This is a genomic window from Candidatus Frackibacter sp. WG13, from assembly GCF_900114655.1.
Classification (GTDB): Bacteria; Bacillota; Halanaerobiia; order Halobacteroidales; family Acetohalobiaceae; genus Frackibacter.
The window spans coordinates 1-86490 of record NZ_FOTT01000011.1; the positions used below are offsets into that span (position 1 = coordinate 1).

Sequence of the window (86490 nt, forward strand, 5' to 3'; positions counted from 1 at the left end):
AAAAGTGTAGAAACTTCGATTACAAAAAGTAGTATTCCTAGGACAAAACATTACTATGCAGATGCTTACTGCTCATGGCAGAGAGGTAGTAATGAAAATCTTAATAAAATGATAAGAAGGTTTATTCCTAAAGGAAGAAGTTTTAAAGAATATAGCAGAAATGAAATAAAGCGGATACAAAAGTGGATGAATAACTATCCTAGAAAGATATTTGATTTTAAGACTTCAAATGATGTTTATGAAAAGAAATTAGAAGCAGCTTAGAAAGCAATTATATATGTAGGTATAATTTTTCAAAAAACCGTGCATTTAACCTTGCAATTAATAATATCAAATATTTTCTAATATATATTTGACATTGATAGTAATAAATGGTACAATATACATCCATCGGGTACGAAGTATATAAAATCATTTTATTGATTTAAATGTAAAAAATATATTATAAGTAATACAATTAAATATTATCTTGAAAAAGGCATACTCATTGTGAAATGAGGACGCAAAGCTATGGGTCTTTGATGAAGATCGCCAAGCTACCAAGAAGTTATTCTTATAATAACCTTTTTGTGTGGCTTAATAGCTGCGTAAAAAGGTTATTTTTATTTAATATGATATATATTAATAAAATCTAAATTTTGGAGGTGATTAAAATTGCTATTTTAATTTGGACAGTCTGCATTATTGGATTATTAGGTTATTCTAAAGTAGATTCAATTCTCAAATAGTATTAAGACGTCCTATGTCAAGTAAAAATATTACAAGTTAAAAAATGGAAAATAATTTAAGTCAGAGATCCCCTAATGTGTAGTTATAGAATTTTTAAATAGTCAGAAGGGACAATGATTAGTAAACTAAACTGGTTAACCTGCTTTATTTAAAATGTCATAGTCTGGGGTATCAGGCAATCTATAAGCTGTTTTATCCCTCATCATAGCAAAGATAATATCAACTAAGCGACGTTGTAAGCAGATTAAAGCAGACTTACCAGATTTGCCTTCGGCTAATTTCTTTTGGTAATAGTTATAAGCAACTGGATTTTTAGGTCTACCATTTCTAGTAGTACTAATTTGCTGTAAAGCAAGCAGATAAAAAGCATGGTTAAGGTTACGACAACCATATTTTTTACGAGATGTACGGTTTGATTTACCTGAACTATGTTCAGCTGGTGCTAAACCTGCGTATCTAGCTAATTTATCGGCGGAATCAAAACGGTTAATATAACCGATTTCAGCAATGAATTTAGCTGCTAAGTTATAGCTAATACCAGGCATAGTAGTAAGTTGGTAAGGGCTATTTTCAACTGCTTCTTTAAGCTCATTTTTAATTTTTTCAAGCTGCTGATTAATTAGTCGAAGTTGTTCAATTAGCATAACAACAAGTTTGTTTCTAGTTGTTACAGAGACATCTTGATCTTTGTCTTTATCAACTAATGAAAGAATTTTACTAGCTTTATTATTGGAAATATTTTTAGTCTGCTTTTTTAAGAAATTATGTAATCTCTTTTCTCCGTAATGCTTAAGTTTACTAGGATGAGGGAACTTTTCCCAAAAAGCCAGAGCAGTTTTTACTTTAAAAGGTTTACTAAAAAATTCTTCATAGTTAGGATATTGTTGGTGGATTAGATCATGTAATTGATTTTTAACTTGGGTTCGCTGTTTAACTAGACCACGTAAGTGGTTGTTTAATTGCTTAATAGCTTTTGAATTACCATCTTTATGGACTGTAGGCAGGTCATCCCATTGAGCTAGTAATACATTAGCAATAGCTTCGCCATCAATTTGATCAGATTTATCAGGATTAGGGCTATGTTGTCTTTCACGTTTAGTTAAAGCAGGATTGACTTCTTTAACTTGATAATTTCTTTTAATTAGCCATTGTGCTAAAGAACGTCCTAATCCTCGAGTGTCTTCTAGACCAAAGACTAAAGTTTCTTGGTTAGAAATAAAAGTTTTAAGTTCTGCAATAAATTCGTTAAAATGACTGGGATTATTAGGTGTTTCAACTACACCAAGTTTTTGGTGAAAACAGTTAATAATCACAGCAGTATGTTGATTCTTATGAGTGTCAACACCAACGAAAAGATAGTCTTGATAATTCATGAAAATCAACTCCTTATAGAGATTATTTATTAATAATCATCAGGCGAGTCCTGTTGTAGAAGCGTTGGTTCGCAGCGTCCTATCTACCGACTCTGATGATTAAAAGGAGTGGGAGCCAGTCTTAATAAAAGCGTTACTTCAAAACTAATTGAAGCCGCAAGGAGGAAGAAAGACTAACCCACTCCTTATAACTAAAAAACGAGATGGAGTCCTCAATGGTACGAGCGTTACTCCTAAAAAGGAGTCGCAGGGGTACTCCACCTCGCTTAGGATAATTATAACAAAATTTAAGACAAATGTTAAGTGGAGTACAATTTTTTAACTTATTGGTAAGAGTTCTTACTAATAAAATATCACAACAGGAGGAAAGAGTAGTATGGGTGATGATAAGCTAATTGAGAGGTTAAGAAGTGAAAGACATGATTTCTTGAATCATTTGCAGACAGTATATGGTATGGCACAGTTAAAACGGAATAAACAGATTTTAAATTATATTCAATCTTTAAATGAGGAACTAACAAATATAAAAATATCAAAAACAAATAATCATCAGTCTATCTTAGACCCTATTTTAATGACTAAAAAGAAGGCAGCTGAGAAGGAAGGTATTAAATTACTTTATCATTTAGATAAGGGTCTAAAAACTTTAGATGTAGAATTAAATAGAATTTTTAGAATAGTTTTTAACTTAATTGATAATGCAGTTGAAGCATTAAAGGATCGTAACGGATATAAGAAGATTAGGATAATGGGAGAAAATACGATAGATAATTATATATTATCCGTTTATAATAATAAGTCAGTAATAAATCAGGAATTAATAAATGAGCTTTTTAAGCCAGGTTTTTCAACTAAAGGTAAAGAAAGAGGTTATGGCTTATATATTATTAAATCTTTAGTTGAAGAGACCGGGGGAAAATTAAAAGTTAAAAGTGAGGAAGGCTTTGGAACTCAATTCATTTGTTATTTTCCAAAGTGAGGCTATCCACATACATAATGAAAATTTTATATTAATTCTAAATTGAATTATGGGGGTAGTAATAATGAATGAACAGCAAAAAGTTAAAAAAGCAGTTCTTTGTGTAAAAAATCACGAAATAAATACTAATAAGTCGAGGGTTCTTAAGAAGAGAATCATATCACATATAGATAATGATTATAAGGTTATCGAGCTTGATTTTTCAGATGTACATAAAATAGATTCTTTAGGAATTGATCAATTGTTGATAGGCTATCGAAAGGTAAGTGAAGCAGAAGGAAAACTTAGAATTATTAATGTTAAGAATGAATATATCAAGACAATTATAAAATTGATACATCTTGATAATATAATGGAAGTTAAATTTAATTAGCTGTTTAAAGATATATATTCTATATTAATAAGAAAATAATTGGAAGGATGATAATAAATGGAAGGCGTAGGAATTGTTAGGGAGGTAGATAAATTAGGGAGAGTGGTTTTACCGGCTGAATTACGTGAAAAGCTAGATATTGAATCCGGTGAGCCCTTAAAGATATTTATAGATGAAACTGAAGGTGAAATTATATTACAGAAGTTTCAGCTTGCTTGTGTTTTTTGTGATGAAGCCGAAGATGTTATTAGATTCAAAGGAAAAATTGTCTGCAAGGCATGTTTGAATAAAATATTAGAAAAATAATATATAAGAATTAATTAATACTACCCTGTCTAATGGGAATTCTTTATTAAGCGCCTTGTTCAATCAAGGTGCTCTTCTTTTTAGAGATGATTAATGATTTTACTTATTAGTGATGTAGACATGAAATTTGACATAATTTATTTGGAGGTGATATTATGATTCTCGATTTTAAAATGAAAATAACGCATAATGATATAGAGATTAAGATTCCAGAAATAAATACACAATTAATTGTACCAGGAGTAATAATCCTTACTGCTTCAGATAATGAAGGAATTAATAATAGCATTTTTGAGATTGATAAAACAGAAGAAGAGTTTAAGCAGCAAGCTCTTGAACAGTATATGGAAATGTCTGATGATGAATATTATGAATTAGTCAGACAGGGAAATAAACCTAAAGACAAAAGCTTTGAGGAAATGAAAGAGTTTAGGAAAGTGTGTAAAAAAGATTATCAAGAAAAAACTTTTGATTTTTGGATAATTGAGCGAGAATATTTTGATTTTATTTATCCATTTAGTAAAGAAAATTTTAATCCTAATATGATAATTAGCTACTTGAAGTTTTATGTAACTAAAATTACTTTTGATAAATTGATGATAGGAGCTTTGGATAGAGTTTTATGGAACTTTTTTAATAGATATAAGTTTAATTATAAATTAGATATTGAGCACTATGAAGAGATAAAAGAAGAACTTCGCAATAACCTTGAAAAAGAATTGAAAAGAAATAAAAGGTTCATAGCTGCGAATGAGATATGGATAAATAATAAAAAATTAAAAGATTCTTTGTTCTAAAGAATTGGTAAATTAATAAAAATATTATAATGAAGAATTTAATATTAAGATGATCCTAAATGAAGTTTCGTTATATAAGCTTTTATTTGGGGTCCCCCTCTTATTAAAAACTAGAGGGGGATTGAAAAATGTAAGATGTAATCAATCACATGCTACCATACATTGGTATTGTATGTCAAGACTTTTTTAAAGATATAAAAAATTAAAAATAATCAAATGCAAAAGAAGGAGAATGAATCACCAATGGATAATATAGTATATAACTGGAATTAATTGTAAAATAGATATTATTATTCGGAGGTGAAATATATGGAATGTGAAATGATAGGTCAATGTGAATTTATAAACCATTATCAAAATCAGAATAAGATTGTTATAAATGGATTTATAAATAAATACTGCAAATCAAAAGAAAGTTCCAACAAATGTATTAGAAAAAGATTAATGTCTATTTTAGAAATAAATAATAAGATTCCGATTAATATGATGCCGAATGGATTATGTTATCCTGGAACTGATAAGTCCAAGTGGTCTAATGAAATGAAAAAATACTATTTTATACAAAATGAGGGTTAAAATTTTGGAAACTAGATTTTAGTCAAAAAAAATTCAAATTTACACTTTACATTATTTTACATTTATGCTATTATATTATTAGTAAATGATAAATAAGTACTTAACAAGACATGAAGTGAAGATATTCACTATAGTAAATAAGGCAATTGGAAATAGAGATAAATTTTTTTAATCATAATTTACATTATTTTACTTTTAAACCATGAAAAGTAAAATAATAATTTATTAAGACTTTTAGAAAAATGATCCCCCTTGATAACTCCCCTAAAAAACTGGATAACAAAGTGAGGTGATATTTTAATATAACCAGTTAGTGAATAATATCGCAAGTATTATTAAATTGAATTTAAGCACAGTTCAAAATAGTTTACACTCACAAAATAAATGAAGGAGGGGACTGACTTGAAGAAAATTAAGATTTCATTTTTGATCTGTTTGTTAATTGTTGTTGGATTGAGCTTAGTTTCTGAAAATGTATCTGCTATGGATTCTGAGCAATGTAAGCAGTGCCATCAGGATGTGAAGAAGAGTTGGGAGAAGTCTGGTCACGCTAAGATGGGAATTGCTTGTTTATCTTGTCACAAGTCAAATATGCAATTAAGACAAGACAAGAAAAAGCTTTGTAGCACATGTCATAGTACTGGAGAGATTCAAGCTGGTGGGTCGATAGGAATGCCGCAGAAGGAAGTGTTTGAGGGAGAGAAAGTAGCATTCTTTACCGAAGATGCAATACCAAGTCGTCATTCAGCTTCTGAAGTAACGTGTGTAGATTGTCATATGCCGGATAATAAGAGCCATACTTTTGAAATTGTAATGCCGGTACCTCCAAAATCAGAAAATGATGAGAATGTAAAAGAGAAAGAGGCTAATAAAGATAAGAAGAAACGAGTAGCTTCTTGTACTACTTGTCATCAAGTTTTACCACCAGAATTGTTACAAAGAGAGATAGATTCAAAACAGGCTGTAGTGACTAATATGCAAAATCGAGTTAAAGAATTGTTAGAAGAGAAGAAAGAATTTAAAGGCCGAGATATTTATAAAAAAGCTAAAGCTAACTATAACTTTATAAAAAAAGATGGTAGCAAGGGTATCCACAATTACTATTATATTAGAGATGTTTTAGGACATGCGGCTGAACAGTTGAGTAGTCTTGAGGAGAAATAGTAAGAATAGCATGGAGGGGGCATGATGAAGAAAACTAGAAAAAATACATATTTAATACTAATATTACTAGTCATTATGTTAATTCCATTAGTTAATAATACAAAACCTGTGAAAGGTAAAGAGATAAAACAAGTTACAAGTTCAAAAGAATGCAAATTATGTCATGTACAATTATATTTTAATTGGAGTAAGACTCCTCATTATCAAGGTTTTAAAGAATTATCTTCATCTCCAAAGTTTGATTATCGTAGTGAGTGTGAAGTTTGTCATAATACTCATGCAAAAAGAGATGAAATTTTAATTCCTGTTTCTTTTCAGGAAGCTAATCAAAAGTGTGGTGATAAGTGTCACTTTAAGAGTAATAATTTTCATAATGGTGAACAGATTACAACTATTAAAGAAAAAGATTGGTTAGAAAGTAATCATGGGCAAGGTAATGTAGCCTGTACACAATGTCATAGGCAGCATCAATCTGAAGATCAAAATTTGCAGAGTAGAGAGTTTTGTTTAAATTGCCATGGCCCAACAAATGTAATTTCATATTCTAATAAGACTAAAGAACATTATGCAGAAAAGAATTGTATAAATTGTCATAATCCACATAAGAATTCATTAGATTTAAATTTATTCAAACGGAAGTATAGACATTATCCAGTAGCTAAAAATAAATGTTTTGAATGCCATAGTCCTCATAAGGCTTTTGGTGAAAAATTAACCAAAAACTCTGGTAATAATGTATGTTATAAGTGTCATGGTGCAAAGGAGTATGTCTTTACCAAAACAGGTCATGCTAAGGCTCAAGGGATAATAGGTAAGGGGTTATGTATTAATTGTCATACGCCACATAGTGCTGAGTATCAACCTTTATTGAGAAAAGAGATATCTAAGCTATGTCGATCTTGTCATGTTAACTATGGACCGCATCATTTTTTAGGAAATATTGAATTACAAAAAGAGATAGACTGTCTTACATGCCACTATCCTCATGGTGGAGCTAACAAGGCATCTTTAAAGATAAAAGCTCAGAACATATGTAAACAATGTCATGAACAATCATGAAAATGAATTAGTTAGACTAAAAAATATATTTATAGCGAGGGGTGAATTATGAATATACACATTACAAATAGAAGACGACTGAATAATATTTTTGTACTGGGATTAGTAATAGGAATTATCTTTTTAAGTTTGAATACTCCGGTATTAGCTAAGGATAATGATACAGATGAACAAGTAGTAAAAAAGAATAAACAAGAGGAGAAAATGGATGAAGTTTATGTACAGGATCGCATGAAAGCATTAGCAATTACATATGGTAGTACTCGGGAAAAAGGGATTTTGGCAAGTATTAAGAGATTCTTTGTAGGCTCTAAACCTCTAGTTGAGTTTAATAAACCTTTTGGAATTGCAGTAGATAATTCAACAGGTAAGTTTTACGTAACAGATGCTGTTAAGAGTGAAATACTAGTATTTAATGCCGATGGCTCTTATCTCAAGAAGATTGGAGTAAAGAGATTAGAGAATCCAACTGGTATTGATATAATTAAAGATAAGATTTATGTTTCTAATTCTACCAAAAATCGAATTACTATATTTAATACAAAGGGAAAATTTATTAATGAATTTGGTTATATAACAGATAAAAAAGATATAAAAAGACTTAAAAGACCAACAGGTTTAGCAATTGATGAGAAGAGAAAGCGAGTCTATGTGGCAGATACAAGAGGCCATAATATACAGGTTTATAATTTAAAAGGAAAATTACTTAAGGTAATTGGTAAACAACGAGGTAATATTCATGGAACATTTAATTATCCAATTGCGGTTGCTGTAGATCAAAAAGGAAAAATCTACGTAGGAGATACTCTTAATTATCGAGTGCAAATTCTAAATTCAAAAGGAGAGTTTGTTAGACAGATTGATGGTGGTCCTGGTCAAACTTTAGGAAGTTTGCCACGGGCAAAAGGTATTGCTATCGATAATAAAGGTCGAACTTATATAACTGATGGTTACTTGCAGGTTGTACAGATATTTAATCAAAAAGGCAAGTTAACCTCTTTCTTTGGTCGACCTGGTGTAAGTGATAAGCAGTTTCGATTGCCAGCAGAAATAGAGATTGATGATCAAGGTCGAATATATATTGTTGATACTATGAATAGAAGAGTACAGGTATTAAAGCTCCAACCTCCAAAGAAAGAAGATAAATCTAATAAGAATAAAGATGTTAAACAAAAGAAGTCTGATAATAAATCTGACAATAACTAAGTTTTAAATTTTATATAGCTTTTGCCTATTTGTCTAGAGATGGTAGAGTATCTCTAGACAGGCAAAAATCTATCCCAGTATAGAAAGGAGGTGAGATTATGAAGAAGCTAGGAGTTCTTTTCCTATCTGCTTTGGTAATAGCTCTATTTGCCATACCAGCAGCAGCTGCTGATGCTACTTTGGATACTGATGGTACTTACGGAATCGATGGTTCTGGCCATGATTTCAGTATAGATCAGGATTCAGCTGCATTAGGGACTACTGGTAACGGTTATGATGTTCTAACTGGTGCTGATATCTCTTGTGTAGGATGCCACGTTCCTCACAACACTAATTCAGAGGAAGAAGGAGCTTTATTCAGTGATTACTATAATGGTTCTGGTACTACTACTGATGCAGCTTTGACTCCTCCAGGCAAATTATATAACTTTGCAGAGTTCAGTACTGCTACAAAGTTATGTATGAGCTGTCACGATGGTACTATGACAGTACCTCAAACAGCAGGTACTACTACTGAAGACACTAGTACTGCTGGTAACGCTGGAGGTCAAGTTACTTTAGCAGAGAACGTCATTACTCGAGACTTAAATGATGATCACCCAGTAGGTATCCAGTATGAACCTGGAAGATTCAGAGGTATTACAACAACTTCTTGGGGTGCTAAGATGGTTGACTTAAACCCAGGTGATGAATCTTTCGCTTTATTAAGTGAAAGTGTGAGTGGAACATATGACGATATAGTTAGTTGCTATACTTGTCACGATCCACACTTAGACCTTGATGGTATGGCAGGAGACGAAGACTCTTTCTTAAGAGTTAAGCCTGCACAAGCTTGGGCACAGTCACCAGTAGATATAGCTACCTTCCAAGAAGGTGGGCATGCTGCTGAGAACCTTTGTATCCAGTGTCACCAGAAGTAAAATTAATTAAATTATAAGTGCTTATTATAAGTGCTTATTAAAGCTGGACTTAACTAAAGGGCTCTTTTAGAGCCCTTTAGCCCTTTAAATGCTATATTTTGAATATTATATTGTATTAGTTTTAATAACTTATTATGTATTATATATCTAAATTGTTACGAAACTATGATATAAATATTATGAATTTATGAATTAATAATGTTTAAATGTATTTTTATAATAAAATAACCAAAAAAGTAATACAAAAAATAAGAAATTAGACTAATTAATCTTTAGATTGGAGGTAATATTTTGAAAGAGATTAATAAGTATCAGAATTATTTATACTTAGCACCTATCGCTTTTATAATTAGTATTATTCCTTTGATAGTATATTTGAAGAAAGTCCGATTACAATATTTTTTACTTAGATACTGGACAGGTACCAAATTTAATTGGGATTATTTTTCTTATTATAAGATGGTGTGGTTTTTAATAGTTACTGCTGTTGCTATAATATTATTTATTGTTTATTTAAGAAAGAGTAATAAATTAAAAAAGACTTATTATTATCTACCTTTAGGAATCTATGCTTTTTTTATTATAATTTCTACATTTTTATCGGAATATAAAGTAATTGCTTTTTTTGGATTTCCGGATCGTTATGAAGGAATGTTTGTTTTACTTTCATATTTGGTTATAACCTTTATTACAATAAATTTAGTTAATACTAAGCAAGATATAAAATTTTTAGTAGGGTCTCTATTAATGTCTGCTTTTATTTTAGGTATTTTAGGTATTTTTCAGTATTTTGGTTTAGATTTTTTTAAGACATTAACAGGACAGTTATTAATTATGCCTGATACATTACATACTGCCGCAGGAACAATAGATACTAAATTTCCTCCAAATACTATATATGCTACTCTGTATAATCCCAATTATGTTGGGAGTTATATGGTTATCTTATTTAGTTTTACTTTAGGATTATATATTTTAATTAAGAATAAGAAGTATAAATTAATGGTGGGTATCTTTAATATTTTGATATTTGCTAATTGGCTTGGTTCTCGTTCACGGGCAGGAATAGTCGGTGGCTTTTTTGCAATATTACTTTTAATTATATTATTATATCAAAGAATAGTTAAGGATTACAAGTATGTTTTAGGAATTATTTGTTGTTTTATTGTAGTATTTAGCATTATGAATTATGCAGCTAATGGTGATTTAGGAAGTGAGTTATTATCCCTAGGAAAAGAGACTAGGATGGTTTTTGGTGAAGGTAAAGTAAGTAACCTTAAAGATATCGAAATGAATGATAATAGATTATCTATCATAACAGAGACAGAAACGTTAAATGTTGTTTTAAAAGAGAATAATTATTTAAAATTTTATAATCAGCTTAACGAAGAGATTTTTTATTCATCTTCTAGATATCCAGATCCTTATGAAGAGGGGGAATATGTAAATGTAATTAAGCTTCATGACCGGCAGTATAAAAATTATCATTTTACATATGTACCGAGAAAAGACCTACTTCACTTCGAATACGATAAGCTCTTTGGTAATAAAAGAATGAAAGTTAATTTTAAATTGACTGAAAAAGGCTTGCGAATTATGGGAATAAAAAGGAATTTATATAAACTGAAGGAGATAGAACATTGGGGGTTTAAGAATAAAGAGCGTTTAGGATCAGGGCGTGGATTTATTTGGTCTAGATCACTTCCAATATTGAAAGATACTTTTATTACTGGGTATGGTCCTGACACTTTTGCTCTTTATTTTCCACAGAATGATTTTATCGGTAAGCTTAAGACATTTGGTAATGTATTGCAGATTGTAGACAAGCCTCATAATCTATATTTACAGATCGCAATTAATACTGGACTAGTCTCACTTTTAGCTGTTTTATCTTTATTTATTTTCTATTTTATATCAAGTATTAAGCTTTATTGGCAGATAGAATTAAATGATACTTATACTATAGTTGGCTTCGGAGTCTTAGTTGCTTTTACAGGTTATATTACAACAGGATTCTTTAATGATAGTGTAATTTCTGTTGCACCTATCTTTTGGGTATTATTAGGGTTAGGAATAAGCATTAATTTAAAGATAAAAGAAGTTTATAGTGAAGAATTAAATAAATGACATTTATGATCTATTAAGTAGCATTGAAAGGGCACTATTAATTATATTACTAAATAATCGGGTTAAAGTTAGAAATTCAAATTTAGAAAGGATAAGATAATATGAGGAGTATGCTATTATGAAGAGAAATTTTACAATTATAAGAATTATATTAATAGTTCTGATTAGCATATTATTAACTCAGAATACTTTAGCTCGTGGTCTAGATCTTCAAGGTTATTTAAGATGGAAAAGCGATTATAGGAAGAATAAAGATGGAGCTAGTGATTATAATGCATATAGTGATTATAGCCTTGAACTTGGGAAGGCAGGGGTGCTTTTTATACCACAGATAGGTTATTATGATTTTGGCTTAAATTATCGCGACTATCTTTATAAATCCGAAGGATTAGAGCCTAAAGTAACTGGTTATCATCTTAATACTGATCTGTTTCCGATGAGTCCTATGTCTTTAGGCTTAAATACAAGTAAAAGTAAACGAGAATACAAAACGGATAAGATAACATCTCCTGTGGATACCATATCTAAAAGTTCTTCGGTTTCTTTATCCAGTCCTTTACCTTTTGGATTGCGGTTCCAGACAGAATTGAAGAAAAAACAAAATTTTGATGTAAAAAAGGCAAAGATAAATGATAAAAATTATGAATATGATCTGTCTTTAAATAAGAATTTATCTTTTGGAGAGTATAGAGATACTGCTTTCTTAAATACTAAAATAACTGGTAAATATAATAAAATGTTTACAAAAGATTTAATTAATAATAAAACTAAGAATAAATTTATCAATAGATATATTTCTATTAATAATTATTTTCATAAAGATTGGTTCTCTCTGTCTGATATTGATGGTGTATATTATATTACTGACCGTAAGAAGAAACGGAATATTGGTTATAATTTACGTACTAAATGGCAACCATTAAAGTATTTAGAAACACAAGTAAGTCATAAAAAAAGAATTGAGAAGGAGGAGATAGAGGAGGATAGCTATATCTTTGAAGATTCAAATACCGAATCAACAGTAGCATTTACTGCTACTCCTTATCCAATTTTGAGTTTTAATGGTGAGATTAATAAAATAGATTCGAAAAAAAGAGCTGGACTTGCTTCAAATGATTTAATAATAGAATTAGGCTTTGATACTTCATATTGGAAGGAAGCACCAATTGAATTTGATATATCTAGCACCAGTCAAGAGACTTTTGATCAAATAAATAATCTTAGAATCAACAGACAGGAGAATGTAGAATTAAGTTTGGAGAGTAACCTAAATTTTAAAGATATTAATTCTAAAGTTAATTTTTCTAATAATAGTAATAAAGAGTTCGAAACAGGGTATAAAGTATTTGAAAAACAGAATACTAGCTTATCATTAGAAGATAATCTCTATGATATTGAATCTATTTTAAAGATTTCTAATAGCACTCAAAAAAGATTTAATAAGAATTATAAAATATCTAGTCAACAACAGACGTCTTTAAGTTTAGATTTAGATAAAGAATTTGTAAATCTTTATTTTGGTAATTTTACTCTTGAGTCTTCTTATAACCAAAATATTAAATGGAAAAAAGAGATTAAAGATGAAGTAATTAAAAATAGAAGAACTGATGTTACTCAGAAATTTAGTGCTGAGCTTAATTATCAGCGTTATTTAACTAAAAATTTATATTTTAATGGAAGAACTGAGTATGATTCTAATCTAAAAGATTTTGAATATAAACCTAATTATGACTTAGATTTATTATATAATCCTACTTATAGTGATTTAAAATTTAAATTAGGAGTAGAAGGTTACCATGAAGATGAAGAAGATAATATAGGTGAAAAGGTAAAAAATTATCGTCAATGGGAAGGTGAAATTAGTTATTCCAAAGGATGGTCACAATTGAGTATGAATCTGTGGCAAGATAATGATTTTGTAGCAGATAAATGGGATAGGAGTATTAATCTCAATGTGAGGTATCGTTATCGATCTATAGTATTAAAATTAGATGTATCATGGCGAGAAACAGGTGGTAATACTTATAATCCAGGTGATACTTTAGAGGTAACTACTGGTATAACACGTTACTTTTAATCTGTTGAATTTTGAAGTTTAACTAGACAATCGACTAATATTTAGATAATAATTACATATAAAAGTAACTAAAATATTTTTAGGAGGGAAGACAATGAAAAATTATGATAAATATAACTATGATTTTCTAACGTATATAACATTAATAATAACTGTAATTATAATAACTATTTTAAGTATAAGTATGGGCTTTCCTGTAAAAGTGAGTGCTGCTCAAGAGAAAAAAACAGATTTTCGTAAGTATTGGCCATCACCAAATAATGCTAAGATTAAATTTATACGTAGTATTTCTCATGCCCAACAATTAAAGCCTAAACAAGAAGAAAGTTTATGGGGTAAAATTGTAGACTTTCTTTTAGGACAGGAAGAGAGTAAAGCTAGATTAGAAAGACCTTTTGGTTTAAGTAGTTTCAATAATGAATTATATATTGCAGACCCAACTGCCCAAGCAGTATATAAGATAGATTTTAATGAGCATAAAATGAAAAAAATTTTATATAAGAGTGAAGGGTCATTCTTTTCTGGAGAAGGGAAGAAATATTTTGAAACGCCTATTGATGTAGTAGTGGATGGTAAAAAAATATTTGTTTCTGACTCTTCCCAACAAGAAGTTTTAGTTTTTTCTAATAAAGGTAAATTAATTAAACGATTAGGAGTTAAGAAATTTAAGAGACCTACAGGGTTAGGAATTGATAGAAAGCAGAATCGATTATACATAGTTGATACTATAGAAAGTAGAGTTTATATTTATGATACTAATACTTATAAATTAATAAAAAGCTTTGGACAACGAGGAGTAAAAGCAGGGAGATTTAACTATCCAATTGATATTTCTGTAAAGAATGAAAAGGTGTATGTTAGTGATTCTATGAATTTTAGAGTACAAATTTTTGATTTAAAAGGCAATTTTATTTCCAAGTTTGGTGATTTAGGAGATAGTTCAGGTAGGTTTGCCCGACCAAAAGGACTAGCTGTTGATAGTGATGGACATATTTATGTAGTTGATACTTTATTTGGAGTTGTGCAAATCTTTAATGAACAAGGACAGTTATTATTAATCTTAGGGGAGAAAGGGACGGACTTAGGTGAATTTTGGTTGCCAACGGGAATTTATATTGATCAACAGAATAAGATTTATGTAGCTGATTCACATAATCACCGAATACAGATATTTAAATATTTAGGTAAGCAATAAGCGGCTAAAATACTAGAAATTAGTATCAATATAATACTTTGGAAGAGGTGATGAAAGTAATTATGAATATTACTAAAAAAGTTATAGTTTGCATGCTAATACAGTTGATTATGTTATTTGTTTTTACTAATTTTGTTGTGGCAGATACATATGACACAAGAGATTCAGCACATAATTTAACTGTTACTGGAACAGGGGATATAAAATCTAATGAAGGCGATAACTATTGTCTGTATTGTCATACACCACATTTTGCTGATCCAATTGAGCCATTGTGGAATCATAAAATGTCAGGACAAACTTATACTCTTTATGATAGTTCTACTACGGATGCAAGAGACATCGGACAGCCAAATGGAACATCTGCTTTATGTTTAAGTTGTCATGATGGGACAATTGCTATGGGGGATGTTAATTATGCTCGTTCTGTAGGAAGAGATGAAACTATCACTGATAGTGGTAGTGAGAAGTTAGATTCTTCTAATACTTTTGCTAATACAGCTAAAGCTAATTTAGGAGTTAATATTGCCAATGATCATCCAATTAGCTTTGTTTATGATCCTACGTTAGCAGAAAAAGATGAGGGATTAGTAGACCCTACTATGGCACCTAGTGGTCTAGGTGATACTATTAATATTGATATGTTAGATAGTAATTCTAGATTGCAATGTACTTCGTGTCATGAACCCCATGATAATACTTATGGAAACTTTTTAATTAAAGATAATACTAATGGTGAATTATGTACTACTTGTCATGATAAAACTGGTTGGGCAACTGGAAATGCTCATTATGATGCTGGGGTTACTTGTAATGATTGTCATACTTCTCATAATGCTAATGAACCAGCACAATTGAAGGCTGCTACTGAAGAGCAGTTATGCTATACATGTCATGATGATGATGGGAGTCGCTATAGTGAATGGGATTCAATACCTGATATCGGTAGTGTAATAGATAAGGCTAATAACAATAGAGGCTCTGTGCATCCAATAGAAGATGGGAACTTAACAGGACGACATGATGCAATAGAGAATAATGATCCAAGTAATAACTTGCCAATTTTTGCTGCTAATAAACATGCGGAGTGTTCTGACTGCCATGACCCTCATCAAGTTACAGGTACCAATGCTTTCGCAGGAGTGCCAGGTTTCGATTTAAGTGGTACTTTAATTACTTCAGTGACAAATAGTTATGAGTTATGCTATAAATGTCATCAAGGGGCTAATGGTTTACAAGAAAGTATAGATAGTGTGAAATATACTTTTGATAATAGAACTTATACTCATGGTAATGAGACTAATGCTGAACAATGTAATAAATGTCACGGTGGGAATAGTGTAGATGTAACTACTGAGGCAATTCATGGTTCTAATGCATCAGGTTTATTAACCAAGTCGCAATTTATTGATATATTTAATCCAAGTACTAGTGATCTTTGCTTAAAATGTCATGATGATGCTACTAATGGACAACAACCTAAAATTTACTTTACGCAAGCCGTAGGTTCACAACACAATACAAAGTGTACTGCTTGTCATGGTGATAGTGTTAATTATAATAATATTATAAATGTAGGAAGTGAAACAGGTGTGCCTCATGGTTCCAACAAACCTTCGATTCTCAAAGGAAGTGACCCACAGGTATGTCTTGATTGTCATAGTGATAAATTTAGTGGATATAATACAATCCACGATTTACAGGACCTTAGTTATGATGATGGTAATAATGGGCAAGTAGCTTTTAACAATGGATTTACTTCTAATACGAACATGAAATGTACTGCCTGTCATGGAAATAGTAATAATAGCAATCAGGGCAGTCAAACTGGAATCCCCCATGGTTCAGATCAACCAAAATTATTGAAAAATGATTGGGATCCGAACTTTGGTATTGAAGGTAGAAGTGGTGATTCATCAATATGTTTAGACTGCCATGATAGTAATACTTATGGAATAAATGCGAGCCAAAATGCTAGTTCAGGGTTTACTGGTAGAGATGGTGGTGAGAATTTACACGAAGAACATAATGACTTTAATTGTGCATCGTGCCATGCAGTGCATGGAGCGAATAATGATCAAAGTCGATCACTATTAAAAGACTCAGCATCTTCTGGGAATTTCTATGATCATGGCAGTGGTGGAGATACCTATTTGACAATAATCAATTGGAGTCAAAGTGGAAATTGGGGGCAGGATGATTGTGATCATAGTGGATGTGGATAAACATGTGTATCCACATATAATGAAAAAATGTTATATTATTATGTGAGATTAAGAGAGGTGTCATAAATGTCTAAGATAGATTCTGAGATTGTTAATTCTAGAGTCAAAGAGGTATGGTTAAAAAGAAAAAGGAGTAAAAAATTTAGTTATCAATCATATTTAATCATTAAACGCTTGTTAGATATAATAGTCTCGCTAACTGGTTTAATATTGACGCTACCGTTAATATTAATAGTAGCTATTACAATTAAGGTTGAAACTCCAGGACCAATTATATTTAAACAATCAAGGCTTGGTTTAGCGGGGGAGGAATTTACTATCTATAAATTTAGATCAATGATAGAAAATGCAGAGGAAAAGACGGGTCCAGTTTGGGCTCAGAAAGATGACCCACGAATAACTAAAGTGGGTCATTTTATTCGTAAGAAACGTATTGATGAAATACCTCAGTTTGTGAATGTATTAAAAGGAGAGATGTCTTTAGTAGGTCCTAGGCCAGAGCGAGAAATTTTTATAAAGAAATTTAGTGATGAGCATCCATCTTTTAAGAATAGATTACTAATTAAACCAGGAATAACTGGACTGGCACAGGTGACAGGAGGATATGAATTGACGCCTAGACAAAAAACAAGATTGGATTTGCTTTACATACATAACCAAGGATTAATTTTAGATATTAAGATATTATTGAAGACGGTATTAGTTGTTATTTTAGAAAAAGGAGTGCGATAATTGAAACTAAAAAAATGACCGTAAGGCTAATTAGTTGTAATCTTTGCTTAAAATTAGAGTGGGTTGGGATTAATATGCAAAGATTCACTTAAAAGCCTATGGTTTAACTATAAATATATTAATAATAAAAAATTAGTAAAAGGATGGTAAGTGAGATATCATTAATATTATTTTACCATGTTATGGAAAACAAATCAAGTTAAAAGTGAAATTTAATTTAATAATCAACAGGGAGTGCTTGCAAAAAAATAGATAAATTACAGGAATTTGTCGTAAAACAACGAATACAATATATGTAACATAAATATGTGATATATATATGTGATATATATCACTCTAATTTAGGGGTATCTCTTTTTTTTAGATGGCAAAGTATAATCAGCATATAATGTTGTAATTGTAAAAGAATTATAAATATTTTTTAAGGATGGGATGAGAATATGCTTGGAAAACTACTTAACTTTATTGAAAAAATAGATACTAGACCAATAAAGGTTAAAGAAAAATGTTGTACTAAAATTATATCTTCGAAAAGCAATTGCTCTGCCTGTCAAGATGTTTGTTCCCAGAATGCTATTATAATAGATGATGAAGAAATAAGAATAGATTTTGATAAATGTAATCAATGTGGACTTTGTGTTACTAGTTGTCCAAATCAAGTATTTAATTTGGAAATAGATTCAGACTCTCATCTTTTGAATGAGGTTCAGAAAAAACTTAATGTAAGTTCAAATCTAATAATTCAATGTCAAGCAGCGAAAAAGAATAAAAATAGTATACAGATTAAATGCTTAGGAAGACTATCTGAAAGGTTATTATTAAAGTTACTCTTTACTGGTGCAGATTCAATTTGGTTGCAGTCAGGCCAATGTGCTCAATGTCAATTGCAAAGTGGACGTAAATTAATAGATAGAGCAGTAAATAATTGTAATTTTTTATTAAAAAACTACTTTGATGAATCTAGAATTATCATTTCAATGGAAGAACCTAATAATCTAAATTTTGAATCTTTTAATCTTAAAGAAACTAATTATGAAGGTAAAGAAGCTGAGGGACTTGGAAGAAGGGAGTTTATAAATAAGTTAAGAGACGAAAGTATTAATGGTCTAACAAGTTTATTGACTTTTAGCCAAAATGAAAAGACTGAAAAAGATAGTGTTGAGGTTAAAATTAATGATAAAAGAAAAGAATTATTATCATTAATTGAAAGGTTAGAAGATAATGTGACAAAGAATAAAAGAGTTGAGTCCTTATCTTTATTTTGGAAAGTAGATATCGGAATAGATTGTGATTTCTGTCAGATTTGTACTTCCTTATGTCCAAATAATGTTTTAGAACTAAAGAATGAAAAAGAAGAAAAGAAGATTGTAGCTAATCATAATCTTTGTACTAATTGTGGTCTTTGCGAAGATGTCTGTTATAAACAGCAGATTAGTATTAATCAAGACATCAATTATAACCTAGATAATAGTGAGCAAGAAGTAATAGTTGGACTGAAGAAGGTTTGTAATGAATGTCAGAAAGAATTTTACACTGCTAAGCAAGATAAAAAGATATGTAGTTTTTGTGAAAGTTCGAAAGGTATCTTATAAAAATATAATTAGCTAATTATGAAATAATTATTTTGGCATCATTTTAACATTAATAATAATATTATTAAAATTCACTTACTTCCATTGTTAAAGAAGGAACTAAGTGAATTTTTTGTTTATTTGTGGGGATTCAAATATAAGGCTGGAATTTTGCTCGAGAAATAGAAGATGATTAATGACTAACTTCTTAATCTTAAGAAGTTAGTCATTTCATTATTTCCCATAATATGCTTTCTCATAAAGTACTTTCATATCTTCTACCGTAGGCTCATTAGGATTAGTTAGAGTACATGGGTCCTTATGACTATTTTCTGGCATCCGACTTAAAGCATCTTCAAACATTTCATCTGTGACATCAAATTTGTCTGCTATTGCTTGGAAGTTATCAGGAATTCCTACTTTGTTATTTAATTTGTGAACCTCTTCTGCTAGACAACCGATTCCTAAAGTATCTTGAATCTTTTGAAGTTTATCTTCAGCTGCTTCATAATTAAATTCGATTACATATGGTAATAATATTGCATTAGATAGTCCATGTGTAAAATGCAATTCACCACCAATCTTATGAGCTAATGAGTGGACAATACCTAACGAAGCATTAGAAAAGGCCATTCCTGCCATTGTAGATGCATCATGCATCTTTTCTCTTGCTGCTAGGTCATCACCATTTTCATAAGCTGTTGGTAGATATTCAAATACTGAATCGATAGCTTTTAGGGCTAATGCATCTGTATAGTCAGTTGCTGCTGTAGAGATATAAGCTTCGACAGCATGAGTTAATACGTCCATACCAGTATTGGCAGTAATATGTTTAGGCATTGTTGAAGGTATTTCAGGGTCTACAATAGCAATGTCGGGAATGATTTCCCCGGAGACTAATGGATATTTAATCTTTTTTTCTCGGTCTGTAATTACTGCAAAGGCGGTAATCTCTGATGCAGTACCACTAGTTGAAGGGATGGCAACAAATCTAGCTTTATTTCTTAATTTAGGCATGGAATTTACTTCTATAATATCTTCGAATTTTAAATCTGGATGCTCATAAAAAGACCACATGACTTTAGCACCATCCATTGGTGAGCCTCCACCTAGTGCAATTATCCAGTCAGGTCCAAAGTCTAACATTATATCTTTACCTTCTTTTACGGTTTTTACCGATGGGTCGGGTTCGACTCCTTCAAAAACTTTTACTTCTAAACCTGCATTTTTTAAGTGTTTTCTTACCTTATCAACAAAGCCAAGCTTACTCATAGTTCCTTCATCTGTGACTATAATGGCTTTATTACCTTCTAGATTTTCTAATTCCTTTAGTGAATTCTTGCCATGGTGAACTGTTCTTGGAATTGCGAAAGTTGTCATCACTAATCACTCCTTTTTTATGTTAAATGCAATATCTTTTTTTATTATATCCTATTGGACGGTGTTTGTCAAGTAAGTTGTCGCATTTAATTAAAAATTTCTTTGAATACTCTTCATTCAGAGTTCCAGTTAGGAACTCTGCTGGTTGAGATATTTTTCTACTTTGTCTTCTTCCATTGGGTTTAATGTTACATATTCAGGAAGAGACCAATCTCTAATTTTTCCTGACCATCTTTCTGGATGAGCTGCTTTAGCTTTTTTATATGTTTCAATACGCTTTTTCATTATATTTATATCAAGCCCGTAATGTCTCTGGTAGGGCGTTATAAAATTAATTCCACTATGTAAATGCTCATGATTGTACCAGTGAACAAATTTAGAGACCCATTTTCTGGATTCATTTAAGTCTTTAAAGCCTTGATTTGGATAAACAGGTCTATACTTCATTGTCTTAAATAGTGACTCAGAATAGGGATTATCGTTACTTACTCTTGGTCTTGAAAATGAACTTTGAACTCCTAGTTTTTCGAGTGTTGCCATAAATGTTGCTGCTTTCATAGGGCTACCGTTATCAGAATGTAATACTAACGGTTTATCTTTTTTAGCTGCTATGCCTTGAAAAAGAGTTGCTTTTCTAATTAATCTTTTAGAGTACTCAGCATTTTCTGTTTCCCAGACTTCATGAGCAACTATTAGTCTGCTAAACATATCTACAATTAAATACAGTTTAAAGAATTTACCCTTGATAAAAGCATTGAGCCAAGTTATATCCCAGGTCCACACCTGATTGGGAGCAGTAGCTATATGAGTTGGTATTTCTCTTTTTACTGGCTCCTTAGATTTACTCCTATGGGTATTTAGTTTTTCTTCAGCTAATATTCTATAAAAAGTTGATTCCGAAGCAATATATTTACCCTTATCAGCTAATTTAGGTACAATTTTTGATGGTGGTAGGTCTGCAAACTTTTTACTGTTAGATACTCTAATAATTTCTTCTCTTTCTGATTTTGTTAATTTGTTTTTAGGTGGTTTTCTTTTAATCATTGGTCTTTGATCTTTCTTGATCCCACCGTTTTTAGTCCACCTTTGGTAGGTGCGGGAGCTAATTCCAAGCTCTCTACAGGCTGGTTTTAACCTTGCACCATTTTCTCTTGCTTCATTGATCAGCTTTACTGCTCTTATGCGATCTGAATCACTGATCAGTCTTCCTCGGGGTCCCCCCAAATCGCATTTGACTTTTTTCTAAGTGTCAGTAAAGCTGCAGTTTCAGCGAGAGCTTTTTCCTTATATCTTAGTTCTTCCTGGAGTTCTTTATTTTTCTGTTTTTCATTTTTTAGGTTATCTTTAAGTTCTTTTGGATCTTCTAGTTTAGTATCATTAGCATTTTGACATTGCTTAGCCCAGCTTTTTAATTCTTCAAGATGAATTCCTTTTTCTCGACAGTATTTAGAAGTTTCCAATTCAGAAAGACTGGCAGTTTCTAAGACAGCTTGAAACTTATCTTTAGAAGTCCATTTGCTCGCTCTTTTACTAGTAGCAGAGCTTTCTTTAAGAACCTTACTTCGCCAGGAATAAAGAGTATTTCTAGGTATGTCTAATTCTTTTGCTAAATCAGGTACTTTTTCAGCATTTGGTGGAGCAAGTCTTTTAAAAACAGATTCTTTTAATTCTTTGGGATAAACTTTTTTGGGCATATTAATTCTCCTTAGGATTTATTGTCGTTACTTTATTATACACAAATTTTATTCCTTACGACAACTATCCTAACATATAGGGTTGGATTACATGATATTTAATTATATTTGGATATATTAATGTAATTATAGTATATATTAAATAAGTTAATAAAGGGGTAAGAGAAATGTCAATATTAATTAGTAAACTTAAAAGTGAACTATTCAAAAGATATTTAGGTTATTTTTATAGTTTTCAGTAAAAATAAAATGGTTTTTTGTTTTTATATCTAATTATATCTATGGTTACCTAAAATATAAATAATGGAGGTAATAATTATGAGCGAATTATCAAAGACAGTAAAAGAGAAATATAATGAACTTCAAGATTATTTAGCTAATTTAGATAGTTTAGTTATCGGGTTTTCTGGTGGAGTAGATAGCACTTTCTTACTTAAAGTTGCTTATGATGTGTTGGGAGATAAGGTATTAGCTGTTACTTCTAGTGCCGAAACTTATCCAGCAGAACAATTAGAAGAAGCAAAAGAGCTAGCAAAAGAGATTGGTGCTCAGCACTTAGTTACTTATACTGAAGAATTAGATAACGAAGATTTTGTAAAAAATCCACCGCGACGTTGTTATTATTGTAAGTTTGAGTTTTTTAAATCTTTAAAAGAAGTAGCTGAAGAAAAAGGTTATGCTAACGTAGCTGATGGTGCCAATTATGATGATATAAGCGATTATCGTCCAGGAGCCGATGCAGCTAAAGAATTAGGAGTGTTAAGTCCTTTAAAAGAGACTGGTTTTACTAAAGATGATATTCGTGAGGTTTCAAAAGAGTTAGGGTTACCTACATGGAATAAAGCTGCTTTTGCTTGTCTTTCTTCTCGTTTCCCGTATGGAGATGAGATTACTGCTGATAAATTAGAGATGGTTGACCAAGCAGAGGCTTATTTACGACAATACTCTTGGCAACAGTTAAGGGTTCGACATCATGATGAGAATACAGCTCGAATTGAAATACTATCTGAAGATTTTGAGCAACTGTTGAATTTAAGAGAGGATATAGTTAACAAATTCAAAGAGATTGGTTATACTTACATCACTATGGACTTAGAAGGGTATCGGACAGGTAGTATGAATGAAGTATTAAATGAAGAAGATAAGAAGTAGATAAAGGAGGACTTAAACTTGAAAAATGAAGATATTAAAGCCATTTTAAATGAAGTAAAAGATGGGACTCTAGAGACCGACAAAGCTATGAAGAAGTTAAAAGATCTACCTTTTGAAGATTTAGGTTATGCTAAGATTGATCATCACCGAGGTATTCGTAATGGTTATCCCGAAGTAATCTACTGTGAAGGTAAATCTATTGAGCATATTAAAGGAATAGTAGCAACGATGATGGAACGTGGTAATAATATCTTAGCAACGAGGGCAAAGAAGGAAGTATATGAAGCGGTAAGAGAAGTAACAGATGATGTTGAATACCACGAAGAAGCCCGAATAATCATAGTGAAGAATGAAGAGATTGAGAAGACGAAGAGTAAGATTCTAGTTGTAACCGGTGGTACTTCTGATATTCCTGTCGCCGAAGAGGCAGCTCTTACAGCGGAAGTAATAGGGAATACAGTTGAACGTCTTTATGATGTTGGAGTTGCTGGCATTCATCGACTTCTATCTCAACGTGATAAATTTGAAGAAGCAAACATAATTATAACTGTTGCTGGGATGGAAGGTGCTTTAGCCAGTGTAGTTGGTGGATTAGTAGATAAACCGGTAATTGCGGTGCCGACTAGTGTTGGTTATGGTGCTCACTTTGAAGGGTTAGCGACTCTGTTAGCTATGTTAAATAGCTGTGCTAGTGGGATTGGTGTGGTTAATATTGATAATGGCTTTGGAGCTGGTTATTTAGCTAATACTATCAATAAACAGATTGAGAAGGCTAGGAAAAATGGCAAATAGGAAAGGATTTGTTGCTAGATGGAGCGAATACTATATTTTGATTCTTTGTCAGGTATAAGTGGTGATATGACTATTGGTGCTTTATTAGATTTAGGTGTAGATGAAGATGAGTTTTTGGAAGAGTTAAAGAAGATAAATATTGATGGATATGAAATAAAAGTTGAAGAAGATAAGAAGAAGGGTATTACAGGAATAAATTTTGACGTGATATTGGCAGATCATGATACTCATTCTCAAGATAATCATAATCACCACCATGCACATAGAAATCTTTATGATATTGAGAAGATAATAGATGAGAGTGAATTAAATGAGGATGTCAAAGAATTAAGCAGACGCATTTTTAAGCTAGTAGCCCAAGCAGAAGCTGTGGTTCATGCTAAACCAATCGATAAGGTTCATTTTCATGAAGTAGGTGCTGTCGATTCAATTGTAGATATCATTGGTGCGGCTATCTGTATAGATAAGTTAGGAGTCGATAAAATCTATTCGTCACCTTTACATGTAGGTACCGGTTTTACTAAGTGTGCTCACGGAAAGATACCAGTGCCTGCACCGGCTACCTTAGAAATTCTGAAGGATGTGCCTATTTATTCTAAAGGGATCAAGAGTGAATTAGTCACACCGACTGGAGCAGCGATTATTAAGACTTTAGCTCAAGACTTTACTACTTTTCCTCAGATGTCGGTTGAGAAGATAGGTTATGGTTTAGGTAATAAAGACTTAGAAATCGCTAACCTTTTACGGGTAGTTTTAGGTAAGAAGAAGAGAAAAAGAAAATTAATGATTATCGAAACGAACATAGATGATATGAACCCAGAGGTTTATTCTCATTTAGTTCCTCTATTATTAAAAGAAGGGGCTTTAGATGTCTATTTAACTAATATTATGATGAAGAAGAATCGTCCTGGCGTCAAGGTTAATATATTATGTTACCAAAATGAATATCAGAAATTTGAGGATATTCTATTTAGGGAAACTACTACCTTAGGCACTAGACGATATGAAGTTGAAGGCACAGCTTTAGATAGAAAGTTTATAAAGGTAGAGACTGAATTTGGGGAGATGACTCTTAAAGTTGCTTTAACTGATGGTGAAGTTTTGAAGTATGCACCTGAATATGATGAATGTAAAGAGATAGCTAACGAGTTTGGTTTACCGCTTAAAGATGTTTATAATGAAGTATTGAGTAAAGTAGATAAAATCATGGAATAATTTTCACATAGCCGAATTTTATAATTATGCAATAGACTTATATAGAATAGCTTAATGGCTAACCTCTTAAAATTTACAATTAAGAAGTTAGCCATTTTGTTATCTATTTTTAACTTATTCTTATCTCATCATATTTGGTCCCATTCCTCGTCTTCTGGGATCAAATTCTGAATTATCATACATCATACCCGGTCCGAAATTAGAGTTAGGCATCATTTGAGGTCCCATCATTGGACTATACATACCAGGTCCCATCATACTATAATGCATATTATACATATTAGAAATTCCTCTGAACCTAGTATTGCCTTCTTCATAATAATTCTTCATTAAACTTAACCTTGTTAACATATAATCTGCCTGTTTTTTGGTAATGAAGCCTCTTTCTAGCTGTTTTTGGATAGCATCTTTACGGAATTGATATTCTTTTTCCAACCAGTTATCTCCTATTGCTTCGTAATAATTTTTTGCTGCATTCAGTCTTTCTAACATATAGTCAGCTTGACGTTTAGTAATAAGATCTTTTTCTAAGAGATTTGCAATATAATCTTTTTGTAAATCATAACTTTGTTGGAGTGAACCATTATTATTTTCTTTTTTTGTGGATATATTTTGCTTAAGCTGATTATCATCTTTAGGCATTAATTGAGCTTGCTGTTTATTAGAACATCCAGTAATAGTAATGAATAAAAATATTAGAATAAAAGTAGTTACAATAAGTTTTAGTCTTTTAATTGATGTGTTCATCTTAATCATCCTTTTTGTTTTTGGTCTAATTAAAGAAATTAGTAAGATTGTACATCGTGAAAGGATATTCTAACTTTATTGTTTCATTTGTTATCATTATTTATACTTTTTATTTAAAAACCTAACCATTCTACTTTTTCTGTTAGCTTAGGGTCTTCTCTAGGTGGGGCAGGTGGATCCATATCTGGATATCCAATCGGAATAATTCCAGCGATATTCTGATCATCAGGAATATTTAAGATTTCTTTTGTTTCTGCTTCATGGGCAACATGACCAGCAATCCATACTGTGCCTAGACCTTCTTCAAAAGCAGCTAAGGCTAAATTTTGTATAGCAGCACTAGCTGCCATTAATGCTTCTTCAGTTTTTATTTCATCATCATAAGTTTGATAAGAGATAGTAATATGTACTGGTGCTCCACCAAAATTTTTAGCATACTCTAACATCGCTGGTTTCTTTTCTTCAGGAATGTAAGGGGCATCAGGAATATAGCTTTTGGCAAAATCATAGAAGATATTACAGACTTTTTTTACAGGTTCTCCTTTGGTAACAGTAAAGTACCAAGGCTGACTATTGCCATTAGAAGGAGCCCAGTTAGCTGCTTCTAAAACTTTTTTTATTTTCTCTTTTGGCACCTCCTTATCTTTATATTTACGGATACTTCTTCGGTCTTTAATAGTTTCTAATATTTTTTCCATAATTCCTCTCCTTTCAAAATTCATCTGATTTCAATCTTATTATATAATTAATAAGGGATTATATGCAAGCATGATAAGTATTTATTCTCTATGGAATAATACATATTGCAATGAAGAGTTGAAGGTATTTTAAAGTAGAATTAATTTAAAGCTGAGTCTTGATATTATATATAATTTATATTATAATAATTAGTACTTCTAAATAAAAGAATATCTAAATAAGAGAAATCCTAACAAAAATTAATTATTTTTTAATCAAATCGTTTATTTAACAGTTATAAAAATTATAAAAAGATCAAGGAGGATTGCCAGTGAACGATGGGGTACAGGAAGTAGAGATGTTATTAAGGACTATCAGTAGTAAAATTAATAAGGAAACAAAGGATAATCTTTCTAAGTTTAATTTGAATAAAAGTAGATTCTTTGTTCTAATTATAGTTTCCAAATATGAAAACATTACTATGGGAGAATTGAAAAAGGAGATGCATTTAGCATGTAGCTCAATTACCAATTTAGTAGATAAATTAGAAGATGATAACCTATTAAAAAGAAGTAGAAGTAAAGAAGATAGACGAGTAATAAATTTACATCTGACTGAAAAAGGAGAAGAACTATTAGAATCTATTATGACCTTTAGATGCCAATATATTAATCAAGCTATTAAGAAATTGGATGTAACAGAGACTTTACAGTTAAAGGATACTTTAAAGAAAATAAACCAACTTTTAGGAGAAAGTTCTTGCTGATGCAAATAACTTAGGTAAGCAATTAGTTGTGGCTATAGAGGAAGAGAAGGAGTATCCAGAACAATTAGAGTTTCACAAGCAGATGCGAGAAATGTTAAAAGAAGCAGTTGTTGCTAATCAAGAAGATTGGGAAGCCGAATATAATTATTGGCAGGAAAAAGGATGGATTTAGTTAATTAATGTTTAAAGTTAAATATTAATTTGATTCAGAACAAAAGTGTTTTTATTATCAAAAAGTACCTTTTGATCTGAATCTTTATTTTTGTTTTTGTTGAGAGGAGGGAATACATGTCGAAGCAAGACGTAAAATCTATAGAGCAAAAGACTGAAGAAGAGAATGGGGCTTATAAATGGATAGTCTTAGGGGTAGTCTTAATTGGAGCTTTTATGGCGATTTTGGATACTAGTATTGTTAACATAGCATTAGCAGAAATGATGTCAGTTTTTGGAGTTACCTATGAAGAGATAGATTGGGTAGTGACTGCTTACTTATTGTCTATGGGAGTTATTCAACCGATTACTGGTTATTTAAGTAATAATTTTGGTGCTAAGAGGATGTATATATTTAGTTTGATTGTCTTTACTATAGGTTCGGCTTTATGTGGAATGGCTTGGAGTAGGGAATCAATGATCTTCTTTCGAATTATTCAGGCAATCGGTGGTGGGATGATTATGCCGATTAGTAATACAATTATTTATCAAGTATTTCCATTAGAAGAAAGAGGGATGGCTCTAGGAATTTGGGGTATCGCTGCAATGGCTGCGCCTGCTATTGGACCAACATTGGGTGGTTATATTGTTCAGAATCTAAATTGGCGTGTTATCTTTACTATTAATATCCCTATTGGAATTATAGGAGTTGTATTAGCTGGGATATTATTAAAAGAGACTGAGATTATTCCGTCTAAAAAGTTTGACTTTATTGGATTTATAACTGCTTCTATTGGCTTTGCTTCTGTCTTATATGCATTAAGCGAGGCTTCTAGTAAGGGATGGGATGAAGCATATGTTTTAGCAATTCTAGCTGTAGGTATTTTAATGTTAATATTATTTGTGATCAATGAATTACATATTACTGAACCTTTAATAGATTTAAGAATCTTTAAGAAGAGGAATTTTACGTTTAGTATGATATCGGTCTTTTTTGTAACTATTGGTCTTTATGGTGGAATCTTCTTATTACCACTATACTTACAAAATATCAGAGGTTATACTGCTTTGCAAACAGGACTTTTATTGATGCCAATAGCAATTGTTACGGGAATAATGATGCCTATTGCTGGGTGGTTATTTGATAGGATTGGCGCTCGTCCTTTGGCACTGACTGGTATTTCATTGATGGTATTTTCTATGTATAAGTTGCATGGTTTAAATCTAGTTGTTTCTTCTTGGTATATTCAGTTTTGGATGATTATTCGTGCGATTGGTTTGGGGTTAACTATGATGCCGGTTACCACCGCTGCATTAAATGCAATTTCTGAACCGAAGATGGCACAAGCGGCGGCAACTAGAAGTCTAGTGACTAGAGTGGCTGGTTCGTTTGGGTTAGCAATTTTATCTCCACAGTTAGAACATAGAAGAATATTTCATTTTAATAAATTAGCTAATGGTTTAAAGCAAGGAGAAGCAATAGTCAGTCAGACACTTAATAAATTACAGCATGGTATTTTAGTTAACGGTAATGCTGTTGAGCATTTACAACAAAAAGCATTAGTGATGTTATATGGTAATATTTCAAAACAAGCTATGGCTAATGCATTTGGAGACACATTTTTACTTGTAGCAGTTTTTTGTAGTTTAGGTTTAATTCCAGCTTTATTCATAGAAAAACACCCAGATAAAAATTAAAGGAGGAATTATGATTTATGGAAGGAAATGTAGAGCAATCTCAACCAGCAACTAAAAATAGATTTAAAATATTTTTTATACTGATTGGGATATTTATTGTATTAGGTGGTATCTTTGGTTATCGATGGTGGGTGCACCAGAGTACGATAGTTAGTGTAGAGAATAGTAAGATTAATGCTACTCAAGTTAAGATTAGTGCTGAGATGCCTGCGAAAATAAGCAAAATGTTAAAAGAGGAGAATGATCAGGTTAAGGCTGGAGAAGTAGTAGCAAAACTAGACCAAACCGAACTTTTGAATACCTTACATCAAGCTCAGGCACACTATAAAACTTTAAAGTCGAAGGTTCCTCAATTAAAATTGAATATTAAATTACAGAGAAAAGTACATGCAGAAAAGTTAAATCAAGCTCGGGCTAAAGTTGATGAAGTTCAACAAAGTTTAACTCTTCTTGAAAAAGGGCCAAGAAAAGAAGAAGTTGAACAGATGGAAGCGGCTTTATCTAAAGCCAAAGCAGTGTTACAAAAGGTGAAGAGTGACTTGGAACAAGTTAAAAATTTACATCAAAAAGGAGTAGCAACACAGGACCAATTAGAGAACGTTACTACTGAATATAAAAAAGCTTTAGCTCAACAAAAAAGTGTTGCCAAGAAATTAGAACTTTTACAAAAAGGGACTAGAAAAGAAAAAGTAAATATAGCTAAAAATAAATTAGAAGCAGCAAGAGCTAATCTTAATTTAGCTAAAGCAGAAGTAATGAAGATACAGATTAAGGAACAAGAATTAGTTACACTAAAGAATCAGTTGCAGGAAGCTAAAAAGAAGATCAATTCAATAAAAGACAAACTGAATGATACTACTGTTAAAACTCCTATGAATGGAACAATAATTAAGAAGTATTTAGAACCAGGTAGCTTTACTTCTCCTGGGCAGCCTATTTATGCAATAGCTAATTTAAAGGATACTTGGGTAGAGTCTAATGTTGAAGAAACAGATATTCATAAAGTGAAAGTAGGACAGAAGGTTGATGTTTATGTTGATGCTTATCCAGATAATGTTTTTAGCGGTCAAGTAGTACGGATAGGAAAAGCGGCAAATTCTAATTTTAATTTATTTCCAAGTACTAATACTAGTGGAGATTATACTAAAGTGGTACAAAGAATTCCGGTAAAAATAACTGTAGATAAAGAAGGATATATCTTTAGACCAGGAATGAATGTAGTAGTTGATATTCACATTGCAAAAAATGAACAAGGAGGTGAAATTTCTAGAAAAGTAGATTAAAAGGTAGAAACTTCATATGTTTTTAGGGGTAGATAGCTAATACAGTTTGGAAGCAGTCACATAATACGAAAATATTAGGTTAAACTAATCTTAAGATAATAAGTTATGGAGGGATAATATGTCTATTTTTCAAGTTAAAGAAGATGTTTATTGGGTTGGGGCAAGAGATTGGAATATTAACTCGTTTCATGGACCTGCTTATAGTACGAAACAAGGTACAACCTATAATAGTTATTTGATTAAAGATGAAAAGAATGTATTAGTAGATGGTGTGTACAAGCCTTTTATAGATAGGTTCTTTGAACATATAGAAGAGGTAGTTGATTTCAAAGATATTGATTATTATATTGTTAATCATGTAGAGCCAGATCATTCTTCTAGTTTTCCTAGAACGATGGAAAGACTAAGAGATGATGTTACAGTAGTTTGTTCAGCTAAGGGTAAAGAAGGGATTATTGAACATTATGGTAGTGGATATAACTTTGAAGTGGTTAGTACTGGAGATACTATTAATATAGGAGAGCGGAACCTAGCTTTTGTAGATGCTTCTATGTTACATTGGCCTGATAGCATGTTTACATATATTCCAGAAGATAAATTATTACTACCTAATGATGCTTTTGGAATGCATTATTGTACTTCCCAATTATTTGATGACCAGGTTGATGACTGTCTGATGATGGATGAAGCTAAAAAATACTTTGCAAATATCTTGACTCCATTTAGTAGTATTCTGCTTAAGAAATTAAAAGAAGTACAAGAAATGGATATTGAGATAGATATGATTGCACCTTCTCATGGTATAATTTGGCGAGAAGATCCAAATAAGATAATTCAGAAATACTTAGAATGGGCAGAAGGTAAGGCTAAAGAGAAAGCTTTGGTTATTTATGAAACTATGTGGGATAGTACAGAGTTGATGGCTAAAAAGATTGCTGATGGTTTAATAGACCAAGGCATAGAAGTTCAGTTTTATCGCAAATCTGATGCTGATAAGAATGATATAATTAAAGAATTTCTTGATGCTAAAGCAATTATTGTTGGTTCTCCTACTATTAATAATGTTATGATTCCTGAGTTAACTCCTTTATTAGAAGAGTTAGAAGGTTTAAGATTTAAGAATAAGTTAGGTGCCTCATTTGGTTCTTATGGTTGGCGTGGAGGCGCAGCAAAAAGGATTGCTGATAGATTAGAAGGAGCTAAGATTGAATTAATTGATGAACCGCTAGAGGTCAAGTATGTTCCTGATAAAGAACAATTAAAAGAGTGTTATGAATTTGGAGTAAGCATTGCCGAGAAGATAAAACAAAGTTAATTTGTAATATTTACCAGGAAATAAAATATCATTTTGCTTCTATATAGTTTGATTACTCATTAAGATAAATTGTGATCCCCAGAAACATTCAATATAGATGATGTTTTTGGGGATTTTTTATTATTATGCATAAAAAATTGATGATTTGTCTAAAAATTGATATAATGAAGATGTAAGTGAGAATTTTAACATTAAAAATTTTATTTTGTAATTAGTTTGTCATTATTTATAAATTAGAACTTATTAAAGTGAAGAATGACTGAGAATAGTAATGGAGATTAAAATAGGGGATGAGATTTAATGAGTAAGCTATCTTTAGAAGAATTTATTAATAAAAAATTTAATATAATCTTTATTAGCCTTTTAATTGTTTTACTAACTGTGTCTGGATTTGTCTTTTATACTTTTTATAATATTGAATACCAAAGAGAAAAGCAAGCAATTAGAAGTTCGATGAAGTATTTTATTAATAATTTAACGGGTCAAGTTACTAAAATTGAAAGAAAGTATAATGGAGCATTAAAAAAGCAGTTAATGGAATTTTATAATAGTTATAATAAGATTAACAATGTTAGTGATTTTAAAAAGGAGATAAGAGATGTTAAGCAAAACATAAAGTCAATAAATAGTCAAGGTATAGAATTAGATAAGGTAAATTATTATTTAATTAATTCACAAGGGATAATTACTAAGACAGATTATGAAGTCGATTTAGGTTTGAATCTTTCAAAGTTCGGAGGGCTTTGGGATAGAATAAAACAGTTAAAAGTTGGAGAAGTATTGTTATTACCATTTGATAGGGAGAATAGTACAGGTAGGCTTAGGTTGTATTCTTATGTAAGATTATCTGATAATAGTATTCTTGAAATAGGAGTTAGATTTAAAAATTATGACCAACTAATAAAAGGCAAACTACAACGTTTTGCCAATGGTTATGAGGCAGATATATATTGGTTCTCTTATGCTTTCCATCCATTATTTAAAGAAAGTATTAAGTTAACAGAAAAAGAGAAGGATGTTTTAAGAGAAGCTTTGAATAAAAATAGATTAATTGCAAAAAATGATTCTTTCTTTGAAACAGCTTATTATTCTGGTTGGAATACCGACTATGGTGCGCAATATATTAAAATGGAAGTTACATATTTACGGTTTAAAAATATCTTGGCTATTTTTTCACTATTATTTTTAATGGTTATGGCGACATTATATCTATTAAAAAGAAACTTAAGTAGTTTGCTTGAAACTAATTTTATTAATCCCATTAATCAAATATCGATGAAGATGAATTCATTTAATCCTGAGGAAGAAGTCGAAGCAAAAATAGAAGAAAGTGAAATTAAAGAGATAGATCAAATTGGAAAGAGTTATACGGATATGGTCAGTGAAATAAGTGCTAGCTATCAACAACTGAAATCTTATAGTCAGGAGATTACTTTTTTAAATGAAGAACTTGAAGACTCACTTAAGGAAGTAAGTGTGTTAAATGAACGTTTTATTAATATGATAGAGATAATTTCTAGTCTAACTACGGACCTTTATCAAGAAGAAGAATTTTTATCAAAATTACTGGAGGTTGCTGCAGATATAATTCCTGAGGTCGATTATGGTAGAGTCTGTCTTTTTAAAGATGGCAAATGTCTGTTTGTAGATGCCATTGGTCATGATGCTTCTTTATTAAGGGAATTAGAGATTAATGAAGAGTTGCTTCTTAACTGTGACCATGAGGGGATCTATCATTTAGAGGAGTGTATATTAGTTAATTCAAGAAAAATTTCTAAAGAAGATAGGTCTATTTTAAGAACAGCTCTAAAACCAAGCAAAGAAGTTATCTGTATAGATATAATTATAAATTCAAATGTGGCAGGAAAGATGACTTTTGCTATAGCTGAAGGTAGTAGTAAGTCTTTTGATAATAAAGCTAAGAAGTTTCTTAAGTCATTTAGTAATTTAGCTTCGGCGTTCTTTTATTGGCAACGATATAATCGAATTAGAGGTGAGTTTAATAAAGAGTTTATTACTTCGCTTACGAATGTTTTAGAGATACATGATGTCTATACTAAAGGACATTCAAAGAATGTTGCTGAGTTAGGAGCAAAAATAGCAAGAAAAATGGAGCTTTCTGATGAAGAGATTGATGATACTTATTGGGCAGGGATGTTACATGATATCGGGAAATTATTAGTTCCGTTAGAAATATTAAATAAAAACGGATCTTTAACCGAAGAAGAGTATGAAAAGGTTAAAAATCATCCTTATTGGGGTTATTTAAGCTTGAAAGATTCTGAGTTCTTAAAAGAGGTTGGGGAATACGTATTATATCATCATGAACGTTGGGATGGAAAAGGTTATCCGGAAGGATTAAAAGGTGAAGAAATTCCATTAATCTCACAGGTATTAACTGTGGCTGATGCTTGGGATGCGATGACTTCGAAAAGAGCTTATCGAGGTCCATTAACAAGAGATGAAGCTATTCAGGAGATTAAAGATAATAAAGGAACTGAGTTTTCTCCTAAAGTAGTAGACATCTTTTTAAGAATATTGGATAATGAATTTTAACTAAACATATGATTTACAAATTCATTAAACAGGTTTGAATGGTATTTATCTCGATGATAAATAAGTTGAAACTTTCTTGTGAAGTCTATCTTTTCAATAGATACCTTTACAATTTTATCTTCTTCCATCTCTTTTTTGACAGCTATTTCTGGTAAAATAGAAATTCCTATATTAGCTTCTACTGACTTCTTAATTGCTTCTATATTATTGAGGATATACTTTGGCTGGTAAGATAGATTAAATTTAACCAAGGTATTCTCAATAACTTCTCTAGTTCCACTTCCTTTTTCACGAGTAATAAATTTTTCTTCCTCAATTTCAGATGGTTCAATCAATTCTCTCTTTGCCCATTTATGCTGGGGAGAGCAGATTATAATCATTTGATCATCGAAGAAAGGTTTAATAGTAATTTCAGTACTTTTAATAGGACCTTCTACTAAAGCAAGGTCGATCTTATTATTAAGGATCATTTCTTCTATTACACTTGTATTATCAATGATAAAAGGTAGTTCAATATTTTGATATTTTGTTTGGAAATCCTTGATTATTTTTGGTAGCAAGTAAGTTCCGATAGTCATGCTAGCTCCAATACGCAGTCTACCTTGATTCATCTTAGCAATATCAGTTATTGTATTTTCGGCTTCTTCTGTAAGTATTAGGATTCGCCTACTATAATTTAAAAGTATTCTACCAGGATGAGTTAAGATTAACTTTTTCTTAATGCGTTCAAAGAGTTTAACTTCTAAATTTTCTTCAAGCTCAATAATAGTTTGGCTAATAGCTGGTTGGGTCATATACAATTCTTTAGCAGCACCCGACATACTACCGATTTCACAGACTTTCATAAAAATTTTAAGTTGCCTTAAGTTCATGAGGCTCCCTCCATACTCTTTATATAAGTAATTAATTATATATATAATAATATCATATTATTTTACTAATACAAGGCTAAATGTTAGAATAGTAAATAAGAAGTATATGGAGATTAAAACTATATTTGGTTGCAGAGATAGTTAGAGAATAAGGGGGGAGAATAGATGAATTTTTTTAAAGATAAAGGGGCAGGTTTAGTCCTTACAATCATTATAGGAATCGGGAGCAGATATTTGTCTAACTGGATTCCTCATTTAGGAGGAGTTACATTAGCGATAATTGTAGGTTTTTTAGTTAGTAATATCTTCAGTATAGGAGGAAATTACGAAGCTGGAATTAGGTTTGTAGAAAAGAAGATTTTAGCTATGGCGATTATGCTAATGGGTTTAAAGTTAGAATTGAATATTTTATCTCAACTAGGTTTCTCTTCGATCTTGGTTATTGTTACTATGGTTTTAAGTACTATTGGGCTTGGCTATCTAATTGGTAGATTGTTAGGATTATCTAAGTCATTCAGTATTTTATTAGGAGTAGGTAACGGAATTTGTGGTTCTTCTGCCATTGCAGCGGTGGCTCCAGTTGTAAGTAAAAATGAAGAGGAAATTGGTCTTTCTATTAGTGTAGTTAATTTATTAGGGACTTTAGGAATCTTTATCTTACCAGGACTAACTTATGCTTTACACCTTAATGATACAATTAGTGGGCTAATGGTTGGTAGTACTTTGCAGGCTACTGGGCAAGTAGTAGCAGCTGGTTTTTCTATAAGTGATGTAGTTGGTAGGCTAGCTACTGTTGTGAAGATGGGCAGAATTTTAATGTTAGGACCAATTGTGTTAGGTTTAAATATATTTATTGGTCCAAATGATGAGGTTTCTCAAGGTAAAGTGAAAATTCCAGCTTTTATTATTGGCTTTTTCATTTTGAGTATTGTAGGGACTTTACATCTGTTACCTATTGAAATGATAAGTTACTTAAAGACTTTAAGCAAGATACTATTAACTATAGCTATGGCCGGAATTGGTCTTAGGATTAAGGTTTCTGCTTTAACTGACCAAGGGCCTAAAGCATTATTGGTCGGTTGTTTAATTTTTATTAGTCAATTATTTATGATTACAGGTCTGATTACTCTATTATTCTAATACGGAAAGGGTGAGTATACTTGACAGAAAGACTACTTTTATTAGTAGATGGAAATGGCGATATTAGAATGGCTACTCTTGATTTTGGTATGGATTTGAAAAACAGAGAATAGTTAAGAGATAATTTCATATAATAGTTAAATTATTGCATACTTGATAAAATTAGGTGTACTTTTATTTATAATTGGATTTGGAGATTATTGGTTGAACTATGATAGTTAAATGTGATATAATAAAAATTAAGTTTTAAACAATTGAACTATAGATATTATGAAAGGAGGAGTAAGATGGAGTTATTAGTGATGGTTATAGAAAATAATGATGATTTAGACAGAATTTTAGAAGGATTCAAAGAGATAGGCTTACATGGAATCACGGTTCTTGATAGTATGGGAACTGGTCATTTATTAACTGAGGATATTTCGATCTTTGGTCGGGTTATGAGAATGGCGGAAGGAAATAAAAAGTACAACAAGACTGCATTTACTATTATCATGGAAGATGAGACTTTAGAAAAAGCAATAGCGGTTGTAGAAAATGTAGTGGGTGATCTTAGTAAACCACATACTGCATTAGTCTTTACACTACCTTTATCCAGGCTTAAAGGTTTAACTAAAGTGCCAGAAGCTTGCGAATAACAGAATATAAAATTGTAAAAAGTGGAGGGAATATAATTGGAAGTAAATTTAATTTTGATTTTAGGAGTAATTCTACTATTAAGTCTAGCATTAGGAAGATTAGCTAATAAACTTAAATTACCAGCCGTACCAGGATATTTAATTGCTGGGCTACTATTAGGTCCTTCTATTTCTAAAGTAATGAGTCACGAAATGGTTAAGCAATTACATCCTATTAATGGGATTGCATTAGGAATCATTGCTTTAGTAATAGGTGGAGAATTAAGTTTAGAGTCAGTGAAGAAGTTAGGGAAAGCAGTTATATTTATGGGGCTTTTTGAAGTTTTAGGGGCAATAGCTGTGGTAACAGTAGTAATGATGTTCTTCTTGCATCAATTTGCTTTATCGTTATTACTCGGTGGTTTAGCTGCAGCAACAGCACCGGCAGCTACAGTAGCTGTAATTAAAGAAAGTAAGGCGTCTGGCCCTTTAACGAACAGTTTATTAGGGATCGTGGCACTAGATGATGTATTTGGAGTTATTTCTTTTGGAATAATCTCAGCTATTGTTAAGACAATGGCTAGTGGTTCAGCAAATACTTCAATTTTGACTATGATTAAAACACCAATGATAGAAATTGTAGGATCAATTATTTTAGGGTCAATAATGGGCTATATTCTTAGTTATTTCAGTAATCGAATGAATAGTGAAAAGAGTTTATTGGCTTTAGTGCTTGGCAGTGTATTTTTGGCTAGTGGTTTAGCGACTTTATTTGAATTTTCTCCTATATTAACTAATATGGTTTCTGGAGTCATGGTTAGAAATATATCTTCTCGTTATAAGAAGGTATTTGATGTTACTGAAGGGATAGAAGTTCCTATCTTTATTGTCTTCTTTGCTTTGGCTGGAGCTAGATTTGAATTACATCGCTTGGTTGAAATCGGTGGTATCGGTTTAGCGTATGCTTTAGCAAGGGTAGCGGGCAAGATGCTAGGAGTAAGAATAGGTGGCGAGTTAGGAGGAGCCTCTAGTCAAGTTAAGAAGTATCTTGGCATGGGTTTGATGCCACAAGCTGGAGTAGCAGTGGGTTTAGTCATCATAGCCCAACAAGCATATCCTCAGGCTAGTAATCTTATTTTGAATATCCTTTTAACTTCAGTGATGATTTCAGCTTTATTTGGGCCTATTTTATCTAAAATAGCTTTAGTTAAAGCTGGTGAGGTAGGTGCCTTAGAACAAGGACAAGATTGTAGAAAAACAGCATGAGGTTGTGTTGATGTTTAATTAAGATGTCTTCTTATATAGAGAGAGGAATATATAATTTGATATTAACTATTAATGAAGCTATATGTCGGTTTAAAGACTGATATATAGCTTTTTTTGTATTTAAAATAAATTGTGAGTGAGGTAATAAGAGGAGTAAAATCAGTTTTAAAAAATTAATAAAAAAGAAGGAGAACACCAATATTAGTCGAAATATGTAGATAAGGGATTATTAGATTAAATATCTATTTTTTGTCAATACGAAGGGGGAGTCACAATGAAGAAGATAAGTTCAAAGATTATTATTGCAATTACTGCTTGTTCAGTATTTATTGCCTTATTAGTAGGTGGTGTAAGTATTTTCAAGAGTACTAAATTAGCTAAGAGTTTGATAGAAGATAAGATTCATTTTATGACAGAAAGTCTTGCTAATGAATTTAATAATACGATTATTAATGTTGAGAATAATGTAGATGGATTGGCAACTACTATTAGGAGTACATTAGATTATAATAAATTATTATCGAATTCTAGTTATATGAGTCAATATAAAGAATTAATTGATCCGGTTATTAAGAGCTTTACCATGAATGATAAAAAAGCAGTACATACATACTTTTATTTAGATGCAAAAATAACAGGTGGAGAGGTATATAAAATTTATTATTCGAAGAATGAAAGTTCATCGGAGCAGACTGAGGAAGTAGATACAGTAGCTTCAGCAACCTCAAATAATAAGCAAAAAAATGCTGATTTAATTGTAAATGAGAATTTAGAATGGTATGATGAAGTGGTTAAGAGTAAGAGTGGTGTTTGGAGTGATTTATATAAGGATAAGGAAACAGGAGAGATGTTAATTTCTTATAAGAAACCTGTATATAGTGATGGACAATTAGTGGGTGTAGTAGGAATGGATATTAAAGCAGAGGAAATTAAGAACATTATTTTAGATATGAAAGTTTACAATAGTGGGTATGCATTCTTATTAAATGATACTTATGACTTTTTGATTCATAAAGATTTTTCTCAGAAAGATAATCTGGCTAATATTGATAATGGTAAGCTTAAATTCATAACTAAACAAATGAGTCAGAAGAATTTTGATGTTATAGAGTATCAACTAAAAGGTCAAGAAAAAATTATGGGTTATGCTCATTTAACGAACGGTAATATTTTAGGAGTTTCTGTTTCAGCAGATGAAGCTTTACAAGAAATATCTAGTTTAAGTTATTTTTTAATTGGGATAATAGTATTAGGTACTATAGTAGCAGTTCTTGTAGCTTGGTATTTAGGTAATTTATTAGCTAAACCGATAGTTAAAACAACAGAAACAGTTAGAGAAGTAGCTGATGGTAATTTAAATGCTGAAATAACAGAGGTTAGAACTAATGATGAGGTCGGTCAATTAGCTAATGCTTTTAATGAAATGATAAGTAACTTTAAGCAAGTTATAGCTGATTTATTAAGTACTGCTGAGGATTTAGCAGCTTATAGTGAAGAGTTATCGGCTTCGGCTCAAGAAGGTGATGCTACAATAGATATGACTAATGATTTGGTAGAAGAGATGACAGCAAATATTCAACAGATTTCAGCTAGTGCTGAAGAGGTAACAAGCTATGCTCAGGAGTCTAGTTCAAAGACAGAAGTAGGGAATGAGAATATTGAAAATACATTAGCGAGCATGAGAGAGATTAGTCAAGCAGTTAATAGCTCAGTAGAAGTCATTAATGATTTAGATAGTAACTCTAAAGAGATCGGTGAAATAGTAGAATTAATTACTGACATTGCAGAACAGACTAATCTATTGGCGTTAAATGCTGCTATTGAAGCGGCAAGAGCTGGGGAAGCTGGAAAAGGATTTGCAGTAGTAGCAGAAGAGATTAGAACATTAGCAGAAGAGACAAATGATGCCACTGAGAGAATTGCTAATTTAATTCGAGAAACTCAGCAGAAATCTGATACTGGTCTTAAGGCTATTCAGGAAGTAAAGAGTAAAGTGCAGGAGGGTCAAGAAGTAACTGAAGAAGCCGGTGAAGTCTTTAAAGAGATTCAAGAAGCCAGTGAAGAAACAGCTGCCCAAATTCAACAGACAGCAGGAGCTACTCAAACTTTAGCTCAAAGTAGTGAAGAAGTGAAGGGGGCTACGACAGATATTCAGAATATGTCTAATGAGATAACTCATTCTTCACAGGAATTAGCTAATATGGCTCAAAAACTAAAAGAAATAGTTAGCGAGTTTAAATTATAAGTTAGGAGAATTGAATAGAGTTCTTCTTAATAAGAATCCAGGTTAACCTGGATTCTTATTTTTTATAATTAATTTTGCATATCTTAAATTAAAATATGCAAAATAAGATTAGGAATAGAATTGAAGTTAGTTTTGTGATTTATATCATAGAAGTTTTAAGCTTATTAGATTATTATTAAGTTACAGTATTTTTTTAAACACCAGTGAATGAACATTCATTCATTAATTTATTTATTCATAAATTAACTAGGAGGGATACTAGTGAACAAAAAAGAATTAATCCGACAAAGTGCAATTAAGATTATCGCAGATGAAGGTTACTACAATACAACAATTAAGATGATTGCTGATGAGGCTGGAATTGCTGTTGGTACTATCTATAATTATTTCAATAATAAGCAGGATATTTTAAACCATATATTTGCAGTGGAACTTGATAAGAGGATTAAGATATTAACGAGGGTGAAAGAAGATGAGAGTTCATTAAAGGAAAAATTAAATACCTTTTTAGACCTCCATTTTAATAAGTTAGAAGCTAATCCAGATGTAGCTACAGTTTTAGTACAAGAAATGAGTCAGCCAAGAAAGTATGGATTAGAAGCGATTGATAACTTTATGAATGAATTACCAGAGTTATTAGGAGAAATAATAGAAGTTGCTGTGGAAGTAGGGGAAATTAGAGAGGTTAATTCAGAATTAATCGCCAATGCTATTTTCCATACTATTCGTGGTATGGTAACTAAGACAAAGACTAGTGAATTAGATTATAATTTAAAAGATGTTAAGGAAGAGATAATTAATTTTATTTGGTTAGGATTAAATTTAAAATAAAGACCTATAAATTCTAAAGGAGGAGATTAATTATGGAAATTATTAAGATGAATGAGATTGAAGGTAGAACTAATAAGAGGGGGGTTACGGCTAAAAAGATCTTGAAGCATGAGCATGCTCAAATAATGAACTTAGTTTTGAATCCTGGTGATGTAGTGCCTGAACATTCGGTTCCAGTTGATGTTTTCTTCTATATTGTAGAAGGTAAAGGAAGATTACAGATTGGAGATGAGGCTAAAGTAGTAGAGGCTAAGGATATTATTCCGTGTCCTGCTAATACAGAGATGTCACTTAAGGCAGACCAAGATGAAGAGTTTGTAGTTTTAAATGTAAAGACACCTAGTCTGTAAATAATATTTAATAATCTCCCCTTCTATATAATTTGAGCTGAATATAGAAGGGGAATTTATTATTTAGAGGCAAAATATGATTATCAAATAGCAATAGCTCAATTAAATAAAGCTATGGGAGTTAGGAATAGGAGGGGTCTATAATGAATTTTTCTAAACGAAATTCAGTAATATTTAGTTTGATTTTAATGTTAAGTTTAATGATAATATTGGCTGGTTGTAGCAAACAAGTAAAAAGAGTAAACCAGACTAAAGAAGAAGTGAAGAAATCACCAGTTAGTATTTTGACGGCTAAAAGAAAAGATTTTAAAGTTAAGTTACCAGTGACTGGAACTATTGAAGGCATTAAAGAGATTAAGGTATTTGCAGAAAGTAATGGGAGATTAGTAAATTTAAGGATTGGAGAAGGAAGTCAGGTTAAAAAGGGTGAGATTATTGGTTCTTTAGAAAAAGATAATTTAAAAGTTAACCTTAAACAAGCACGAGCAAATCTAGAGATGAATCAAGCAAATTTAGCTAAAATAAAAGCAGGAGCACGTCCTCAAGAAATAAAACAGGTCCAGGCAGTTCTTCATCAAGCACAAGCAAGTTATAATAAGTTGAAATTGGACTATGATAGAATTAAAAGCCTGTATGAAAAAGGAACGACTACTAAAGCCCGTTTGGATGCGGTTAAGGCTAATTATGAAGTGGCAAAGGCTAAATTAGAATCTGCTAAAGAGAATTTATCTTTAATTAAAGCTGGAGCTAGAAAAGAAGATATATTAGCTGCTAAAGCAAAGGTAAAACAGGCTAAAGCAAAACTAGAATCATCTAAATTACAATTAAATGATGCTAATATTACAGCATCTATTTCAGGAGTTATCACTGATCTTTTTGTTGAGGAAGGTGAAATAGTCAAGCCTAATGCATCTTTAGCTTATTTAGTGAAGATGGGTCAGGTCTTATTAGAAGCTGATATAAGTACTAAAGATTTAGCAAAGGTGAAAAAAGGGCAGATGGTTGAAGTTAAAGTAGTTAGTTATCCTCAAAATATATTCAAAGGAGAAATTACTAGAATTGGAGATAAGGTTAATCAAAGAAGTAGAACTGTTCAAGTAAAGATTGAGATTGATAATTCTGGTCTTAAGCTGAAATCAGGTATGTTTGCTGAAGGAAAAATTATAATTGATACTTTTGAAGATGCCATTGTTCTATCTGAGAGAGTAGTAGAGCAAAGTGCTAATCAAGATATTATTTATGTAATTAAAGATGGAAGAGTAATTAAAAGAAAAGTAACAGGAGAATTGATTACAATAAATAAATATTTAGTGAAGAGCGGTTTAACCCAAGGAGAAAGAGTTATAATGACTAATTTAAATGAACTACAGGATGGCAGCCAAGTATACGTCAGAAAGCAAGGAAGTGGTCAATAATGAATTTACCTAAATTCTCTGTTGAAAAACCCTATACAGTAGTTGCTTCGGTTTTAATTATCTTATTATTAGGTGTCCTTGCTTTTAATACATTGCAGGTTAAATTATACCCAGAGCTTAATCCGACAGTAATTACAGTTATGACGGAATATTCAGGTGTGTCTGCTGTAGATGTTGATGAATTAATCAACGAACCTTTAGAAGATGAGTTAGGTACTGTTGAAGGAATAAAGAGTATCGAAGCTAAAGCACAGCAGGGGATTTCAATAGTTACCGCTGAATTTGGATATGAAAAAGATATTAACGTGGCAGCAGTAGATATTCAGAATGTCATTAATCGGATCAGAAATCAACTACCTAAAGATATTGAAGAACCGAAGGTGTTAAAGGTTGATTCATCTAATAAACCGGTCTTAACGATTTCGGTAAATGGATTAAATTCTTTAGTAAAGCTAAGGAGTTTGGTTGAAAATGAAATAAGACCACAATTTCAGGTAGTAGATGGAATTTCTGCGGTTAATCTATTTGGAGGATTAGAAAGAGAAGTAATTATTACTGTAGATAAGAGTAAGTTAAAAGCCTATCAAATTCCAATTAATGCAATTACTCAAAGAATCAAGAATGAAAATGTAAATAAGCCAGCTGGAAAGATAACTATAAAAAAGAATGAATATCTAATTAGAGCTATCGGCGAGTATGAAAAGATAAAAGATTTAAAGAATATAGTTATTAGTAATTTTAATGGTCGATTAGTTAAATTAGGGGATGTTGCTAGAGTCAAAGATAGCCATGCAGAAAAGAGAAGTCAGTTTCGAGTAAATGGCAAAGAGACAGTTGCTATTAATATTAAAAAGACTGATGAAGCAAATACTGTGGAAGTCGTTAAGAAGGCTAAAAGAGTATTATCAAATTTAAAGCAAGATTATCCTCAACTCACCTTTGAAATAGTAGATGATCAATCAGACTTAGTAAATATAGTGGTAAATAGTATGGTTAGTAGTTTAAGAAGTGGGATTATCTTAACGATTATTATTCTCTTCTTATATTTGACTAGTGTGAGAAGTACTTTGATTGTGGCTTTATCGATTCCAGCTACCTTTCTAGTTGCTTTAACGTTGATTAAGCTTTCTGGCTTAACTCTAAATATGGTTACGATGTCAGGATTAATCTTAGCGACTGGAATGTTAGTCGATGATTCAATAGTGGTAACTGAAAGTATAGTACGACATATTAAATTAGGAAAATCTCCTTATCGAGCAGCTGTTAAGGGTGCAAAGGAGATTATGTTAGCAAGTATGGCCGGAACTACTACTTCAATTATCGTTTTATTACCACTAATCTTTGTTGGTGGTTTCGTTCAGCAGATGTTTAGACCTTTAGCATTGACATTAGTCTTTGCTTGGACGGCATCAGTTATTCTATCATTAACATTTATTCCGTTCTTAGCTTCGGTTATCTTAAAAAGAGATAACGGATTGAATAGATTAGAAAAATATATATCGTTCTTTAGTAAAGGTGTAGACTTTTTACGAGAGAAGTATATTCAAATATTGGAGTTTGGTTTAGGTAAGTGGTATATTGTAATTCCATTAATTCTAATGATCTTTGTCGGAACAATTAGAATGGTGCCACAAATTGGTGCTGAGAAGTTGCCTAAGATGGATTCCGGACAGATATATATTTCTATTGAAAGTGAGCCTGGTTCTTCTCTAAAAAAGACTAGTAATATAGTTAAACAAGTAGAAGAAATTTTAGCTCAGGAAGAAGAAATAGTGACTTTTTCTAGTCAAATAGGCTTCGAGTCAGGAAGCCTTTCTAGTAACAAGACGGGAGCTATAGGTGTTCAACAAGCTAATATTTCGGTTATTCTCACTGATAGACATGACCGCCAAGAAAGTATTTGGCAAATAGAAGATAGAATAAGGACTAAAATAGCAAAGATTCCTGGTATTAGGTCTGCAGTAGTGCGCGAAGTGGGAACTACTGTGCTTTCAACTACAGAAGCACCGGTTGTAGTCAGAATTTCTGGTGCTGATCTAAAAAAATTAGAGAAGATAGCTAATGAAATCAAAGATAAAATTTCTAATGTGCAAGGGCTATCCAATATAGCAACAACTTGGACTTTAAATAATCCAGAGTATCATCTTGACTTAGACCACCAACGCTTAGCAGATTTAAACTTAACGGCTAATGAAGTTGTTAAGCAAACAATGATTGGACTAGAAGGTTTAGAAGTTTCAAAATTTAATTTACCATATAAAGATGATTTAGATATTAGAGTGAAGTATCAAGAAGAAGATCAGAATCAATTAACTGATTTAGATGAAGTTATGATTAAGTCTCCAAATGGACCAGTAATTCCTTTGAAGTCGCTAGTAGAGATAAAAAAGAGTAAAGAAGCTAATCTAATTACAAGAGAGGACTTTAAGAAAACTATTAAAATTTTAGCTTACAATCAAGGTCGACCATTAAGTAAGGTAGCTAATGAAGTGAAAGCTAGATTACAGAAGGCTAATCTTCCGGCTGGTTACGAAGCTAAACTTGTCGGTCAACAAGAGGATTTGAAGAAATCAATGAAGAGAATGGGAATTAGCTTTGTTTTAGCTATATTGCTAGTCTATATAGTTTTAATCAGTCAATTTAAATCTTTTGGTCAGCCATTGATCATTATGTTAGCTATTCCGTTAGAGCTTATTGGAGTGGTAGGTGCTTTATTTATTACCGGTAAGTATCTTTCACTACCGGCAATGATGGGAATTATTTTAGTAACTGGAATTGTAGTTAATAACTCAATTTTATTAATAGATAGAACTATTTCCAATAGAGAAGAAGGATTAGACCTTAAGGAGGCGATTATAGAAGCGGCTGCGACTCGATTTAGACCTATTTTAATGACAGTAACGTCTACTATTGGCGGAATGTTACCTTTAGCCTTAGCTTTAGCTACAGGGTCAGAAAGATTTGCTCCTCTAGCTACTAGTGTAATAGGTGGTTTAATTGTTTCAACTTTCTTAACTCTAATTTTGATACCAGTAGTCTATAATTTAGCAGCAAAGATTAGAGATAATAGATAGAAGAATATTCGATAGTGACTAATTTTTAAATTAAATATCTATTATAAATCATAACAAATTATAATAAATCTTCTCTTTTTGACAAAGAATAATAAATAATAAGATTAAAGGAGGAGATTTAATGGCCGAAGAAATTCATTTTAGAGAAGTATTGGATGGCAGAGTTAGTATTCATGATTCTGTGCAGGAAATGTATGAAAAAAGATTAACTAAAGATGGGATGAGTAATACTTTTGATCGATTTGATGCCCAAGATAGAATTAGGTGTAAGTTCTGTGTTGACGGGGTAAGTTGTCAGTTATGTACTAATGGACCATGTCGTATTTCAGAAAAAGCCGATGCTAATCTAGGAACTTGTGGTATTGATCCTAATGCTATGGCTATGCGGGATATGCTACTTAGAAATGTTATGGGGACTAGTACCTATACTCATCATGCCTATAATGCATTTAGAACTCTTAAAGCAACTGCTCAAGGAAAGACGCCGTTTGGAATCGTTGATGAAAAGAAATTACGAGATATTGCAGCGGCAGTAGGTATTGATAATTCTGGTGCGAAAGAAGATGTTGCTATTCAATTAGCAGACACGATGATTGGACAGTTATATTCTGGATATGAAGATTCACCACTGATGGTTGACACTTTTGCGCCAAAGCATAGAAAAAAACTGTGGAAGGATACAGGTCTATATCCATCGGGGGTAGTACATGAGATTAAAGATTCTACAGCTAGTTGTTTAACTAATGTTGATGGTTATCATGTATCTATGGCCAAGAAAGCCCTACGTCTTGGGATAGCAACTATTTATGGAGCACAACTTGGTTTAAATTTAGTACAAGATATGCTATTTGGAACACCTGCTCCTCATTCAATTCAAACAGATTTAGGAATTCTTGACCCTGATTATATTAATATTGTATTTAATGGACATGAACCGTGGACAGGAGTAGCTACTATTTATGCTGCGCGCGATGAGAAAGTGCAACAAAGAGCCAAGGACGCTGGAGCTAAGGGAATTAGAATTATCGGTTGTATTGAAACCGGTCAAGAATTGGCCCAAAGGTTTGGAATGGATGATGTCTTTGGCGGTCTAATCGGGAACTGGTTAGCGATTGAACCTGCTTTAGCTACTGGTGCAATTGATGTCTTTGCTATGGATGAAAACTGTTCACCACCGAACTTAAAACCTTATGAAGATAAGTATCAAGTTACTTTAGTTTCTGTTAGTGATTTGGTTAGAATTCCTGGAGTAGAAAGAAACTATAATTATATGCCTGAGAAGATTGGTGATACGGCACAAGAACTAATAAATATGGGAATTGAAAACTTTAAGCAACGAAATGAAAGAGGCATTGAGCCGTATGTACCAAAAAGAACTCAAGAAGCAATTGCTGGGTTTTCTACTGAATCTGTGTTAGAAGCTTTAGGTGGTAAACTAGATCCATTAGTAGATGTAATTAAAGATGGAAATATTAAAGGAATTGTTGCTTTAGTTAACTGTACTACTCTTCAGAATGGTCCTCATGATTATATGACGGTTAAGTTAACCGAAGAATTAATTAAGAAGGATATTTTAGTAGTAACAGGTGGTTGTGGTTGTCATGGTCTTGAAGTAGCTGGACTAGCTAGTATGGAAGCTATTGATCAAGCAGGAGATGGATTAAAAGCTGTCTGCGAGCAGTTACAGATTCCACCAGTATTACCTTTCGGGACCTGTACAGACACGGGAAGAATTTCAACAGTAGTTACTGCTATAGCTGATTTTTTAGACGTAGATACTTCTGATCTTCCAGTAGCGGTAACTGCACCACAATATTTAGAACAGAAAGCAACGATTGATGGTGTATTTGCTTTAGCTTATGGACTTTATACTCACTTGTCTCCAACACCTCCGGTGACTGGTGGAGAAAAGTTAGTTAAACTTTTAACTGAAGATTTAGAAGGGATTAGTGGTGGTAAAGTAGCGTTAGGCGAAGACCCAGCTGCAGTTGCTAATGATATAGAAGCTCATATTATAGAGAAAAGAGAAGGATTAGGGATTTAATTAATTTAAAAAATTAAATTATAAAGGCTCCTCTGTAAGTTTGCAGGGGAGTTTTTTATTTTTAAACATAAAGTTTTGTGAGATTTATCAAATAAGAAAGTGATTCTTTTAGCTGAAGTTGAGAGTAATAAATGAGATAATATACCTATAATAAAACTTTACACACTGAATAATATTATAGAGGAGTGAGCTATAACTATGGATATATTATCAAAAGATTCAATAAAGAGGTATTAAAATAAGGTTGAGTTTTGTTATTTAGGGGGGGTAAGGATGAAAGTTAAGTTAAAAAAGCAAACAGAATCAAGGATAACAAAGACTAAATATTTTCTAATAGCAATTTCAATATTAGCGTTATTATTAACGACAGTTTCTTTCTATTTTTGGTTAAAAAATATTAAGAAGCAATATTATAAGCGGTTATAATGTATGACTTAGACCATTTTAAAGATGTAAATGATACATATGGTCATAACTGTGGTGATCTTGTTTTAAAGGAAGTTTCACAAACAGTCAAGGATGAAGTGAGACAAAACGATATAGTAGGTAGACTTGGTGGAGAAGAATTCTTATTAATCTTACCTAACACCGATGGTCAAAATGCAATTAAGGTTGCAGAGAAATGTCGAAAAGCAATTGAAGAAATGAAGATTAATTATAAAGAAAATAAAATTAAAATAACAGCTAGTTTTGGTGTTACTGAGGTAAGTAATAGCATAGACACGACAGATGAATTGCTTAATATCGTTGATAAGAATATGTATGAAGCAAAGTCTAGTGGAAGGAATAAGGTTTACGGTTCTTAGTTTAAGCTGGTGCTAGTGAAGAATCAAATAAATTATAAGCCGGATTCAATAATTATTGAATCCGGCTTACTTAAATAAGTTATTAATTTTAGTTAAGCAGATTGTTCGATAACTTCTTTCATGTTATCTAAACATTCAGAGCAGATGGTCTTACCCTTGAATTCGATCGTTTCACCTGCGTTTCCACAGAAGACACAAGCAGGTTCATATTTTTTGAAGATGATTTTATCATCATCCACGTATATTTCTAAAGGATCTTTAGTTTCAATATGTAAAGTTCTGCGGAGCTCAACAGGAATTACTACTCTCCCTAAATCATCTACTTTTCTAACAATACCAGTTGATTTCATTATTTATTTCCTCCTTTGCTACATTATTCGACATAACTTCTACATTTATTATATAAAGATTAAAGTCTTTTGTCAAGCAATTTATTATTAAAATAGAATTATTTATAAATAATTCTATTTTAATACCAATATAGTATTTAAAATACTATATTTAAGGAACATTTTAGAAACGTTTAAATTAATATTAAGTAAAAAGTCACAATTGTTAATCGTTAATTAATATATATTTATCCCTATCATTGACATATAATAAAAACTAAGATATAATATTTCTAGACTGACCAGTCGGTTGATAAGTATATTTAACAAGGAATGGGTGGCAAATATGAAAACTAAGGATAAAATTATAGAAGTAGCAGTAGAGTTATTTGCTAATTATGGCTATCATAAGACTACTATGGATTTAATAGCTGAAAAAGCTGGGGTAGCAAAAGGAACTTTATATTGGCATTTTTCAAGTAAGAATGAATTATTTAATGGGATTATAGAACGAAATTTAAATAAGTATTTTAATTTTTTAGAAGAGGTTAGAGATAATAAAGAATTAAATACTCATCAAAAGATTGAATATATAATCGATAATCAATCTACTTTCTTTAATAAACACCAATCTATTATTAGAGAGTTAATGAGTAATCAGGAAGGAATAGATAAGGAATGTAAAGAAAGAATTTTGACATTGAAAGATAAAAATATAAATTTATTGTCAGCAATCTTTCAACAAGGAATTAATAATAAAGAGTTTAGTTTAGTTGATTCACATATAGCAGCATTAGCATTTATGGGGATTAATATTATGGTATCTAGGGAGGAAGAGTTATTCTTAGGTAATAATCTAGATAGAACAAATCAGATCTTAAAAAATTTCATCTTTAATGGGATATTAAATGATAAATAGGAATAGAGAGAGGATTAAATTCAAATGACAAATACAGAAAAATTCAATGACTTTAATTATATTACTGATGGTCCCATATTGAAAGCAATTTTGAAGTTAGCATTACCTATAATGGCTAGTCAATTATTACAGACACTGTATAACTTAGTTGATACTTTATGGGTAGGAAAAGTAGGGGCGGAGGCAGTGGCTGCTATTTCAATAAGTTTTCCTTTAGTATTTTTAATGATAGCAATAGGGGTTGGATTAACTATTGCGGGTACGGCTATAATTGCTCAATATAAAGGTGCAAATAATTATGACCAAATTCATAGGGTTTTAGGTCAATTATTTCTCTTTGTAGAAGTTATTTCAATCGTTATTGGTATTATAGGTTTTTTATTAGCTGAAAAGATGATTGTTTTAATGGGGGCTGAACCTGCAATCATTAACGAAGCAGCTGGTTATTTAAAGATAATCTTTGCTGGAATGCCTTTTATGTTTGGTTTCTTTATCTTTTCTTCTACATTAAGGGGTATAGGAGACACAGTTACTCCAGCAATTATGATGGTGGTTTCTGTTATATTAAATATAATCTTAGATCCTTTATTGATTTTTGGTGTTGGGTTCTTTCCTGAATTAGGAGTCCAAGGTGCAGCTGTTGCTACAATCTTTTCACGAACAGTAGTGACTATTTATGCTCTAGTCTTATTAGTACGAGGTATAAAAGGCTTAAAATTAAAATTGAAGTATATGGTTCCAGATTTAGAGATAATTAAAATGATAATTAAAGTTGGGATTCCTTCTTCAGTAGAACAGTCAATGGTAGCACTAGGTCAATTATTTATGACAAATTTAGTTGCTTCTTTTGGTACAATGACCTTAGCAGCATACGGGATTGTTAATCGAGTTATAAATTTACCTATCATTCTTGCTTTTGGAATCTCAGCGGCATCTACTACTATGGTAGGGCAGAATATTGGTGCTGATAAAGAAGAGCGAGCAGAAAAGACATCATTTATAAGTATAAGTACAGCATTTATTGGATTGACATTAATTGGATTAATCTTAGTAATAAGTCCAGAAATGATAATTAGTATCTTTAATAAGGAACCAGAAGTATTGAAATTTGGAACAGAGTTTTTAAGGATAGTGGGGCTAACTGTTGGTTTTACTGGGGTTATGTATGTAGGTAATGGTGTCTTTAAAGGTGCTGGGAGAACGATTCCACCGATGATTATTTCTAGTTTAACATTGTGGGTTTTTAGATTAATATTAGCCTATATTCTCATTTATACATTTAAGTGGCAGCAGTTTGGTTTATGGTGGGCAGTTGCTATTTCGAATATAGTTGGTGCTTTAATAGGTGTCACTTGGCTTAAGGTTACAGATTGGAGTGACAAAATCGTCGATGATAGAATGATAGAACCAGAATTAGTTTCTGATAATGAATGACTTTTAAAATAAAGAAGAATGATGTTAAAGTTAAACTTATAAACTATAAACTCTTAGAAAGGAGGTGAACGTGATGAAGAGTAAGATTGCTGAAGCTATCAACTTAAAGACTTCACCCGTGGCTGTATTATGGACTGACCAGAAGCCAGAAGATGCTTTACAATTTAAAGAAGGTAGATGGGGCTGTGTTATTGCTATGTTAAACAAAGCAGCCCAAGGGAAGACGGCTGTGTTTGATGAGAAGACTCATGGCTGTCAAGGTGGAGCAACTGGCCTTGGTTTTAAGAAGTATGAGGAGGGTTATATTGAATACTTCCTTTCTACAGGAGAAAATATAGAAAAGGAAGGCGAGTTTTATAAGCAGTCTCCAGAATATGCGAAGGACTTTGTTAATAGTCTTCCTGATATTACTACTCCTACAAAGTATGTTGTTTTGAAGCCACTAGATAAAGTAACTGAAGATGAAGAACCAAAAGTAATAGTGTTTTTAGTAAATGCTGATCAAATTTCTGGTTTAACATTCTTTGCTAATTATGACCAACCGACTCAAGATAACGTAACTACCTTTTTTGGAGCAGGTTGTCACAGTACTATACTTCAACCAATTGAACAATCTAAATCAGATACTCCTAAAGCGCTTATCGGTTTAACAGATCCTTCGGCAAGAAAATTTGTTGATAAGAATATATTATCATTTAGTATCCCTTATGAACGCTTTTTAGAGATGGAGGATAATGTAGAAGAAAGTTTCTTAACTAAAGAAACTTGGGCGCCGATTAAAGATAGAATATAAATAAAGGCTGAGAGAGTTTTATAATTCAAAGAATTTTAATTTAAAAAACTTTAATTAGTCTATTGATATACCTTAATAAGGTATATCTTTTTTTATAATATAAGGTTCTTGCATAATTAATTGCTGACGCCCAAAAATTCCGCTTTTAAGTGGCTTACATCAATTAATTATGCTCTAATTTTGATTATGAAATTCGCTTAATATAAATAATTTTAGATTTTAATAATATTTTGATCTTATGTGAATAATAAATTAGTAATATTGATTACACAGAGGAGAAATTAACTATTTAAAATAATGACGAAGGAGGTATTAAGTTTGAAAAAGATAATAATATTTATTTTAATCTTTTGTTTTGTACTTACTTCTACAGGGTTAGCAATAGATTCTGAACTTAATTGTGATTGCCAAGAATATAGAAAATTATCATTACAAGAACCGAGATTAAAAGGAAACGATGTGTTAGAATTACAAAAAGAATTGAAAGATTTAGGGTTTTATGAAGATGAATTAACTTCAATCTACGATTGGAATACCTATCTTGCTGTTAAGGAGTTTCAAAAGGAGAGAGGTTTATCGGTAACAGGTAAGGCTGAAAAACATCTATGGCTAGAGTTAGCTAAAGCTTTAGGGAAAAAACCAACTACAATTCAAGTTGATAAAAAGAGTCCACCAGAAGGAGAGGTTTTAATTGTAGTAGATGGTTATGCTCGACAATTAATAGTATATGTAGATGGAGAAAAATATCAAACATTTCCCGTAGCTATCGGTAAGCCATCGACTAAATCTCCAGTAGGTGAGTGGACAGTAATCAGTAAGAATGTTCGTCGTGGTGGTGCATTAGGAGTTAGATGGATAAGATTAAATGTGCCTTGGGGGAATTACGGAATTCATGGTACTAATCAACCAGGTTCTATTGGTAGAGCGGCTAGTAAAGGGTGTATCAGAATGTTTAATCGTGATGTTAAAGTTCTTTATCCTTGGGTTGAAGTAGGAACTAAAGTTAAAATTATTGGCAGAAGAGACCCCATTGAGATAACTCATAATCTTCGTCCGCATCAAGCAGGCAAAGATGTATTATTATTACAAGAGAAATTGAGGGAATATGGGTTTAATGCTGGGCGAACGGATGGCAGGTTTGGTGAACAGACTATAGAAGCTATAAAAGAGTTTAAATATATTTATGGATTACAAGATGATTTAATTGGTGATAAGAATACACTTTATATTTTGGGGATAGAATAAATTGATAAAATTAAAAAAATAATTATCTATAGGCAGGATTTTAATTGCTAAGCAAGAATTTATCATAATAGTATAACGAGTTAGACCTGTGCTATTTTCATTATTGGGGAGGGATAGAATGATAAAATTATATCAATTTGAAACTTGTCCATTTTGTATAAAAGTAAGGAAAAAATTAGATGAATTAAATTTAAATTATGAAACAGTAGAAGTATCTAGGGATAGAGCTAAACGCACTAAGATAAAAGAATTATCTGGTCAGATTAAGGTACCAGTATTAGAAGATAGCGATGGAACAGTAGTCTATGATTCGAGTAGAATAGTTGAATATTTAGAAGATAATTATTAATTATAAAACCCCAAGATTTAAATCTTGGGGTCATTTTTTAATATGTAGTTTAAATTCAAATATAAAATGGTGGCGGCGCAGGGATTCGAACCCCGGACACTACGGGTATGAACCGTATGCTCTAGCCAACTGAGCTACCCCGCCAAGAAATATATTATTTTTATTGACTACAGTCATGTATTATAGTATATATTTAAGTATTAATCAATATTCATTATAAGACTATAAGGCCGATTAATTTATTTTATGATTGTCAAATTAGCTTTTATTAGCAAATACTTTAATTTATAAGAAGATTGAAATAGAAGTGTTTTTTGTATTTATGCAGGAAGAATCTTTTTTTTAAAAAAATAATATAAAAACAAGTATACTGTTTTAATGATGTAGATAATATAATAATATAATAACTTGAGTGGCAACAGGTTATTGGCTTGAGGTGATGGCAGTGGAGAGGAATCCTAAAATCGGTTTAGCTTTAGGGGCAGGTTCAGCTAGAGGGGTAGCTCATATTGGAGTTTTAAAGGCATTAGAAGCGGAAGGAATTAATATAGATTATTTAGCGGGCACTAGTATTGGTAGTATGATAGGTAGCTTTTATGCTGTTGGTATGGATTTAAAACGTTTAGAGCAGTTATCATATCAGATGGATTGGGATCTTGTAACTGATATAACTGTACCTAGGCAAGGCTTAATAGCTGGTAATAAAGTAAAAGAGTTTGTTCAGTTGTTGACTAAAAATAAAAAGTTTTCCGATTTAGATTTACCTTTTGCAGTAGTGGCTACAGATATTGAGAAGGGAGAAGAAGTGGTCATTACTGATGGGTTAGTTGCTGATGCTATTAGGGCAAGTATTTCTATTCCAGGTGTATATGTACCTTACCAAATTAAAGATAGACTATTAGTTGATGGAGCAGTTTTAAATCGGATTCCAGTCAATGTAGTCAGGGAGTTTGGAGCAGATATTATTATTGGTGTTGATGTAAGCTATAATATTCACCGTGATAGTAAGGTAGGTAATATATTTGACATTATTACAAAGGCGATAGGAATTATGGAAGAACAGATAGTTAAGTATAGAGGAATAGATGCCGATGTGATAATTAGACCTGAAGTAGGGCATGTGCCTTCAACAGCTTTAGAGCAAGCAGAAGAATGTGTAGAAGCTGGCATTAAAGCTGCTAAGGCAGCAGTGCCAGAGATTAAAGAATTGATTGAAAGGTGGGAGGAGAATGGCGAGATTTCGAGTGATAAGGCTTAAAAAAATAATGACAATCATTCTAATAATTTTTGTGGTAGTAACTTTGGCAGCGATTTGGCCTACTGATTATTACATAGAAGCTCCAGGAATAGCCAAAGAATTAGGACCGTTGGTGACAGTAGAAGATGGACATCAGGACAGGATTAAAGGTAAGTTTAGATTAACTGCGGTTTCTTTAGAGCCAGCTAGTGTATTAGAGTATTATTATGTTTCTTTGACTAAACCTAAAGGGTTAGCATTGACGCCTTTAAAACAACAGCTACCCTCAGGAGTAGACCCTAAAGAATACTTTGAGATGATGAAGGAAGTTATGAAAGAGAGTCAATTGAAAGCAAAGGCAGTTGCTTTGAAGCAAGCAGGATATGATCCAAAAATAACTGGTGAAGGAGCAAAAATTGTTCAAGTCCTAGAAAAAAGTAATGCAAAAGGTAAGTTAAAGAAAGGAGATATTATTACCAAAATAGACGGTGAACCAGTAGAACTTTTAACTGAAGTAGTAAGTAAGATTAGGGATAGAGAGGTTGGAGATTGGGTAGAGGTTGTAGTCAAGAGAGGAGAGGAGACAAAAGAATATAAGATTAAGACGAAGGAGATTGAAGAGAGCCCAGGAAAGCCTTCATTAGGAGTTTTGATTTCATCTTATAAGCGTTCCTATGAATTTCCAGTCGATATTGAAATTGATTCCGGTGATATTGGTGGTCCGTCTGCAGGTATGATGTTTACGTTAGAAATATTAAATCACTTAACTGAAGAGGATTTGACCCATGGCAAAGATGTTGCTGGGACAGGTACAATTGCACTTGATGGAAAAGTAGGAGAGATTAGTGGAGTTAGTCAGAAGGTATTAGCTGCGGAGAAGGAAGGAGTAGATATCTTTTTAGCACCTAAGAATAATTATCAAAGAGCTAAAGAGACTGCTACTCAATTAAAGGTAGTTTCTGTAGAGAATATTGAAGATGCCATTAATTTTTTGAATTCTTTAGAATAATTGGTTGTTTATAATCTTGACCAGCATGGCGGTATTCTTTATTCATATAAGCTAAAGAATATATATCAGTAGCTTTAATATCATAAGCTAACATCTTCTCTTTAAGAGAGTTAGGTTGATAGTTATTCTTGTAATGATTAGCAGTACGATTAACTACTGGTAATTCAGCTTTATCTTTCATTATTTTTAGTAAATCTTGTCCCTTTTCAGTAAAGCCTAAAATGCGTAAATACTGGGGACCGCCATTCTTATCAAACTCTTGAAGAAGACTCTTTTTTAAATCTAATAAAAGATGAATTAGTATTCTTTTAATTCGGGTTTGGGTAAAGCGTTTGGTCTTAATAAGAGAAATCAATTTACTTAAGGATGCTGTCTGATTGGCAGCATCTTTAATTCTATTTTCTAAGCCCCCGATAATGTCTTCGATTTTCTGCAATTGATTAGATGAAATACGGCGTAGTAGAGTAAGGATTGATAACTCAAAGTCGTTTAATGAAATAGGGCCTTTGTTCTGCATTAAACTTTCGTTCAAAATATTATATGAATGACTAGGAACTACATTATCTAGGTTTTGTAATTCTTTATTATTTAGAATTGCTTTACGAATAGCAGTAGCGCTAGTTATCTTACCTTTAATTTCTGTTTGATGATAATTAGCATCTTTTCGCTTGATAGTTAATGGCTGAATTGAACTTTCTGTTCTAATTAGGGCTTTAATATATTCAATGCCTAAGATATTATTTGGGTTATTAAGAATAGTTTTAAATTGTTTAGAGCTAGAACTATTTTTGAACTTAGTAAAATATTTTTGTAAAGCATTAGCCCTTGCTTCAGGGAAGGAGATTCCGGTTTGTAGTTCTTTTTGAATTAAGTTTGATAATTGGTCAGGTTCATAGGCTAATACTTCACTTATTTCTAATAACGGTTTAATACTGCCAATTTCACTGCCAAATACTATTTTGTTAACTATGCCAGTCTTATTTAGTAATTGAATACTACCATATGCAAAGTATTCAGCACTACGTAAAGCATAAGTAACTGGTAGTTCGATTATTAGGTCAACGCCATTTTTTAAAGCCATTTCAGTCCTAGTCCATTTATCTATAATAGCAGGTTCACCGCGTTGTACAAAGTTACCACTCATAATACAAACGACGTAATCAGCATTGCTAACTTCTATGCTTTTATTTAAATGATATAGATGTCCATTGTGAAAAGGATTATATTCAGTAATGAGGCCAACTACTTTCATGGATTATACCGACTCCTTAATTAATTTTAGTCCCAAATAAAGGGATAGAAGAATAGAATAATAAGTAACTATTTATTTCTTTAATTGAATCATTATTTCCTTCTATAATGACCACTTTCTCCTATAATAAGATAGAAATTTTGTATAAGATAAACATAGATTAATTTGTCCTTACATATTATTTATAATAAATATAATATTTTTTCTATTTTTTGCAGGAATAATCTATTTAATACAGAATATAGTTATGTAAGATGGTAAAATTTAATATTGATGGTATAATATTTTTGAAATTTAATTTTTAGTATTAAGTTTGGTGTTAAATTAATGATTTAATTACAAGGCCCAGATTAGAAAGGAGGGATGAAGTCTTTATTACTCTTAATCTGAATTTTCAGAAAATTTAAAAATATTAATCCATAGATAGATATCATACCTTAAATTTAATAATTCATTCATATAATAAATTGCATTTTGATAATTAATTTTCATTTAAGAAAAAGGAGGAATTTAAAGATGGGATTTGTTGAAGAAATTAGAACAAAGGCAGCAGAGGATAAGCAAACTATAGTGTTGCCAGAGGGTACAGAACCAAGAATGATTAAGGCTACACCTAAGATTTTAGAACAAGATATTGCTGACATTATTTTAGTTGGTGATGAAGTGGAGTTAAATCAGATAGCTGACGATGAAGGAGTAGATATTTCTGGAGCTGAGATAATCAATCCAGAAGAGTCAGATAAGCTAGATGATTTTGCTGATACTTTTTATGAGTTAAGAAAACATAAGGGGATTTCTAAAAAGGATGCTATAGAACAGATGAAGGATCCACTTTATTTTGGATCTATGTTAGTTAAGAAAGGGATAGCTGATGGTAAGGTTGCTGGAGCTTTAAATACTACAGCTAATGTATTACGTCCAGTAATCAGAATTATTGGTACATCAGATGATGTCTCTATAGTTTCTGGTTCTTTCTTAATGATTGTGCCAGACTGTGAATATGGTGCAGAGGGCAAAATGTTATTTGCCGATAGTGGAGTATTTCCAGAAGGTACTCCAGAGGAGCTAGCTGAATTAGCTATTTCTTCTGCCAATACTTTTGAAGTATTAACTGGAGAAGAGCCGATTGTTGCTATGTTATCATTCTCTACTAAGGGAAGTGCAGAGCACCCAATTGTAGAACGAATGAGAAAAGCAGCTGAAATCTGTAAAGAGAAAGCACCTAACTTACAAGTTGATGGAGAGATGCAAGGAGACGCTGCTTTAGTACCTGAAATTGGAGCTAAGAAGGCGCCAGATAGTGATGTCGCAGGTAAGGCTAACGTTTTAATCTTCCCTGACTTGAACGCAGGTAATATTGCTTATAAGTTGGTTCAGAGATTAGCTAAGGCTGATGCTTTTGGACCGTTAATTCAGGGTAATGCTTTACCGGTTAATGACTTATCAAGAGGATGTAGTGTAGAAGATATTGTTACTGTAAGTGCGATTACGGCAGTTCAGTCTCAGTTTAGAAAGTCACAAGAGGGCTAAATTGTGAAGAAGAATCTTTAAATAAATATTAAATTAATAAGGGGGCTAAATTTATGAAAGTGTTAGTTTTGAATTGTGGTAGTTCTTCGGCTAAATATCAGTTGATCAATATGGAAGATGAGTCGCCATTAGCAAGCGGGGTTGTAGAGAGAATTGGTATTGATGGTGCATTCTTGACACATGAACCAGTAGGAAGCGAAGAAGTCAAGATTGAGAATGAAATTCCAGACCATAGTGTAGCGATTAAGATGGTTATCGATGCTCTTTTAGATGATGATTATGGAGTAATTGATAGTATGGATGAGATTAGTGCTGTTGGTCACCGTGTTGTTCACGGAGGAGAGAATTTTGCTGATTCAGCATTAATCGACGATGAAGTGTATAATGCTATTGATGAAGTTAAGCACTTAGCGCCATTACACAATCCACCTAACTTATTAGGAATTCAGGTTAGCCAAGAGTTAATGCCTGAAACTCCTGATGTGGCAGTATTTGATACTGCTTTCCATCAGACAATGCCTGCTAAGTCTTATATGTATGCACTACCTTATGAATGGTATGAAGACTATGGGGTGCGTCGTTATGGTTTCCATGGTACTTCTCATAAGTATGTTGCTAGACGAGCAGCAGAAATTCTTGATAAGCCATTTGAAGACTTAAAGATTATTACTTGTCACTTAGGAAATGGAGCTAGTATGGCTGCTGTTAAAGGTGGTAAGGTAATGGATACTAGTATGGGGTTAACGCCATTAGAAGGATTAGTAATGGGAACTCGTTGTGGAGATATTGATCCGGCGATTGTACCATTTATGATGGAAAATGAAGGTTATGAGCCTGCAGAAATGGATAACGTATTAAATAAGAAGAGTGGTGTAGCAGGTTTATCTGGAGTAAGTAATGACTTTAGAGATATTGGAGAAGAGGCAGAGAATGGTAACGAGCAAGCACAGATAGCTATTGATGTCTTTGCTCAGCGTGTGAAGAAGTATATCGGTTCTTACTCTGCGGTATTAGGTGGAGCAGATGTGGTAGTCTTCACTGCTGGTATTGGTGAGAATGCTATCGATATTAGAGCTAAAATTTTAGACGGATTAGATTATCTAGGTCTTACTTTAGATGAAGAGAAGAACGATATGCGTGGCGAAGAGCAAGTAATCACTACTGATGATTCTGATAATATTGCTATAGTGGTGCCTACTAATGAAGAACTAGTAATTGCTCGTGACACTAAGCGATTAGTTGAAGAGGCTGAAGAAGTAGCTAGCTAAGATTGACATTTGTTAATGATTATAATTAAATAGAATGATAATTAATAGCTCCTGAGGTGAATTTATTACTTCAGGAGCTATTTTATGTAAAGGGTTGACACTTAAAAATAGTAAAAGTGTCAGCCCTTTTTTATTCTACTCTACACTAAGGACAGGACCTCTTAAAATCGGTTCTCCAACTCGTGTATTATCTAATTGAGGTCGAACTACAACATTAATTGGGAATAAAGTACCGCCAAAAGTTAAGAAAGTTGTAGCTGCCCATACCTCCTCTTTGATTTACCATATTTTATGAAATATTTAATTAAAATGTGCAGAGATTAGTTAATTATTTTTTTATTGCAATCATTATAGCGATAAGATACAATAATAATTGGTAAATATTTTTAAAAGTACTTGGTGATGATATAAACTAGAAGGGAGTCAAGGATTAGCAATGTATAATTATCATTCGGATAAACCAGAATTATTAGCACCAGTAGGGAATCGTGAAAGTTTGTATGCAGCAGTACAGAATGGGTGTGATGCTGTTTATTTAGGTGGGAAAGCTTTTAATGCCCGTGAAAATGCTCAAAATTTTACTGTAGATGAATTGAAAGAAGTCTTTAATTACGCTCATATTCGTGGAGTTAAGGTTTATGTTACGGTTAATACTTTATATAAAGATGATGAAGTTAGAGATGTACTTAAGTTCATAGAAAAGATCTATAATTATGGGGTAGATGCAGTAATTGTACAGGATTTAGGAGTGGCTCGCTTAATCAATGAAGCATTTCCAGATTTAGAATTACACGGGAGTACGCAGATGACTATACATAATTTAGAAGGAGCAAAGTATTTAGAAGATCTGGGATTTTCACGAGTGATTTTGGCTCGTGAGTTATCTTTAGATGAAATTAAAAAGATTATAAAAGGGACTAAATTAGAAGTAGAGACATTTGTTCATGGGGCTTTATGTGTCTGTTATTCAGGACAATGTCTTATGAGTAGTTTAATAGGTGGGAGAAGTGGGAATCGTGGTCGTTGTGCTCAGCCATGTCGTTTACCTTATACTTTGGTTGAGCTAGAAGATGAAGTGGTAGTCGGGAAAGAATATACTAATAGTCATTTACTTAGTCCTAAGGATATCAATACCTTAGAGATTTTACCGAATTTAATTGACGTCGGAATTCGATCGCTTAAAGTTGAAGGAAGGATGAAGCGACCAGAATATACTGCATTGGTAATAAAGAATTATCGCAAATATATTGATAATTATTTACAAAATAGACAGCAAAGCTATGGAGTTAGTGAGAAAGATAAAGAAGATATTAAACAGATATTTAATCGCGGTGGTTTTATTCCTGGATATTATCTTGGGAAAGAAGATTTAGATTTAATTAGTTATGAGCGACCTAAAAATTGGGGGATAAAGGTTGGAGAAGTAATTAATTATGATCATAGAAGTAAAGAATGCAAAATAAAATTAAGTACAGAGCTTAATTCTGGTGATGGAATTGAAATTTGGACTGAAGATGGTAGAAATCCTGGGCTTACCTTATCTAATTTTGAACTATTATCAGAAGATATAATAACAATTAATGTTAGAGGTAGAATTAAAGTAGGAGATTTAGTTTATCGTACATCGGATAAAGAGTTGTTAAGTGGTTTACAGAAAAGTTATGAGCAACCAGATACTATGAAAAAGATAGAGATTTATGGGCAGTTAATTGCTAATTTAGGCGATCCAATGCAGCTTAATATTTGGGAGCAGGAAGGACATTATGTGTCGGTAACTAGTGAATTTATTCCAGAAGAGGCTAGAAAGCAACCAATTACGGAAGAAGACTTTAGAGAGCAATTGAATAAATTAGGTAATACTCCTTATCAATTTGGAAATTTAGAGTTGGATGTTGATTATAATTTATTTGTACCTATCTCTAAAATAAATGAGCTGCGTCGTAAAGCGATAGAAAAGTTGAATCAAAAAAGAAGTAAGCAATTCATTGTAAATTCTCGTAATAATAGCTTGCAAGAAGAATATTTTGAATTAAAAGATGCTAAAAGAGAGGATAAATGTAAATTAACGGTCTATCTTAAAGAATTAGATTATTTAAACGATCTTTTAAGATTAGGAGTAGATAGAATTTATTGTGATAGTAAAGGGTTAAATATAGATGATAATATAGATGATATAGAAAGGTTAGCTCAAAAATTTATTAATTATGATACAGAATTATTTATTAAGTTACCACAGATTGCTCGTCAGGATGAAATGAAGGAAGTCAAAGAGAAAATTAGTAAGTTAGAGGCAAGTAATGTAGATGGTTATCTAGTTTCACAATTAGGTGTTGCTCAGATATTAAAAGGAACTGGTAAGGAGTTAATTGTTGACTATTCGGTTAATAATTTTAATAGTTATATGGTTAAACATTGGCAACAAGAGGGTTATCAAGGAGTTGTGTTATCACCTGAGCTTAATTTAAAAGAAATCAAAAGTTTAACTCAATATAATGAGATTGACAAAGAACTTATCGTTTATGGACACTTACCGATGATGGTTACTGAATATTGTCCAATTGGTAGTGTAGCAACAGATTTTGATATTAATAAAGATTGTAACCGCGAGTGTCTAGAAAACGATTATGGTCTATTAGATCGAAAAGGAATGGTTGCTCCTATTGAAACAGACCCAAGGACTTGTTCTACATTTATTTATAATAGTCAAACATTATACTTAGTAGATTATTTAACAGAGATTACTGAGGCAGGTTGTCAAAGCTATCGTCTTGATTTTACTTTTGAGGATAGGGAAGAAGTTATTGAAATCATTAGTGCTTACCAAGCTAAAATTAATAACGAAGATTTTGATTTTAATGAGTTAAAGGCTAAGATGAGAAGAAAAGATTATACTACGGGACACTTTTATCGCGGTGTGAAGTAGGAACGTGAAATAGGAATAAGTGGAAACGAATTTAATAAAATATATATATAAGGTTAAGATTGAGTAGATAACAGATTACAATCAAGACCGTTAAAGACAGTTTGACACAGATTATCACAGACTAAAGACAAATAAATAATAATTAAAATTTGGCAATAATAGAATATAGATTGATATTGTTATGTTGTGGATTTAGTATTTATTAGTTTTTTTAAAGTCTGGTGGCTAGTCTCGTGTAAGTCTCGTGTCAAAAAGGCTTTTTAAAGATAATTGTCAACTGTAAATTGTCAATTGAACTTTAAATTACTGAAGGGAGGAGGAATTTATTGAATAAAGAGCATGATGATAATGAAGAGAAAGAAGAGATTGATTTAGATAAATTAAAAGATTTGGATGAAGAAGATATAGATCAAGAGACATTAGTTGCTATTAAAAAGACATTAATGAAGTTAGTTGAAGATTTCCATAAGTTTGGTGTTGCTGAATATATTGAGATAGTTCGCTCACCAAAGAGAATGATTTACATTAATTTTTTAGCTGGCTTAGCTCGGGGGTTTGGCGCAGTTATTGGGGCGACTTTATTAGGAGCGGTCTTTTTATCAATTTTATTTAGGGTAGCTGATTTGAATCTTCCGTTAATTGGAGAGTATATTGCTCGTTTAGTTAAAATAGTTAAGCAGAATTTATAATGTGTAACTTGTAATGCATAAATCATAATTAACTGCAAAAACTATTAAAGAAAACTAATCCAATGTAGTAGAAGATGAAATTAGGAGGCGAGTAAATGATGAGCTATCATAATGATGATTACTATAAGCAGAAGTTATTAGAAGAAAAAGAGAGACTTATAGGACAGATTAAAAATTTAGAAGATAAGAACTATACTGGCTTGGATCATAGTCTTAGAGAATCGACTAGTGAGCTTTCAAATTATGATAACCATCCGGCTGACCAGGCACTTAATACGTATGAGAGAGAGAAGGATTTAGGATTGCGGGATAATGAGTATCAACTACTTAAGCAAGTAGATGATGCTTTGGAACAATTAGAAGAAGGGAATTATGGAGTTTGTGAATATTGTCAAAAGAAGATTGACCCAGAAAGATTAGAGGCAGTACCTTATACCACTTACTGTCGTGACTGTAGAGAAGCTCATGATTTGACTGCTAATACTACTGATCGTCCGATAGAAGAAGATACATTGGCTCCTTATGGACGAGCTTTTAAAGATGATACTGACAATGTTGGCTTTGATGCCGAGGATAGTTGGCAGGCTGTTGCTCAATATGGAACATCTAATACTCCTTCGGATGTTGCTGATGCTGTTGAACAGGCTGATGCTTATATAGATGCTGCTGAACCAATAGGTATTGTTGGTTGGGAGGATAGAATTACAGACCAAGGCTTTACAACTGGAGATGAAGAGTTTGGTGATGAAAATATTTTAAATTGGCAGCCCACTACTGGTGCTGAAGAGCTAGAAGATATACAAGCATTAGATGAGTTAGAGGATTTAAGGTCAATGGAAGAATTCGAAAAATTGGAAGAAGAAATGGCTGAGGTAACTGAAGATGAATTTAAAGAAGAGATGAGGCAAGGGGCTGACTTTGAAGAAAAGTTTGAAGAATAGAAAGTTGCTTGAACAAGAGAGGCTAACTCTCTTGTTTTTTTTATCCAGTTATGCTAAAATTAAAGTGCATTTAAGAGATGTCTAAATAGGATGGAGGAAGTAAGAATGGTTGTTTTAATTACGGCGCTATTAATCTTAGTTTTAGATCAAGTAACAAAATTAACAGTGGTTAAACATTTTTATTTAGGTGAGTCTTTACCAATTATTGATAATATTTTTCATTTAACCTATGTAAGAAATTTTGGAGCGGCATTCGGTATTTTAAATAATCAACGTCTATTCTTTATAATTACTACTAGTTTGGTTATTATTATTTTATTAGCACTTTACTATAAAGCCAAGGATGCTGGATTAATAATCAAAATTGCTTTAGGGTTAGGCTTAGGTGGAGCTATCGGTAACTTAATAGATAGAGTGCGACTAGGTTATGTAATTGACTTTTTAGATTTTAGGATTTGGCCGGTATTTAATATTGCCGATTCAGCAATAGTAGTTGGAGTTGGAATCTTTTTTTATTGGGCAATTATCTTAGATGGATTAGATGAAATGGAGGAATAATTATGGCAGAGGAAATGAATTTTATAATTAATGATGATGATGTGCAGCAGCGATTAGATAAATTTTTAGCTGGAGAAGTTGAAGATATATCACGAACTTATGTGCAAGAATTAATAGATCAAGAAGAGGTAACGGTTAATGGAAGTGGCACAAAGAGTAGTTATCGGCTACAATTAGGAGATGAAGTTGAGTTAAATATTCCTGAACCTGAAAAGACAGAATTAGAGCCAGAAGAAATTCCTTTAAATATTATTTATGAGGACGAGGATATAGTAGTAATTAATAAACAGGCTGATTTAGTAGTACATCCGGCTCCAGGACATGAAAGTGGAACTTTAGTTAATGCTTTGTTATATCATTGTAATAATCTTTCAGGAATTAGTGGTGAAGTTAGACCGGGAATCGTACATAGATTAGATAAAGATACTACGGGGGTGATGGTAGTAGCTAAGAATAATCAAGCACATCTGAATTTATCTCAGCAATTTAAAGATCGTGAAACTGAAAAAAGATACCTTACTTTGGTAGAAGGGAATATTAAGCATAATAAAGGTAAGATAGATGCAGCAATTGGTCGTGATCCAAAGGATCGTAAAAAGATGGCGGTAACAAGTAGTAATAGTAAGAAGGCAGTGACAAGATTTGAAATATTAGAGCGTTTTGGCGATTATACCTGGGTAGAAGTTAAGCTTGAAACTGGACGAACTCATCAAATTAGAGTGCATATGAGTTATTTAGGGAATCCGATAGTTGGTGATGAGACCTATGGTTATAGGAATAGTAATTTAGGTGCTAAACGGCAATTATTACATGCTTATCGTTTAGGATTTGAGCATCCAACTAAGAATGAGTGGATGGAGTTTGAAGCAGAATTACCGCAAGATATGCAGGGAATATTAGAAAGTTTGAGGAATACATAATTATGCTTAAGTATGTGGCAGAGTATTAGACCAGATACTGAGATAAGTTATAGTTATGAAGTGAAGTAGAATGTATAAAGGAAGTGCATATGCACTTCCTTTATTTTATGAGTTATTTTTAAATACTCCTGTACTTAAATATCGTTCTCCTGTATCGGGGGCCATAGCTAAAATATTCTTCCCAGCTCCTACTTCTTTGGCAGCCTGTAAGGCAGTATGAATAGCAGCGCCAGCAGAAGGACCGATTAAGATTCCTTCTTGAATGGCTAACTGGCGAGCAGTTTCTAAGGCATTTTCATCAACAATTCTATAAATTCTATCATAAATATTTGTATTTAAAGTATCTGGAATAAAACCGGGACCAGTACCAGGAATCTGGTGAGATCCAGCTTCACCTCCGGAAATTACTGGAGAATTTTCTGATTCAACGATATATATTTTAAGGTTAGGCAATTCGTGCTTTAGAACTTCACCAGTACCGCTGACAGTACCACCCGTACCAGCAGTGCTGACAAATATATCTAGATTATCATCAAATATCTCTAAAATTTCTTTTGCAGTAGTGTGGCGGTGAGCATCAGGATTAGCTAGATTTTGAAACTGATTAGGCATGAAGCTATTATCAATTTCTTTTAATAATTCTTCAGCCTTATTAACTGCACCGCTCATACCTTCGTCGGCAGAAGTTAAGACTACATCAGCACCATAAGCTTTCATTAATTTAATTCGTTCTTCGGAAGCATCTTCGGGCATAACTAAAATAGCAGGATAACCTTTAACAGCTGCGACCATGGCTAGACCGATACCGGTATTACCGCTAGTAGGTTCGATAATGGTTCCGTTGGACTTGAGAGTACCATTTTTTTCAGCAACTTCTATCATATTAAGAGCTGGGCGTGCTTTAACACTTCTTGTGGGATTGAAAGATTCTAATTTAACATATACGTTTGCTGCATTAGGAGGAACGATATGATTAAGCTTAACAATTGGAGTATTACCAATTAGATCTACAATATTATTAGAAATTTTCATTGTGCTAACCTCCGTATAAAGAATAAGTCACTATACCTAAAGCTTAGATATAGTGACTATTTTAGTCTTAATTTTTGATCTGTTTTAGAAATGTGGTATCGACTAAACCAGTTAAATCTGTATCTCCTTGAATCACACCTAACTCACCAGAAATATCAGCTAATTCTTGAATTATTTTTGGATCAACTTGTGAAGTGAACTTAGTACGAGTTAAGGCTCTATCTAAAATATCAAGTGCTATCTTTTGTCTAGTAATTCTTTTAATCTCTTTTTGAATTAACTTCAGACTTTTATCCTTATTGTTAGTAATAAATTCAATACTCTTTTCATTAGCCTTTAAGAATTGCTTAACTAATTCTGGATGTTTTTTAGTAAAATTACTTGTAGTAACAACAACGGTAGCCGGCATTCTTCCTTCCCAAGGCATTTCATTCCAATCAACTAAGACTTTAGCACCAATCTTCTTTTCCATAACTGCAGCCCAAGGCTCAGAAACGGCAGCGGCATCAATTTGATCTTGTTTAAATAATCCCATCATTGTGGCTGGTTTTTGCATGATCTGTTCTATAGTTCCACCGCGTCTTTCCATTTTGAGGTTGTTGTTCCATAATAATTTCCTTAAAACTAAGTCATGACTACATGCTAGCCCAGGGGTAGCAATACGTTTATTAGCTAAGTCTTTTGGATTTTTAATATTACTATCTCCAGCTCCAACAATTACATTACCACCAATACTAGCACTAGCTAAAAGTTTAACTTTTGCGCCTTGTAAGAAGCGGTTTAGAACCGGACCAGGTCCTGCATAACCAATATCAATTTGGTCTGTAGCTAAAGCATCCATAAGTAAAGAGCCTTTAGGGAAAGTCTTAACATTAACTTTAACATTATTGCCAAATTCTTCAGCAAAGAAACCTTTAGTCTTACCAATAATACCTGGAGCATGAGTTAAATTAGGAAAATAACCGATAGTAATCTCTTTAACTTCTCCGCTAGTTTGCTTGCTGCCATTTCCCCCACAGCCAGCTAAAATTAAAGTACCTATTAATAAAATTGAGATAAGTAAAATTTTCTTATTAATCTTCATAAATATCACTCCTATTTATAAATATTCTTAAAAATTATTTGACACAAGACTTACACTAGACTATACACAAGACTTTTTATTATCAACACTTAGTGTCAGTAAAGTTCAGTAGAAAACTATCATACTAAAAGTAGTAATCATCATAAACTTATGACCAGTCTTGTCTTGTAGACTGGGCAATAGTTCAGTAGAAAACTATCATACTAAAAGCAACAGAGTATTTTAAGGTCTTAATTGTAATCTGTTAACTATTAGTCTGTGCCTTCCTTGTCTGTGTTAGTCTGTGTCTAATTATTTAAGCTTTTAAAGCTTTTTAATTGTCAATTGTAAATTATCAATTGTCAACTAATCACAACCCCCAGCGTTCTAAAACTTTGTTTTCGATAATCTTAAATAATAGGTTGTCAGTTAATGTACCAAGTACAGCAATAATGATCATTACAGAGATGACCATACTCATATTACCCATCTCTCGACCCCACATTAAGATTTGTCCAAGGCCTCTACCGCTACCTAAGAGTTCACCGGCCATTAATGCTCGCCAGGAGAATGCCCAAGAAAGCCTCATGCCTGTAATTAAGTGGGGGATAGCAGCAGGAAGAGTTACGCGAAAAAATAATTGATGTCCTTTGACTCCCATAGTTTTTGCGGCTTTAATTAATAGTGGGTCTACATTCTTAATTCCGGCAGCAGAGTTAATAACCATATTCCAGGTACCTCCTAAGACTACCACAAAGATTATTGCTGCTTCACCCATATTAAACCAGAGGATAGCTAACGGAAGCCATACTATAGATGGTACACTTTGTAATGCTAAGATAAGTGCTCCTAATGTTTCATCGATAGTTTTAAAAGAAGCAATTAAAAGCCCTAGAATAGTACCGATAATTACGGCAATGCTATAGCCAATTAATAATCTTTTAAAACTATACCCTAACGATATTAAGAAGGAGCCATCAATAAATCCATTGTAAAGGGTAGTTCCTACTTCAATTGGAGAAGGGAAAAGGATTGGTGGCCAGATTTGTAATTTATATATTACTTCCCAGATCGCGATCAGGATCCCAAGGAAGAGGGTTCTCTTCAAAGTTGTATTCATCGCCGATTTCCTCCTTCATTACTTTTTCTATTTCTTCTTTAAGTACATCTAAAATTTTATCTTCTAGATGTAGTAAATAACTGTTATTTGTCTTTCTTGGTCGTGCTGCTTTAACTTCAAAGATTTCTTTGACTTTGCATGGTTGGGTGCCAAAGACAATTATTCTATCGGATAAATGTACTGCTTCGCGAATGTTATGTGTAACGAAGATGATGGTCTTTTTTGTTTCTAACCAAATCTTTTGTAATTCATACTGTAACATCATTCTTGTTTGTTCATCTAAAGCACCGAAAGGTTCATCCATTAAAAGAATCTTAGGATTCATGGCTAATGCTCGGGCAATTGCTACTCTTTGTTTCATTCCTCCGGATAATTGATGAGGATAGGAGTCAATAAATTTAGTAAGATGAACTTTCTTTATGTACTTTAAAGTCCTTTCTTCGGCTTCTTTTGAAGTGAGCTCTTTATCTTTAAGTCCAAATTTAACGTTATCTAAGATTGTTAACCAAGGGAAGAGGGCGGAGTCTTGGAAGACTACTCCTCGCTGAGAATCTGGTTCTGTTACTGGTTCATCTTCAACTAATACTTGACCAGAAGTAGAGTCTTCTAAACCAGCAATTATATTAAGCATAGTTGATTTACCACAACCAGATGGACCTAAGAGGGAGACAAATTCTCCTTCTTTAATTTCAAGATTTATATCTTCGAGTACTTTCAGTTTTGAACCATCTTTCTGTTCAAAACTTTTATGAATTTGCTCAATTTTTAGCATATATAGAACCTCCATTTCGTCAAAACTATTTGTTAGATTTTAGTATTAGGCTTAATGTCGGGTATTCTGATAGGAATTAATGTTATTGTTGCATTAATTATATATGTTATATCCGAGTATGTCAATAGGAAATTGTGATTTTGTTATTATGAGTGGTCAAATAAAGTTCTCTTTATATCGTAATTGTAAAATTCACTATACAAAATAATAAAGACTAGAACCCTGCAAATACAGAGTTCTAGTCTAGTTAAAACCTAAGCATCAACAATTGCGTCAGTAGGGCAGCCTTCTTGTGCCTCGATAGCATCACCTTCGACTTTCTCTGGGACAGTATCTACTATTGCTGTTGCTTTTTCATTATCATCCCACTCGAATACTGAAGGACAAGTTTCGATACATAGACCACAACTGATACATGCTTCTGGGTCTACTTTTAAAGCTAAATCTCCTTTTGGCATCTTTAATCACTCCCTTTATTATTTAGTAGCAACTTATTTATTAGTATCGACAAATTTTCTAATTTTATCACTGATAATTATGAATAATATTAATTAAAAGAGTAATTTTCAAGTATAATCAGTTAAATTATGAAATTCGCTTATTTAAATAATAATAAGCAAAATTTTAATTAGTAAAGCAAGAATAGTCTGAATCTTTAATTTGATGTTGACAATCAAGTTAAGGTGTGTTAGACTTTATATGAATAAAAAAAGTATAGTTAAAAAATGTAAATAAAGTCCTTTTAAATTAGTCCTGTGAGGCTGGTAAGGGGAATTAATAGATTTGAACTATTACCTTCTTACTCTTGCTCAGGGTGAGAAGTTTTTTTATGTCTAATTTTGTTTAACTAGGAGGAGTTAGGTTGCTAAAATACAAAAAGGATATTTTAGATGAACAGGGAATTCAGCGAGCTTTAACAAGAATTTCTCATGAAATTTTGGAGAAGAATAAAGGTTTAGAAGATTTGGCGATTATTGGAATTAGAACAAGAGGAGTTCCTCTAGCTCAAAGAATTGCTGATAAGATAGCAGAGATTGAGGGAGAGGAAGTACCAGTAGGGATTTTAGATATTACTCTTTATCGTGATGATTTAACTACTGTGGCTCAACAACCAATAGTACATCAAACGGAAATATCCTTTGATATTACTGATAAGAAGATTGTTTTAGTAGACGATGTTTTATATACAGGAAGAACAGTTAGAGCTGCTTTAGATGCTTTAGTTGATTTAGGAAGACCAGAAGTTATTCAGTTAGCGATTTTGGTTGATCGCGGGCATCGAGAGTTGCCGATTAGAGCTGATTATATCGGTAAAAACTTGCCGACTTCTAAACAAGAAGTTATAGAAGTTAAGCTTGAAGAAATAGATGGGGAAGACATGGTTGTACTAAATGAATATATAGATGAAGAAGAATAAAATTTGATAAAGAACTCTTTTAAATTAGTCCTGTGAGGCTAGTAAGGAGTGAGGAATCTTACTTATCTTATTTAGGTAGGATATGTTAGTGAGTAATTAAACCTCCTTATGGCTGCATAGTGGCTATGAGGAGGTTTTTTATATATTTCAACTTTGAATTTAGGAGGCTGATTAAGATGAAAAAAGAGAGTCTAAGAAATGAAACATTATCAACGTCAAGAAAAATGATTTTAGCTGTCCAGCATATGTTTGCTATGTTTGGAGCGACAGTTTTGGTTCCAAATTTGACAGGCTTGAATCCTTCGGTAGCATTATTTACTTCGGCAGTAGGTACACTAATCTTTCATGTAATTACTAAAGGACGTGTTCCGGCTTATTTAGGTTCTTCATTCGCTTTTATTGCCCCGATCATTGCCGCGAAAGAATCTTTTGGTATTGCGGGAGCAATGCTTGGCTGTTTAACAGCAGGTCTAGTTTATGTAATAATGTCAGCTGTAATTAGAACAATCGGTACAGATTTCATCGAAAGGTTTTTGCCACCGGTGGTAGTTGGTCCAGTAATTATGACTATCGGTTTAGGTTTAGCACCAACAGCTAAAGATATGGCTTCGGTTCATTTACCAACGGCTATCTTCACTTTAGCAGTTACAATTGTAATTAGTATTTTTGCTAGAGGATTATTAAAAGTAATTCCAATCTTAATCGGAATTATATCTGGATATATATTTGCTTATTTTGTTGGAATTGTAGATTTGACAGCAGTACAGAATGCAGCTTGGTTTGCACTTCCAAACTTCTCACTACCAAGCATTAGTGAATTTTCAGCTAGTGCACCAGCAATCTTAATTGTAGCACCGATTGCTATCGTAACTATGGTAGAACACTTAGGTGATGTATTAGCACTAAGTAAGACAGTAGATAGAGAGTTCATTGAAGAACCAGGTTTACACCGCACATTATTAGGTGATGGAGTTGCAACAGCATTTGCAGCTTTATTAGGTGGACCTCCAAATACGACTTATGGTGAAAATATCGGGGTTTTAGCGCTTACTAAGGTTCATAACCCGATTGTAATAGAATTAGCAGCAGCTTTCGTCTTCGGAATGAGTTTTATTCAGAAGGTAGGAGCATTAATTAGAACTATTCCAGCAGCAGTAATGGGTGGAATTGTAATCTTACTCTTTGGTATGATCGCTGCGATTGGATTAAGAACTTTAATTGAAAATAAAGTAGATTTAAGTGATAATCGAAATCTAGTCATCGTTTCTACTATCTTAGTAATTGGAATTAGCGGTTTAGCTTTCAATATTCCAGGATTGGGTGTTGAATTAGCAGGTATGGGATTAGCGGCTATCGTTGGAATCTTACTCAATATTGTTCTGCCAGAATCTGAAACGATAGAAGCAGATTCGATTAAAAATGAAAATGTTGAGAGTGCACTTAATTTAGAGCATTAAAAAATTTTTAATCAGTCTCAAAATATAAAATCTAATATGATTCCTTTAAATTAGTCCTGTGAGGCTGATAAGGTTATTCTTGCTAGAGTTAAAGCTCCTTATTGGGTTCCCAGTAAGGAGCTTTTTTATAATAAAAATTTATGATAAGTATAAGGAGGGGTAATAAAATGAGTGATACACAAGTGAGTTTTAAGCATAAGGACCTCTTGAGTTTGAAGAATTTGACTAAAGAAGAGATAAAGCTGATTTTAGACACTGCAGAATCAATGAAAGAGATATTTACTAGAAAGATTAAGAAGGTGCCGACTTTAAGGGGTAAAACAATTATTAACCTTTTTTACGAACCGAGCACAAGAACTAAGTCTTCTTTTGATTTAGCTGGAAAGCGGTTAAGTGCTGACATGATGAGTTTATCGGTTTCGACAAGTAGTGTAGTAAAAGGTGAGAGTTTAGTTGATACGGCTCAGACTTTGGAAGCCATGGGGGCTGATGCAGTAATTATCCGTCATAGTATTCCGGGGTCTCCCCATCTATTAGCAGACACAATAGATGCTTCGGTTTTAAATGCCGGAGATGGAGCTCATGCTCATCCAACACAAGCATTATTAGATATGTATACTATTCGTGAGAAGTGTGGAGAGATAGAAGGAAAGACAGTCTTGATTGTAGGAGATATCAGACATAGTAGAGTAGCAAGGTCAAATATTTGGGCTCTAAATAAATTAGGAGCTAAAGTAAGGGTAGTTGGGCCGCCAACTCTAATTCCACCACAGCTTGAAAAGATGGGAGTAGAAATCTACTATGATCTTCATGAAGCATTAACAGGTGTAGATATAGTTAATATTTTAAGAATACAGTTGGAGAGACAGGAAAGCGGATTTTTACCAAGCTTACGTGAATATACTAAGTTTTATGGAATAGATGAAGAAGTTTTAAAGTTAGCCAATGATGATATAACCGTAATGCATCCGGGACCAATGAATCGCGGAATCGAGATTATGCCGGAGGTTGCTTATGGTGAAGATTCAGTAATAACTGACCAGATACCTAATGGTGTGGCAGTTAGAATGGCATTATTGTACTTATTAACTGGAGGTGAGCGCGTTGAAAAAGCTGCTAATTAAAGGTGGTAAAGTAGTTAGTCCGGCTGATGATTTAAACGAAGAATTAGATCTTTTAGTTGGAGATGGGAAAGTTACAGAGGTTGCTGAGGAGATTGATGCTCCAGAAGCAGAAGTTATTGACGCGACAGATAAGATAGTGACGCCAGGATTAATAGATATGCATGTTCATCTTAGAGAGCCAGGCTTTGAACATAAAGAGGATATTAAAAGTGGAACAGAGAGTGCCGCAGCAGGAGGATTTACTTCTGTAGCTTGCATGCCGAATACTGAACCAGTAGTGGATAATGCTACAGTCGTCAATTATATCAATGATAAAGCTAAAATTAATGCTAAAGTAAATGTCTTTCCAATTGGCAGTATAACTAAAGGTTTGGAAGGAAAAGAACTAGCAGAGATTGGATTTATGAAGGAAGCAGGAATTGTTGCTATTTCTGATGATGGCGAAACGGTAATGAATTCGGAATTAATGAAGCTTGCATTAGAATATGTTAAAGCTTTCGATTTACCAGTAATCAGTCATTGTGAAGATAAGACATTGACTGAAAATGGCGTAGTTCATGAAGGGTATTATTCGACGGTTACTGGGTTAGATGCAATTCCAGCGGCAGCGGAAGATATTATAGTAGCTAGAGATATTAGACTAGCCGAAATGACAGGAACACCGCTTCATATAGCACATGTAAGCACTAAAAGAGCTGTTGAACTAGTTAGGGATGCTAAAGCAAGAGGTGTACAAGTTACTGCTGAAGTTACTCCCCACCACTTTACTTTAACTGATGAAGCGATAACCACTTTTGACACCAACACTAAAGTTAACCCACCATTAAGAAGTTCTGAAGATGTAGCTGTAATTAAAGAAGGCTTAGCTGATGGAACTATCGATGTAATTGCTACTGACCATGCTCCACATGCTTGGGAAGAGAAGGATGTAGAGTATGATTATGCTCCTTTCGGAATTGCTGGCTTAGAAACAGCACTTCCACTAGTAATTACTGAGCTAGTAAAGCCAGAAGTCTTAAGCTTAGAAGAGGCGATTGAGAAGCTAACAGTTAATCCAGCCCAAATCTTAAGTTTAAATAAAGGCAGCTTAACGGTTGGTGAAGATGCTGATATAACAGTTATAGATTTAGACCAAGAATATGAAGTAGATGCTAATAAGTTTTATTCTAAAGGTAAGAATTCACCATTTATCGGTGAAGTGTTGGGAGGACGAGCAGTAGCGACAATTGTTAATGGTAAGTTAGTAATGAAAAATAACGAGATTTTATAAGGAGGAATTAATATTGGCAAACTTCGTTGATAAATTACAAGCAGCGATAGATAAAAAGAAGAGCTTTGTCTGTGTCGGGCTAGATCCGAGATTAAACAGAATTCCTGAACAGATTAAAGATAAGATAGTAGCTGAATATGGACAGACGAAAGAAGCAGTAGGTAAGATATTTCTAGAGTTTAATAAGGGGATTATTGATGCTGTTTGTGAGCATGTTCCAGTAGTGAAGCCGCAGATTGCTTTTTATGAACAGTATGGATATGAGGGCATTAAGGCTTATGAGGAAACTATTAAGTATGCACAACAAAAAGGTTTATTAGTTATCGCGGATACTAAAAGGAATGATATCGGTTCTACGGCTAAAGCTTACGCTGATGGCTATCTAGGAGAAGTTGATTTTTGGGATCAGAGTGAATTAGGATATGGAGCTGACGCCTTAACGGTTAATGGCTATTTAGGAATTGATGGAATTCAACCGTTTGTTGATGCTTGTGATGAATATGGGAAAGGCCTATTTGTCTTAGTAAGAACCTCTAATCCTTCGGCTGGTGATTTGCAAGACTTAGAGAGTGATGGTCAAAAGATATATGAAGTAATGGCAGACTTAGTTAATGATTGGGGTGCTGATGTTAAAGGGAAGAGTGGCTATTCAGCAGTAGGGGCTGTAGTGGGTGCTACTTATCCTGAGGAAGCGAAAGAGTTACGAGAACAGATGAAAGAAGCATACTTTTTAGTGCCAGGTTATGGTGCTCAAGGTGCAGGGGCTGAAGAAGTAGTACCTACCTTTAATGAGGATGGTTATGGCGCTGTCGTTAATTCTGCCCGGGGAATCATCTTTGCGTATGAAAGAGAGCCATGGAAGGATAAGTTTTCTGCTAAAGAGTACCAAGCAGCGTCGCAAGCAGCTGTTGAGGCTATGAAAGACGATATTAATGAAACATTAGCTAAGCATAATAAGTTACCATGGATTAACAAAAACTAATGAGAATAACAAAAATAAAGAATAAAAAATATTAAAGATATATATGGAGGGAGAGCCTATGGAAGCAAAATTAGTATTAGAAGATGGAACAATCTTTACTGGACAGAGTTTTGGTGCTACCTGTGAGACAGGTGGTGAGATAGTATTTAATACTAGTATGACTGGATATCAAGAGATCTTGACCGATGCTTCGTATAAAGGCGAGATAGTAACTATGACTTATCCGCTAATCGGTAATTATGGGATTAATGAGGATGATATAGAATCTTATGCACCTCATGTTAATGGCTTTATTGTTAAGGAGTTCTGTGCTCAACCGAGTAATTGGCGTTCGTTAGATAAGCTAGAGAACTATTTGAAAGAGAATGGAATAGTTGGTATTAGTGATATAGATACAAGAGCTTTAACTAAGAAGTTAAGAATCCATGGAACGATGAAAGGGATTATAACTACGGCAGACCTTAGTGATGAAGAACTAATTAATCAAGCTAAAGCTGCCCCAGGACTTTCTGGTCGAGATTTAGTAAGTAAGGTGACGATTGAAGAGAGTCAACAGTATGAAGGAGAAGGATATAAAGTAGTATTAATGGATTTTGGAGCTAAGAAGAATATTATTAGATCGTTACGAAACGAAGGTTGTGAAGTAGTTGTAGTACCAGCAGATACTTCGGCTGAAGAAGTATTAGTTCATGATCCGGATGGAATTATGTTATCTAATGGACCAGGAGACCCACAGGATGTTCCTTATGCAGTAGAGACAATTAAAGAGCTACTTGGCAAGCGACCAATCTTTGGCATCTGTTTAGGACATCAAATCCTAGGATTAGCTTTAGGCGGAGACACTTATAAGCTAAAGTTTGGTCATCGTGGAGCTAATCATCCCGCACAGGACTTGAGGACTAAAAGGGTTTATATTACATCGCAGAATCATGGTTTTGCTTTAAAAGAGGATTCGTTAGACTTAGACAAAGTAGAGATTACACATAAGAACTTAAATGATGGCACGATAGAGGGTATTCGTCATCGTGAGTTACCGGCTTTTTCCGTACAGTATCACCCAGAGGCTTCGCCGGGGCCGCAGGATTCGAGATATCTATTTAAAGAGTTCATAGAGTTGATTGATGAAACAGATAAAGCATATTTAGAAGCTAAGTAATTATAACAATTAGGGAGGTTAAATTATGCCGAAACGTACAGACTTAGAGAAAGTTATGGTCATTGGTTCAGGACCGATCATTATTGGGCAGGCAGCGGAGTTTGATTATGCAGGGACACAGGCTTGCCGTGCTTTAAAGGATGAAGGAATGGAAGTAGTATTAGTTAATAGTAATCCAGCTACTATTATGACTGATCAAAATATTGCTGATAGAGTCTATATTGAACCTTTAAATGCTGAAGTAGTAGCAGAAATTATTAGAAAAGAGAAGCCAGATGGTTTACTACCTACTTTAGGTGGGCAAACGGGATTAAATATAGCATCGGAGTTAGCTCAAAAGGGATTATTAGATGAGTTAGATATAGAATTATTAGGAACTCCTTTAGAGACTATCGAAAAAGCTGAAGATAGAGATAAGTTTATCGAGATGTTACATGAGATAGGAGAACCGGTATTAGAGAGTAAGATAGCCGGAAGTATAGCAGAAGCAAAAGAGATAGCTGAGGAGATTGGTTATCCAATTATTGTTAGACCTGCTTATACGCTAGGTGGTACTGGAGGAGGAGTTGCTGAAACACCACAGGAATTAGATGAAGTTGCATCGCGAGGATTAAAGCATAGTCTAATTGATGAGGTGTTGATCGAAAAGAGTATTGCTGGCTGGAAAGAGATTGAGTATGAAGTAATGAGAGATGGAGATGATAACTGTATTACGGTCTGTAATATGGAGAATTTTGACCCAGTAGGAATTCATACTGGAGATAGTATAGTAGTAGCACCGAGTCAGACGCTTTCTGATAAAGAATATCAGATGCTAAGAACTTCATCTTTAAAGATAATTAGAGCCTTGGGAATAGAAGGCGGTTGTAATGTACAGATTGCTCTTGATCCAGATAGTTTCCAATATTATATTATTGAGGTTAATCCGCGAGTTAGTCGTTCTAGTGCTCTAGCTTCGAAGGCAACCGGTTATCCGATTGCTAAGGTGTCGACTAAGATTGCCTTGGGAATGAGTTTAGCTGAGATAGAGAATGCGATTACTAAGAAGACATATGCTTGCTTTGAACCAGCATTAGATTATATTGTCTTTAAGATACCACGATGGCCTTTCGATAAGTTCCATTATGCTGACCGAGAATTAGGAACACAGATGAAAGCAACCGGAGAGGTTATGGCTATCGATAGACTCTTTGAATCATCACTTTTGAAAGCGGTTCGTTCCCTAGAGATTGGAGCATATAGCCTTCGTTTACCGGAGAGTGAAGAGTGGACTGAAGAGGAGATAGAGGAGTATTTAGTAGAAGCAGATGATGAAAGGCTCTTTGTAATTGCTGAAGCGTTAAGAAGAGTTTGGTCGATTGATAGGATTCATGAAATTACACAAGTAGATGAATTCTTCTTATGGAAGATGCAGAATCTAATCGATTATGAAGTGAAGATTAAAGAAGCTGAGGAGTTAGATGTAGTGTTTTTAAAGAAAGTAAAAGAGTTAGGTTTCTCGGATAAAGATATCGCAGCTTTGAGAGGAATTAGTGAAGAGGAAATAAGGAGTATAAGAGAGGAGAGAGAAGTTGAACCGGTTTATAAGATGGTAGATACTTGTGCTGCTGAGTTTGAAGCAGAGACTCCTTACTATTATTCTTCTTATGAAAGAGAGAATGAATCAATAGTAACGCCGAAGAAGAAGGCGATGGTAATCGGCTCGGGGCCGATAAGAATCGGACAAGGGATTGAGTTTGATTATTGTAGTGTTCATTCGGCTTGGACATTACAGGAAGAAGGATATGAATCGATCGTTGTTAATAATAATCCAGAGACGGTAAGTACAGACTTTGATACTTCGGATAGATTATATTTTGAACCATTAACTAAAGAGGATGTATTAAACATAATTGAACATGAAAAGCCGGAAGGGGTAGTTGTACAGTTTGGTGGACAGACAGCAGTAAACTTAGCTAAACCATTAGCAGACGCAGGCGTAGAAATCTTAGGGACATCGGTAAAAGCTATAGATATTGCTGAAGATAGAGATAAATTTATGAATCTACTAGATGAGTTAGATATTCCAACCCCGACAGGAAAGACGGTATTTTCTGTGGAAGATGCTAAGGATGTAGCTGCGGGGATAGGTTATCCGGTCTTAGTACGACCATCGTATGTATTAGGTGGTAGAGCGATGGAAGTCGTTTATAAAGAAGAAGAATTATTAGAATATATGGAGAATGCAGTGAAGGCATCATCAGAGCACCCGATCTTAATAGATAAATATATTATCGGGAAAGAGATAGAGGTAGATGCTATTTCTGATGGTGAAAACGTCTTAATTCCAGGAGTAATGGAGCATATTGAACGAGCAGGAGTTCATTCGGGAGATAGTATAGCGGTCTATCCGGAGCAGTCATTAAGCTCTACAGAGAAAGATAAGGTGATCGAGTATACAACGAAGTTAGGTAGAGCCTTAAATGTACAAGGATTAGTTAATATTCAGTATGTTGTTTATGAAGGAGAGGTCTATGTAATCGAGGTAAACCCAAGATCTAGTCGAACGATTCCTTACTTAAGTAAGGTAACGGGAGTGCCGATGGTGCAGCTTGCTACGCAAGCAATGCTAGGGAAGAAGTTACCAGATTTAGGATATGAAAGCGGCTTATGGCCTGAGCCAGACCATGTAGCAGTAAAAGCTCCAGTCTTCTCTTTCTCTAAATTGATGAAAGTGGATACTTCCTTAGGCCCCGAGATGAAGTCAACAGGAGAGGTTTTAGGGGTAGATTATGATTATGCGAAGGCGCTCTATAAAGCCTTTGTTGCAGCAGATATTGATATTCCAGAAGACGGTAGAATTTTAGCAACGATTGCTGATAAGGATAAAGAGGAAGCGATCTCTTTAATCAAGAGGTTTGCCGAGTTAGGATTTAATATCATCGCGACTAAAGGAACAGCTAAGAAGTTACAGGAAGCTGGCATAGAAGCAGAAGCGGTTAATAAGATTTCCGAAGGTTCACCACATGTTGTGGATTTAATTAGGGAAGATAAGATAGACTTAGTAGTTAATACTTTAACTAAAGGTAAGGAACCAGAAAGAGATGGGTTTAAGATTAGAAGAAATGCTGTAGAACATGGAATTCCATGTTTAACTTCGCTAGACACTACGGAAGCTATCTTACATGTTCTAGAAGAGATTAAGGATGAAGGTAAGAATAAGTTTAGTTATCTAGCGTTACAAGATTATATGGGGGAATAATAGTTGACAATGAAGCCCAATAAAAAGCTTCCGGATTAGAAGTAGAGTCTATTGTCAAATAAGTTTGTCATTAATATTAAAATCGAGGTGAAATATATGCCCGTTCAGATGAAAGGAAAGATTTTAGCTAATAAGAAGATAAATGCGACTGATTATAAGTTGGTACTTTCGGTACCGGAGATTGTTGAGGAGACTAACCCCGGTCAGTTCCTGCATGTTAAATGCGGGACTGGCTTGGAGCCATTGCTTAGACGGCCATTAAGTGTTCATCGTTATAATGATGAAACTGGTGAGTTAGTTATTCTTTATCGAGTATTTGGAAAAGGAACTGAGATTTTAGCTAAGAGACAGAGTGGTGAAGAGATAGATGTAATGGGGCCAATAGGAAATGGTTTCGATTTAAATAATCTTAAAGAAAAGATAATGGTGCTCGGTGGTGGTATAGGGGCTGCTCCTTTAATGGCGTTAATCGATGAGTTAGTAGGTTTAGAGAAAGAAGTGACAGTTTTAATTGGTGCTAATCAGAAGGAAGAGCTTTTCTGTCAATCTAGGTTAGAAGAGTTACCGGTTAATTTAAAAGTAGCTACTACTGATGGTAGTTATGGCTATCCTGGTTATGTGACAGGATTATTGGCTGAAGAGTTAGAAACTAGCGATTATGATCAGATTTTTGCTTGTGGACCAACACCGATGTTAATAGCAATGGAACCGATTATTGCTGATAAAGATATAGAAGTACAGTTATCACTAGAAGAACGAATGGGTTGTGGAACTGGAGCTTGCTTATCTTGTGTTTGTAAGGTTAAGGTTGAAAATGAAGAAGGTTTTGAATATAAGAAGGTATGTACTGACGGACCAGTCTTTAAAGCTGATGAGGTGATACTAAATGGATAATATTAATTTAAATGTAGAATTAAATGGATTAGAATTACAAAATCCGATTATGACTGCCTCAGGGACTTTTGGTTTTGGCGAAGAATATAAAGACTATGTAGATTTAAATCGCTTAGGTGGGGTGATGGTTAAGGGAACTACTATTAAGCCCAAGGCTGGAAATCCTACCCCGCGAATTGCTGAAACTCCAGGGGGAGTATTGAATGCTATTGGGTTACAGAATCCAGGCGTAGACCACTTTATTAACGTTATTTTACCTAAGATTCGTGATTACAACTTTAAAACAATTGTAAATATTTCTGGCAATACTGCCGAAGAGTATAAAGAGTTGACAACGAAGTTAAATGAAGCCGAAGGAGTAGCTGCCTTAGAGGTAAATATATCTTGTCCTAATGTAAAGAAAGGCGGTTTAGCCTTTGGTACGGAGCCTAAAATGGCAGCTAGTGTTGTTGAAGCAGTAAAAGAGAATACAGATTTACCAATAATCACCAAGTTATCGCCAAATGTTACAGATATAACAGAGATAGCAGAGGCTGTAGAAGAAGCGGGAACAGATATTATCTCTTTAATCAATACTTTAATTGGGATGAAGATAGATATTGAGACCCAACAGCCTATTCTAGCTAATACTATTGGTGGCTTATCAGGACCAGCAATTAGACCAGTTGCGGTACGGATGGTCTATCAAGTAGCTCAGTCAGTTGATATACCTTTGATCGGCATGGGTGGTATTATGAATAGTCGTGATGTAATTGAGTTCTTATTAGCAGGAGCCAGCGCAATAGCCGTCGGAACTGCTAACTTTATAAATCCAGGTGTGACTATGGAGATTATAGATGAGCTCGAAGAGTATTTAGTAGAGAATGGTTATGACTCAGTGCAAGAGTTAGTTGGCCTAGGACATAGATAATAGTTGACAGTTAACAGTTGACAGTTGACAGTGAAGCCCAATAAAAAGCTTCCGGATTAGAAGTAGAGTCTATCATAGGCTTGCGACCAGCTTTGAACTTTAAGCTGGGCGAGACAGTGAAGCCCAATAAAAAGCTTTCGGATTAGAAGTAGAGTCTATCATAGGCTGGGCGAGACAGTGAAGTCCAGAAAAATAAAGGTTAAGGCTGAGGTTTTTAATGGTTTTAATTGTTAATTAAACTTTAAACTGAAACAGACACTGACTATTGACACTAATCAGTGTCAAACAATATAGAGGAGTGATAATTATGAATAAGGAGAGAGTAGTTGAAATTTTTAAGAAGACTAATGTATTGCAAGAGGGACATTTCAAGTTAACTTCTGGGAAACATAGTGACCAGTATTTACAGTGTGCGCAAGTGTTACAGTATCCAGAATATACGCAAGAGTTATGTGAAGGTTTAGCGGCAAAGTTTGAAGACAAGGAGATTGATTTAGTAGTTTCTCCGGCTATTGGTGGTATTATTATCTCTTATGCAGTAGGGAAAGCATTAGGTAAGAAAGCAATCTTTGCTGAAAGAGAAGAAGGAGATATGACTTTAAGAAGAGGGTTTGCTATAGAAGAAGGTGCAAAAGTATTAGTAGTAGAGGATGTGACTACTACTGGCGGATCTGTACAGGAAGTAATCGATGTAGTAAAAGAGAACGGTGGAGAAGTAGTAGGTGTTGGTATTTTAGTAGATAGAAGCGGTGGAGAAGTTGACTTTGGAGTACAGAAGGAAGCGTTACTTACTTTAGAGGTAAAGGCTTATGATCCTGATGAATGTCCATTATGTGCAAAGGAAATGCCGATTAATAAACCTGGAAGTAGAGATATATAAGCTAGATTTGATAAAATAAAATAATTCAAGTAAAAAGCAGGGCAAAGATTGTCCTGCTTTTTATATCTTGCAATAGGTCAGGGGGATGTGATATTATAAGGAATGTGGGATAATTTTAATATATATGTATTAATTGTAAAAACAAAGGGGTTAAGAAAATGAGTTTAAGACAATTATTGAAGGATAGGCTTGCGAAGGAAGGGGTAGACCTTGAAGAAAATTGGCTAGATATAATGAACAATTTACATGATATTATAATCTATCAAGATTTAAACGATAAGATTCTTTGGGCTAATGAGATGGCATTAAAAGAGTTTAGTAAATTTTCTGATAGAGTAATAGGAGAATACTGTTATAAAGTAGTCCATGACCGTAGTCAACCGTGTGAAAAATGTATAGTAGCTAGAGCTAAAGAGACAGGAGAGATCGAAGAAGGGGAAATTACAAGTCCCAATGGAAATTTATACTTCGTTCGAGCATATCCGGTTAAAGATAAGAATAGCAAAGTAATAGGAATTATTAGGATTTCTTTAAATATAACTGAGCGCAAAGTATTAAAAGAACAACTTGAACATAATAGATTAAGAACAGAACTCTTTGCTAATTTGTCGCATGAATTTAAGACACCATTAAATTTAATATCTTCTGGATTGCAGTTGTTAGATTTAAAAATTAAGAATAGTGATGATAGCGATAAATATATGAAATATATAAGTATTATTAAACAGAATAATAATAGATTATTGAAGTTAATTAATAATTTAATTGATATTACTAAGATAGATTCTGATTCTTATGGTTTAGAATTACAAAATCATAATATAGTTGAACTTATTAAAAAAATAGTAGATTCAATTAGAGATTATACTGAAGACCAAGGGAAAGAATTACAATTTAATTCTGAAATAGAGGAAAGAGTAATGGCATGTGACCCTTTTAATATGGAAAGAATTATATTGAATTTGCTTTCTAATGCTATAAAATTTACTGACGAAGGAGATAGAATAGAAGTTAATATACGTGAAAATGAGGGGATAATTTTTATATCAGTAAAAGATACTGGGCTTGGTATTCCAAAAGATAAACAGCGGATAATATTTGAACGTTTTGGACAAGCAGATAAGTCTTTTACTAGGAATAGTGAAGGTAGTGGCATCGGATTATCTCTTGTTAAATCACTTGTTGAGATGCATGGAGGTAAAATTGCTCTTGAGAGTGAACATGGTGAGGGTAGTGAGTTTATTGTAGAACTACCAGTTAGAAAGTTAGTAAAAGATGATAGTGAAGGAGAGAAAGAAAGAGTTAAGGATGACTTTTTTAATAAATTAAATATAGAGTTTTCAGATATATATTTTTAATTTGTATTGGATTATTTAAAGGAAGTAAAAATAAAGGTTATAATGAGTATAATGAAGTGGAGCGATAAATTTAGATTAATTAATTTTTGCTTTAATAATTACTTATTAATAAATATCAATCCAATTATACAGAGTAATATTCCTAATATTTTATTAACTCCAAAGCTTTCATTATAAAATAGAACGCCTACAGGAATTAACATAATTGCAAGGGAGACATTTGCTACTAGAGAGCCTACACTTATGTCCCAACCAGCTCTATAGGCAAGTAAATAACCAAATTCAAGTCCAACGATTGCAATGCCAAGAACTACACTAGTCCAATTTAATTCGTTAAATGATTGAAAGAAGCCATTGTTAGTTTGATAAAATTGAGATATAATAATAGTTAGTATTGTTGCTGTTAAGTATGTAATAACGAGTGCCGAAAATGGATTAGCGTTATCTGGTGTTGATTTTTGTGATACGTTATACATAATATTAGAAGCTACTGGATTGTCAACCCTTTTTAGGACACTTTTTTCTCGGACATTAACATTCTATATTCTACAGGGGTAAGATAATCTAGTGACCCATGTATTCTATGATTGTTATACCAATTTACATAATCAAATAGTTGATATTCTAATTCCTCAAAACTACTAAAAATCTTATTAAAGGCAAACTCTGTTTTAACTACTTTAAAAGCAGCTTCTGCAACAGCATTGTCATAGGGGCAACCTTTCTTACTCAAAGAACGATTAATATTAAATGCGTTTAATAGCTGGTCTATAGCTTTATTTTTGAATTCATTACCTCTATCAGTATGTAAAATGTTAATTTCATTAAGTGGTCTCCTAATACTTAAGAAAGCTTTAGTAACAAGCGATGCAGTCTTATTTTTACCAGCAGCATAGCCAATGACTTCACGATTAAATAGGTCT

The 86490-nt window shown here is 32.9% G+C and carries 77 protein-coding genes, 1 tRNA gene and 1 riboswitch; of the genes, 61 read left to right on the forward strand and 17 right to left on the reverse strand.

What is annotated here, in order from left to right; genetic code table 11:
* Positions 1–264, forward strand: a 264-nt coding sequence (locus BM077_RS07035) for an IS30 family transposase (protein WP_143078998.1), incomplete at its 5' end; no start/stop codon positions are given.
* Positions 265–467: 203 nt separating this feature from the next.
* Positions 468–544, forward strand: a riboswitch (cyclic di-GMP riboswitch).
* Between the two features lie 319 nt (positions 545–863).
* Here the strand turns inward: BM077_RS07035 and BM077_RS07040 are convergent.
* Positions 864–2102: an IS110 family RNA-guided transposase gene (locus tag BM077_RS07040; RefSeq protein WP_089748953.1), complete on the reverse strand. Its 1239-nt coding sequence runs from the start codon at positions 2100–2102 to the stop codon at positions 864–866.
* A gap of 376 nt (positions 2103–2478) precedes the next feature.
* Here BM077_RS07040 and BM077_RS07045 point away from each other — a divergent pair, with 376 nt between their 5' ends.
* The 15 genes from BM077_RS07045 to BM077_RS07115 all read left to right on the forward strand — a co-directional run bounded on the left by BM077_RS07045 (position 2479) and on the right by BM077_RS07115 (position 19430).
* Positions 2479–3081, forward strand: coding sequence for a sensor histidine kinase (locus BM077_RS07045; protein WP_089748955.1), 603 nt, complete (start codon positions 2479–2481; stop codon positions 3079–3081).
* A 64-nt stretch (positions 3082–3145) separates the two neighbouring features.
* Positions 3146–3454, forward strand: a complete 309-nt coding sequence (locus tag BM077_RS07050) for an STAS domain-containing protein (protein ID WP_177188344.1) — start codon at positions 3146–3148, stop codon at positions 3452–3454.
* Between the two features lie 57 nt (positions 3455–3511).
* Complete coding sequence (locus tag BM077_RS07055) at positions 3512–3760, forward strand: AbrB/MazE/SpoVT family DNA-binding domain-containing protein (protein WP_089748960.1); 249 nt, start codon at positions 3512–3514, stop codon at positions 3758–3760.
* A gap of 155 nt (positions 3761–3915) precedes the next feature.
* Positions 3916–4557: a hypothetical protein gene (locus BM077_RS07060; RefSeq protein ID WP_089748961.1), complete on the forward strand. Its 642-nt coding sequence runs from the start codon at positions 3916–3918 to the stop codon at positions 4555–4557.
* A gap of 309 nt (positions 4558–4866) precedes the next feature.
* Complete coding sequence (locus BM077_RS07065) at positions 4867–5133, forward strand: hypothetical protein (RefSeq protein ID WP_089748963.1); 267 nt, start codon at positions 4867–4869, stop codon at positions 5131–5133.
* Between the two features lie 402 nt (positions 5134–5535).
* Positions 5536–6297: a cytochrome c3 family protein gene (locus tag BM077_RS07070; RefSeq protein WP_089748965.1), complete on the forward strand. Its 762-nt coding sequence runs from the start codon at positions 5536–5538 to the stop codon at positions 6295–6297.
* Between the two features lie 24 nt (positions 6298–6321).
* Entirely contained in the window at positions 6322–7356 is a 1035-nt protein-coding gene (locus tag BM077_RS07075; RefSeq protein ID WP_177175535.1) for a cytochrome c3 family protein, read from the forward strand.
* A gap of 48 nt (positions 7357–7404) precedes the next feature.
* Positions 7405–8562, forward strand: a complete 1158-nt coding sequence (locus BM077_RS07080) for an NHL repeat-containing protein (protein WP_089748969.1) — start codon at positions 7405–7407, stop codon at positions 8560–8562.
* 98 nt (positions 8563–8660) lie between these two features.
* Positions 8661–9482, forward strand: a complete 822-nt coding sequence (locus BM077_RS07085) for a hypothetical protein (protein WP_089748972.1) — start codon at positions 8661–8663, stop codon at positions 9480–9482.
* A 291-nt stretch (positions 9483–9773) separates the two neighbouring features.
* Positions 9774–11609 carry an O-antigen ligase family protein gene (locus BM077_RS07090; protein WP_089748973.1) on the forward strand — a complete coding sequence of 612 codons (1836 nt, stop codon included), beginning with the start codon at positions 9774–9776 and terminating at the stop codon, positions 11607–11609.
* A 118-nt stretch (positions 11610–11727) separates the two neighbouring features.
* A complete protein-coding gene (locus tag BM077_RS07095) occupies positions 11728–13686 on the forward strand; it encodes a hypothetical protein (RefSeq protein ID WP_090003525.1) in 1959 nt (652 codons plus the stop codon).
* A gap of 94 nt (positions 13687–13780) precedes the next feature.
* A complete protein-coding gene (locus BM077_RS07100) occupies positions 13781–14881 on the forward strand; it encodes a 6-bladed beta-propeller (protein WP_089748977.1) in 1101 nt (366 codons plus the stop codon).
* A 62-nt stretch (positions 14882–14943) separates the two neighbouring features.
* Positions 14944–17106, forward strand: coding sequence for a cytochrome c3 family protein (locus BM077_RS07105; protein WP_176941661.1), 2163 nt, complete (start codon positions 14944–14946; stop codon positions 17104–17106).
* Positions 17107–17172: 66 nt separating this feature from the next.
* Positions 17173–17838: an exopolysaccharide biosynthesis polyprenyl glycosylphosphotransferase gene (locus BM077_RS07110; protein WP_089748981.1), complete on the forward strand. Its 666-nt coding sequence runs from the start codon at positions 17173–17175 to the stop codon at positions 17836–17838.
* A gap of 440 nt (positions 17839–18278) precedes the next feature.
* Positions 18279–19430, forward strand: coding sequence for a 4Fe-4S dicluster domain-containing protein (locus BM077_RS07115; protein ID WP_089748983.1), 1152 nt, complete (start codon positions 18279–18281; stop codon positions 19428–19430).
* Between the two features lie 213 nt (positions 19431–19643).
* Here BM077_RS07115 and BM077_RS07120 read toward each other — a convergent pair whose 3' ends face one another.
* From BM077_RS07120 to BM077_RS07130, 3 genes are all read right to left on the reverse strand, one after another.
* A complete protein-coding gene (locus BM077_RS07120) occupies positions 19644–20789 on the reverse strand; it encodes an iron-containing alcohol dehydrogenase (protein ID WP_089748986.1) in 1146 nt (381 codons plus the stop codon).
* Between the two features lie 129 nt (positions 20790–20918).
* The gene (locus tag BM077_RS07125; RefSeq protein ID WP_089748989.1) at positions 20919–22013 is read right to left on the reverse strand and encodes an IS3 family transposase; all 1095 of its coding nucleotides are present in this window, start codon (positions 22011–22013) and stop codon (positions 20919–20921) included.
* Complete coding sequence (locus BM077_RS07130) at positions 21989–22483, reverse strand: transposase (RefSeq protein ID WP_089748991.1); 495 nt, start codon at positions 22481–22483, stop codon at positions 21989–21991. Before BM077_RS07130 ends, BM077_RS07125 begins: the two co-directional genes overlap by 25 nt.
* A 318-nt stretch (positions 22484–22801) precedes the next feature.
* Between BM077_RS07130 and larE the strand changes: the two genes are divergently transcribed.
* From larE to larC, 3 genes are read left to right on the forward strand one after another with little or no spacing between them, the layout of a single operon-like run.
* Positions 22802–23635, forward strand: a complete 834-nt coding sequence (gene larE, locus BM077_RS07135; protein ID WP_218149524.1) for an ATP-dependent sacrificial sulfur transferase LarE — start codon at positions 22802–22804, stop codon at positions 23633–23635.
* Between the two features lie 18 nt (positions 23636–23653).
* On the forward strand, positions 23654–24427 hold the full coding sequence (gene larB / locus BM077_RS07140) for a nickel pincer cofactor biosynthesis protein LarB (RefSeq protein ID WP_089748995.1): 774 nt from the start codon (positions 23654–23656) through the stop codon (positions 24425–24427).
* A gap of 18 nt (positions 24428–24445) precedes the next feature.
* A complete protein-coding gene (gene larC, locus BM077_RS07145; RefSeq protein WP_089748997.1) occupies positions 24446–25642 on the forward strand; it encodes a nickel pincer cofactor biosynthesis protein LarC in 1197 nt (398 codons plus the stop codon).
* A gap of 120 nt (positions 25643–25762) precedes the next feature.
* Here the strand turns inward: larC and BM077_RS07150 are convergent, their stop codons facing one another.
* Positions 25763–26389 carry a hypothetical protein gene (locus BM077_RS07150; RefSeq protein WP_089748999.1) on the reverse strand — a complete coding sequence of 209 codons (627 nt, stop codon included), beginning with the start codon at positions 26387–26389 and terminating at the stop codon, positions 25763–25765.
* A gap of 113 nt (positions 26390–26502) precedes the next feature.
* Entirely contained in the window at positions 26503–27087 is a 585-nt protein-coding gene (locus BM077_RS07155) for a nitroreductase family protein (RefSeq protein ID WP_089749001.1), read from the reverse strand.
* Between the two features lie 311 nt (positions 27088–27398).
* Between BM077_RS07155 and BM077_RS07160 the strand changes: the two genes are divergently transcribed.
* The 6 genes from BM077_RS07160 (at position 27399) to BM077_RS13870 (ending at position 34835) form a co-directional block, all read left to right on the forward strand.
* On the forward strand, positions 27399–27833 hold the full coding sequence (locus tag BM077_RS07160; protein WP_089749003.1) for a MarR family winged helix-turn-helix transcriptional regulator: 435 nt from the start codon (positions 27399–27401) through the stop codon (positions 27831–27833).
* A 28-nt stretch (positions 27834–27861) separates the two neighbouring features.
* On the forward strand, positions 27862–28005 hold the full coding sequence (locus BM077_RS13710) for a hypothetical protein (RefSeq protein WP_177188345.1): 144 nt from the start codon (positions 27862–27864) through the stop codon (positions 28003–28005).
* Between the two features lie 116 nt (positions 28006–28121).
* Positions 28122–29681: a DHA2 family efflux MFS transporter permease subunit gene (locus BM077_RS07165; protein WP_089749005.1), complete on the forward strand. Its 1560-nt coding sequence runs from the start codon at positions 28122–28124 to the stop codon at positions 29679–29681.
* A gap of 17 nt (positions 29682–29698) precedes the next feature.
* Positions 29699–30964 (forward strand): HlyD family secretion protein, encoded by a 1266-nt coding sequence (locus tag BM077_RS07170; RefSeq protein WP_089749007.1) that lies wholly within the window; start codon positions 29699–29701, stop codon positions 30962–30964.
* Positions 30965–31082: 118 nt separating this feature from the next.
* The gene (locus BM077_RS07175; protein WP_089749009.1) at positions 31083–32279 is read left to right on the forward strand and encodes an FprA family A-type flavoprotein; all 1197 of its coding nucleotides are present in this window, start codon (positions 31083–31085) and stop codon (positions 32277–32279) included.
* A 300-nt stretch (positions 32280–32579) separates the two neighbouring features.
* Complete coding sequence (locus BM077_RS13870; RefSeq protein WP_218124668.1) at positions 32580–34835, forward strand: HD-GYP domain-containing protein; 2256 nt, start codon at positions 32580–32582, stop codon at positions 34833–34835.
* Here BM077_RS13870 and BM077_RS07185 read toward each other — a convergent pair.
* Complete coding sequence (locus BM077_RS07185) at positions 34832–35707, reverse strand: LysR family transcriptional regulator (RefSeq protein ID WP_089749011.1); 876 nt, start codon at positions 35705–35707, stop codon at positions 34832–34834. The genes BM077_RS13870 and BM077_RS07185 overlap by 4 nt on opposite strands.
* A 165-nt stretch (positions 35708–35872) precedes the next feature.
* Here BM077_RS07185 and BM077_RS07190 point away from each other — a divergent pair, with 165 nt between their 5' ends.
* The 11 genes from BM077_RS07190 (at position 35873) to BM077_RS07235 (ending at position 49495) form a co-directional block, all read left to right on the forward strand.
* Entirely contained in the window at positions 35873–36847 is a 975-nt protein-coding gene (locus BM077_RS07190) for a YeiH family protein (protein WP_089749015.1), read from the forward strand.
* A gap of 287 nt (positions 36848–37134) precedes the next feature.
* Complete coding sequence (locus BM077_RS07195; RefSeq protein WP_089749017.1) at positions 37135–37485, forward strand: P-II family nitrogen regulator; 351 nt, start codon at positions 37135–37137, stop codon at positions 37483–37485.
* 36 nt (positions 37486–37521) lie between these two features.
* Positions 37522–38730, forward strand: a complete 1209-nt coding sequence (locus tag BM077_RS07200; protein WP_089749019.1) for a cation:proton antiporter — start codon at positions 37522–37524, stop codon at positions 38728–38730.
* Between the two features lie 274 nt (positions 38731–39004).
* On the forward strand, positions 39005–40975 hold the full coding sequence (locus tag BM077_RS07205; RefSeq protein WP_089749022.1) for a methyl-accepting chemotaxis protein: 1971 nt from the start codon (positions 39005–39007) through the stop codon (positions 40973–40975).
* A gap of 261 nt (positions 40976–41236) precedes the next feature.
* Entirely contained in the window at positions 41237–41806 is a 570-nt protein-coding gene (locus BM077_RS07210) for a TetR/AcrR family transcriptional regulator (RefSeq protein WP_089749025.1), read from the forward strand.
* Between the two features lie 32 nt (positions 41807–41838).
* Positions 41839–42156 (forward strand): cupin domain-containing protein, encoded by a 318-nt coding sequence (locus tag BM077_RS07215; protein WP_089749027.1) that lies wholly within the window; start codon positions 41839–41841, stop codon positions 42154–42156.
* A gap of 143 nt (positions 42157–42299) precedes the next feature.
* Positions 42300–43571: an efflux RND transporter periplasmic adaptor subunit gene (locus tag BM077_RS07220; RefSeq protein ID WP_089749029.1), complete on the forward strand. Its 1272-nt coding sequence runs from the start codon at positions 42300–42302 to the stop codon at positions 43569–43571.
* Complete coding sequence (locus BM077_RS07225) at positions 43571–46645, forward strand: efflux RND transporter permease subunit (protein ID WP_089749031.1); 3075 nt, start codon at positions 43571–43573, stop codon at positions 46643–46645. Before BM077_RS07220 ends, BM077_RS07225 begins: the two co-directional genes overlap by 1 nt.
* Before the next feature lie 121 nt (positions 46646–46766).
* Positions 46767–48689: an anaerobic carbon-monoxide dehydrogenase catalytic subunit gene (gene cooS, locus BM077_RS07230; RefSeq protein ID WP_089749033.1), complete on the forward strand. Its 1923-nt coding sequence runs from the start codon at positions 46767–46769 to the stop codon at positions 48687–48689.
* A 273-nt stretch (positions 48690–48962) separates the two neighbouring features.
* Positions 48963–49115, forward strand: coding sequence for a hypothetical protein (locus BM077_RS13715; protein ID WP_176941663.1), 153 nt, complete (start codon positions 48963–48965; stop codon positions 49113–49115).
* Positions 49115–49495 (forward strand): GGDEF domain-containing protein, encoded by a 381-nt coding sequence (locus tag BM077_RS07235; protein ID WP_089749035.1) that lies wholly within the window; start codon positions 49115–49117, stop codon positions 49493–49495. Before BM077_RS13715 ends, BM077_RS07235 begins: the two co-directional genes overlap by 1 nt.
* A gap of 92 nt (positions 49496–49587) precedes the next feature.
* Here the strand turns inward: BM077_RS07235 and BM077_RS07240 are convergent, their stop codons facing one another.
* Positions 49588–49845 carry an AbrB/MazE/SpoVT family DNA-binding domain-containing protein gene (locus BM077_RS07240; RefSeq protein WP_089749037.1) on the reverse strand — a complete coding sequence of 86 codons (258 nt, stop codon included), beginning with the start codon at positions 49843–49845 and terminating at the stop codon, positions 49588–49590.
* Between the two features lie 325 nt (positions 49846–50170).
* Between BM077_RS07240 and BM077_RS07245 the strand changes: the two genes are divergently transcribed.
* From BM077_RS07245 to BM077_RS07265, 5 genes are all read left to right on the forward strand, one after another.
* Positions 50171–50743 (forward strand): TetR/AcrR family transcriptional regulator, encoded by a 573-nt coding sequence (locus tag BM077_RS07245; protein ID WP_089749039.1) that lies wholly within the window; start codon positions 50171–50173, stop codon positions 50741–50743.
* Between the two features lie 24 nt (positions 50744–50767).
* On the forward strand, positions 50768–52177 hold the full coding sequence (locus tag BM077_RS07250) for an MATE family efflux transporter (protein ID WP_089749041.1): 1410 nt from the start codon (positions 50768–50770) through the stop codon (positions 52175–52177).
* A gap of 73 nt (positions 52178–52250) precedes the next feature.
* On the forward strand, positions 52251–52970 hold the full coding sequence (locus BM077_RS07255; RefSeq protein WP_089749042.1) for a DUF169 domain-containing protein: 720 nt from the start codon (positions 52251–52253) through the stop codon (positions 52968–52970).
* A gap of 318 nt (positions 52971–53288) precedes the next feature.
* Positions 53289–54215, forward strand: coding sequence for a L,D-transpeptidase family protein (locus BM077_RS07260; RefSeq protein WP_255361585.1), 927 nt, complete (start codon positions 53289–53291; stop codon positions 54213–54215).
* A 118-nt stretch (positions 54216–54333) separates the two neighbouring features.
* The gene (locus BM077_RS07265) at positions 54334–54564 is read left to right on the forward strand and encodes a glutathione S-transferase N-terminal domain-containing protein (RefSeq protein ID WP_089749046.1); all 231 of its coding nucleotides are present in this window, start codon (positions 54334–54336) and stop codon (positions 54562–54564) included.
* 67 nt (positions 54565–54631) lie between these two features.
* Here BM077_RS07265 and BM077_RS07270 read toward each other — a convergent pair.
* A tRNA-Met gene (locus BM077_RS07270) sits at positions 54632–54708 on the reverse strand.
* A gap of 295 nt (positions 54709–55003) precedes the next feature.
* Between BM077_RS07270 and BM077_RS07275 the strand changes: the two genes are divergently transcribed.
* Together BM077_RS07275 and BM077_RS07280 are read left to right on the forward strand one after the other, a co-directional pair.
* A complete protein-coding gene (locus BM077_RS07275) occupies positions 55004–55822 on the forward strand; it encodes a patatin-like phospholipase family protein (RefSeq protein WP_089749096.1) in 819 nt (272 codons plus the stop codon).
* Positions 55794–56810, forward strand: a complete 1017-nt coding sequence (locus tag BM077_RS07280) for a YlbL family protein (protein WP_089749048.1) — start codon at positions 55794–55796, stop codon at positions 56808–56810. Before BM077_RS07275 ends, BM077_RS07280 begins: the two co-directional genes overlap by 29 nt.
* Here the strand turns inward: BM077_RS07280 and BM077_RS07285 are convergent.
* Positions 56785–58062 carry a nucleotidyltransferase gene (locus tag BM077_RS07285; protein WP_089749050.1) on the reverse strand — a complete coding sequence of 426 codons (1278 nt, stop codon included), beginning with the start codon at positions 58060–58062 and terminating at the stop codon, positions 56785–56787. The two genes, BM077_RS07280 and BM077_RS07285, sit on opposite strands and share 26 nt — an antisense overlap.
* 516 nt (positions 58063–58578) lie before the next feature.
* Between BM077_RS07285 and pta the strand changes: the two genes are divergently transcribed.
* The 7 genes from pta (at position 58579) to BM077_RS07320 (ending at position 66891) form a co-directional block, all read left to right on the forward strand.
* Entirely contained in the window at positions 58579–59592 is a 1014-nt protein-coding gene (gene pta / locus BM077_RS07290; protein ID WP_089749052.1) for a phosphate acetyltransferase, read from the forward strand.
* A gap of 53 nt (positions 59593–59645) precedes the next feature.
* Positions 59646–60860, forward strand: a complete 1215-nt coding sequence (locus BM077_RS07295) for an acetate/propionate family kinase (protein ID WP_089749054.1) — start codon at positions 59646–59648, stop codon at positions 60858–60860.
* Between the two features lie 436 nt (positions 60861–61296).
* Positions 61297–63783 carry a U32 family peptidase gene (locus BM077_RS07300; protein ID WP_090095198.1) on the forward strand — a complete coding sequence of 829 codons (2487 nt, stop codon included), beginning with the start codon at positions 61297–61299 and terminating at the stop codon, positions 63781–63783.
* Positions 63784–64109: 326 nt separating this feature from the next.
* A complete protein-coding gene (locus tag BM077_RS07305; RefSeq protein WP_255361586.1) occupies positions 64110–64472 on the forward strand; it encodes a DUF5665 domain-containing protein in 363 nt (120 codons plus the stop codon).
* A gap of 95 nt (positions 64473–64567) precedes the next feature.
* Complete coding sequence (locus BM077_RS07310; protein ID WP_255361587.1) at positions 64568–65413, forward strand: TraR/DksA C4-type zinc finger protein; 846 nt, start codon at positions 64568–64570, stop codon at positions 65411–65413.
* Between the two features lie 105 nt (positions 65414–65518).
* Positions 65519–65971: a signal peptidase II gene (gene lspA, locus BM077_RS07315; protein WP_089749059.1), complete on the forward strand. Its 453-nt coding sequence runs from the start codon at positions 65519–65521 to the stop codon at positions 65969–65971.
* A 2-nt stretch (positions 65972–65973) separates the two neighbouring features.
* Complete coding sequence (locus tag BM077_RS07320) at positions 65974–66891, forward strand: RluA family pseudouridine synthase (RefSeq protein ID WP_089749061.1); 918 nt, start codon at positions 65974–65976, stop codon at positions 66889–66891.
* Positions 66892–66996: 105 nt separating this feature from the next.
* On the opposite strand, the gene cysK is transcribed toward BM077_RS07320, so the two are convergent.
* The 5 genes from cysK to BM077_RS07345 all read right to left on the reverse strand — a co-directional run bounded on the left by cysK (position 66997) and on the right by BM077_RS07345 (position 71336).
* Entirely contained in the window at positions 66997–67923 is a 927-nt protein-coding gene (cysK, locus tag BM077_RS07325) for a cysteine synthase A (protein WP_089749063.1), read from the reverse strand.
* 67 nt (positions 67924–67990) lie between these two features.
* On the reverse strand, positions 67991–69007 hold the full coding sequence (locus BM077_RS07330) for an aliphatic sulfonate ABC transporter substrate-binding protein (RefSeq protein ID WP_089749065.1): 1017 nt from the start codon (positions 69005–69007) through the stop codon (positions 67991–67993).
* Between the two features lie 349 nt (positions 69008–69356).
* Positions 69357–70106, reverse strand: a complete 750-nt coding sequence (locus BM077_RS07335) for an ABC transporter permease (protein WP_089749068.1) — start codon at positions 70104–70106, stop codon at positions 69357–69359.
* A complete protein-coding gene (locus BM077_RS07340) occupies positions 70039–70878 on the reverse strand; it encodes an ABC transporter ATP-binding protein (RefSeq protein ID WP_090095200.1) in 840 nt (279 codons plus the stop codon). Before BM077_RS07340 ends, BM077_RS07335 begins: the two co-directional genes overlap by 68 nt.
* 254 nt (positions 70879–71132) lie before the next feature.
* A complete protein-coding gene (locus tag BM077_RS07345; RefSeq protein WP_089749072.1) occupies positions 71133–71336 on the reverse strand; it encodes a ferredoxin in 204 nt (67 codons plus the stop codon).
* 404 nt (positions 71337–71740) lie between these two features.
* On the opposite strand from BM077_RS07345, the gene pyrR reads away from it, so the two are divergent.
* The 11 genes from pyrR (at position 71741) to BM077_RS07400 (ending at position 85567) form a co-directional block, all read left to right on the forward strand.
* A complete protein-coding gene (pyrR, locus tag BM077_RS07350) occupies positions 71741–72295 on the forward strand; it encodes a bifunctional pyr operon transcriptional regulator/uracil phosphoribosyltransferase PyrR (protein ID WP_089749074.1) in 555 nt (184 codons plus the stop codon).
* 176 nt (positions 72296–72471) lie between these two features.
* Complete coding sequence (locus BM077_RS07355; RefSeq protein ID WP_089749076.1) at positions 72472–73752, forward strand: uracil-xanthine permease family protein; 1281 nt, start codon at positions 72472–72474, stop codon at positions 73750–73752.
* 182 nt (positions 73753–73934) lie between these two features.
* Positions 73935–74876: an aspartate carbamoyltransferase catalytic subunit gene (locus tag BM077_RS07360; protein WP_089749101.1), complete on the forward strand. Its 942-nt coding sequence runs from the start codon at positions 73935–73937 to the stop codon at positions 74874–74876.
* A complete protein-coding gene (locus tag BM077_RS07365; protein ID WP_089749077.1) occupies positions 74857–76146 on the forward strand; it encodes a dihydroorotase in 1290 nt (429 codons plus the stop codon). The genes BM077_RS07360 and BM077_RS07365 overlap by 20 nt, the downstream gene beginning before the upstream one ends.
* Before the next feature lie 13 nt (positions 76147–76159).
* On the forward strand, positions 76160–77128 hold the full coding sequence (gene pyrF / locus BM077_RS07370) for an orotidine-5'-phosphate decarboxylase (protein WP_089749079.1): 969 nt from the start codon (positions 76160–76162) through the stop codon (positions 77126–77128).
* Positions 77129–77186: 58 nt separating this feature from the next.
* The gene (carA, locus tag BM077_RS07375) at positions 77187–78284 is read left to right on the forward strand and encodes a glutamine-hydrolyzing carbamoyl-phosphate synthase small subunit (RefSeq protein ID WP_089749080.1); all 1098 of its coding nucleotides are present in this window, start codon (positions 77187–77189) and stop codon (positions 78282–78284) included.
* Between the two features lie 25 nt (positions 78285–78309).
* Positions 78310–81525 (forward strand): carbamoyl-phosphate synthase large subunit, encoded by a 3216-nt coding sequence (carB, locus tag BM077_RS07380; protein ID WP_090095202.1) that lies wholly within the window; start codon positions 78310–78312, stop codon positions 81523–81525.
* 96 nt (positions 81526–81621) lie between these two features.
* Entirely contained in the window at positions 81622–82419 is a 798-nt protein-coding gene (locus BM077_RS07385) for a dihydroorotate dehydrogenase electron transfer subunit (protein WP_089749084.1), read from the forward strand.
* Positions 82412–83329, forward strand: a complete 918-nt coding sequence (locus BM077_RS07390; protein ID WP_089749086.1) for a dihydroorotate dehydrogenase — start codon at positions 82412–82414, stop codon at positions 83327–83329. The genes BM077_RS07385 and BM077_RS07390 overlap by 8 nt, the downstream gene beginning before the upstream one ends.
* 307 nt (positions 83330–83636) lie before the next feature.
* Positions 83637–84209, forward strand: a complete 573-nt coding sequence (gene pyrE / locus BM077_RS07395) for an orotate phosphoribosyltransferase (protein WP_089749088.1) — start codon at positions 83637–83639, stop codon at positions 84207–84209.
* A gap of 158 nt (positions 84210–84367) precedes the next feature.
* Positions 84368–85567, forward strand: coding sequence for a PAS domain-containing sensor histidine kinase (locus tag BM077_RS07400; RefSeq protein WP_089749090.1), 1200 nt, complete (start codon positions 84368–84370; stop codon positions 85565–85567).
* A gap of 98 nt (positions 85568–85665) precedes the next feature.
* On the opposite strand, the gene BM077_RS07405 is transcribed toward BM077_RS07400, so the two are convergent.
* Positions 85666–86043, reverse strand: a complete 378-nt coding sequence (locus BM077_RS07405) for an EamA family transporter (protein ID WP_089749092.1) — start codon at positions 86041–86043, stop codon at positions 85666–85668.
* Positions 86044–86075: 32 nt separating this feature from the next.
* Positions 86076–86490, reverse strand: a 415-nt coding sequence (locus BM077_RS07410) for an IS3 family transposase (protein ID WP_143078999.1), incomplete at its 5' end; no start/stop codon positions are given.

Excerpts from the sequence above, each read along its gene's own strand:
- BM077_RS07040 (WP_089748953.1), bottom strand. The coding sequence starts at position 2,102 with ATGAATTATCAAGACTATCTTTTCGTTGGTGTTGACACTCATAAGAAT.
- BM077_RS07045 (WP_089748955.1), top strand. The coding sequence starts at position 2,479 with ATGGGTGATGATAAGCTAATTGAGAGGTTAAGAAGTGAAAGACATGAT.
- BM077_RS07050 (WP_177188344.1), top strand. The coding sequence starts at position 3,146 with ATGAATGAACAGCAAAAAGTTAAAAAAGCAGTTCTTTGTGTAAAAAAT.
- BM077_RS07055 (WP_089748960.1), top strand. The coding sequence starts at position 3,512 with ATGGAAGGCGTAGGAATTGTTAGGGAGGTAGATAAATTAGGGAGAGTG.
- BM077_RS07060 (WP_089748961.1), top strand. The coding sequence starts at position 3,916 with ATGATTCTCGATTTTAAAATGAAAATAACGCATAATGATATAGAGATT.
- BM077_RS07065 (WP_089748963.1), top strand. The coding sequence starts at position 4,867 with ATGGAATGTGAAATGATAGGTCAATGTGAATTTATAAACCATTATCAA.
- BM077_RS07075 (WP_177175535.1), top strand. The coding sequence starts at position 6,322 with ATGAAGAAAACTAGAAAAAATACATATTTAATACTAATATTACTAGTC.
- BM077_RS07080 (WP_089748969.1), top strand. The coding sequence starts at position 7,405 with ATGAATATACACATTACAAATAGAAGACGACTGAATAATATTTTTGTA.
- BM077_RS07085 (WP_089748972.1), top strand. The coding sequence starts at position 8,661 with ATGAAGAAGCTAGGAGTTCTTTTCCTATCTGCTTTGGTAATAGCTCTA.
- BM077_RS07095 (WP_090003525.1), top strand. The coding sequence starts at position 11,728 with ATGAAGAGAAATTTTACAATTATAAGAATTATATTAATAGTTCTGATT.
- BM077_RS07100 (WP_089748977.1), top strand. The coding sequence starts at position 13,781 with ATGAAAAATTATGATAAATATAACTATGATTTTCTAACGTATATAACA.
- BM077_RS07105 (WP_176941661.1), top strand. The coding sequence starts at position 14,944 with ATGAATATTACTAAAAAAGTTATAGTTTGCATGCTAATACAGTTGATT.
- BM077_RS07110 (WP_089748981.1), top strand. The coding sequence starts at position 17,173 with ATGTCTAAGATAGATTCTGAGATTGTTAATTCTAGAGTCAAAGAGGTA.
- BM077_RS07115 (WP_089748983.1), top strand. The coding sequence starts at position 18,279 with ATGCTTGGAAAACTACTTAACTTTATTGAAAAAATAGATACTAGACCA.
- BM077_RS07120 (WP_089748986.1), bottom strand. The coding sequence starts at position 20,789 with ATGACAACTTTCGCAATTCCAAGAACAGTTCACCATGGCAAGAATTCA.
- BM077_RS07130 (WP_089748991.1), bottom strand. The coding sequence starts at position 22,483 with ATGCCCAAAAAAGTTTATCCCAAAGAATTAAAAGAATCTGTTTTTAAA.
- larE (WP_218149524.1), top strand. The coding sequence starts at position 22,802 with ATGAGCGAATTATCAAAGACAGTAAAAGAGAAATATAATGAACTTCAA.
- larC (WP_089748997.1), top strand. The coding sequence starts at position 24,446 with ATGGAGCGAATACTATATTTTGATTCTTTGTCAGGTATAAGTGGTGAT.
- BM077_RS07150 (WP_089748999.1), bottom strand. The coding sequence starts at position 26,389 with ATGAACACATCAATTAAAAGACTAAAACTTATTGTAACTACTTTTATT.
- BM077_RS07155 (WP_089749001.1), bottom strand. The coding sequence starts at position 27,087 with ATGGAAAAAATATTAGAAACTATTAAAGACCGAAGAAGTATCCGTAAA.
- BM077_RS07165 (WP_089749005.1), top strand. The coding sequence starts at position 28,122 with ATGTCGAAGCAAGACGTAAAATCTATAGAGCAAAAGACTGAAGAAGAG.
- BM077_RS07170 (WP_089749007.1), top strand. The coding sequence starts at position 29,699 with ATGGAAGGAAATGTAGAGCAATCTCAACCAGCAACTAAAAATAGATTT.
- BM077_RS07175 (WP_089749009.1), top strand. The coding sequence starts at position 31,083 with ATGTCTATTTTTCAAGTTAAAGAAGATGTTTATTGGGTTGGGGCAAGA.
- BM077_RS13870 (WP_218124668.1), top strand. The coding sequence starts at position 32,580 with ATGAGTAAGCTATCTTTAGAAGAATTTATTAATAAAAAATTTAATATA.
- BM077_RS07185 (WP_089749011.1), bottom strand. The coding sequence starts at position 35,707 with ATGAACTTAAGGCAACTTAAAATTTTTATGAAAGTCTGTGAAATCGGT.
- BM077_RS07190 (WP_089749015.1), top strand. The coding sequence starts at position 35,873 with ATGAATTTTTTTAAAGATAAAGGGGCAGGTTTAGTCCTTACAATCATT.
- BM077_RS07195 (WP_089749017.1), top strand. The coding sequence starts at position 37,135 with ATGGAGTTATTAGTGATGGTTATAGAAAATAATGATGATTTAGACAGA.
- BM077_RS07205 (WP_089749022.1), top strand. The coding sequence starts at position 39,005 with ATGAAGAAGATAAGTTCAAAGATTATTATTGCAATTACTGCTTGTTCA.
- BM077_RS07215 (WP_089749027.1), top strand. The coding sequence starts at position 41,839 with ATGGAAATTATTAAGATGAATGAGATTGAAGGTAGAACTAATAAGAGG.
- BM077_RS07220 (WP_089749029.1), top strand. The coding sequence starts at position 42,300 with ATGAATTTTTCTAAACGAAATTCAGTAATATTTAGTTTGATTTTAATG.
- BM077_RS07225 (WP_089749031.1), top strand. The coding sequence starts at position 43,571 with ATGAATTTACCTAAATTCTCTGTTGAAAAACCCTATACAGTAGTTGCT.
- cooS (WP_089749033.1), top strand. The coding sequence starts at position 46,767 with ATGGCCGAAGAAATTCATTTTAGAGAAGTATTGGATGGCAGAGTTAGT.
- BM077_RS13715 (WP_176941663.1), top strand. The coding sequence starts at position 48,963 with ATGAAAGTTAAGTTAAAAAAGCAAACAGAATCAAGGATAACAAAGACT.
- BM077_RS07235 (WP_089749035.1), top strand. The coding sequence starts at position 49,115 with ATGTATGACTTAGACCATTTTAAAGATGTAAATGATACATATGGTCAT.
- BM077_RS07240 (WP_089749037.1), bottom strand. The coding sequence starts at position 49,845 with ATGAAATCAACTGGTATTGTTAGAAAAGTAGATGATTTAGGGAGAGTA.
- BM077_RS07245 (WP_089749039.1), top strand. The coding sequence starts at position 50,171 with ATGAAAACTAAGGATAAAATTATAGAAGTAGCAGTAGAGTTATTTGCT.
- BM077_RS07250 (WP_089749041.1), top strand. The coding sequence starts at position 50,768 with ATGACAAATACAGAAAAATTCAATGACTTTAATTATATTACTGATGGT.
- BM077_RS07255 (WP_089749042.1), top strand. The coding sequence starts at position 52,251 with ATGAAGAGTAAGATTGCTGAAGCTATCAACTTAAAGACTTCACCCGTG.
- BM077_RS07265 (WP_089749046.1), top strand. The coding sequence starts at position 54,334 with ATGATAAAATTATATCAATTTGAAACTTGTCCATTTTGTATAAAAGTA.
- BM077_RS07275 (WP_089749096.1), top strand. The coding sequence starts at position 55,004 with ATGGCAGTGGAGAGGAATCCTAAAATCGGTTTAGCTTTAGGGGCAGGT.
- BM077_RS07280 (WP_089749048.1), top strand. The coding sequence starts at position 55,794 with ATGGCGAGATTTCGAGTGATAAGGCTTAAAAAAATAATGACAATCATT.
- BM077_RS07285 (WP_089749050.1), bottom strand. The coding sequence starts at position 58,062 with ATGAAAGTAGTTGGCCTCATTACTGAATATAATCCTTTTCACAATGGA.
- pta (WP_089749052.1), top strand. The coding sequence starts at position 58,579 with ATGGGATTTGTTGAAGAAATTAGAACAAAGGCAGCAGAGGATAAGCAA.
- BM077_RS07295 (WP_089749054.1), top strand. The coding sequence starts at position 59,646 with ATGAAAGTGTTAGTTTTGAATTGTGGTAGTTCTTCGGCTAAATATCAG.
- BM077_RS07300 (WP_090095198.1), top strand. The coding sequence starts at position 61,297 with ATGTATAATTATCATTCGGATAAACCAGAATTATTAGCACCAGTAGGG.
- BM077_RS07310 (WP_255361587.1), top strand. The coding sequence starts at position 64,568 with ATGATGAGCTATCATAATGATGATTACTATAAGCAGAAGTTATTAGAA.
- lspA (WP_089749059.1), top strand. The coding sequence starts at position 65,519 with ATGGTTGTTTTAATTACGGCGCTATTAATCTTAGTTTTAGATCAAGTA.
- BM077_RS07320 (WP_089749061.1), top strand. The coding sequence starts at position 65,974 with ATGGCAGAGGAAATGAATTTTATAATTAATGATGATGATGTGCAGCAG.
- cysK (WP_089749063.1), bottom strand. The coding sequence starts at position 67,923 with ATGAAAATTTCTAATAATATTGTAGATCTAATTGGTAATACTCCAATT.
- BM077_RS07330 (WP_089749065.1), bottom strand. The coding sequence starts at position 69,007 with ATGAAGATTAATAAGAAAATTTTACTTATCTCAATTTTATTAATAGGT.
- BM077_RS07335 (WP_089749068.1), bottom strand. The coding sequence starts at position 70,106 with ATGAATACAACTTTGAAGAGAACCCTCTTCCTTGGGATCCTGATCGCG.
- BM077_RS07340 (WP_090095200.1), bottom strand. The coding sequence starts at position 70,878 with ATGCTAAAAATTGAGCAAATTCATAAAAGTTTTGAACAGAAAGATGGT.
- BM077_RS07345 (WP_089749072.1), bottom strand. The coding sequence starts at position 71,336 with ATGCCAAAAGGAGATTTAGCTTTAAAAGTAGACCCAGAAGCATGTATC.
- BM077_RS07355 (WP_089749076.1), top strand. The coding sequence starts at position 72,472 with ATGAAAAAAGAGAGTCTAAGAAATGAAACATTATCAACGTCAAGAAAA.
- carA (WP_089749080.1), top strand. The coding sequence starts at position 77,187 with ATGGAAGCAAAATTAGTATTAGAAGATGGAACAATCTTTACTGGACAG.
- carB (WP_090095202.1), top strand. The coding sequence starts at position 78,310 with ATGCCGAAACGTACAGACTTAGAGAAAGTTATGGTCATTGGTTCAGGA.
- BM077_RS07385 (WP_089749084.1), top strand. The coding sequence starts at position 81,622 with ATGCCCGTTCAGATGAAAGGAAAGATTTTAGCTAATAAGAAGATAAAT.
- BM077_RS07390 (WP_089749086.1), top strand. The coding sequence starts at position 82,412 with ATGGATAATATTAATTTAAATGTAGAATTAAATGGATTAGAATTACAA.
- pyrE (WP_089749088.1), top strand. The coding sequence starts at position 83,637 with ATGAATAAGGAGAGAGTAGTTGAAATTTTTAAGAAGACTAATGTATTG.
- BM077_RS07400 (WP_089749090.1), top strand. The coding sequence starts at position 84,368 with ATGAGTTTAAGACAATTATTGAAGGATAGGCTTGCGAAGGAAGGGGTA.
- BM077_RS07405 (WP_089749092.1), bottom strand. The coding sequence starts at position 86,043 with ATGTATAACGTATCACAAAAATCAACACCAGATAACGCTAATCCATTT.